Raw genomic sequence first — 115,343 nt, 5'->3', positions numbered from 1 at the left:
TGACCTGCGGCGACGCACACAGCGTTCCGACGGTCGAGCTCAGCCTTGGCCGCCGGGTAGTGGTTGGTGAGCCGGGTGATCTCGTTGGTGAGACCCCACAGCTCCTGTTCGAGTCTGGAGATCTTCCCCTTGGCCACGAGGTTCAGCCGGGACGACGTGCGGGCGGCGTGCAGCAGCTCGCCGGTCTGCTGGTGCGTCAGGTGCAGCGAGTTCAGCTCGGCGGCGAGGCGCTCGACCGCTGTCGCCTGCGTGCTCGCATCCTGCTGCGCGCGCCTCAGCTCGGCGTCGACCTCCGCTGCGGCGCGGTGCAACGGGATCAGCTCGACGATGTCCCGCTGGCGTTCGCGGAGCTTCTGGAACTCCGCGTCGAGCGGGCCCGCCAGGCGGGCCACGGTCTGGTCGCGGTCGATCGAGGCGCCGAACCGGTCGCGCAGGCCGTCGACCTCGATCTTGCCGATCCGGCGCACGAGTCCCCTGCGGAACTCGGGGTGGTTCTCCAGCCGCGCGCAGATCCGCTCCAGCGCCTGGTCGACGGCGACGTTCGTGGGCGCCAGGAACAGGACGGTCTCACCCCGGCGGCAGAGCCCTTCGACGATTCCGGCGACCACGTCGGTCTTGCCGGTGCCGGGCGGTCCCCACACTGCGGTGAAGTCGCTCGCCAGCGCCTGTTCCACCGCTCGGCGCTGGTCCGGGTTGTAGTTGTCGAACGCGCTGACGTGGTCGCGGGCCCGCTGGTCGGCGCGCACCGCCGTCCCGCGGCCGGTGAAGTTCTCGAGGATCTTGCGACTTGCGGGCTCCTGGTCGAGCACGTCGAGGTACTTGCGGAACTGGTCCGTCGCGTCCTCGCGCCACTCCAGCTGAGCCGGAACCGGTTCCAAAGAGTCGTCCGTTCGCAGGATCACCGAGCTGGTGTCCCACTCGACGGACACGGGAATCCACGAGACCTTCGAGCCGCGGGGACGGACGAGCAGCGACTGCTTCTGGTCAGCGCCTGCTGGCTTGGACTTGAAGCGGTACCGGTAGCAGGTGACGCCGTTGACGTCGATGTCCTTGCCGCCGAAGAAGGAGCCCTCCGCCTTGGTGCGCGACCGGGGTGACGTGATCGCGGTGATCAACGTCGTCAACGCGGTGCGCATCTCGGCGACCATCTTGTTCGGCTGAGCCAACGTCGAGGCCTCCGATCGGACGAGCTTGATCCTCCACACAAGCAATGCGCGACCGGATCGCGGAACCCTTTCGCTGATTTGCCCTCAAACGGAGTAGTGGCGAGACGCATCGTGCGCCAGGCCCATTGGTGGCATACTCCGGGGTGGCGGGAAGAGGAAACCACTCTTCGTCGACCCTTCGGGGCCTGACCTACTCGGGACGTTTAGCGCCCATCGTGGCCTTCTTCCCGCCCCTTCGCGTCGCTGCTCAGGTAGGTTCGCCGACCGTGGTCGTCGATGTGCTCGGCTGGTCAGGGATCGTGGTGCCGGGGTTCAAGGTCCTCGGTGTCGAGGTGGACGCCGTCGTCGAGATCGACCACGAAGCACACCAGAAGCGCACCGGACCGGTTCTCGACCACGACGTCCTCGCGATGTGGGAGTGGCCGGAGAGCGACCAGCCCAGCGTGGTCAGGTTGGCTGGTGTGCTCAGCAGGCACGAGAAGTGGCGCAGCGGACTCAGGGCCGTTGGGCGCCTCGGGGGCTTCTGCGCGGGCGCCATCGTTGGCGAGGACGACGAGACGTGCCGGCTCGAGTGCGCCTACTACGGGGTCAGCATCCTCGACAGCAACGGCGGCCTGATCCAACAGGGACGCGAGGGAAGAGCACCAAGGGCGAAAAGACGCACACTCGACCGGTGGGTTGAGGAGCTGGCTTACGAGCGGCTGCTCACCGACGGCGTGCTCGCGTAACGCCACGCGTTCAGGAACGCGGGGGTGCGCCAATCGGGCAGTTCGGTCCGGATCTCGTAGTGCAGGGCAAGAGCCGCGTTGCAGCGTTCGAACCACGCGAGCGGCCGCGCGGGTGCGTCGACGGTGAACAGGTCGTCGCGCAGCAAGCGCAGGTGTTCCAGGGAATGTCGGAACGCGGGAACGTTCGAACCCTGGGTTGCCAGCCAGTCCAGCGGACGGCCGTTGCACGTGGTGCACGTGCACTCCCACAGGTGGGAGAGGTCGGGAGTCAGCTGGACGGCAGAAGCCAGCTTGTCGACCGACACGTAGGACAGCAGGTGCGGTGAGAACGCGGCGACGCGGGCCGCGCGGAAACCGCCACCGGTGACCACGGGGTAGATGTGGCGCAAGGAAGTCGACGTGCCTACGGCGGCGGCGACCGCCCCGGAGCACAGGGCTCCCAACGCGGAGACGTCGGAGCGCAACAGCACGACCGGAACGTCGAGTGCCAGGAGTTCGAGCAGGCCGGACACCACGGCGCGCACGCCGAGGGGATCGGCCACGTGCTCGATGGCCACGGCGACGGGCACCTCGGCGAACGCGACCGATGACAGCAGGATCTCGCGGTCCGACGGCATGCGAAGCCAATCGGCGTGCAGGGGAAGCAAAGCGATCGCGCCGGGGCCCAGGCGCATGGTGCGGTGCAGGATCGAGTTCAGGCCGCGGATGTCCAGTTTGTCCACGTAGCCGGAGTCGGTGAGGGCGTAGCCGCGGGAGAGCTGCCAGGAGAGCCAGCGGTTGTCGAACGGGGCGCGTGCGGGCTTGCGGCGGGTGCCGGCGTAGGCCGCCGCGTCGCACAAGACGGGACGAGTGAAACCCGACGCGCGGAGTTCCAGGGACGAGGCGACGGCGCGTGGGCCCGTGAGTACCAGGCCGTCCGCCAGCGGGGCAGCGGCGGCGGCCTCGGGAACCGTGCACTGGACCAGCAGTGCGCCGTCCAAGTCCCACACGCAACCCAGGTTAGCTGCGAAAAGACCTCCCCGGTGGCCCGCTGCACACACCTGCGGTTTGATGTCCGCCGTGCGTGCCCAGGACTGCGCTGTGTTCGTCCGCCTCCGGATGCTCGCCGGGTGGATCGGGACGGGGAGACGGGTCACCGCACGCGCGGTTCTCCGGCCGGTCGACGTGCCGCAGGCCGCGTACGCGCTGGGCATCGGGGTGCCGCAGCGCATCCGGTCCGCCGCCGAGCTGCCCGAGCTCCACGCGCCGTGGACGGCCGCGCTCGCGTTGGGGATCGTCCGGATCCACGACGGCACGGCGATACTCGGCCGTGAGCGGGCACTGGACACAGAGGACTGGTTGACCTCGCTCGCCGCGGTGACAGGCGCCTACTTCGACGACGAGGAAGGCGAAGAAGCCGTCGAAGCGACGCGGGGAACACTCGGAAAACTCCTCGAAGGCGCGCCGGCGTGCCGGTTCGACCCGGCTCTGCTGGACCTGCTCGCGGACTTCGGAGTGGTCGACGAGCGCGGCAAGCCCACCGATCTCGCGCGAACAGCGGTAGATCGGTTACAGCCGCACCCGGCGGTCGATCTCGTTCCAGCGCAACGGATCTGCCGGCTGCGCGTCACGCTCAGGTACGTGCGGCCGAGCTGCTGGCGCAGAATCCTCGTTCCCGCAACGTTCACGCTCGGGTACGTGCACCAGATCGTCCAGGTCGCGATGTCGTGGGACGCGGCGAGTCCGCACCTGTTCACGGTGGGGCGCAGGCAGTTCGACGCGACCGTCCACGACGAGCTGTCCATCGGTGAGGCGTTCACGGTGGCCCGCCGCACGATCGTCTACGACTTCGGCCCCGAGTACCGGCACGAGATCACCCTCGAGGGCACCGAGGAGACGCTCCCCGACCGGCGGTACCCGCTCTGCGTCGCGAGTGCGGCGCCGTGCGATCTCGACGAGGTCAACCGCGAGCTGGCGTGGCTGACACGGGAGCCTGAATCGGAGATCGATCACGGCGTGGCGTTGCGCCGATCGGGCTAACGCGTGCCAGCCTCGCCGCGTGCGCACGCGGCTGACCAAGCTCCAACAGGCGGTGGTGGACACGGGTCGTCCACTGCCGCAGCTGCGGGACCCGCTCGAGGTCGAGATGACGCTCAGCGCGTGCCTGGGCAAGATCGCGAACAACGAGGAGCTGTGGGACGCCGTCGTCCGGCACCTCGCGGACGTGCCGAGCAGGCGTAGCCAGGCGTTGCTCAGGGCGCTGGAGGGGCTCCTGCCAGGCAGGCCGAGCGAGTGGGCCGCCAGCGCGGCGAACCAGAAGCAGGCCGACGAGCCGCCGTGGAACCTCAAGGGCCTGACCTTCGGCGAGTGCTGGATCGGGGACCGGTCCGTCGACGCGGGCTACCTGACCCTGCTCACGAGCTACGCCTACGACGAGCCGCACGCGATGGTCTTCATGATCGACGAGATCAGCGGCAGCATCGTCCGGCACGCCTTCCTCACCCGCGACGTCGAGGACGCGGTGGTCAGGATGGCCGAGCAGGTGCGCCTGGAGTCGATCACTCCTGAGGCCGCGCACTGGCTGCTGAGCAGGAGTTATGACCGCTTCGAGCGGCGTCCGGGCCTCGGGGTCAGCGTCGACGTCCACTACACGAGGCTGGTCGCGCGACGGCGAATCGGATTGGCACTCAGTACATAGGGTGTGCGTTTCGCTACGTTCGTATTCGTCCGACTGTGCACATTGGCTGTAGCTCGATCGTGTTTGTTTGGTTACCGTCCGATACGTCGATCACAGGGCGGAGGGACGATCATGGCCTCTCTTCTCGGGCATGACGACCAGGCCCTGACGCGTGTCCCTGACCAGGCGCGCTATCCGTGGGTGTCGGTGGCGACCCAGCGCTTCGGGCAGACCTCCGCGCTGAGCCAGTTGCTGCTGGGCGCGACACTCGGGTTCGGCATGACGTTCTGGGACGCCTTCCTCGCGCTCACGCTCGGCGCGGTCCTGCTGGACGTCGTCGCGATCGCGGTCGGCGTGATCGGTCAACGCGAAGGTCTCGCGACCGCGATCCTGGCGCGCTGGACGGGGTTCGGGCACGCGGGCAGCGCGATGCTCGGCCTGATCGTCGCGCTGAGCACCACCGGCTGGTTCGGCATCCAGACCGGGCTCGCCGGCGCCACGCTGGCCGCCGTCACGGGCATCGCGCCCGCCGCTGTCTGGTCGATCTTCTTCGGCGCGCTCGTCACGGTCATCGCCGCGTACGGGTTCCGCTGGATGGCGTGGACGGCCTACCTCACCGTGCCGCTGTTCCTGATCATGGTCGGCTGGGTCGTCCTCAAGATCATCCTCCAGCACGACCTGAGCACGCTGCTCACCGGTCCGCCGCCCGGACCGAAGATCACCATGCTCGCCGCGATCACCCTCGTGACGGGCTCGTTCATCGTGGGTGCCTCGATCGCGCCGGACATGACCCGGTTCAACCGGTCGCCGTGGGACGTCGTGAAGCAGACCGTGCTCGGCATCACGCTCGGCGAGTGGTTCATCGGCTGCGCGGGCGTCCTGCTCGCGCACGCGCTGCGCAGCAACGACGTCGTCGCGGTCGTCACCAGCCAGGCGGGCTGGATCGGCGCGCTGGTCGTCGTCACCGCCGTGCTGAAGATCAACGACTGGAACCTCTACTCGGCCTCGCTCGGCCTGGTGAACTTCTGCGACGCCGTGTTCGACGTCCGGGTGAGCCGCGCCCAGGTCTCGATCATGATCGGCGTCGCGGGCTCGTTCCTCGGCGCGGTCGGGATCCTGTCCCAGTTCACCGACTACCTGGCCATGCTCGGCGTCGTGTTCCCCGCCGTGCCGGGCATCATGATCGCCGAGTATTACGTGGTCCGCAGGTGGCGCAAGGAGATTACCGCGACCCGCCCGCACGTGCCGAGGTCGGCGCCGACGTGGGTGCCCGCGACGGTCGTCATCTGGCCCGCCGCGGCGATCGTCGGCGAGATGCTGCCGTTCGGGCAGTCGAGTCTCAACGCGCTGGTGCTCGCGTTCGTTCTGTACGTTTCCGCTGGAAGGCTCGACCTGCTCCGCATGCGCTGCCGGAGGGCGACGAACCGCAAGGTGACCGGCGAGGCACAGGCCGCCTGAGAGGTTGGACATGCGCATCGGCATCGACGTCGGCGGCACGAACACCGACGCCGTGCTCGTCGACGGCCGGAAGGTGCTCGCCGAGACCAAGACCGAGACCACGCTCGACGTCACGACCGGCATCGTGCGGGCGGTGTGCGGGCTGCTCGAGGCGTACCCGTTCCACCCGTCCGACGTGCGCGCCGTCATGATCGGCACGACGCACTTCGTCAACGCGATCATCGAGGGACGCGGCCTCGCGCCGACCGCGGCCGTCCGGCTCGGGCTGCCCGCCACCAGGGCACTTCCACCGTTCGTCGACTGGCCGCAACGGCTGCGCGACCTGATCGGCGGGCACGCCTACCTGTGCCACGGCGGCCACGAGTACGACGGCCGGGTGATCTCGCCGCTCAACGAGGACGAACTGCGCGGCGTCGCGACGGACATCGCCGGGAAGGGCGTGCGCAGCGTGGCCATCTCCTCGGTGTTCTCGCTCGTGAACGGTGACGCCGAGCGCCAGGCCGCCGAGATCCTCACCGCCGAGGTACCGGGCCTGATGGTCAGCTTCTCCCACGAGATCGGCCGGATCGGCCTGCTCGAGCGGGAGAACGCCACGATCATCAACGCCGCGCTGCGCGAGCTGGCCGAGCAGATCGCGAACGGCCTGGTCGCGTCGCTGACCACGCAGGGCATCACCGCGCCGCTGTACCTGAGCCAGAACGACGGCACGCTGATGGACCTCGAGTACGCGCGCTGCTACCCGGTCGCCACGTTCGCGTCGGGGCCGACGAACTCCATGCGCGGCGGTGCGTTCCTGTCCGGGCTCGGCGAGTGCGCGGTGGTCGACGTCGGCGGCACGACGACCGACATCGGCGTGCTGCACAACGGTTTCCCGCGCGAGTCACCGTCCGAGGTCTCGATCAGCGGGGTGCGCACCAACTTCCGGATGCCGGACGTGCTGTCCGTCGCGCTCGGCGGCGGCAGCGTCATCGGCGATACCGGCGCGATCGGCCCCGCCAGCGTCGGGCACCTGTTGAGCCGCAAGGCACTGGTGTTCGGCGGCGACACGCTCACCGCGACCGACGTCGCGGTGGCGGCCGGGCTCGCCGACGTCGGCGACCCGAGCCTGGTGCGCCACCTCGACCGCTCGTTCACGTCGACCGTGCTGAAGCAGGTCGCGGACCGGATCGCGGGCATCATCGACCGGGTGCGCACCAGCCCGGCTCCGCTGCCCGTCGTGCTCGTCGGCGGCGGCAGCATCCTGCTGCGCGACGAGATCGACGGCGTCGCGAGCGTCGTGCGGCCCGAGCACCACCGGGTCGCCAACGCGATCGGCGCGGCGATCGCGCAGGTCGGCGGCGAGGTCGACCGCGTCTTCACCATGGACGCCCAGCGGCGCGAGGAAACGCTCGACTCGGCGCGGCAGGAAGCGGTCGACAAGGCCGTCGCGGCCGGCGCCCGCGCGGACACCGTGCGGGTCGTCGAGGTGGAGGAGATCCCGCTCGCGTACCTGCCGGGCAACGCGAGCCGCATCCGTGCGCGCGCCGTCGGTGACCTCGTGTTCGAAGACGTCGCACGGCGTGCGCGCGCCTGACAGCTCAGTGTTCTGACAGGAATCTGCAGGTGCCCTCAGGGTGTTCGCCGCATTACTGTCTGCGCATGCGCCTGCTCACCCACTCCGACGTCGACCGGCTGGCGTTCGGCGTGATCATGCTGGGCAGCGGCGGTGGTGGCGGCGAGGAGGACGTCCACGCCGTCACGACCATGCTCCGCCAGGCGATGCGCACCGGTGGCCCGGTCCGGGTGCTGGACGCGGGCGAGGCCGACCCGGAGGCGCTGGGGGTGCGCGTCGGGCTGATCGGCGCGCCGACCGTGATGATCGAGAAGCTGCCGTCCGGTGACGAGGCCGCCGAGGCGTTGCGCGCCGTGCAGTCACCCGGCGACGTGCCGGTGAGCGCGGTGATCGGCTGGGAGATCGGTGGCTGCAACGGGCTGTTCCCGCTCGTGCTCGCCGCGCAGCTCGGCCTGCCGTACGTGGACGTCGACGGCATGGGCCGGGCGTTCCCGCGCATCGACCAGACGACCTACGACGCGGCGGGCCTGCCGACGACGCCGCTCGCGATCACCGAGCCGAGCGGCAACCGAGCGCTGCTCGACTCCACCGGCATCGAGAAGCTCGCGCGGACCGTCATGGTCGACTTCGGTGGCTGGGCGATGATGGTCGCCAAGCCGCTCCGGCTGGGTGACGCGGTGAAGGTGGGCGTCACCGGAAGCCTCGCGCGGGCGCTGGAACTGGGCACGGTCTGGGCGCCGCCGCCGTCGGACCGGCACTGGGCGTCGAGTCAGGAGGAACCGGCGCCGCCGCAGGTGGTGCGCACGCCGGAGGAACGCGCCGCGGCGTCGGGCGGTTTCGTCGTGACGCGCGGCAAGGTGATCGAGGTGTGGCGCGAGTCGACCGGCGGGTTCCCGCGCGGCACCGTGGCCGTGCAGCGGCTGGACGCCGACGACTCGTACGTGCGGCTGGAGATGCAGGGTGAGTACCTGGTCGCGCTCGCGGACGGCGAGCCGCTGGTGACCACACCGGACCTGATCTGCTGCCTGGACGCGGAGACCGGGCGCGCGATCGCCGCCGAGCGGCTGAGCTACGGCACCGTGATCGACGTCGTCGCGTTCCCCGCGCCGTCGCAGTGGGTGCGGCCGCGGATGCTCGGCCGCGTCGACCCGCGCGCGTTCGGCTACGACCTCGACTACGTGCCGTTCGGGCTGTCGTGATCTCGGACGGCGACTCGCTGACGGTCCGCGACCTGCTCGGGGTCGGGGCGCTGGACGGGCAGGTGCTCGCGGGCGCCCGCGGGCTGGACACCGAGGTGCTGGACGTCCGGCTGGCCGCGGACATCGGCGCCGTCGAGGCGTGCGCCGCGGGTGATCTGGTGATCCTCACCGGGCACGCGCCCTACCTCGTCGAGGTCGCGCTGCGCCGGGCGTACAGCGCGGACGTGCGCGCGGTCGTGCTCGTGCGGCCGACTTCCGGTTCGTACCAACCACCTTCGGCCGCGACGCTGTCGTTCGCGAACCGGCTGGGCGTGCCGCTGGTGCAGACGCAGGCGGCCGACCCGCTGCTCGTCGCGGACGGGCTGCGCACGGCCGTGCGGCGGCCGGACGTCTCGGCGGCGCGGCTGCTGAACGCGGTGACCGCGCGCATGCGCCGGGGCAAGGCCGATCCGCGGACCGTGCTGCCGATACTCGACGAGGAGCTCGGCGTCGTCACGGCACTCGTGAGCGCGGACGGCACCGCGATCGAGGGCACCACGCCGCTCGGGCTGCCGGAGTCCGTGCTCGCCTCCAGCGTCCCGGCCGTCGTGGAGGTCGCGGACGGCACCGCGGTCGCCGTCCCGGTGGAGAGCGACCGGACCGGGCACGTGCGGCTGTGGCTGGTGTCGCACCTGCGGTCCGGCGGCAAGCGCTGGGTCGACACGGTCATGCAGATCAGCCAGGTCGCGTCGTGGGCGCTCGGCAAGTGGGTCGCCGAGGAACGGCTCGACGTCGAACGCCGGGCGCGTTCACGGGGGTCGCTGCTCGCCGAGCTGCTGGCGTGCGGCGACGACGTGCCGCCGCAGCTGGTGCAGCAGGCCGTGCTCGCGGGCTGGCGGCTCGACGGCTGGCACACCGGTGTCTACGCGGTGCCGCAGACACCGGACCACCGCATGGCGCTGGACCCCTCGCGCACCGAACGCCTGCGCGCCAGCCTCGCGCGGCGCGGCCTGCACGGCCAGGTCGTCGAGGGTGCGGAGGGCTGGTCGTTCTGGCTCACCAACGACGCCGAGCCGCCGCAGTCGCAGCACCGCGAGATCACCATGCGGCTCCAGCAGGCCGTGGCCTCGTGCGCGCTCGTCGCCGGCGTCGGCAGGCCGCACCCCGGTGCGCGCGGGATCGCCAGATCACTCGGCGAGGCGAGAGAAGCGGCCGCGATGGCAGGCCCGTCGAAGGTCGTGCACATCGACGAGCTCGGCGTGCGGCGGCTGCTGTCGATGGCCGCCGAGACGCCCGCGCTGGTCGACCAGGCGACCCGGCTGCTGGACCCGCTGACCGGTGTCGAGGACGGGCAGCTGCTCCGGACGCTGGCCGTGTACCTCGACGAGGAGTCCGTGACGTCGGCCGCCGCCGCGCGGCTCGGGGTGCACCGCAACACCGTGTCGCAGCGGATCAGCCGGGCCGAGCAGCTGCTCGGGGTCTCGTTGCTCAACCCCGACGAGCGGCTGGCCGTGCACCTCGCGTGCCGGGCCGCGCGGGCGACGGAGGAGTAGCCGGGCGGCCGTCCAGATTTCGTCCAACTCAGATCCAGACGGGGTCACCAGCATTCCCTTCGACAACAAGAAGGGAGCTGGGGACGATGTCCTTTCTTCAGAGGGTGATCAGCTGGACCGGGGCCGCCACCATGGCGCTCGGCCTGGTCGTGCTGACGCCGGTGGGTGCCGCGCAGGCCGCGCCGCCCACACCGGACTTCGGTCCGTCGATCGACGCCTACGCCCAGTACGACGGGCAGAAGAACTGCGAGGGGAGCGCGAAGCCGGGGCCGATCGGTGTCCGGGACCTGCTGAACGCGACGTACGGCAACCACACGTCGGGGATCAGCCGGAACTGCAACGGCACGGTCAGCGAGCACCACGAGGGCCGTGCGCTCGACTACCACTTCAACTACTTCGACGGGAACGACCGGGCCAAGGCTGAGGACTTCCTCGGCTGGCTGCTCGCCACCGACCAGTACGGCAACGGCCATGCCATGGCCCGCCGCCTCGGCGTCATGTACGTGATCTGGAACAACCGGATCTGGGAGGCCTACCGGCCGGGTTCCGGCTGGCAGCCGTACAGCGGCGACAGCCCGCACCAGGACCACGTCCACATCAGCTTCAGCTGGCCGGGCGCGCTCAAGCAGACGAGCTGGTGGAGCGGCGGCAACGTCTCGGTCGAGGGGACCCCGGCGGCCGTGTCGATGCGCGACGGGCACCAGGAGGTGTTCACCCGCGGCGGAGACGGCCAGGTGTGGCACAAGTGGTGGTACGGCACCACCTGGAGCGACTGGGCGCCCATGGGCGGCGGCGCGGTGTCCTCGGCTCCGGCCGCGGTCTCCATGCACGACAACCACATCGAGCTGTTCGCCCGCGGTCCCGGCGGTGACGTGCTCCACCGGTTCTACTACGGCAACGGCTGGTCGGACTGGTACAGCCTGGGCGGCAACATCGTCGGCACGCCGTCGGTGGTCTCGATGCGGCCCGGTCACCTCGAGGTGTTCGCCCGCGGCACGGACAACCAGATCTGGCACAAGTGGTGGTACGGCAGCACCTGGAGCGAGTGGGCGCCGATGGGCGGCGGTTCGGTGACCTCGTCGCCGTCCGTGGCGTCGATGACCGACGGCCACCTGGAGCTGTTCGTCCGCGGTCCCGGCGGTGACCTGCTGCACCGGTTCTACTACGGCAACGGGTGGTCGCCGTACCACAGCCTCGGCGGCTCGATTCAGGGCAGCCCGTCCGCGGTCTCCATGTACAACGGTCACCTGGAGGTGTTCGCCAGGGGCAACGACAACGCGATCTGGCACAACTTCTGGTACGGCAACGGGTGGAGCGGCTGGGGGTCGCTGGGAGGATCGCTCAAGGACAGTCCGTCCGTCCTGACGATGCGCCCGAACCAGCTGGAGCTGTTCGCCAGGGGGACTGACAACGTGATGTACCACAAGTACTACTACGACGGCGGTCAGTGGAGTCCCTGGTACGGCATGGGCTCTGTCTGATCTGATCATCAGGGCCGCCCGGTCACCCGACCGGGCGGCTCTGCATCGATGGGGGAAAGTCATGCGCGGCAAGGTTCTGGCGATGTCACTCGTCCTGCTGACGACCGCACCGGCTTCAGCCGCGGTCACCTGGGGGCCCGCACGGCAGACGTACGCGCCGAGCAGGCCGCAGATGTACGCCTACGCGCCGGCGGCGATCACCGAAGGCGGCCAGAACTACGTGTACACGTGCCACAACGACACACCCGGCGTGATCACCGACCACGTGTACTTCACCCGGCTCGGCGTGCCCCGCGAGGACCGCAGCGTGCTGCGGCCCGGCGCGTCCGGCTGGGACTCCACGCACACCTGCGACCCGACCGTGATCGCCGCGAACGTCCGATATGGACAGACGGACTACCGGTACGTGATGTTCTTCCTCGGCACGGACCACGCGAACACGAACAACCAGATCGGCGTGGCGTTCGCGAACAGCCTCGGCGGCCCGTGGGTGAAGCACCCAGAGCCGATCGTCACCACGCCGTTCGGCCCGGACATGTGGGGCGTGGGGCAGCCCAGCGCGACCACGATCAACCCGGCGACCGGCGAGCTGATGCTGTTCTACAGCCAGGGCGGGCCCACCACCGAGTCCTACTTCCGGTACGTCAACGTCGGTGACATGAGCAGGCCGGTGGTCGGCGATCCGGTGCGCATCACGAACGAGGGGCTGGGCGGCGACGTCCTGCACAACTTCGACGTCGCCTACGACCCGAGCCGCGACCGGTTCTACGCGATCCGCGAGGCCGCGCCCTACCCCGCGGACGAACCTTCGTACATCTCGGCGCGCGTCGAGGTCGTCAGCATCGACGGCGCGAGCGTGTGGGGCGGCACCGGCCGGTGGACCTCGGAAGGGTTCATCACCTCGGCACTCTCAGGGTTCCCGCGCAACCACAACCCCGGACTCCTGCGCACCGTGTACGGCACGCTGCCGTCACCGAACGAGGTGACGGCCGTCTTCTCCGTCGCGAAGACCGGGTCGTTCCCGGAGTCGCTGTGGAGCTACCGGTTGTGGCAGAGCACGGGAACCCTGAGATGAGCTCAGCCGATGCCCGACCAGTCGCTCCACCCGGCGCCGTAGTAGAACCGGTGCAGGACGGAGTTGTCGTGGCCGCGGGCGAACAGCTCCAGGTGGTTCGGCTTCATCGAGAGCACCGACGGGGACGAGGCGATGGTGCCGCCGCCCATGCCGCTCCACTCGCTCCAGCCCTGGCCGTACCAGTACCGGTGGTAGAGGTTGCTGTCCGTGCCGCGGGCGAACACCTCGAGGTGGCCGTTGTACATGGAGACCGCCGCTGGAGCACCGGTGATGCCGCCGCCGAGGCTGTAGTAGGGCGACCAGCCGTTGCCGTAGTAGAACCGGTGCAGGAGGTCACCGCCGGGACCGCGGACGAACAGCTCGATGTGCCCGTCGGTCATCGACACCGCCGAGGGCGTGGAGCCGACGGTGCCGCCGCCCATCGGCGCCCACTCGCTCCAAGTGCTGCCGTACCACCACTTGTGCCAGATCTGGTTGTCCGTGCCGCGCGCGAAGATCTCCAGGTGGCCCGGTCGCATCGACACGACGGACGGCGTGCCGGTGATGCTGCCGCCGAGGCTGTACCACGGCGACCACCCCTGGCCGTACCAGAACCGGTGGAGCACGTCACCGCCATTACCGCGGGCGAACAGCTCGATGTGGTTGTCGTGCATGGAGACCGCGGCCGGGGGAGAGCTCACCTGGCCACCGCCGAGCGAGTCCCAGCCCGACCAGGCGCCGCCGTACCACCACTTGTGCCACACCTGGCCGTCCGCGCCACGCGTGAACACCTCCTGGTGCCCGTCGCGCATCGAGACCGCGCTCTGCGCGGTGTCGTTGCGGTACCGCTGAGCGGCGTCCTGCGCGGTCGCCATCCAGTACGCGTAGCAACGGGGGTTGCCGCGGTCCTCGCAGTTGGACGCGGCCCAGTTCGACTGCCAGTTCGTGCCCTGCGCGGACAGGTCGTACGCGGCCCGCGCGTTGTTGGAGGCGACGAGCAGGTCGCCGTACTTCGCCACCCGCTCCGGGTACGCCCTGACCTGCCACAGGCCCTGGTCGTCCGGGTTCGGGCCTCTCTCCCACGTCTTGCAGTGCGACTCGGCCATGCCGATCGCGATCGCCTTGACCAGCGCGTCGTCCCGGAACCCCGCGCTGTAGCCGTACTCGGCGCACACCGGTGCGCCGTACTCATCGGCGCCGGCCGCCTGCGGCCACACCACCAGCCCGGCCAGCGTCAGGAGCGCGAGCACGAGTCTCTTCACCGAATACCCCCAGATGTCGCAGTCGACCGCCGATTGTCCCCAGCGGCGAACGTCTGATTCTGGACGAATTCTGGACGCCGTGATCAGCGGCCCGTCTATGCTGCGCCGGTGCGGGTCGGGGTGCTGGGGTCCGTCGAGGTCTGGCTGGACGGGGAGCGACTTTCCATCGGAGCGCCGCAGCAGCGGTGCGTTCTAGGCGTACTCGCGCTCGAGGCGGGCGAGGCCGTTCCGCTCGACCGGCTGATCGACTGCCTCTGGGACGACGACACTCCTCGCGACGCCCGCGGCCTCGTGCACGGGTACGTCTACCGGCTGCGCAAGGTGCTGGCGCCGAGCGGCATCACGATCGCTCGGACGGCCGCCGGGTACACCCTCGACGTCGCCCGTGACGACGTCGACCTGCATCGATTCCGAAGACACGTGCGTGCGCGCGAGCACCGGGAGGCGCTGGCGCTGTGGCGCGGCGACCCGCTGGCCGGCGTGACCGGCACGGACGTGCTCGCGCGGTTCCGCACGGCGCTGGTCGAGGAGATGCTCGCCGCCGTCGAGGAGTGGGCCGACACCGAGCTGGGGCGCGGCCAGCACCGCGAGGTGCTCGGCGAGCTGACCGCGCTGGCGGCCGACCACCCGCTGCGGGAGAAGCTGGTCGCGCTCACCATGCGGGCACTGCACCTGTGCGGGCAGCAGGCCGAGGCGCTCCAGCGGTTCGACCGCACGCGCAGGCTGCTCGCCGACGAGCTCGGCCTCGACCCCGGCGAGGAGCTGCGGTCCGCGCACGAGCAGATCCTCCGCGGCGCACCGGCCGCGGACGCTCCGCGCGCACCGGCCCCGGAACCTCCGCGCGGCGCCAGCACGTTGCCGTTCGCCGTCCCGGACTTCACCGGCCGCCAGTCCGACCTCGCCTCGCTGACCGCGCCGCCGTCGGGTGGCACGGCCGTGTGGGCGATCGACGGCATGGGTGGCGTCGGCAAGAGCGCGCTGGCGATCCACGCCGCGCACCGGCTCGCGGACCGATATCCCGACGCGCAGCTGTACCTCGACCTGCACGGCTTCACACCCGGTCGCGCGCCGCTCGACCCCTCCGGCGCGCTGGCCGCGTTGCTCGGCTCGCTCGGGGTGCCCGCCGACCGCGTCCCGGTCGAGGCGTACCAGCGCGAGCTGATGTGGCGCACCGCGCTGGCGGACCGGCGCGCGGTGGTCGTGCTGGACAACGCGGCCGACGAGGACCAGGTGCGGCCGCTCATCCCCGGCGCGCCGGACTGCCTGGTCCTGGTGACGAGCAGGCGCCGGATGGTCGGGCTCGACGGTGCGACGCCGTTGTCGCTGGACGTGCTGCCCGCCCCGGACGCGGTGGCGTTGTTCACCGCCGTCGCCGGCGACCGTCCACCGGGCGAGCGCGCCGCGGTGCTGGAGATCGTCGAGCTGTGCGGTGGCCTCCCGCTCGCGATCAGGCTCGCCGCGGCCCGTCTGCGGCACCGTCCGCAGTGGATCGCCGAGGACCTGCTCGACGTGCTGCGGACCCAGCAGGCGCGATTATCCGGCCTCGGCGCGGTCTTCGCGCTCTCCTACGAGCACCTGGAGCCCGAGCGGCAGCGGGTGTTCCGCGAGCTGGGCGGGCATCCCGGCAAGGACTTCGACGCGTGGGCCGCCGCCGCGATGGTGGGCGTCTCCCGTTCCGATGCGCGCGAGCTGCTGGAGGACCTGCTCGACGACCACCTGCTCGAGCAGAAGACCCGCGGCCGCTACGAGTTCCACGACCTGGTGCGGCAGTACGCGCTGACGCTCGTCGGCAGGACCGCCACCCGCGGGCTGCTCGACTACTACCTGAGCGTCGCCGACCACGCGGCCGACCTGCTCCAGCCGGGGCGGCGGCGCGTCGAGCTCCCGCCGCTGGAGGAGCCCGCGGACGTACCGCCGTTGTCCGGCAACGACTCCGCGCTCACCTGGTACGCCGCCGAGCACGACAACCTCGTGGTGCTGGTCGAGCACGCGGCCGCACAGGGACTGCACGCGCACGCCTGCGGGCTGTCCCGCGACATCGGGCACTACCTGATGATCACCCACCACGTCGACGACTTGCTGCGCACGCAGGAGATCTCGGCCGCCAGCGCGCGCGAGCTCGGCGACCCGCGGCAGGAGTGGCTGAGCCTGCACCAGCTCGCGCTGACGAACTACATGGCGTGCCGCTACCGCGCGGGACTCGAGCACGCCACGCGGGCGCGGGCGTTCGGTGAGGCGTCGACCCTCGCGGTCGAGGGCCTGCTGCACCACCGGCTCGGCGATCACCGGGCGGCGCTGGAGTGCCACCAGACGGCGCTGGAGGTCGCGCAACGCGAGCAGGACTACCGGGTGTCCGCGATCTGCCTCGCCAACATCGGCCGGACGCTCGTCGAGCTGGGGGAGCTCGACCAGGCCCGCGACCACCTGGAGAAGGCGCTCGTGCGCAGCAGGGAGATCGGGGAGCGCAACGAGGAGGCGTCGAACCTGACCACGCTCGGCACCGCGCTCAGCCTGCTCGGCAGGCACGCCGAGGCGCTCGTGTCGTTGCGCGCGGGGCTGGCGCTCGCCGAGGAGCTGGGCAACGTCCACTACGCGGTCCGGGGCGCGATCGAGCTGGCCGACGGGCTGCGGCTGGCCGGTCGTGCCGCCGAAGCCGAGTCGCACGCGCGGCACGCGGTCGAGGCGCTCGGCACCGGCCGGGTGCTCGACCACCTGGCCGAGGCGCACAACGCGCTGGGCTCCGTGCTCGCCGCACTCGGCGATCCGGCGGCGCGGCGCCATCACGAGACCGCGCTGGCGCTGGCCGGGCAGATCGAGTACCGGCGAGAAGCGGAGCGGGCGACGGCCGCGCTGGCCCACAACCCCGCCACAGGGGCGTCACAACCCGAGTAGCCCTGACTGTGCGTGTCAGCTTCACCTCCAGTGAACGGAACACGCGATGAAGAAACTCTTCGGTGCACTCGCCCTCGTGGTGGCGGCGGGCGCGTTGACCGCTCCGGTCGCGTCGGCCGCACCGGCCGCCGCAGGCGACGTGCAGACGCAGGCCGCGTTCTACTCCGGCACCATCGCCGCGGGCGGTACGCAGACCTGGCACTGGAACAACGCCAACCCGCACACCACGTCTTACGTCGTCGGCCTGTCCCCGAAGGGCGCGAGCACGACCGCGGACTGCCAGTTCGAGGTCATCAAGACCTGGTACGCGCAGCAGTACGGCGGCGAGCGCGAGTTCTGGTGGACCATCAAGAACGTCGGCGGCATCGCGTGCGCCACCGACATCAACCTGTACGGGCTGCCGAAGACCGCGTCGTGGTCGTCCGGTGGGATCGACTCCAACGGGTACAAGACCTTCCACTGGAACAACGCCAACCCGGCGAACGCGACCTACGTCGTCGGCTTCGCGCCCAACGGTGCCACGAACTCCGCGGCGTGCCAGTTCGAGACCACCCGCGAGTGGTACGTCGAGCAGCCCGGTGGTGAGCGTGAGTTCTACTTCACCGTGCACAACCTGGGTTCGATCGCCTGCACGGCGGAAGTCCTGCTGTCGGCCAAGACGACGAACACCTCGTTCTCGACCGGCTACGTGCCCTCAGGTGGGAGCGCGGGCAAGACGTGGAACAACGCGAACCCGCTGACCGCCGCGTACGTCGTCGGGTTCTCGTCGGTGACGCCGAACTGCCAGTTCGAGGTGCTCCGCTCGTGGTACGCGCAGCGGATCAACTCCACCGGCTCGACGGAGCGCGAGTTCCGGCACACCATCCACAACGGCGGCCCCGTCGGCTGCGCGGCGACCGAGTACCTGGCCACCGCCTGACCTCGAAGTGCCGTCAGGGCCGCATTCGCAACGTTCAGCGTTGTGAATGCGGCCCTGATGTCGTTCAGCGGTGCGGGGTCAGCCACCAGCGGTACTGCTGGACCTGTGCGATGTGGACGTTGAACTGCCGCGCGATGTCCGCGTCGCCGTACCCTTGGTGCAGCATGCCGACGATCGACATCGCGACGGTGAACGGATGCCAGAACTGGCCCGCGAACTGGGCGACCTCGTGCTCGGTCGGCCTGCGCAGCGGGGTCCACCGAGGGGGTGCCGTCGGTGCGGGCGGTTGCGGGGCCGCGGGGTATCCGGTGTGCGCCGGGGGTGGTGCGGTGTAGGTGGGTGCCTGCTGTTGCGGCCTGGTCCACGGACCGGCCGCCGGACTGCCAGGAACGGTCAGCACCTCGCGCGCCGGATCAGCCGACGCGGTGTTCGGTGCCCGCTTCGGTGCGGACGGCGGCACCGGCCCGCTGGTGTCGACGCCCCGGATGCGGTCGCGGTGCTGCGCGACCGTGTCCGCGTCGCGGAACATGTCGCTCAGCTGCTGCATCTTCTTCGCGGCGTCGCTGTTCGCGGCGTACTCGAAGTGCCTGCCGTCCCCGGTGAGCTCGATGCCGAACTCGCCGGGCTCGAACATCCTGGTGAACGAGTTCGGGCCCTGCTGGACGACGCCGTCCGCGTCGGTGAACACGCTGTTGGTCGTGTAGGACGAGAAATCGGCCTGGTAGTACTGGTGGAACTCGTGGAACAGCTGCTGCGCGGCGGCCGGGTTCCCAGGGGCGATCTTCTGCGACAGGTCGTGGATGAAGCTGAAGGCCTCGTCCGCGGAGATCTTGTTGCGCAGGTAGAAGCCGAACGGGTCGGAGTCCACGACGGCCCTCGCGGCCTGGAACTCGGTCTCGTGCTTCGCGTCGCCCCACAGCCCGCGGTAGCGGTCCATCATCTGCACGGCGAGCTTGTGCTCAGGCTCGGCGTCGTGCTTGCCCTGGCCGTCGCCGAACTGGTTCTTGGCGTTGTTCTTCTCGATGTCGTGGAACAGGATCGCCTTGGCCAGCACCTCGGGCTTGATGAGCCGGTTGGCGGGATCCTCGTTCACGGTGAGCGTGAAGTACTGGCCCAGCACCATCTGCGCGTGCTCGTAGAAGGTGTACGGGGTCTTCGCGCCCGGCTTCCGGCCCGGCTCGAGCTGCGGCGCGGTGGCGACCTCGGCGAACTTCGGGCCGAGCTCCGGGTACAGCGCGATGAGCTGGTCGACGACGACCTGTGCGTCGCGGTCGGGGCTGTTGATGCTGTTGCTGAGCTGCGCGCCCGCCACGCGTTGGCGTTCCAGCTCCTGCGGGCGTTCGGTCTTCCACTGGTGGTAGGCGTTCTCGAACGGGGCGGCCTCGCCCTGCACCCTGGTGTTGAAGTCGAGCCCGATCCGGTCGGAGTCGGCGGCGATCAGCGCGCCGATCTCCGCCTGGCTCGCGATCTCCGGCACCTTGGCCATGATCTCGTTCACCTCGGCCGGATCGACCGGGTCGAACGTGAACCCCTGGAGTGCCTGGTCGGCCCGCGTGTGCGCGTTCTGCGCCACGGCGGTGGCCATGGTCGCGCGGAAGCCGGGGTCGGCCAGCGCCAGCGACTTGTTGTCGCGCAGCTCGGTGACGACGTCGGCGGACAGCTTGGGCAGCACCTCGTTCGACACGACCGCCTTCAGCTGGTCGGGACTGGTGCTGGCCAGGTCCTTGCCGGTGAACGCGTCCAGGGCGCCGGTGACGACCTCGCCGAGCACCTCGTCCTGCGCCACGGCGGCCAGCCGGTCGGGATCGATGTTCGCCTGGACACCGGGTACCGACTGGTTCGTCAGGTGTCCCGCGACGTTCTCGCCGAACTTGGTGAGCCGGTGCCCGCTGAGCCAGCCGGCCTTCGCACCGCCCTTCTTCTCCCCGTCCAGGCTCGCGAGGTTCGTGAACTCGGCGGTCAGCGCCGCTGTCATCCGGCCCTTCAGCTCGGTCGCCACGCGGGTGCGGCTGGCGTCGTCGAGCAACGCCAGGTCCGGGTGCTGTTCCACCTTGGCGGCGAAGTCGTTCACGGTGGTGGCGATGACGTGCTCGGAGAACGTGCGGACGGCTCCTGACTTCGGCTTGAACCCGGTGCTGATCAGGGTCTCCAGCTCCGCTCTGGAGTCGATCTTCCCCTTCATCAGCTTGATCGCGTTGTCGATGCCCCTCGCCGCGTCGCGCGCGGCTTCGGGGGTGACCTTGGCGATCGCCTTCTGCAGTGCGACGTCGTCGACGTCTGGCGCACCGTTGGCGGCGAGGTGCTGCCGCAGCGCGTCCGGCGCCGTGGACAGCACGTCGGTGGTGATCTTCTCGACGTTCGCCGACGCCGGCCCGACCTCGTTGAGGAACTGGTTGAGCCGCTTGACCCGCTGCTCGTAGCTGTTGTCCTTTGTGGACTGGCTGGCGCGTGCGTTGGGAATGGACTCGGCGTCCGGTGCGATCAGCGCGAGAGACACGTCCTGGTTGCCCTGCTGCCAGGTGACGTGGTGCTCGCGCAGCTCGGTGGCGATCTCGTGCAGCCGGTGCGCGTCGTTGCGGAAGCCGTCGAACTTCCACGTGCCGTCGGCCTGCTTCTCCCAGGAGAACCACGGGTCGTAGGCCTTGCCGAGCGCGTCGGTGCGGAAGTCGGCGCCGATGCCGAGCCGGCCGTACAGCTCCTTCGGCGAGACGATCCGCCCGGCGCGGTCGGCGTGGTCGAAGCCCTCCGCCGGGTTCGACGGGTAGCTGATCAGCGAACCCTTTTGCGCGTGCTTGATCAGCTCGTCCAGGTGGGCGCCGCCGATGCCGAACTGGTTGGGCTCGCCGCGCTGGTCGACGTTGTAGGTGTCCGTCTCGGCTGTCGCACCGGGTGCGCCCTCGACCGTGGCTCCCTCGGTGACCTCGGTGAACGTGTCCAGCGGCACCAGGAACGAGCGCAGCACCGGGCGCTTGACGGCCGGGTTGGTCGAGCTGATCGGCTTGCCGCCGTCGGTGTGCTCGTACTTGGCCAGCCACTGCAGCGCCCGCTGCGGACGTCCGGCGCCCGCCCACAGCTGGGCGTTGTTGCCGGGCCCGATGCGCAGGTTGCCGTCCGCGTCCTGCTGGATGTCCTTGAAGGGGGACGTCTGTTTTCCGGGCATGGACATGTCGAACAACGAGGGGTTGACCACGGCCGTGTAGATCCGGACGTGGTGGACACCCGCGATCGTCTCGATCTCGAACTCGCCGCGGTGCACCGTGCGCCGCTGCTTGTGGACCTCCAGCTTGGTCGGACCGGGGTACGACACCTCCGGCCGTCCGATGTGGACGTCCTCCATCGTCGCGTGGTACCCGTCGGCGGTCTGGACGACGTGCACCGGCTTGCCGGTCGCCTTGTTCCCGTGCTCGGTGAACCTCCCGTCCGGTCCCAGCACGAACAACCGCGCGTCCGCCGCCTTGGCGATCTGGTCGATGTCGGTCTTGCCCGCCATCTTCGCGACCAGGTCCTGCTGCGCGTTCGGGTTGTCCGGCGCCATCGTCGCGGCCAGCGCGTTGACGAGCGACCCGCCGGACACGTCCGCGGTGATCGCCCCGTGCTTGTCGAGCATGGTCTGCTGGTTCGGCGTGACCGGCGCACCGGGCAGGCCGACGCTCGTGTCGAACGCCGTGGGCAGCATCAGGTTCGGCGAGGCCAGCGCGTTCGACCGGGTCTCGATCAGCCACAGGTTGCGCGGCTTGATCTCCACGTCCGGCGCGTCGATGCCGTCGGTCATCGGCGCGTTGTCGTGGGCGACGCGCCCCGTGCCGACGATCTCGACGGTGCCGTCGGTGTGCGTGACGGTCTTGCCGTGGGAGTGCTGGAAGACGGGCTTCGCGCCGTCGGTCTCGAAGTACTCGTCCTGCAGGCCGAGGAAGTGCCCGACCTCGTGCGCCAGCCTGCGGGGGTCGGTGTCGACCGGCCAGTTGAGCTGGTTGGCCCGCCCGTCGGGCTTCGTGATGGTGATGTGGCCGTGCGCCTCGGCCGGGTTGTTCGTGAACTCGACGGTGACGTGGAACTGGTCACCGCTCGGCAGCCGGTGCCCCTGGTTGAACAGGCTCTCGACGCCGCTCTGCGTGCGGGCCATGAGCGCGTCGGCGTCGGGGCCGGTGCGGTCGAGGTAGATCTTGACCGTGTAGTCCTGGACCTTCGTGCCGTCGACCTCGAACGTCCGCTTGTCGTAGGCGATCGGGCCGCGCCACGCGTCGAGCTTGATCTCGCCGGGCTTGACGGTGCTGCTCGTGAGCACGCCGCCGTCCTCCGAGCGGACCGTGCTGATCGGGGCGTAGTCGCGCGCCTGCCGGATGTCGTTGGCGGGCACCGGGTTGTCGGGCCTCGCCCAGTCCGCGGTCGGCGCGGTGCTGTGCCGCCACGACTCGTCGCCCAGGATCGGGTGCGGGGCCTGGGGCTTGTCCGAGGTGATGACCGTGTCGGTCACCTTCTCCGACTTCGGCGGCTCCGGTGGGACGTAGCCCTCCGGGCGCTTGAGGTCCCAGTCGACGTGGACGTCCGCCGCGTCCGGACGGCCGCCTTCCGCGACGGTGACGGCCACCAGGTCGCCCAGCTCGTCGGTGAGGGCCGCCTTGACCACGGGGGCGTTGCTGCCGGAGACCTCCACCTTCGGCGGCTGGTAGCCGAGGCCGGCGCGCTTGGCCGTGGCCTCGGTGAGGTCGGCCGCGAGGGCGTCGATCTCGGCCGACTGCTGCGGGGTGAGCGACGTGGTGCCGGGGGTGAAGTCGAAGGAGCGTTCGGGGGAGGGGCCGCGCGAGGCGGGCGTCATGTCGGGGGACACCGAGACCGGCGCCACGTCCGGGGATGCCGGCGCGGGCGGTGGCACGGAGGCAGCCGGCGACGAGGGACCGCGCGTGGTCGGCGCCGGGCGCGTCATCGGCGCGGACCGCGTGCTGGGCCCGGCCGGCGCGTTCGGCGCGCTCGGCGTGTTCGTCGATGTGCTCGGGATGGTCGGCGTGCTCGGGTTGGTCGCCGTGCTTGGGACGTTCGGCGTGCTCGGGATGTTCGGCGTGTTCTGCGTCGTCGACGTGCTCGGCACCGCCGGTGCGGCAGGCGGGTTGTTGTAGTTCTGGACCTCCTGCTCCACCGCGGTCTTGGCCTGCCACCACGCGCCCTGCGCGGTGTCGGCGTTGGCCCGAGCCTGGTTGACCTGGGCCTCCACCGCGTTGAACTGGGCGACGATCCCCTGCTGCGCCTGCACGGCGGCGTCGTGCGCCTGCTGGGCCTGGTCGCGCGCGGCCCGTGCCTGCTGGGCGTTGTTCTGCGCGTCCCGCAGGTTGTTGGCCGCCGTGTCGAGGTTCGCCTGCGCGGTGCCGAGGTCGACCAACCTGGTCGCGTGGTCGGTCCTGGCCTGCTCCAGGTCGGTGGCCGCCTGGTTCGCCTGCTGCTGGGCGACGCCCTGGCCGAGCACGGCCTGGTCGTACGAGGTCTGCGCGTTCGCTGCCCTGCCCTGCAGGTCGTTGAGCCGCGTCTGCGCGGCGTCGCGGGTGCTCCGGGCGTTCCTGAGGTCGTCGGCGAGCCTGGTGCCCACCGCGTCGGGCGGGGTGCCGGGCACGTGGTTGTCGACGGCCTGCTGTGCCGAGTGGACGGCCGTCTGGGCGTTGCCGAGGTCGGTGGTCGCGCCGGTCACGCGTTCGTTGATCGCCGCGAGGGCGTCGGCGGTGAGACCGACCTCGATGCCGGCGCCGGTCAGCGACTGGTTGGCCAGGGTGGCGGCGAGCTCGCGATTGTGTTCGGTCCGTGCGGCGGTGTCGGCCGCCGTCTGGGCGTCGTCGAGGTCCCGCAGCGCGGTGTCGTGCTCGGTCTGCCGGGGGCCAAGCTCTCTCGTCGCGTCGGTCACGCCCTGTTCGGCCGCGTCGAGGTCACCGGTGCGGTCCAGCACGTCCGTCGCCGCCTGCTGGATGCCGGGCGCGAGGTCGTTGATCGTGCCCTGGGCGTCGTGGCGGACGTTGTCGGCGGCGACCTCCGCGTCGCGCCACGCCTTCGCGGCGTCCTTCACACCCGTCTGCGCGGCGTCCAGTTCCGGCGGCATCGGCCGGTTCAACGCGGCTTCGGCGTCGGCCGCCAGCATGCGCACCTGGGCCGAGCCGGGGACGTTCAGGTCCACGACGCCAACACGGCCGTTGCCGAGGTCGGCGACGACGCGGTACTCGACGTCGAACTGGACCAGGCCGGTGCGGCCCTGCGGCTTGAGGTTGTTCGTCTTGTTGTGCGTGGACCCGCCGGACACCGCCGAGCTGTCCTCGCTGCCGTGCCTGATCTCGGCACCGCCGGTGGAGAACCCGATGTCCGGTGCTTTCGACGACACGCCACCGGTCGCCGCGCCCAGCGACACGTCGCCGGTCTCGGTGTGCTTGGCCTCGCTGGACGTCGTGCTGACCGTGGTGCGCGGGTTCTCCAGGTTCACGCCGTCGCTCAGGGCGTCGAGCCTGGGGTTGACCAGCTTCGCGTAGACCTTCACGTTCGCGTGCTGGCTCACCGTCAGCGCTGCTTCGTGCAGGCCGGGCACCTCGAGCGCGCCGTCCAGCATGCCGGGCAGGTTGGGCTGCAAGGACTCCAGCGAGAGGCCCGACTGCAGGGCGTTCATCGAACCGGTGCCCTTGCCGGTGATGCCCGCGTTCGCGCCGGCGTTGGTCAGCGCGCGCACCGCTGCGTCCTGCAACGCCTTGGCACCGCGCAGGTTCTCCACCGACGCGGACGGCGGCAGCACGGCCGGGTCGGCGCCGGGTGCGGGGCCCGCCTGCTGCCAGGCGAGCGCGTGGACCGGATCGCCGTGCGCCGGGGTCTTGTCGATGGGTGTCGCGGTGAACGGCGCCGGAGCGGGCGCGGTGATCTTCTGGTTGTCCGCGAGGGTGCGCACGGACATGTCCACCTGACCGCTGGTCGCGCTGCCGACCTCGGTGTTGCCCTTCTCCACCACGAGCTCGAACGTGACGGGCACGGTGTAGCGGACCGCGGGGCCGGTGCCCGCGCGCAGGTGGCCGACCTGCTTCGTGGTCGAGTCGGTGGTGGAGTTCGAGTGCGCCTGGCCGATGTTGGCGGCGCCGACCAGACCCACGTTGCCGGACAGGTTCGGGTTGCCGGTCGAGGGCAGGGCGGTGCCCGGCACCTTGAGCCCGACACCCCAGCCGGTGCCCTTGCCCTTGCCGTCGGACACCTTGTGCGTGCCGCTGGTCGTGTGCTCGATCTCGACGCCGTCGTTGACGGCGCCGTTGAACGTCGGCGTGCCGAGCGTGGCCTTCAAGGTCACCTGGTAGGTGTCCTTGCCGAACACACCGGGGTCGTGCACGAGCAGCGGGACGCCACCGTCCAACGCGCTGTCCACCAACGCCTTCACGCTCGCGTCGGAGGTGAGGTCGGTGATCCGCTGCAGGTTGTTCATCGAGTCGTTGAGCACCGACGGCGGCAGCAGGTCCGCGCCGAGGTCGCCGAGGTCGGTCTTCAGCTGCGGCACCAGGTTCGTCAGGTCCGGCGCCTGCTCGACGAGACCGAGGCCCAGCGCACCGGGCTCGTTCGGACGCAGCGTGGCGGGCGGCGCCATGGTGCCGTGGTTCGCCGGGGTGTGGTTGCCGACGTCCGGCAGCACGCCCATGTCCCGCGCCACGTCCTCGCTCACCCGGACGAAGACGCCGCCGGGCAGGTTCACGACCGAGCCCGCGACGTTCGGCGTTCCCTTGTGGAGGGTGTTGCCCGCCCGGCTCTCGCCGACGACCGTGATGTCGGCGTCCATCTGCACGAGCACGGTGCGGCCGCCCGCGGGCGTGACCCTGTTGCGATCGACGTTGCCGCCGATCTCCGTGGCCTCGGTGGAGGACTTCGACCACGGGGTCCACTTCGCGGTGGCGCCGAGCGCACCCGCGCCGACGGCCCCCTTCGTGGGCCGCATCGGCGTGTTCAGTCCGGCGGTGAGGTCGACCGACTGCGCGCCGGTCTTGCTGTCGCCTGCCTTGAACCCGCCGCTGTGCGCGTTCTCCGTGCCCGTGTCGTCCGAAATGGACACCAGCTTCGGGTTGCCGAGCTGGACGGACATGCCGATCGCGCCGGTGCGGTCGTTGACCCGGCGGCCGTACTTCATGCCGCCCTCGGTCATGCCCTTGCTCGCCAGCGCGGGCAGGTTCGCCTTGATGTTCTCGGGGCTGAACAGCTTGTCGATCCGGTTGCGCGCCTCGGTGCCGGGCACGGTGATCGCGGAGTCGCCGTGCGCCGCGGAGTTCAGCGCCGCGATGGCCGCGTTCTTCACGGTCTCGGTGTTCGCGACCGCCTCGACGTGCAGGATCTGCGGCGCAGGCGGTTTCGGGGTCGTGAGCAGGGTCTGGATGTCGGGCGGGTTCACCGTCGTGGTGGTGGTCGGCGCGCCGGGGGTGAACACCACGGGGTCGGACGACATCGCGGAGCTGTCCGACACCCACAGGTTGACCTGGCCGGTGATCGCGGGCAGGTTCACGCCGGTCTTGGCGACCGTCCTCGGTTCCGGCACCTGCCGGAACGGCGAGCCCGGCGTGACCCGCTTGACCCACGCCCGGTTGCGGCTGAACGTGGTGACCTCGACGTCGAACGTCACGTCGTGCTGGAACAGCTGCGCGTTCGGGCTGCCGACGTTCAGCTGCGTGCTGCTCACGCTCGGTCCGGCGGTGGTCTTCGTCGCCGTGGAGCTGTTGTACTTCGCGCCCACCGTGGGCGTGGGCGTTGCGCTGGTGCCGCCGCTGGCCGACGGGATCACGACCTTGCCCTCGACGCCCGCGTTCCAGCCCTTCTGGGTGGCCGTCGAGCTGTCCAGCTTCGGTCCGGTGGACGCGGCACCGCGGACGTTGCGCGCGTCCGCCTGGCCGAGGTGGACCGGGTTGGTGACCCGCGCCTTCACCGTGATGTTGACGAAGTCGTTGGTGGCGTTGCCCTGCTTCTTCAGCTGCACCTGCACACCGGAGCCCAGCAGACTGTCCATCTGGGACTTGAGCGCGGCGGGCGACAGCTCCGTGGTGAGCTTGCGCTGGTTCGCCAGCTGGTCCGCGAGGTCCTGCATGTTCTTGCCGGACGCACGTGGATCGCTGTTGGTGGCGAAGCTCGGCACGAAGTGCTCGAAGCCGGGGATGTTCTTGAGCGCGTTCTCGACCTGGCTCTGCACCTCCGCCGCGGGGGCGAACGTGCCGACCTTCACGTTGCCCGCGGCCGCGGCGCTCGCCAGGTAGGGCGGCGGGAACTTCGGCGACGGGGTCGGCGTGGCCAGACCGGGTTGCGTGCCCGGCGGGACGGGCAGGGTCGCGGCGCTCGCCTCGGGCAGGCCGACGCGCACGTGGCCGGTGGCGGGGACGTGCACCGCCCTCCCGTGCGGCGTCTCGAACTCGAGCCGCATCTTGACCTGGTAGAGGCCGGTGTCGCCCTTGATCTGGATACCGGTCTTGGCCGTCGTGCTGGTGCCCGCGTTCGACGACTCGGTGGTCTTCGCGGAGTAGCCGGCGGTGGCACCGGCCGTGCCGCCGACCTGGCCGGCCACCGCGGCACCGCCGCCCACGGTCACGCTCGCGTCGAAGCCGCTCTTCGTGCTGGCGCTCTGACCGACGCTCGTGCTCGTGGATTCGTGCAGGCGCAGCACGGTGGTCGGGTTGGTGCCGACCAGTTCCACGCTCAGCGGCACGGCGCGCATGCGGACCACACCGCCGCGGCTGCCGTGCGGGCTCACGAGGTCCGGTGAGGTGACCCAGCCGTTCAGCGCGGCACCCAGGTTGTCGCGGATCGTGGTGGGGTCGAGGAAGTCCTGCAACGCCGCGCGGCCCGGCGCGCCCAGCCTGGTGACGCTGGGGTGCAGGTTCTCCGAGATCTCCCGGAACGCCTTGGCCGTGTCGATGTCCGTGATGGCTTCCGGCGCGGGGTGCTCGAGCTTCGCGCCCCAGCCCGCCGCGGGCGCCACCTCGGTGAGGCTCGGGTCCGGCGGCGTCATCGTGCTGAGGTCCTGCGGGATCTGCAGCGTCACGTCCTGCGGGGCCGTCGTCACCGGGGTGCCGACCTGGTTGCCCTGTGCGTCGGTGAGCGTGACCGTGTAGGTGACCGGGACGGTCGCGCTGGTCGAGTTCTCACCGGAGCGGATGGCGCGCTGGTCCGCGGTGGACGTGCCCGTCGTCGTGCTGGTGACCGGCGTGGCGAGCGACGCCTTGCCCGCGATCGACGCGTACGGGCCGACACCCGTGGTGATGTTGACCGCGCCGCCCACGTCGTTCGACGTGCCGATGGTGCCGGTCTGCGCGGTCGCGTTGCCGCTCTGCGTAGTGAGGTCGACCTTGGTCTTCGGGTCGGCGAGGGTGCCGTCGGTCCCGGTGCCCATCGTCGCCTTGACGTTGGCCTCGAACCAGTTGTTGCCGACCTTGATCTGGAAGTCGCGGCCGTTGCCGAGGAACGACTCGAGGTTCTGCTCCAGCGCCGGGGCGATCTTGTCGATGCCTTGGGGCGCAACACCCCTGGCCGGTGGAACCAGGCCGGTGACCGCGGCCGTGACCTCCGGGCCGCCGTTCACCGACGTCGGCGCGATCGTGCCCAGCGCCTTGCTGTCCTGGAAGAACGCCGGGAGGTTCTGGTTGGGCAGCACGGGGCCGGGGTTGGCCGGAGGCTGCACGACCGCGGGGTTCTGCACGACCGCGGGGGTGGCCGGGTTCGGTGTGACCGCGGGATTGGCGGACGCGCCCAGCGGCACCATGGGAATGGGGGCCTGGGGAGTCGTCGACGTGCTGGTGCCGGGTGCCGGCCGGGTGCGCGGTGCCGGGTCGGCGGTGTGCGGCCGGTAGGAGGTCTTGCCGTCGGCGTCCACGACCGCGTCGATGTGGAGAGCGGACTCGGGACGGGGCTGCTTGCGGCCGAACGGGTCCAGTGTCGTGGTGGAGCCGTCCGCGTTGTGGATCACCAGCGGCGCCTTGATCTGCGTCGCGATCATCCGGCCCGCCAGGTCGCGGGCGTTCGCCGCCCGCTGGGCCTCGATCTCGGCTCGCGCGTCCACGTCCTCCTGGGCGTCCATGGTCACGTCGCCGTCGGTGTTGTTCTCGATGGCGACGTCGCCATCGCCCCGCCACGCCGGCGGGATCGCGGGCTGCGGCGCCGGGCCGTGCTCGACGAAGGCGTTGACCAGGTCGCCGTTGGAGAACTGGTTGTCCTGCATGAACTTCGCGATGTCGCTGTTGAGCGCGGTGGACGCGTTCGCGGCACCCCTGGTCGCGTCGGCCCGCAGGGCCACCGGGGAACTGTTGGCGGGGTTGCCCCGCGCGTCGTGCACGGCCTGGAACAGGCCGTCCGGCCGGGGCGGGGGCGCGGTGGGCAGCACCTCGTTCTGGAGCTGGCCGAACTTGCGCGTCACCGCGGCCTTGTTGTCCGACATGGCGACGTTGAGCGCGGTGACGGTCTTGTGCTGCGGGTCGATGCCCGCGTGGACGTCGGCGAAGTCGCCCGGCAGCGGCGTGGAGACCGTCTGGTTGAGCGTGTTGTGCGCCTGCCCGCCCAGTGCCTTGGAGTCGGCGGCGGGCGGGTTCCAGGCACCCGGCCGCAGCGGTTCGCGCTGGAGGTGCGGCCGGTCGGAGAACTTGTCGCGCATGTTCGCGAACTTCGTGTCGCCCTTGGCCGCCTTCGCGTCCCGCGGGTTGTCCGCGCCGAAGTAGCGGTCCATGACGTTGGGCAGCGCGGCGTGCGTCTGCGGGACCTTGCCGTCCACCGCGAGACCCATCGCCAGCCGGGACAGGTCCGTCTCCACCGCGCCGGACACGAAATCCGCCGTGAACACGGGGCCGCGCACGGGGTTCCGGTTGTTCTGCGCGTCGGTCTCGATGAGGGACCTGATCGACTCGGGGTCCGCGGCCGGGCCGTTGTCCGTGGTGTGGATGTCGACGAGCTCACGGCCGTTGAAGTCGTTCATCGTCTTGCCGAGGCCGGTGAACTCCGCGCCCGCGTTGCCGAACCGCACGGAGGGGTCCACCAGCGGCACGACGGCGTCGACGAACAGGTTCGGCTCCGGCGCGTACGGCAGCAGCGGGTGCGTCTCCGCCTGCCGCTGCCGCGCGTCCATGTCGTCCTTGATCGCCTGCTCGAACTTCGCGGCGAAGCCGTCCTCGTTGACCTTGGTGCGCGCCTTCTCGAGCTGCGCCTTCTCCTTGGTGAGGTCGCCCAGTTCCTTCTGGAGCGACTTCTCCACCCGCTTGCCGAGATTGGGCTGATCCAGCTGGGCCTCGATCTGGGGCACCCTGGTGTCGATGGCGGCGACCCGCCGGTCGATCCGGGCGGTGGTGTCGGCGACGAGCTGCGCCGGGTCGCCGACCCGGTAGCCGCCGCTGACCATCAGCGGCCGGGAGGGGCCGATGTCGGGCGAGTTCAACGACTGCGCGACGTGGCTGAAGACGTGCTCGCCGGACGGCACCGCGCGGGACGCGGGGTCGAAGTCCTGGATCGCGAGGTACGGGTGCGTGCCGTTGCCCTTCAGCGCGCCGACGGCGAACTGGGTGGCGGGACTGGTCATCGTCTGGTTGCGCATGTCGCCGAACGGGAAGTCGGCGTTCGCCGCGATCGTCGGCAGCTGCACCAGCGCGATGGGCTCGGTCCTGGTGGAGATCGCCGTGTTCGCGTCGTTCAGCGCGGCGGCCATGTCGGCGTCCTGGCCCACCCGGCCGTTCACGCCGATCACGATCGCGATCTTGCCGTCCAGGTCGCCCGCGTTCTGCACGACGCTGTCGATGACGGCGTCCAGGTCGCCCAGCTGGCCGTGGCCGACGATCATGTTGACCACGAACGACGGCGGGTTGTTGTTCCCGACGCTGTTCTTGAGGTCGGCGAGGTAGCCCTCCTTGGTGGGCAAGGAGACCGGGCCGGTCGCGAGGTCCGCGAACGCCTGGTTGTGCACGGTGTGCTGGACGTCGCTCAGCGACAGCGTGCGGATCTGGTCGGCCACCGCGTCGACTGCCGCGTCCGAGTCGGCCGGTCCCGGCTGGGTGTCGGCCTGGCTGTCGGGCTGGGTGTCGGGCTGGGTGGCCATCTCGACGTCCGCGTCGGGGCTCTCGAACCGCGGCTTCTTGCTGGGCCCCGCTTCGACATCGCTGTCGAAGTCGCTCACCGGCGCGGGCCTGCTCGACGGGGCCGGCTGCGCGTCCGGCCTCGGCTGGGGCGTGGTGGCCGGGCCCGGCGTGTCCAGCCGGGTGTCCGGCACCATGACCTGGCTGTTGGCGGTGTTCTCGATCAGCCACAGGTGACGGGGGCGCAGACCGGGGTCGGTGCCGAGCACGTCCGCGCCCATCATGCCGCCGTCACCTGCGTGGACACCGGAACTGGTGTCGTGGTTGAGGAAGACGCGCGTGGAGTCGCTGTACTCGTCCGGGACGCCGAGGTAGTGCAGCGTCTCGTGGGCCAGCACCTCGGGGCTGGCGCTGGGGTTCCAGTGCAGCTGGTCGGTGTTGGCGTCACCGACCTCGATGGTCGTGTGCGCGTCCGCCGCGTTGTCGGTGAACTCCAGGTTGAGGTGGAACTGGTCGCCGCTGGGCAACCGGAAACCCTGGTTCAGCAAGGAGTTCACGCCGTTGCTCGCGTTGTCCCGCACCTGTTGCACGACCGCGGGGTCGACGTTCGCGCCCGGCTGGAGGTGCACCTTGACGGTGTACTCCTGCACGAACTTGCCGGGAGCGACCTCGATCCGGCTGAGGTCGTAGTTGATCAGCCCCTGGTAGGACTTGATGTTCGACGGGGTGCTGTCCGTCGTGACGTCGGCGACGACCGTGTCGACCGTGCGGACGTTCGCACCGTCCCTGCGGTCCGCCCACGCGTCCGGGGAGACCGGGTCGTTGGCGGCGAACCAGTCGGCCGTCTTCGCCGGGTCGTGCCGCCACGACTCGTCGCCGCGGACGTCCTTGCCCTGGTGGGCGTCCGGGGTCGGCGGGGCCAGCGGCGGCGGCGCCCCACCGCTCTTGACCTTCGGCGGTGCCGTGGTCGCGGGCGGCGGAGGTGGCGGCGCGGCCGGGATGTTCGGGTTCTGGTTGGCAGTTGTGTCCGGGGCGGGGGTGGCCGCGGGGGCCGGGGCGGCGCGCTCCTGCGGGGGTGCCACGGTCGTCGAGGTGTCGGCCGACGGTGCGGGCCTGCTCGACGGGGCCGGCGTGATGTCCGTGTCGAGCTGGTTCTCGCTCTCCGGCGTGACCCACTCCAGGCCGGTCCAGGCGTTCTTGATGTCCGGGTCGAACAGCGCCTGGTAGTCGGTCTTGCCGACCATGGGCACCGGATGCGGCATGTACGACAGGTTGATGCCGAGGTCCAGGTTGCCGGGGTCCGCGGTGAAACTCCCGATCAGCCCGGTCGACGGGGCCAGCGAGCCGTCGATGAGGACGTTGGGCCCCGACACGTCGGGCGCCTGGTTCTTCAGCTCGCCGGGGAGCTTGGCCGGTCCCACGAGGTTCTGCAGCGCCTCGTACTTCTTCGGGATCGTGTCGGCGAACGCGTTGATGAAGTCGGAGTTCGGTGGCGCGACGATGAAGTTGTTGTTGAGCTCACCAGCGCTGTACCGGATGTCGGCGGCGTTGTTCACGTTGCCGGGGGTGAGGTTCGCGCCGGGGTCGCCCAGTGCGTTCTGCACGCTCTGCTGGTCGCGCAGACGCGGCGCGAACAACGGCACGTCGTCCGGCCGCATGCTCATGTCGCCGATGTTGTTGAGCGACACCGAACCCGGCCGGATGTCGACGTCCACGTACACGCCGCCCGCGTTGGCCAGCACGGCGTATCGGGCGATGTCGGCCGCCAGGTTGTAGGCCTTCGCGTCGTCCGCCTTCGCGGCGTCGTAGATCTGGTTGAGCGTGGTTTGGTTCGGGTTCTGCGCGCGGTTCTGCACGTCGTTCGACAGCTGGTTCACCAGGTCCGGCGCCGTCGAGTTGATCTCGATGCCGGCGTCGGTGAGCTGCTGGACCACGGCCGGGTTCCAGTTCGCCGAGGACGAGTCCGTCCACAGCGTGGCCTTCCAGTCCCCGTTGGTGTTGCCGACCTCGGCCGCCCACGCGAGCATGCCCTCGACCGCGCCGGGCTGCGGCGTGGGCCCGAACCACGCGAAGTGGATCTGCTTCGGCACCTCGACCTTGGCGGGGTCGGGGTTCGCCGCGACCTCGTTGTTGTAGTGCTGGGTCAGCTGCGTGTGCAGGTTCGAGCCCGGTGTCAACCGGTTGATCAGGACCCGCGCCTTGGCGGGCTTGCCCCCGACCACCGCTTCGCTGATCTTCGTCTGCAGGTCCTGCACGTTCGCCGTCGTGAGGTCGGCGTTCGGGTTCAGCAACGGCTGCCACGCGTTCTGCGGCGCGGGCGGCGCGACCGGCGTGACGGTGGGTGCGCTCGTCCCGGGCTTCGGCTTGAACAGGCCGGCGATCTTGTCGATGCCGAGCCACTTCTTCAGCTTGGCCCGCTTCGACCCGCCGCCGGATCGCGGCTGCGCCTGGTACGGCGCCGCGGCCGGACTGGTCGCCGGGATGACGTTGACCGGCGGGTTGACGGACGTGCCGGGGTTCGCGCCCGTGTTGATGCCCCTGCTGGTGCCCGGCGCGGGGCGCGTCATGACCGGTGGCGCGACGGCGATGTCCGGCGTGACGCCGGTGTTGGCCGGAGGTGCGGAGACCGGAGGTGCGGACACCGGCGGGGCGCCCGCGGGCGGCGCGTTCGTGCCGGGCGTGTTGACCGGTGGCACGTTGGTGCCCGGTGGGTTGACGGGCGGCGCGTTGGTGCCGGGCGGGTTGACGGGCGGCACGTTGGTGCCCGGCGGGTTGACTGCGGGCGTGTTGGCGGCCGGTGCGTTGATGGGCGGCGCGTTGCTCGCTGGCGGATTGACTGCGGGTGCGTTCGTGTTCGGCGGGTTGGCCGGTGCTGGCCGCGACTGCACGGGCGGCGGTGCCGCGTTGGGGTTGGGCGTGGTCGCCGGCGGCGCCGTGTTCGGTGTGTTGATCGAGGGTGCGTTGGTAGCCGGCGTGTTCACCGGCGGGGTGTTCACGTTGGGAGCGTTGACCGACGGCGTGTTCGGTGTGTTGACGGACGGCGTGTTGGTGGCTGGCGTGTTCACCGGTGGCGCGTTGGTGCCGGGCGCGTTGGTGCCCGGTGCATTGACCGGAGGCACGTTGGTGCCCGGCGGGTTGACTGCGGGCGCGTTGGCTGCCGGTGCGCTGACCGGCGGGGCATTGGTGGCTGGCGGGTTGACCGAGGGTGCGTTCGGGTTCGGTGCAGCGACCGGCGGGTTGACCGGCGCGGGCCGCGACTGCACGGGTGGCGGTGCCGCGCTGGGGTTGGGCGTGGTCGCCGGTGGCGTCGTGTTCGCGTTCGTGCTGGGGGCGGCCGGTGGGGCACTCGTCGGCGGGATGTTCGCGCTGGGCGAGTTGGCCGGCGGTGTGTTCAGGTTGGGAGCGTTGACCGGCGGCGTGTTGACCGGCGGAGCGGCTGGTCGGGGCCGCGACTGCACGGGCGGCGGCGCCGTGTTCGCGTTGGGCGGTGCCGCCTGCGGGACGGACGGCGAGCTCGGCGGAGCCTTGGTGATGGTGCTGTCCGGCGTGGGCGGCTTGGGTGCGTCGAACACACCCTTGCCGGTGCCGGGCGCGACGAACTTGCTGGACCTGTCGCCACCAGCCCCGGCGGCCGGACTCGCGCCCGGCGCCATGGGCGGAGCGACACCGGCGTTCGCCGCCGGGCTCACGGCCGGGTTCGGCGCCGGGGTGACGCCGCCGCGCGGGCCGCCGGTCGACGGCGTCGTCACCGCGCTCTGCGCACCAGGCGCCGGGGAAGTGGCACCAGGAGCGGGGGAAGTGGCACCAGGGACACCCGGAGTGGACGGAGGCGTCACGCCACCCGGCTTGGGAGCCGGGGGCGGGGTGGACGCCGAGCCGGGCGGAGCCTTGGTGATGGTGCTGTCGGGCGTGGGCGGCTTGGGTGCGTCGAAGACGCCCTTGCCGGTGCCGGGCGCGACGAACTTGCTGGACCTGTCGCCGGTAGCGCCGGCGGCCGGACTCGCGCCCGGCGCCATGGGCGGGGCGACACCGGCGTTCGCGGCCGGGGGAGCCACCCCGGCCCCCAGCGCGGAGGAGATGTTGCGCGGGCCGCCCGCGGAGGGCGACGTCACCGCGCTCTGCGGCCCCGGAGCAGTGGGAGTCACACCGGGCTTGGCACCCGGAACACCCGGAACACCCGGAGCGGCACCGGGAACACCCGGAACACCACCGGACTTGCCACCGACACCAGGCGCCACGCCGGGCGCACCGGGAGCGCCAGGCCCCGGAATACCGGGCTTCCCACCGGGAACAGCGTTCGCGGCACCGGGCAACGTGGGCACCGGACCCACGCCCTTCCCACCAGGAGCACCGGGCTTGCCACCAGGGGCGTTCGTCCCACCCGACACCGCGGGCACCGCCCCGACCGGGCCACCCACCGGCCCGGTCCCCGGCTTGCCACCGGGAATCCCACCGGTGGCACCGGAAACGTTCGGGATCGGCCCCACACCCTTGCCACCGGGAGCGGCACCGGGCTTCCCGCCAGGCACACCACCCGCACCGACAACAGGAGGTGCCGACACACCAGGCCCACCAGGCCCCTTCACGCCACCAGGCGCACCGACGGGGCCGCCGCCCTTGACGTTCGGTGCCTGGGACACGTTGGGCCCGCCGGGCCCCTGCACACCACTGGGCGCACCAACAGGGCCGCCCTTGATGTTGGGTGCCTGAGAAACGTTGGGACCACCGGGTCCCTTGACACCGCTGGGCGTGCCAACCGGGCCGCCCTTGATGTTCGGCGTCTGGGAGACGTTGGGACCGCCGGGCCCCTTGACACCACCGGGCCCACCGACCGGTCCACCGGGCACGACAGGCGGCGCGGACACGTTGGGCCCGCCGGGCCGGGGCGCGACCGGCACGTTCACGCCGCCGTTGGGCGGCGGCTTGTAGTTGGTGGACGTGTCGATCGACTTGATGGACGACGAGTTGTTCGTGTCCGTGCTGACGGCCGTGTTGGCGGTGGCCTTCAACCCCGCCTGCACGTCGCCGAACGCCTTGGCGCCGCGGTCGGCCTGGGCGATCGCGTTGTCGTTGGAGGCGTTGAGGGAGGGCACGGCGAACAGGCCGATGGGGCCCAGTGAGTTCGTGCCGAGGTTGAGGCCGCGCAGGCCGCCGGAGATGGTCGACAGCCGGGACTGCAGGTCACCCGCCTTGCTCTGCAGTCCCGACATCGACGAGTCGCTCATGGAGAACCCGGAGTTGCCGGTGGGGCCTCCCGTGCCGATCCCCGCGGGCGGCGCCGGGGGTGGCGGCGCCGGGTTCGCGTTCGGGTTGCCCGACGGCGACGGGTTGGGATTGGCGTTCCCCTTGGCCATGAGCGTTTTTCTCCAGTTGAAGCGTCAGACCTGCACGGAGGGGCCGTTTGTCTGCGGCCCCGACTTGCCGAACCCGCCCATGAACGCGTCGCCTTCGAACGCGTCACCGAGGCCGACGCTGTTGTTCACGTCCTGAGCGTGCTTCAGCGGATCGCTCGGCGAGTTGGACGCGGGCACACCGGTGCCGCCGCCCGCCTGCTCGTAGGCCTGCTTGGCCGCCTCGCCGGTGGTCTTGGCGTGGTCGGCCGCGGACTCCACGGTCTTGCCCGCGCTCTCGGCCGTCTTCGACGCCTGTTCGGCCGCCTTGATGTCGGCGTCCGAACCGGATGCGAACGCCTTGGCGTTGGCCTCGGCCGCCGCCGCGTTCTTCGCCGCGAAGTCCGCGTTCGCCTTCTCGTAGGACTCGTTGGCCGCCTTGGCCGCGTCGTTCTTGGCGGTGAGGTCCGGGTTGGCGGTGCCGCCGGAGTTCTTCAGGTACTCGTCGTACGCCGCCTTCGCCGCGTCGTCCGCCGGCTTCGACGCCTGGAGGGTGTCGTAGCTGTTCTTGGCGGCGTCGCTCAGCTCCTTGGACTCGCGAGCCGCCGTGGCGGCCGCGTCGGCCGCTTCGGCCTTGGCGGCGTCGTACTTCGCCTTGGCCGCGTCGTACTTGGCCTGGTCACCGGACTCGGCGGCGCGGTTGACCTCGTCGGCCGCGGCGCTGACCTTGTCGCCCGCCGCGTTCAGCGCCTCGTTGGCCTTCTTCGCGTCCTCGGCCGCCTTGGCCTCGGCGTCCTTCGCCGACTGGTACTTGTCGGACGCCTCCTTCGCCTTGTCGTTGGCGTCGGTGACCTTGTCGTTGGCCTCGTCGTCCTTGAGGCCCTTGTCGATGGCGTCGTCGACGTCGTCGGCCGCCTTGTAGCCCTCGTAGCTGACCTCGGCCACGTCGGCGGCGTTGTCGAAGCGGTCCCAGCCCTTGCTGATCTTCGCCATGACGTCGTCGAGCTTGCCGATCCGGCCCATCAGCCTGCCGAGCGCCGCGATGACCCTGGAGACCCGAGCGGCGATGTTCGTGCCGAGCGCGACCGCCTTGCCGACCGCGAAGCCGATGAAGGCGGGGATGGACGCGCCGAACGTGGGGATCATGGTGGCGGCCGCGATCAGCGCGCCGCCGATCAGCGAACCGAGCAGCTGGGCGATCAGGTCGCGGACGATGTCGCGCAGGACCGTGACCAGCATGCCCATGATCGCGACGATCTTGGCCTTGGTCTCCACCGCGTTGGCGAGCTCGTCGAGCTCGGCGCCCATGGTGTCCATGCTCGACTTGAAGTTCTCCGACGACTGCCCTGACCAGCCGTCGAACGTCGCCAGGCCGCCCTTGTGGTCCTCGGCCAGCACGCGCAGCTCGGCGGCCTTGGCCTTGGTCGCCTCGACGTTGGCCTGGATCTCCTCCGGGTTGCCCATCAGCTGGTTGAGCGCGTCACGCAGGAAGCTGACGTGCTCGATGAGCCAGCCGATGCCCGCGCCGATCAAGCTGCCGAGCGGGTCGATGACCAGCATCACCGTCGACGCCGCCGCACCGATGGCGTTGAACGTGATGTCGAGAGCCTTCTCGGTCTCGGTCTCGGCGTCCTTGCTGATCCCGTCGATCAGGTTGGCGTACGCGTCGATGAACAGCGAGCCCTTGAACTTGTTCTCCTCCGTGATGTTCATGCCCGGAGGGGAGGGGAGCGGGGTTTCGGTCATCGCTGTTCCTGCTTTCCGGTCACCACGGCTGGTTCTCGTCTTCCTCGTCGTCGGCGGGACGTGCCCTGCGCACGGGGCGCGGTGCCTGCGGGGCCGTCGCGGCCGGGCGGTACACCGGCGGAGCGGGTGCGGGCTCGGGTTCCGGCTCGTCGATCTCGTCGAACGCGGTGTCGCCATCGACGTCCTCGTCGTCCGGGATCGCGTCCATGACCATGGACATCGCCTCGGTGCCCTCACCGAGCGGCCGGAAGACCTCCAGCACCTTGCCCGCGGCCTGCTTCTGGGCGATGCGGGCGGTCTCCAGGATCAACGCGGTGAGCCGCGGCGCGCCGAGCTCGACGGCGCGATGCCCGAGCTGCAGGTTCTGCAGGCCGCCGTTGGGGCCGACGGTCACGGTCACCGCGCCGTCCCTGCTGGACGCGGTGGCGCTGGCCGAGGCGAAGTTCTCCTGCAGGTCCTCGGACTTCTGCTTGAGGTCGGCGAGGCGCGCCTCGTACTCCTCTAGCCATTGCGTCGGGTTGATCGGGTTCACGGCAGCCTTCTGTTCCTCAGCCCGCTGCCAGCAGCGAGTCGATGCGGTTCGCGATGCGGTCGTTGTCGGTCGGCGAGAGGCTCAGCCAGCCGTCCTCGTGGACCATCAGGTAGCGGCCCTGGGGGGTGTCGAACCAGTTGATCGTCACCCCGGCCCGGTCGGACGTGAACTGCGACGTGCCGCGCGTGACGCCGAACTGCCCGCCCGCGACGCGGTTCGCGGCCAGCTCGCTGATCTGCGCGGCGTCCTTGGCGGACAGGCCGACCCGTTGCAGCGCCTGCCTTTCGTCCAGGTCGTCGTCACCCCACGGGTCGTCGGACTCCGGCGGGTCCTCGTGCAGGTCGACGGCCTGCCGCAACGAGTCCAGCCGCATCGACAGCGCGTTGCCCTGGCCCGCGGTCCCCGACGGCAGCACCTCGACGATCGACCTCGCCAGCGCGGTGGGCCGGATCTCCAGCAGGCCGACCTGGTCGCTGTCGATCACCGCGAGCACCGCGCGCGACCCGTCCGATGCCGCGATCGCCCGCACCGGACGGTCGATGCTCGCCACCGCGTCGACCGACACCTCGTGCTCGGCCAGCAGCCGCAGCAGGTCGTGCAGTTCGCCGTTGTGCTGCAGGCCGTCGAGCACGTCGTGACGCCGCCGCGTTCGTTCCTCCTCGGTGCCGCCGACGCTCGGCACGTCCAGCGGGTAGGGCAGTCTGCCCAGCCCGAGGTCGTGCCACAGGAAGTCGAGCTGCACCGGTGTCAGCAGGTAGTCCGGAGTGATCACTGGTCCTGCTCTTTCTTCTTCTTGGCGCCACCGATCACGGCGGGCGGCAGGTTCTCGCCGGGGACCTCGAAGAGATCGCCGGACATGATGTAGGAGGCGGACCTGTGCTCCTTGTCCTCCTCGCCTCGGCCGGCACCGGGCGCGCCACCCATCGGCGCACCCGCGGCGCCTGCCGCACCGGCGGCTCCCGGCCCCACGGGCGCCGCGCCACCGCGGGCCATCGCCTGCTGCTGGCCCGGCTGGAGGGTGCCGGTCGAGCCGCCGGGCTGGGTGACAGCGCCACCCGGTCCGCCCGCGCCTCCCAGTGCGCCCGAACCGAACGCGCCCGCACCGCCGAAGGCACCCTTCGCGCCCGCGCCACCGGCTCCGCCACCCGAACCGCCTGCTCCGCCGGTGAGGCCGGGGCCGCCTGGGCCACCGGGGCCGAAGTTCCCCGGCATCTTGCCGGGGGGCACGGCACCGGGTGCGCCGGGAGCCGGGGTGTTCTTGCCGGTCCCGAAGCCGGTGGGCTGGCCGGTCGTGGGGTCCCACGTCATGCCGCCCGTGCTGGTCGGCATGGTCCCGCTCGGGTAGCCGTGCGACGTCGGCATCGGGGGCGCGGCCGGCTGGTACGTGGCGGCTGCCGCGGTCGTGTGGTCCGTCGAGCCGGACTGCCACTGACTCGGCGCGCCGGAGCCCGACGGGTACCCGGCGGCCGCGGGGGCGTTGGAGGCCTGCCAAGCGGTTCCGGTACCCGTACCGGGATTCGCGGCGACGGCACCCGGTCCAGAGCCGGCAGCGGGGCCGGTTCCGGCGCCACCCGTTCCGCCATCGGCACCAGACGCGGTGAACCCGTCCGGACGCGCCGCCGGGGCAGGGCCCGCGGAGGCACCCGCGAGCGACACGCCGGAGGTGCGCGCCATCGCGACGACGGGCTCCTCGGTCTCCCCGGTCACCGGGTTGAACGGCGGCTTGAACACGGGCGTGGTCCGGTCGACGTTCCTGGACTCCTGCTCCATCGCGTTCATCACCGCCACGGCCTGCTCGTGGGCGCCGCGGGCCTGCTCGTTGGCCGCCTGCACGTCGGCGGCCGACGCGACGAACGCGCCGAGGCCGGGTGCGGAGAGCATCTGGGTGGCCGCGTCCCACTGGAACAGCACGGGTTCCGGCATGTTGGCCCGCGCGGTGGCCATGACGCGGCCCTGGTCCGCGACGCGGTTGCCGACCTCGACCGCGGTCTCGGCGGTCTCGGTGACCCAGTCGGACAACAGCTTGATCGCGGCGCGGGCGCTGTCGGCGGCCTCGCCGGTCCAGCCGCTCTCGGTCGCCGTGACGCGGTCCGCGATGAGCTGCGCGGCCTCGGTCATCTCGGAGCCGAACTGGCCCCACTCCGACCCGATCTCGCCTGCCTGGCCGGGGTCGTTGTTGTTGTGCACTGCGGTGTAGAGGTCCTGGTGCGACCGCGCGGCCCAGTTCTGGGCGTCGTGCAGCACCGTCTCGATCTCTTCTTCGTTCTGGGTCGGGGCCATGACCGGTGTTCTCGATTCGGGTTGGTCAGCTGCCGCTGAGCTTGTTCATCTCGGCGCGGTGGTCGTCATCGATCTGGACGAAGTTCTCGACGGCGGTGCTGATCGACCGCTCGGTCTGCTCCAGCACGGTCCGGTAGGCAGTGAGAATGTTCACGAACGAGTGATAGTCGCCCTCGGCCCGGCCGGCGAACTTGGAGGTCATCGCGTCGCTCACCGGGTTGGCGCCCAGCGGTGCCGGGCGGGAGAGACGCCCGGCGCGCTCCAGCCACGAGTCGACCTGGTCGATCTGCTCGGCGAGCGTTTTGCGCAGCTCTTCGCCGGTGGCCGGGTCGAGCGTCACCTTGCCGGAGGACACGGACTCGCTGAGTGCGACCCGTTCGCCGTTCACGAGGTACATGAGGTTCCTCTCCCCTGGAATCGCTCTCATGCTTCGGTGAACCGCCAACGTCCCGCCAACGTGCCCCCAATGTCGACTTCCCGCTCGTGTGCCAAGATTTGAGGCGAGCTCATGTCCTACCGCCGAAGGACTCCACAATGCGCGTGAACCTCCTCGGCCCGGTCGAGCTGGTGTCAGGTGTCGGCCCTGTTCCACTCGGCGCGGCGAAGCGGCGGACGGTTCTCGCCGCGCTGGCGCTCGAGCTGAACAGGGTCGTGTCCGGCGATCGGCTGATGTCGCTGGTCTGGGACGGCGCGCCGCCGCCGCGGGCGAAAGCCGCGCTGCAGGGCCACATCGCGCAGCTGCGCAAGGTGCTCGGCCCGAACCTGGAGCTCGTGACCCGAGCGCCCGGCTACCTGCTGACCGGCGATCGCAGCGCGGTGGACGTGTTCGCGTTCGAGGACGTCGTGGCCGCCGCGACCCGTGAGGAACGCGACGAGGAGGCCGTCGAGGAGCTCACCGCCGCGCTGAAGCTGTGGCGCGGCCCGTTCCTCGCGGACGTGCGCAGCGCCCAGCTCGCGGACCCGGTGTCGGCGCGGCTGGACGAGCTGCGGCTCACCGCCGTGCAGGACATGGCCGGACGGCTGCTCCGCCTCGAACGCGCGGGTGAGGCCGTCGCCGGGCTGCGTCAGGCGGTCGACGAGCACCCGCTGCGCGAGCCGCTGGTCGCGCGGCTCATGCTCGCGCTGCACCGCACCGGACGCCAGGCCGACGCGATCGAGCTGTTCCACCACACGCGGACCCGGCTCGCAGACGAGCTGGGCGTCGACCCCGGCCCCGAGCTGCGCGCGGCGAACCAGTCCGTGCTGACCGACCGGCCCAGCTCACCGAAACCGCTGGTGCGCAACCACATCGCACCCGCCCAGCTGCCGCGCGAGCACCGCGGTTTCGTCGGCCGCCACGACGAGATCGCGAACCTGGACGAGCACCTCACCGACCACGACTCGGCGATCGGCCTGCTGATCGGGCCGCCCGGTGTCGGCAAGACCGCACTGGCGCTGCGCTGGGCGCACCGCGTCGCGGGCGGGTTCCCCGACGGGCAGCTGTTCGTCGACCTGCGCGGGTTCGACGAGGCCGACCCGGTCGACGTGAAGTCCGCGCTCGTCGGGTTCCTGCGCGGGCTCGGCCTCGAGGACGTGCAGATCGCCGACGACGTCGACGACCTCGCCGCCCAGTTCCGCTCCCTGGTCGCGACCAGGCGGGTCCTGGTGGTGCTGGACAACGCCCGCTCGGTCGAGCAGGTCCGGCCGCTGCTGCCGGGGTCCGCGAACTGCCTGGTGCTGGTGACCAGCAGGCACGGTCTCGACGACCTCGTGGTGACCGAGGGCGCGACGGTCGTGCCGGTGCACACGCTGTGCGCCCGCACGGCCGAGGAACTGCTCGCGGGCGGACTGGGCAGGCATCGCGTCGAGGCCGAACCCGAGGCCATCGCCGAGCTGATCGAGCTGTGCGACCGGCTGCCGCTCGCGTTGCGCATCGCGGGCGCCCGACTGGCCTCCCGTCCCAAGTGGACGGTCCAGTCGCTGGTCGACGAGCTGCGCGACGAGCAGGGCAGGCTGGAGGCGTTGTCGCTGCCGGAAGCGGGCCGCGGTGTGCAGGCGGCGCTGGCGGTCAGCTACCGCGAACTGCCGGAGGGCGCGGCGCGGATGTTCCGCAGGCTGGGCCTGCACCCCGGAACGGACCTCGACTGCTACGCGGCCGCCGCGCTGCTGGACATCAACGCCGCCACCGCGCGCACCCACCTGCGGACCATCGCGTGGGCGAGCCTGCTGCACGAGTCCACGCCGGACCGGTACTCGCGGCACGACCTGGTGCGCCTGTTCACCCGCAGGCTCGTCGCACACGAGCAGGACGCGACCAACACGGACCGGCTGTTCGACTACTACCTGCACGTCGCGGACACCGCGCGGCAGCACCTGTCGGAGAACGTCCGGCCGTTCGGCAGGGTCGCGCACCCGCCGGTGAGCTTCCCGGTGCTGTCGTCGCGGGAGAGCGCGATGGACTGGCTCGCCCGCGAGGAGGCGAACCTCCGGCTGCTGCTGGACATCGGCGACCACGAGCGGGTGTGGCGGCTCGCGCTGTGCCTGGACGCGTTCCACTTCCAGCGCGGCAACCGCACCGAGCGGCTCACCGTGTGCGGCATCGGGGTGCGCGCCGCGCAGGCGGCGGGCGACAAGCACGCGCAGGCGAACTTCCTGCTGCGCATGGGCGGCACGCTCGCGGACCTCGGCAGGCTCGACGAGGCCGTCCGCACGTGCACCAGCGCCGTCGACTTCGCCGCGGGCGACCCGCAGGTGCGCTGCGCCGCGCTCGCGAACCTCGGCTACTGCCTGCTCGCCGCGGGCGATCTCGACGGTGCCGGGCAGCGGATGCGGGAAGCGCTGGAGATCACGCACGAGACCGGTGACGTGCGGACGCGCGCGGGCGTGCTGAACAACCTGGCGAACATCCGGCTGGCGCAGCAGAACACCGAGGAAGCACTGCGGTACGTGCGGGAGGCGCTGGAGCTGTTCCGCACGGTGCCGCTGACCAAGTCGCACGTCGCGACGCTGCACACCGAGGGCTCGGCGTTGCGCACGCTCGGCAGGCTGAACGAGGCGCTGCAGTCCTATTTGGACAGCCTTGCGCTCGCCGAGGAGCTGAGCGACCAGTACCAGACCGCGCTGTGCCACCGGGCGATCGGCGACGTGCTGGAGCAGCTGGGCGGAGCCAGCGTCGCCGCCGCGCACTGGCGGTCCGCGATGCTGCTGTACCGCGAGCTCGGCCACTCGGCGGCCGAGGAGCTGGAGCGGGTCGTGAACGAGCAGGCCGCCCAGGACGATCACCCGATGCCATAATCGGCTCGGGGGTGGGGAATGCCGAGGTCGGAACGTCCGCTGGAGGCCGACGGTTCGCCGTTGACCCAGTTCGCGGAAGCCCTGCGCGCACTGCGTCAACAGGTCGGCGGGCCGCCCTACCGCGAGCTCGCGAGACGCGCCGGGTACTCGGCCGCGACGTTGTCCGACGCCGCGGGTGGCAGGCGGTTGCCCAGCCTCGACGTGACGCTCGCGTTCGTCGGCGCCTGCGACGGCGACGGCGCCGAGTGGGAGCGGCGCTGGCACGAGCTCGCCGCCACGCTGAACGCGGTGCCGATCTCGCACGACGGCGACACCACCGAGTCCCCGTACGCCGGGCTCGCCGCGTTCGGCACCGACGACGCGGACCGCTTCTTCGGCAGGGAACGGCTGAGCGACGACCTGCTGGCCAGGCTGCGCAAGGACCGGTTCATCACCGTCTTCGGCGCGTCCGGCTCGGGCAAGTCGTCGCTGCTGCGCGCCGGCGTCGCCGCGCGGCTGACCGGGCCGGTCGTGCTCCTCACGCCCGGTGAGCACCCGCTGGAGCGCTGCGCGGCCCAGCTCCCCGACGTGCCCGCCGGTTCACTGGACGCCGACCCGCGCAACCTCCAGCTGGTGCTGCGGCAGGCGCTGACGGACTTCCCGGACGGCACCGAGCTGGTGCTGGTCGTCGACCAGTTCGAAGAGGTCTTCACGCTGTGCCGCGACGCGGACGAGCGCGGCCGGTTCATCGCCGCGCTGGCCGCCGCGTCCGAGGTCTGCCGAGTCGTTGTCGGCGTGCGCGCGGACTTCTACGCGCACTGCGCCGGCTACCAGGAGCTGGTCGAGTCGGCGCACGTGACGGTCGGGCCGATGACGCCGGACGAGCTGCGCAGGGCCATCGTCCAGCCCGCGGCCGCGGTCGGGTGCAAGGTGGAGAACGCACTGCTGGCGCACCTCGTCGCGACCGTGCACGGCAGCGCGGGCGTGCTGCCGCTGCTGTCGCACGCACTGCTGGAGACGTGGCGCAGGCGGCAGGGCACGACGCTCACGCTCGCCGCGTTCCAGGCGTCCGGCGGCATCGACGGCGCGCTCGCCAAGACCGCGGAGACCGTCTACGACGAGCTGGACTCCCGGCAGCGGGTGATCGCGCGGAACCTGTTCCGGCGGCTGGCCGCGCCGGGGGACGGCACCGAGGACACCAAGCGCCGCATCGGTGTCGACGAGCTGGACGACGACGCCGACCTGCTCGTGGTGCTCGACCGGCTCACCGCCGCGCGGCTGCTGGTGCGCGACCACGACGGCGTCGAGATCACGCACGAGGCGCTGATCCGCGCGTGGCCGCGGCTGCTGGAGTGGCTGAACTCCGACCGCGACGGCCTGCGCGCGCACCGCCAGCTGACCGAGGCGGCCAGGCAGTGGGAGGCGCTGGACCGCGACCAGAGCCTGCTGTTCCGCGGCACGCGCCTCGCGCTCACCCGCGACGCCGTCGGCGAGGCCGAGCTGAACGAGGGGGAGCAGGCGTTCCTCGCGGCGAGCACCGGTGCACAGGACGCCGAGGAAGCGTTGGCGCGCAAGCGAACCCGCAGGCTGCGTCAGCTCGTCGCGCTGCTCACCGCCGTGGTGGTGCTGCTCGGGGTCGCGGTGTTCGTCGCCGTCGACGCGCAGCGCACGGCGGTGCGCGAGCGCAACGTCGCCGTGTCCCGCAAGGCGATCCAGGACGCCGAGCTGCTGCGTGCCGACGACTCGTTGCTCGCCGAACAGGTCAGCCTCGCCGCGTACCGGCTGGTCTCCAGCAGGGAGGCCGCGAACGGCCTGCTGAGCGCGTTCGCGTCCAACTCGCGCCTGCCCAACGGGCTGGCCGACAACCCGTTGCCGGAGCCGTGGACGCCGCCGCCGACCTCGGCGCCGCCGCCGACCGAGGGGCAACCGCCCGCACCCCCGCTCCTGCGGCCGGAGGACATCCTCTACCAGGTCAGATCGGAGTACGCGGTCGTGGCCGTGAGCCCGGACCTGATGAGGATGGCGACCGCGAGCGACGTCGTCCGGTTGTGGAACGGCGTGTGCCAGTCCGCGAAGTGCGAGCTCGGTTCGATCGACACGAAGGCGGACCGGCTGGCGCTGCAGCCGGGCAACCGCGTGCTGGCGATCTCCATCGGGCAGAGCACCCGGCTGTGGGACATCTCCGACCCGGCGAAACCCAAGTGGCTCAAGGAGTTCATGCACGACGCGCAGTGGGCCGCGTTCAGCACCGACGGCCGGATCGTCGCGACGGGCGGCGAGAACTCACCGGTCGCACTGTGGAGCATGGAGAATCCGGCCGAGCCGCGCCGGCTCGGGTTCCTGCCGCTCAGCACCGGCGACAACGGGGCGGCGTTCGGGCCGGGCACTCTTGTCGCCACCACGAGCGACGACGGCACGCTGTCGCTGTACGACGTGCAGAACCCCGGCCGCGCCCAGAGCGTCGCGACCGCAACGCGCTTCCCCGGTTCGTACCGGCTGCCCGTGTTCAGCGCCGACGGCGGGAAGGTCGCGGCGGCGAGCGGCGACCGTTCCGCGACGGTGTGGTCGATCAACGAGCACCGTCAGCTGGAGGAGGTCGGCGACCTGCAGTCGCGCGCCGACCTGACGGCGCTGTCGTTCCCGTCCGGCGAGCTGCTGCGCGGGCACGGCAGGGGAACGGAGACCGCGTGGGCGCTCGACATCGAGAAGGTTGCGAGGTACATCTGCGACCGCGACGGCGGTGAGCTGAGGCAGTGGGACCGGTTCTTCCCAGGCGTGCCTCGTTTCTCGTACTGCTGAACGTTACGCACGTTGCCGTACTGAGACTTCATCGTGATCGCCTGATCGGGTTAGTGCCCTGCGCTGAACGGTGGAGGACTCTTCTGTCCGGATAGGACACTCGAAAGGGGAGAGACATGAGCACGGTCCTCTACGCGCAGCGGACGGTCGAACGGTACGCCGCGGCACCGGACGAGACGTCCAAACCAGCGCTCGTGCTCGACTCGGTCGCGGCACTCGTGCCCGCCGAGGTGCTCGCGGCGCACGCGCTGATCGTCCCGATGCTGACCGAGAAGGCCACGACGCCGCAGGGCGAGGTCGTCACGATCATCAGCGGGACCAACGCGGCGACGCTCAGCTGGGTCTTCTGGGCGCTGCTCGCGCTCGCGTCCGGCGTGTTCCTGGTCGGGCGCATGGGGCGCAGCGCGTTCGGCAGCGGTGACGTGCTGCGCGTGCTCATCCCGCCCGCCGCGTTCGTCTGCTGGACGATGCTCCAGCAGTCCACCGTGTTCGACGGCGCGTTCCCGTCGGTCGACACCGGTGCGCGCAACGCGGGCGCCGTCCTGGGTGCGATCGCACTGGGCGTGCTGGCCGGCGTGCTCGCCTACACGGCGGCGCAGACCGACCCGAACGCCCCGGTCGACGCACCCGCTCACGCGCTCACTCGCCACGCCCTCGTCGAGGCGCCCACCGAGACCACGCTGAACGGCCACCTGCCGGAGGAGCCGGTGGAGGAGGACTCGCGGCCGCTGGTCACTGCACAGCCCTGACCTGCTGAGGAACAGTTTTCCAAGATTCTTTGCGCGAATTGTCGATTCGGTGTCGTCCTCGTTCGACGCATGGGTGAAGGCAAGCTCACCCGCAGAGGAGAAGACGATGTCGCAGACGACCGCCACCCGCCCCGCCCGTTCCGTCACCAGCTCGATCGCCCGCCGCGTGCCCGGCGTCGCCCGTGTGCTCCTGGGTCTGCTGTTCCTCGTCACCGGGCTCAACGGTCTGCTGAACTTCCTGCCCCAGCCCACGGAGCCGATGCCCGACGGTGCACTGGCCTTCAGCATCGCGCTCGCCCAGACGGGCTACATGCTGCAGCTGACCTCACTGGCGCAGGCGGTGGCGGGCGCGCTGCTGGTGACCAAGAGGTACGTGCCGCTGGCGCTGGCGCTGCTCGCGCCGGTCGTGGTCAACATCTTCCTGTTCCACGTGTTCCTGGCGCCCAGCGGCATGGTCATCGCCGTCGTGGTGTCCGCACTGGAGGTCTACCTGGCGTGGACCTACCGGAACTCGTTCCGCCCGATGCTCCGCGCCACCGCGTAGTTCCCGGCACCACCGCGCACCCCACCGTCTACTTCAGACGGTGGGGTGCGGTGCTATGTCAGGGCCAGCTCGGCCAGGTGCTTCCCGATCACCGGCGCCAGGATCACCCCGCTGTGCGCCACCGCGTGCAGGTAACCGTCCACCCCCGGCACCGCGCCGACGCTGGGCAGCCCGCCGCGGGGGATGACTCGAGACCCGATCCGCACGTCGTGGATCGTGGCGGACTCCAGCCACGGCACGACTTTCGTGGCGAGCAGGATCAGTTCCGAGGCGGCGACGAGTCCTGACGACAGCGCGGCGTCGGCGGACGGGCCGCGCAGCAGCAACCGGTCGGCGGACAGCGGCCGCAGCGTCACGTCGTCGGTGTGCACGATGTGCCGCAACGGGTGGGCCGGGGCGGACAGCTCCACCAGCATTCCGAAGCTCGGCACCAGCGTGAGCGAATGGCCGGCCATGGCGGCGATCCGCGCGGCGCCGTTGCCCGCCGTGTTCACCACGACGTCCGCGTGCAGCGAACCCCTGTCGAACACCACCTCCCAGCCTGGCCGCAGGCCGGTGACCGAACACCCGGTCATGACCGAGGCGCCGGACAACGCGGCCAGCGAGCGGGCGTAGAGCGGCGCGTCGACCCAGCCCTCCTCGGGCAGGAACACCCGGTCGTCGTCCACGGACTCGACGGCGTACCCGAGCCGCACGGCCTGCGCGCGGTCCGCGGCGGAACCGGTGAGCAACGTCCCGCACGGGTGGTACCAGTCGCCGGGAAACGCGGCGTGGGCGCGCATTCCCTCGTGGTTGAGCCGGAAGTACGAGTCCGGCTGCTTGCCCCACGCGCTGAGCCGCGAGTAGCTGCGGCCGGTCGTGCCATCGCCGACCTCGCCCGCGTCGATCAGGAACACCTCGGCGCGCCCCGCGAGGTGGTGGGCGGTGGACGCGCCGAGCACACCGGCGCCGATGATCGCGACGCGCTTCACCGCGACACCGCGTACGAGGAGACGGTCCGCTGCCGAGTCCACTCAGGACGATCGGCGCCGGTCAGGTTCACGAGTACCGCTTCACCGGACGAGATCTGCCCGTCGCGCAGCATCTGGGCGCAGCCGGCCAGCGAAGCCGCACTAGCCGCGCACACCGACAGGCCCTCGTCGTCGAGCAGCGCCCGTTGCATCGCCCGGATCTCCTCGGCCGGCACGGCGACGACCTGGCCACCGCTCTCCTGGCACAGCCGGGCGATGTACGGGTAGCTCGCGGTCGGGTTGCCGCGCAGGATCGCCTCGGCGATACCGGACGGGTCGCGCACGATGTCCGACTCGACGATGTGCGCGCGTCCGGCAGCCCAAGCGGATGTCATGGGTGCGCATTCACTCTGTTGCACCGCAACGAAAGACGGGATCCGGGGGAGCAGACCCAGCTTGTGGAACTCGTGCGCGCCCTTGTGCCCGCCGACCAGCCCCATGCCGCTGCTCACGGCCTGGAACACGAACCGCGGCGCGACGGGCATCTGCTCGAACGCCTCGAGGTACGCGAGCTTCAACCCGTCCCGCCGCGCGGGGTTGAAGAAGCCGCCCTCGGCCTGGATTCCCCTGTCCCGCGCGAACTCGACGGCCGCCGCCTCGGCCGCGCCGAAACCGCCGGGCACCACCCACGTGCGCACCCGCGGGTGGTCGGGGTAGGCGAGCCGCGACACGAACGCCTCGCCGACGAACACGTGCACGTCCACCGCGTCGAGCAGCTGCGCGGCGAGCGCGTAGGCGGTGGAACTGTTGCCGGTGGACGAAACCACGGTCTCCGTGACGCCCAGCTCGACCATCCGAGCCAGCCCGACCGTCGCCATCCGGTCCTTGGTGCTGCGCGACGGGTTCTCGCCCTCCACCTTCAGGAACAGCGCGTCGGACCCCAGCCTGCGGCCGAGCGCCTCGGCGTGCACGCACGGGGTGCCGCCCTCACCGAACCACGAGGCGTTCTCCGGCTCCCGCAACGGAAGCAGGTCGCCGAACCGGTGCAGCGGGCTCACGCCGTCACGGATCTCGACTCGTGTCAGGTCGTACACCGCGTCGAGCGCGCCGTCGCAGTCCCGGCAGCGCAGGCGGTGAAGATCGGGTTCCTCTCGTCCGCACAGCAGACAGGACCACTGGAAACGCTTCATGCCGCAACAATGACGGAGACCCGTGTGGACTTTGGGCCATCATGTGAGGGCGGCGTCTCAACACGCCGGCACCGGCGGGTCCGCGTCGGGGCAGCGGACCCGCCCGGCGCGAGGCAGGTCAGAGACCGCCGTCGCTGAGGCGCTTGCGGTACCCGCGAGCGCCTTCGGAGCCCACGTTCTCGTTGACGTCGACCCCGTTGGGGTTGGTCTGCACGTGGTAGTACGTGGCGCCCCACAGGCTGGAGCTCACCGAGTCGTCGAAGTGGATCAGGTTGCCGTACTTGTAACCCTTGTCGTACGGGGTGAGCGCCGTGGTTCTGATCGAGTACTCGGTGGCGATGACCGGCTTGCCAGGCCACTTCGACGCGGCCCGCTGCAGCGTCTCCTTGTAGGTGAGCTCGTTCCAGGTGCCCTGCTCGGTGAAGCTGCCGCTGGCCGGGTTGCTGTAGAAGTGGACGCCGACGAAGTCGCACTTGGCGATGGCGTTCACGAAGTTCGGGTTCCCGTACCAGGTGTCGGGGTTGACGCCCTTGTTCGGTGACAGCGCGGTACCGCAGATCTTCACACCGGGGAACGCGCTGCGGATGCGGTCGACGGTCACGCCCAGGTTGTAGCCGTAGACCCACGGGTCGCTGACGGCGATGTTCGGCTCGTTGCCCAGCTCGATGATGCACTTGTTGGCACCGGACCGGATGCGCTTGTACTCGAAGAAGCGCGAGTTCTGGATCTCGGCGACCGCCTGGTTCGGGTCGATGTGGTTGTTGGTGTCGCCGGTGACCGTGCGGACGATCAGGAAGTCCGTTGCGCCGCAAGCGGTCCACACGTGGTCCGGGTTGGCCTGCCAGCCGCCCTGGATGCCCCAGCCGGTGACGACCTTCGCCAGGTTGGCCGACTGGTTGCCGATCGCGGTCAGCCAGGTCTGGTACCCGTCGGTGAGCAGGGGGCCGTGCGCCCGGTAGAACGGCGACGCCGCGGCACTTCCGGGCAGCGCGGCCGCCACGCCCGCCGCCGCGATGGCGCCCGCCGCCAGCTTGCCCACCGCACGCCGGGTGTAACGCCTCTCGTCTGCCATCGCTGGTCTCCCATCCTCGCGCTCGGCGGTGCTCCGCCGGTGATCGCGGCAGATGGTTCAGCCGCCGGGTATGAGGACGGGTATGGGACCGGTATGCGAGCTGTCAGGTGATCTCCAGCAGGCGCTCGGGGTGCATGCCGTCGACCATGCCGACGAACGGCGGGTGGATGCTGTAGCCGAGCATCCGGCGGATGTCCCCTGAGACGGCGCGGACGACGTCCCTGCTGGTGGAGAGCGTGAACGCCTCCTGCGTGCGCAGCCACGGCTGGCAGTACTGGGCGGTCGCGGCCAGCCGGGGCGCGGCGCTGCGGTTCGCGCCGCCGCCGTGCCAGAGCGTGCCGAGGAACAGCACGCACGAGCCCGCGGGCATGACGGCGCTGCGACGGGCGTCCGCATCGGTGGGCGTCCGGCCGTCCGGCCAGCGGTGGCTGCCGGGGATGACGACGGTGGCGCCGTTGTCCTCGGTGAACTCGTCGATCGCCCAGATCGTGGCGGCCGACAGCTCAGGGCGCGGGCGGGCGATCGGGTACATGCCGTCGTCGGGGTGGAGCAGCTGGGCGTTCTCGCCGGGCCCGATGTTGATGATCTGCAGCTGGGAGAGCAGGTAGTTGGGCAGCAGCAGCCGGTCGAGCAGCGCCAGGACGCGGGGGTGGTCGACGAGGCGGTCCACGGCGCGGGTCTTGTCGAGGACGCTGTAGATCCGCTGGGTGTGGTGCCCTTCGAAGGAGTTGCGCCCCGTCCGCCCGAGCAGCGGGGCGACCTCGGTGCGCAGGTCGGCGCACTGCTCCGGGGTGAGCAGGCCGGTCAGGACGACGTAGCCGTCCCGGTCCAGCGTGGCCAGGTCGGCCTCGAGCAGCCCGTGGTCGACGCCGCGATCGCCGTCGGTCGCCCGGTGGGTGCGGCCGAGATCGCCTGCCAGGTCTTCCAGCTTGCGCACCTCGGGGGTCATGACGTCCGCCCAGGCGCGTCCGCGGCTCCGGCGACGAAGGCCCACAGCTCCGCGGCGACACGGGCGCGGTCGGGACGGGGTGTCCTCGCCAGCGCGACTGCCACGGCCGTGCGGACGCCGCCCAGCACCGCTGCCACGAACAGTTCCGGGTCCCGGTCGTAGGGCAGGTCGCCGTCGCGTTGCCCGCGGGCGATGTTGCGGGCCCCTCGCTCGATGGCCGCGTGCAGGCGCCGCATCTCGATGCCCGCCGCATCGGCGTCGGCGCCCAGCCCGCTGAGCACGACCGGGGCGAGCGGCTCGTCGTACAGGTGGCCGACCCAGGCCATGACCCGCGCGCGCTCCCGGTCGTACCAGGTCTCGCCGTCGAACTCCCTGTTCGTGACCGCGTCGTCCAGCCGGTCGTAGAACGCGGAGACGACTGCGCTCACCAGGCCGCTCCGCGTGCCGAAGTAACGGTAAGGCAGGCCGGCGCTCACGCCGGCGCGTCGTGCCACGGAGGCCACCTCGATGTCACCGGTCTCGGCCAGCTCCTCGGCGGCCGCCGCGAGTATCCGGTCCCTGGCCGCTTCGCCCCTGGCTGACCACTGCATGTCCATGGCAGTAAGATTAAGTTGAGCTCAACTCAATTACAAGGGCCCGCTTCGGTGACCACGACCGCGACCGCGCCCTGCCAGTCGTCTCTCACGTTGCCTCCCCGTCGACCGGCGCAGATGTGCGGCAGCAGGCCGGGCCGAAGCCCGGCCCTGCTGCCACACCCCCAGTTCCCCCAGTTCCCCCCAGAACCCGGCGGGCCGTCGTGGCCCCGTCGTGGTCTCAGCATGGCTCCGCCCGGAGCGGCAGGGCAGGGGTCTCCCGTCTCCTGGCCGCGGAGGCGACGGGAGACGCCTGGGATTCGGGCGGACGGCCGATCAGACTCATCGGTGTGCAGTCATGGGTCTGCCAGGGCCGACGTCGAGGGCTGGGCCTTCGATGTCCGGGCTAAGTAGTCTGCAACGGTCGATTCACCGGTCGCTGGGGGACTCATGGCTGAGCAGTCGGATGCCTTTGGTGTGGAACTGCGGCGCCGCAGGACGGCCGCGGGGTTGTCGCTGGCGACGCTGGCCAAGCAGGTCCACTACAGCAAGGGCTATCTGGGCAAGATCGAGACTGGAACCAAGCAACCAGGTGTTGATCTGGCCCGGCGCTGTGACGCGGTACTCGAAGCTGGGGGGCGCCTGGTCGCCTTGGTGGACACGCCCACGCCCGAGAGCCCGCCCGCAGCCGTCGCGGCCGAGCGCGACGGCGAAGTGTGGGTGATGAGCATGGCACCGGACGGGTCGAGCTGGATGGTCCCGATGCCTCGGCGCGAGGCGATCGCGACGGGCGCGGCCTCGCTGCTGGGGCTGACACTCGGCACCCCGCGAGCCGCATCGGCGGCCGCTCAACACGACGGTGCGCTGGCGGCGTTCCGATCGCTCTTCGAACAGGTCCGGCAGTTGGGGCAGACCACGAGTCCCAGCGTGGTGCTGCCGATGGTGACCGTCCACACCCACACCCTGCGCGGCATGGCGAGCACGGCGGCCTCGCCGTCGCGCGAGCACCTGCTGCGGCTGGCCGCCCGGTACAGCGAGTACGCCGGGTGGATGGCCCAGGAGGCCGGTGACGACCGGGGCGCGATGTGGTGGACCCGCAACGCGGTGGAGATGGGCGCCGCGGCGGGCGACACCGAGCTGGCCACGTACTCGCTGATCAGGCAGGCGCTGATCACGCTCTACCGGGACGACGCCGCGGGCACCATCGACCTGGCCCAGCAGGCGCAGGCCGCGCCGGGGATGTCGCCGCGCGTGCAAGGTCTCGCCGCGCTGCGCGAGGCGCAGGGGCACGCGCTGGCCTGCGACTACGACAGCTGCCAGCGGGCGCTCGACCGCGCGGCCGGACTGCTCGACAAGGCCGGGGAGAACGCGTCCGGCGGCATGGCGATCGGCTCGGCGTCGGTCAGCGGGGCGGACCTGAACAGCCTGGTGACGGCCTGGTGCCTGCACGATCTCGGCCAGTCGCGGCAGGCCGCGGACGTGCTCGACCGGCAGCTGTCCCTGGTGCCCGACACCGCACACCGCACGCACGCGCGCTTCGGTGCCCGCCGGGCGCTGGCCTACGCCGCGGCCGGCGAGATCGAGCACGCGAGCGCACTGACCACGCGGGTGCTCGACGCCGCCGACCTGGTCGACTCGGCGACCGTCCGGCAGGACCTGAAGCGCCTGGCTCGTTTCCTCGGCCGCGAGCGCGACCACCCCGCGGTGCGCGACGTCCACCCCCGGCTCAACGCGGCGCTGCGATCGCCGATCCACTGACCGCCCTATTGTTCACGAGATGGGGTGAGTGATCGCCGGTGCGGGTACGAGGGGGACGATGAAGTGTCCGATGCGGCAATTTTTCAGCGTCGGTTCGAGGCGCTGTCCGCGAATGTCGAGGACTTCATCCGCGGAAAGCCCGAGGTGGTCCGGCTGGCGCTGGTGTGCCTGCTCGCCGAGGGGCATTTGCTGATCGAGGACGTCCCCGGAGTGGCGAAGACGTCACTGGCCAAGGCGATCGCCCGTTCGGTCGCGGGTGCCGAGGTGAAGAGGATCCAGTTCACCCCCGACCTGCTGCCGTCCGACGTGACCGGCGTGCAGGTGTACGACCAGGGCAGGGCGAAGTTCGAGTTCAGGCAGGGGCCGGTCTTCACCAACATCCTGCTGGGGGACGAGATCAACCGCGCCTCGCCGAAGACCCAGTCGGCGCTGCTCGAGGTGATGGCCGAGGGACAGGTGACGGTCGACGGCCGTCCGGTGCCGGTGCCCTATCCCTTTCTGTGCATCGCCACGCAGAACCCGGTGGAGCACCAGGGCACCTACGCGCTCCCGGAAGCCCAGCTGGACCGGTTCATGATGCGCATCAGCATCGGTTATCCGGAGGAGTTGGCCGACGAGGTCAGCATTCTGTCCTACGGCGTCACCCGGCGTCGCCCCGAGGAACTGAAATCCGTGATGGAGCTCGACGATCTGCGCCTGATGATTCGGGCGGTGCGCGATCAGCAGGTCGCCGACAACCTCAGGGAATACGTCGCCCGCGTGATTCGGGCGACCAGGGTGCATCCCGATGTCGAGCTCGGGGTGAGTCCCCGCGGCGGCATCGCACTGGTGACGGCGGCGCAGGCCTACGCATTGTCCGCCGGACGCCCTTTCGTGACCGCGGACGACGTCAAGTCGGTGGCGGTGCCGGTGCTCAACCACCGGTTGTTGCTCACCCCGGAAGCGCGGATCCAGCAGCGGACGACCGAGTCCGTTCTCCTGGACGTCCTGGCCACCGCGCCGGTGCCGGCCGGTCGGTGAGCGCGGTGCTGACCAAGACCGGCGCGGGGATGGCGGCCGTCGCCGTCGGCCTGGTGCTCGCCGGAACGCAGGCCGACTACCCGGAACTGGTGACACTCGGTCTCGCCGCGGCGGGCACGGTGCTGGTGGCCGCGGCCTGGCTGGTCGCCGCGCCCCGGCTGACGGTCGTGCGGGAGGTCCGGCCGCGGCGCGTGTTCGAAGGCGGCACCGCCCAGGGGACGTTGACCGTGACGAACGTGGGCAGCCGCCGCAGCCCACCGCTGATGGTCACCGAGACCGTCGGCGGACGCCGCACCACCGTGCCCGTACCGGCGCTGGCCGGCGGAAGCAGTTGCACGGTCGGATATCCGTTGCCGGTCGCCCGGCGCGGCCGCTACCTGATTCCCCCGGTGGAGCTGGGGCACTCCGACCCGTTGCGGCTGATGCACCGCGGCCGCGCGTGCGGTGGCGAGCTGGTCGTGCACGTCTACCCGCGCGTGCACCCGCTGGCCACCATCGCGGTCGGCGGCCCGCAGGACGCGGAAGGGCAGACGGCCAGCAGCGCTCCGCCGGGCGGGGTGGCGTTCCACAGCCTGCGGGAGTACGTGCAGGGTGACGACTGGCGCCACATCCACTGGGGCGCAACGGCTCGCACCGGCACGGTGATGTCCCGTCACGTGGTGGTCCCCGACGAACCGCGGCAGCTGGTCGTGCTCGACACCAGTGCCGCGCCCTACACCGCGTCCCTGTTCGAGGACGCGGTGCGCGTGGCCGCCTCGTTCTGCGTGGCGGCCGAACGCGCCGGGCTGCCGGTTCGGCTGCGCACGACCGGTGCGGTGGAAGGGGAGTCGAGCGGAGGCCTCGGCACGTCGCTGGAACTCCTGTCCACTGTGGACAAATCCGGTGCCGACCGAGGGCTGGCGGCACTGCCCGACCGGGTTCGGGACGTGGTCTCCAACACCCAGGGCGTCGCGCTGACCGTGGTCACCGGCCGGGTGGACACCGAACTGGCGCAGCTGCTGATGTTGTTGCGCCCCAGGTTCCTCTCGGTCGGCCTCGCCCAGCTGGTCGCGGCGGAGTCCGGGCCGGTCGCGAGGCCTCGCGGCGTGCTCGCGGTCGCCGCGCCGACGAGCGAGCAGTTCGCCGCCGCCTGGAACCGGCTGGTGCTGCGATGACACCGGCCTGGCGGAAGCTCACCGGTCTCGTGCCCGCTGTCGCGCTGGCCGAGGTGGTGCTGGCGTTGGTAGCGTCCGCGGCAGGCGCCCTGGTGTACCGCGGGTTCTTCGCGACACTCGGCCACCTTCCGGTGCTGGGGCTCGCGTGTCTCGTCGGCGGCGTGACGGCGGGGGTCGCGGCGCTGTGCCGCTGGCGTGCCCTGGCGACACCGCTCCTGGCCGTCGCGGGACTCGCACTGGTCACCGTCTACGGGGTGTTCGGCGACACCGTGCGGTACGGCCTGCCGACCAGCCGCACCGGCGCGGCGGTGCTCGACGGGGCGCTCCACGGCTGGAACCGCATGCTCACCGTGGCGGTGCCCGCCGACCCGTGGGGCGAACTGCTGGTGGCGCCAGTGCTCGTCGTGTGGGCGGCGGCGTTCTCGGCGGTCGCCATCGTCCTGCGGACGCGGAACGTCCTGGCGCCACTGGTTCCTCCGCTGCTCGCTTTCCTGTTCGCCCTGCTCGTCGTCGGCAACCAGGCAGGCGGGCACGCGACCGCCACCGTCGTGTTCCTGACGGCCGCCCTGTCCCTGATCGCGATCCGCGCCCACCGCGGCACCGGCGGCGACGCGGTGCGCATCGACCGGCAGCGATCCCTGCCCGTGGCCGCGCTCGTCACCGCGGGCCTGATGGTCGCCGTCAGCGCGCTGTTCGGCATCGTCGGCGGGCAGGTGCTCCCCCTGGCGTCCGGTCAGCACCGCTTCGACCCCCGCGACGTGCTCGCACCGCCGATCACCAGCACCGACACCCTCACCCCGCTGGCCACGCTGAAGAGCCAGCTGATCGAGGATCCGCCGCGCACGCTGTTCACCGTGCGGATCGACCGCGATGCCGCGGACGGGGTCGACCGGGTGCGCACCGCCGCGCTGGACGTGTTCGACGGCACCACCTGGACCTCGGCGGACACCTACCGCGTCGCCGGGAGCCACCTGTCCGTCGACCCCGCACTGACCCGCAGCCGGCCGGTGACGGCCCGCGTCGAACTGCAGGAGCTCTCCGGCCCGCACCTGCCGGTGCTCGGCTGGCCGTCCCGGCTGGCCGCGGGCGGGGACAGCGCGGGCAGGCTCGGGTTCGACCCGAGCTCGGGCGTGGTGGTCAGCGCCACACCGAGCCTGTACGGGCTCAGCTACGACCTGACGGGAGAGGTCAGCAGCCGGGACGAGGGACTGCCGCTCGCTCTGCCGAGCACCAAGGCACCGGAGGACGCGCGTGCCCGTGAGCTGCCCGCCGGCATGCCCGAACCCCTGCGCGAGGAGGCCCAGCGGGCCGCAGGCGCCGGGTCCACCCCGTACGACCGGCTGACGGCACTCGAAGACCGGCTCGGCTCCCAGTCGTACGAGCTGGACCGGCCGCCCGGACACTCCTACGCCGCGATCACCCGCCTGCTGACCGACAGGGACACCGGAACCGGATACGCCGAACAGCACGCCGCGGCGTTCACCGTGCTCGCCCGAGCATGGGGCTATCCGGCCAGGGTCGCGGTCGGCTACCGCCTGCGCGACTACCAGGACGGCGCCTTCCCGGTCACCACCGCCGACGCCCACGCGTGGCCCGAGGTGCACTTCGCTGACTACGGCTGGGTCGCCTTCGAACCCACCACCCCGGACAACGAGCGCCCGCCACCGCGACCGTCCGGGGTCCCCCAAGTGGTTCCGCCGCGACCCACCCCGTCCACCACCGTGCTGGCGGTCGCCCCGCCCGCCTCGGCGGAGCCCGCCGGGCCGGGGGACGGGCCGGGGCTCGACTGGAACACCGTCCTGCGCAGCAGCGCGCTGGTCCTGCCCGCGTCGCTCCTGCTGGTCGTGCTCGGCTGCGGGGGCATCACGTTCGTCAAGGCGCACCGGCGCCGACGCAGACGCCTCGACCCCGGCCACGCCGCGCAGGTGCTCGGCGCCTGGCACGAACTGACCGACCGGCTGACCGAACGCGGCATCACACCGCCGGTGTCGCTGACCTTCCACGAAGTTGCCCAACACGTCCGCCTCGGCCTCGGCGCTGCGGCACACTCGGTCGAAGCCTCGGCGGCACTGGCCACCACAGCGGTCTACGCACCCGAGCACCTCGACCGCTCCGACGCCGAACAGGCCTGGCGCCTGGTGGCACAACTGCACACCGAGCTCTACCCCCGACGCACGTCCGCGGCCCGGCTCCGCGCGGCGGTGGACCCACGTCCGCTGTGGACGGCGTGGCGCGTGACGCGCCAACGGCGACAGGCACGGGAAGGCCTGGAAATGGGACGGTACCGATGAAATCCCTGACCACACGACGGCGGACGCGGCGCACCCTGATCCTGACCGCGCTCGCCGCCGTCGCCGCGACCGTCGCGGGCGTTCTCGTCGTGGGGGCGGGGTACGACACCTCGCAGGTGCGGATGCACTCCGGCGCGATCTGGCTGGCCTCCACCCAGGCCGGCCAGGCCACGCTGGTGGACGGCGCCACCGCCGAGGTGACGGCCCGGTTGCCGGTCGCCCCGCCCGGCAGCTCGCTGAGCCTCACCCAGCACGGCAGCGCCGCCCACGTCCTGAACCGGGCGACCGGTGAGCTGAGGCGGATCGACAGCGCCACCGAGCAGATCTCCCCGCCGGTGACCGTCCTGCCCGCGGGCGACGGGCTGACCGTGGCGCCCGCGCCGCACGTGCTCTACGAGGTGGACGTCCACAGTGGAACGGTCGCCTCGGTCGACCCCGACACGCTGGCACCCCGCGGCGACCCGAAGCCGCTGGCCGCCCGGATCACCCCGGACGGCCCCGTCGTGGACGGCCGCGGACACCTGTGGGCGATCGACGACGAGACCGGCGACCTGGTCTGGCTGAGCGGAGACGAACGGCGGACGCGTTCCGCCGCCACCCGGTCCGGCGCCCGCCTGGCGATCACCCGTGACCAGCCGGCACTGGTGGATCCCGAGCGCGGCACGGCCGAGCTCATCGACCCCGGCACCGGCGCCGTCACCCGGTCCGCGCGGGCGGATCTCCAGGCGGGCGACGCGGTGGTCGTCAGCGGTTCCGCCGACCGGTCGCGACTGGTCGTCGCGTCGGGCACCCGCGGCACGGTGATCGTGTGCGCGTTCGACACCAGCTCGTGCAGCGCGCCCGTGACCGTCAGTTCCCCCGGCAGCGATCTCGGGACACCGGTCGAGGTCCAGAACCGCGCCGTCGTGCCCGACTACTCGACCGGGCAGGCCACGATCGTCGACCTCGCCACCTCGCGGGTGATCGCCCAGCACCAGCTCTTCGACCACCCGACCCGGTTCGAGCTGCTCGCCCGCGACGGCATCGTGTTCTTCAACGACCCCAACAGCAACAGGGCCGGCGTGCTGGACCTGGCGGGCGACGTCCGGAGCATCACCAAGTACACCGACGAGCACTCCGAAGGCGACGCGACGCCCACACCCGACCACCGCACGCAGGCGGATCAGGTGAGCAAGGTCGACAACAAGAAGCAGAAACCGGGCCTGGGCATCCCCGGACAGATCATCCAGCCCACCCGGACGGAACCCGCGCCGACGCCGACCCCGCCGGCGCCGACCCCCACGGCGGCCATCGTGGTCGAGCCGGGCAACCGCGGTGTGGTCGGCGACGAGTTCGAACTGACGCTGGTGCTCCAGCCGTCGACCGGCACCGCCACCACCCGCTGGTCGTTCGGCGACGGGACCGAGGCCACCGGCGCGACCGTCACCCACCGCTGGCAGCAGCCCGGCACCTTCACCGTGCGCGCCACCGCCACCGGTGACACGGGAGCGCAGGTGTCGAGTGCGGAGACCGCGGTGACCGTGGAGCCGCCGGCAACACCGCCGCGCATCACCCAGCTCACCGTCCGGCGGCCCAAGCCCGTGATCGGCGAGACGGTGTACTTCGGCGCCGAGAGCAGCGGCAACCCGGACAAGTGGGCCTGGCGCGTCACCCAGCCCGGTGAGAACACGCCCGAGGTCACCGCGCAGACGCCCGAGTTCGAGCACGCCTTCACGACGCCGGGCACCTACACCGTCACCCTCACCGTCACCGCGGGTGCGCTGACCGCGACCTCCTCCCGGCAGCTGACCGTCGCCCGAGGTGCCGTCAAGGCCTGGGGCGACAACACCTACGGGCAGCTGAACGTGCCCGCGGCGGCCACCAGCGGCGTGGTCGCGATCTCCTCCGGGCTCGACCACACCCTGGCGTTGAAGTCGGACGGCTCCGTGGTCGCGTTCGGCGGCAACAGCTACCGGCAGCGGAACGTGCCCGCGTCGGCCACCAGCGGCGTGATCGCGGTCGCCGCCGGGGCGTTCCACAGCCTGGCGCTGAAGAAGGACGGTTCCGTCATCGGCTGGGGCACGAACTTCTACGGCACCTTGGACATACCACCCGCGGCCAAGAGCGGCGTGGTCGCGATCGCCGCCGGCTACCACCACAACCTGGCGTTGAAGTTGGACGGCTCGGTCATCGGGTGGGGCAGCGACGAGTACGACGAGATCTCGATACCGGCCGCCGCCAAGAGCGGCGTCACCGCGATCTCCGCCAAGAACGAGCACAGCCTGGCGTTGAAGTCGGACGGCTCCGTGGTCGCCTGGGGCTACGACGGCGACGGCGAGGCGTCGGTACCGCCCGTGGCCAAGAGCGGCGTGCTCGCGGTGGCCGGAGGGATTTCGTGCAGCCTGGCGTTGAAGTCGGACGGCTCGGTCATCGGCTGGGGCAGCGACATCTGGCAGCAGCTGTCGATACCGCCCGCGGCCAAGAGCGGCGTCACCGCGTTCGCGTTCGGACAGACGCACGGGCTGGCGTTGAAGGTGGACGGCACCGTGGTCGGCTGGGGCGGCGATTACCGGCCGATTCCGCCCGAGTTCAACAGCGGCGTGCTGGCCGTCGCCGCGGGGGAGCAGTTCAGCGCGGTCCTGGTGTGACGCCTACGAGTAGCGGGCACGGGTGGCCTGGCGCAGCTCGCGCCAGGCCGCGGCGACCTGGTCGGGGTTTCCGTCGAACGCCCCGGCGCGGAGCAGGACCGAGTCCCGGTCCAGCCGTGCGGCGTTGCGCTGGAAGAGGACGGCGTCGTCCTGGTCGAGCCGCACGGCGAACTCGCCCAACGAGGAGAACGGCGCGTCGTGCAGCTCCAGCAGGCTGCGCAGGCACTCGTAGTCCTCGAACGACCACTCGAACGCGCCGCCGTCCACGATGTTGAAGAACACCCGGCTCAGCACCTGCCGCAGGTGCACGCTCAACGCCTGATGAGGTGGTGTGCCGCCCCACACGGGCAGCGCCGCCGCGTGCCGGGGGTCGACCACGTTCCGCAGCGCCATCGCGCGCAGCACCGGTGTCGGGCGTCCACCTGGCTCGGCGACCGCGGTCCGGCACAGCAGGCGGTGCACGAGGTCCTCGCGACCGGCCGCCACGCCCGCGACGCCGATCGCGTAGACCAGCAGCAACGCCGGGTACGCCGCGGCGGCCACCCACACCTCCTGCGCGTCGCGCTGGGGCCGGGCGCGGTGCAGGAAGCGGTCGACCAGGGTGATCCACAGGTCGTCGTGCCGCCGGTCTTCGGAACGGACACCGATGGCGACCAGGCGCAGCAGCGGCGCCAGGTCCTGCTCGTAGCGGGTGAGGCGTTCCTCCAGTGCGGCCGGGAGGTCGCTGTCGTCGAGGTGTCCCGTGGTGGGGTACCGGGCGTCGGTCAGCGCGTCGAGCGCGGACGTCGCCGCGACGTGGACGCGGTCGTGCACCGCGGTCGCCTGTCCCGCCGGCTCGGACAGCGCCTGGCGGAACTCGGTGATCGTGCTCCGCAGCTCACCCTCGGCCGCGTGATGCGCGCGTCCGGCCACCGGCACCGCGGCAGCCCTGGTCGTGACCAGCTCCGGCACCAGTTCGACCAGCTCGTCCACGAGCCGGGGGAGGTCGAGATCGTCACTGCGGTGGTGCATGCGCAGGTACTGGCAGCGGGCCAGCCTGCGGAGGCTGTCGGGCAGGTCCGCCTCGTTGAGCGGGTCGATGCCGTCGATCAGCACGGGAATGACGCGCAGTCCGCACTGGAAAGCTTCGTTGATCTCGCGGCGCACCCAGTCGTCGGGCTTGTCGAGCCTGCGGACGCCCTCGCGGTCCGTCGCGGTGACCCAGCGAGGGCCGATCAGCGCCAGCAGCACCTCGCACCGGCGCAGGCCGCTCAGGATCTCCCGGGAGAAGTCCTCACCGAGACGGATCGACTGGCTGGCGTAGAACACCTGGTCGGAGCCGAAGCGGGCACCCAACTCCCGCTTGACCAGGGCCGCCGCCCATTCACCGTCTCCGGTGCGGTAGTTGACGAACACGCCAGGCATCGCCAGACCCTCTCATGCGCTGCTCAGATCCACCGAGGTGCGTCGTTCGGGCACGTATTGGCGTGAAGACTAGTGCCGGTTCGACAACCTCGATGCAACCCCGCGTGCGGCCGCGCGCATTGGTAACGCGTCAACAGCGTGATCAGCCGATCCAGGGAGAGACATGTCGCGCATCGGAATCGTGCTCGGCGCCGCGGCGGTGGTCCTGACCGCCGGGGCCATCGCCGTTCCCGCACTCGCCGGCACCGCGGAGGACGCGCCGCGGGCCGAACTGACGCCGCAGGCCGAGCAGGCACCGGCGCCTGAGGCCCAGCCGAAGTTCCCCGGCGACCCGTACGCGGGCAGGTGCGTGTACTGGCTCACCGGTGACACCCAGTTGCGGGAGTGCGGCCGCTGAGCCACGAGGAGGAGTTCCACCGGTACGCCGCAGGCCGCGCGCACGGCCTGCGGTCCACCGCGTTCCTGCTGTGCGGCGACTGGCACCACGCCGAGGACCTCGTGCAGACCGCTCTGCTCAAGCTCTACCTGATGTGGCCGCGCCTGCAGCACCACGGGGGACTGGACGCCTACGCGCGTCGGATCGTCGTGCGCACGTACCTGGCCGAACGGCGGCTGCTCTGGCGCAAGCGGGAGCGTCTCACCGATGTGCCACCGGAGACGCACGCACCGTCCGATGTGGAACCGGAGGAGCGCATCATCATCCGCCGCGCACTCGCCGCTGTGCCGCCGAAGCAGCGGGCGGCGATCGTGCTGCGCTACTGGAACGACCTGAGCGTGGAGGAGACGGCCGAGGCGCTCGGCTGCTCGACCGGCACGGTGAAGAGCCAGTGCGCGCGGGGCCTCGCCACGCTGCGGCAACGGCTCGGCCCGCATTTCACCCTGAAGGGAGGTGCGGTTGATGCGTGATGACGACATCAAGCCGCTGCTCGACCTGGTCACGTCCGAGCAGCCGCCGCTGGGCATCGACATCGGTGGCATCGCGGAGCGCGGGCGCCGCATCAGGCGCCGCCGCACCACCCTCGCCGCGGTGGGCAGCTCGGCCGCCGTGTGCGGCGCGATCGTGCTGACCGTGTTCGCACTGGGCGCGCGTGACCGCGGTCCGGTGGAGCCCGCGACGCGGCTGCCGACGAGCCCGGCCACGACCTCACCCAGCACGGGGCCGACCTGTTTCCTCACCGCCGGTGGGCCGTGCCCGCAGACCCGGTAGCGAGAAGGCCGCAAAAGAAGAAGCAGGTCGATCCGGAGATCAACCTGCTTCTTCGACGTACGCGGACCGCGATGTGCGTCAGGAGCGGAAGAAGGTCCGCAGATCGCCGACGAGGACGAGCGGGCGTTCCATCGCCGCGAAGTGTCCGCCGTCGGGGAACTCCGACCAGTGCACGATGTTGGAGTTGTCCCGCTCGGCGAGCGCGCGGATCGTCTTGAAGTCGTCCGTGAAGACGGCGACCCCGGTTCGCGACGGGTTCACCTCCGGCTCGCGCGCCGCCTTCGTCTCCTCGAAGTGGTAGCGCCCCGCGGTCGCCTGGGTGTTCGTGAACCAGTAGAGGGAGACCTGGGTCAGGATCTGCTCGGTCGACACCAGGCTTGTCCCGTTGCCGAAGTTGTTGAACAGCTCGCTGTAGGCCAGCTGCCCGACCGGCGAGTCGGCGATGCCGGCGGCGACGGTCTGCGGGCGCGTCCCGTTCATCTGGTTGTAGCCGCCGACGGACTGGAACCACTGCATGTGCTCGAGCGCGGCGTAGTCCTTCGGCTCGAGCTTCTCGAACTCCGCCGGGTCGCCGGAGGGGAACGAGAACAGCTGCAGCACGTGCAGGCCGAGGAAACCCTCCGGATCCATCAGGCCGAGCTCGCGGGAGATCATCGCGCCGCCGTCGCTGCCGTGCGCGCCGTAGGAGTCGTACCCGAGGCGCCGCATCAGCTTGTCGAACGTCTCCGCGACCCTCCGCATCGTCCAGCCGCGGCCGACGAGCGGTGTGCTGTAACCGAATCCGGGAATCGACGGCACGACGACCGAGAACGCGTCCGCCGCGTCGCCACCGTGGGCGACCGGGTCGGTGAGCGGGCCGATCATGTCGAGGAAGTCGGCGAACGAGCCGGGGTAGGTGTGCAGGAGCAGCAACGGGGTCGCGTTCTCCTCCTTCGACGGCACGTGGATGAAGTGCACGGTCTGCTCGTCGATCTCGGTGAGGTAGTGCGGGAGCTCGTTCATCCGGGCTTCCTGCGCCCGCCAGTCGAACTTGGTCCGCCAGTACTCGACGGTCTCGCTGAGGTAGCTGTTCGGGGTGCCGTACTCCCAGTCGTCGGTGGGCGCGGGCTGCGGCAGCCGGGTGCGGGCGAGGCGCTCGTCGAGGTCGTCCAGCTCGGCCTGGGGAACGTCGATGCGGAAGGGGCGGATCTCCGTGTTCGTCATGGCACTACGGTAAAACCCGTATAGGAACACTTGCTTCCTATATAGTCAGGAAGTGCTCGAAACTTCGTCCCGGCTCCTCGCCCTGCTGGCGCTGATGCAGTCGCGACCGGCCTGGCCGGGGTCGGAGCTGGCCGAGCGGCTGAACGTCAGCGGGCGGACGATCCGCAACGACGTCGACCGCCTGCGCGAGCTCGGCTACCCGGTCGAAGCCGTGCGCGGGCCCGCCGGGTACTACCGGCTGGGCGCCGGGGCGAAGCTGCCACCCCTGCTGCTCGACGATGAAGAAGCGGTGGCGGTCGCGATCGGGCTGCGGGCCGGACGCGGCGTCGCGGGTATCGAGGACAGCGCCGCACGAGCGTTGACGAAGCTCGAGCAGGTGCTGCCGAATCGGCTGCGGCGGCAGGTGACCGCGTTGCACCAGGCGATGTCGGAGGGGCCGGCGAACACCGGCAGCAACGTCGAGGACCCGGTGGTGGACGCGGCGGTGCTGGCCACGATCGCGGCGGCCGTCCGCGACTCGGAGCTGCTCCGGTTCGACTACACGGCCCCGGATCGCGAGGACGACGCGCCGCGGCGCAACGACGCCTCGGCTCCGTTCGGGGACTGGCCGGTGCTGGTGGAGCCGTACCGGCTGGTGAGCTGGGAACGGCACTGGTACCTCGTCGCACGGGGGCCGGAGACGGGCGCGTGGCACACCTACCGCGTCGACTGGCTCTCGCTGCGGATGGCGACCGGCCGCCGGTACACGCCGGTCCCGTTCCCCGGCGGCGACTACACGGGCTTCGTGCTGCGCGACGTCGCCACCGCCGGCTGGAAGGTGCACGCGCGGATCACCGTGTTCGCGCCGGCGGAGGACGTGCTGGCGCGGATCAACGCGACCGTCGGCGTGGTGGAGGCGGTCGACGAGTCGACGTCGGTGCTCGTGACCGGAGCGGACAGCCTGGAGCTCATCGCCGTCTACGTCGGGATGCTCGGCTTCGACGTCCGCGTCACCGAGCCGCCGGGCCTGGTCGAGCACTTCCGCGTTCTCAGCAGGCGCTACGCCCGCGCGGTCGAGTAGCCCGTGCCGCCGTGTATCGGCGATGTATCAGCCGTAGACGTCGCGCCGCCAGGCTGCGTGAGCATCAAGTCCTGTTCGAGAGGGGATGTTCATGCGGTTCAGCAAAGTGATCGGTGCGGTCGTCGGCGTGGTGGGGGCGGCCCTGATCGCGACCGCGGCGCCCGCGGTCGCCGACCAGGTCGACGACGCTCGCGTCGGTGTCAGTGCGGCCGACATCGCGCAGCCCTGGCTGGAGGACACCGCCACGGCGTCGGCGCCCGATGGCGAGGTCACCGTTCAGCAGACCGCGGCGGGCGCGGTGAAGTGGTTCTCCGACCGCAGGGGGAGCACGGCGTACGAGCACTACTGCGAGCGCGCGGTGCGTCTCGCGTGGGCCCGCAGCACGCATCACGCTTCGGCGATCGATCACTGGCGGTCCTCGGACGGCGCGCGGCACACCACGGGCACGCCGCCGAAGGGTGCGTTCGTGTTCTGGAACATCAGCCAGTGGGGGCACGTCGGTGTCGCCGACGGCAACGGCGGTTTCTGGTCGACCGGGGTGAACGGGCGGATCGGCCACGCCACCTCGACCGGCTACTTCGGGAGCTACCTCGGCTGGAAGCCGGGCAACAGCAACTGATTCGCGTGTCGTGAGCCGGTGCCGTCCCAGTGGCGGCACCGGCTCACGTGGTGGGCGCACCGGCCGCGCGGGCGCCCTCCGCGAGTGCCACCCGCGCCAGCGTGCGCAGTGCGGCGGGCTCGCCCTGTTTGTTGCCGGACTTGCGGTACGTGGCGAGCGCCCGGTGCACCAGCTCGCGCGCGGCATCGTGCTTCCCCGCGGGGATCAACGCCTCGGCGAGCTCGAGACGGGCGAAGGCGGTGCAGCGTTCGTCGGTCAGCTCCTCGAGGATCGACACGGCGCGGCGGGCGTGGTCGAGCTCGACGTCGTGCTCACCGGCCTGGCGGTGCAGGGCGGCGAGCCTGCACAGCACCAGCGCTTCCCGGTGTGCGTCGCCGATGGCTCTCGCCAGTTCCAGTGCGCTGGTCAACCAGGTCCTGCCCTGCTCGAGGTCACCGAGCGCGGTGTGGATCGAGCCGATCGAGGCGCGCACCTGGGCGATGGAGTGCCGGTCATCGGCGGACTCCAGTTTCCGCAGGCTCTGCTCGTAGCAGCGCATCGCCCGCTCGTTCTCGGCCCGGAGGCGGCACACGGTGCCGACACCGGCCAGCGCGATCCCCTCACCGCGTTCGTCGCCGGTCTCGCCGTACAGCCGGTGCGCGTCGAGCATCTCCCGTTCAGCTTCGTCGAACTCGTTGCGATAGATGTGGACCTGGGCGAGACCACGCGCCATCGCGGCCTCTCCGGCCTTGTTGCCCGCCGCGCGGCAGGCCTGCAACGCTCGCGAGTGCGTACGAGCCCAGTCCTCGTAGTGGCTGTGCAGGTCGAAGAACGGCACGGCCGTCGCGGCGAGCCGCCACGCCAGGTCGTCCAGACCGGCGTCGGCGGCGAGGTCGACGGCACCGCACACCGTGCGCCGCTCGGCGACGAACCACTCCACCGGGTCGGACAGCAGGTGCCGGGCGCGTCCCGGATCGAGCGCCCACCCGCCGCGGTCCGCGATGGTCGCACCGAAGGTGGCGGGCAGACGTGCCGCGGCCTGTCCCTCCAGCCACAGCCAGCCGCGCAGCGTTCTTTCCAGTGCGGCAAGGGACTCTCCGCCGGGCAGCCGGTCCGCGAGCTCGCGAGCGTGGCAGCGCAGCAGGTCGTGCAGCCGGTACCGGGGCTGGCCGATGCGGTCGGTGCCGGGCGAGCCGAGCAGGTTCGCGTCGACCAGCTGGTCGACGAGCTGGTCGGCGTCCCGCTGGTCGAGCAACGCGTCGACGACCCAACCGGGTACGTCGTGCGGTCCCAGCAACGCCAGCAGCACGAACGCGCGCAGCCCGTCGGCGGGCAGCTGACGCACGCTGAGGTCGAAGCTGGCCCGCACGGCCAGTTCACCGGACCGCAGCTCGCGCAGCCGCGTCGACTCGTCGATCAACCGCTCGCGCAGCACCCGCAGCGACCAGCCACCACGTCCGGCCAGCCGGGCGCCTGCCACCCTGATGGCCAGCGGCAGGTGACCGCACGCCCGCGCGATCGCCGCCGCGTCCTCCGGCTCCGCGGTGATCCGGTCCCGGCCCGCGATCATGGCCAGGAGCTCGGCCGCCTCGTCCGGGTGGAACGGCCGCAGCTCGAGGTGGCTGGCCCCCGGCAGATCCGTCAGCCTGCGCCGACTGGTGACCAGGACACCGCAGCCGGGATCGGCGGGCAGCAGCGGCGCCACCTGACTGACCGACGCCGCGTCGTCGAGCAGGACGAGCACCCGGCGCCCGGCGAGCAGGGAGCGGTACAACGCCGCCCGCGCCGGGACACCGGCGGGCAGGCCCGCTCCGTTGACGCCGAACGCGTGCAGCAGCTCACCGAGCACGTCACCCGGATCACGTGGATCGTCCGCGGTGCCTGCGAGATCGACGTACAGCTGACCGTCGGGGAAGTGGTCGCGCACCTCGTGCGCCACGCGGACCGCCAGCGTCGACTTCCCGACCCCTGGCGGTCCGGTCACCTCGGCCACGGGCACCGAGACGGACGCGCTCGTCCGCAGCACCTCGACCAGCCGCGCCGTCTGGGTCGCCCGTCCGCTGAAGTCGGAGATCGCCGGGGGCAGCTGGTGGATCGGCGTGGACGGCCGCGCGGCCGCGGGTTCGTCGTCACCGCGAAGGACCGCCAGGTGGGCCTCGCGGAGCTCAGTTCCCGGCTCGAGGCCGAGCTCGTCGGTCAGCCGATCGCGCATGCCCGTGTACACCTGCAGCGCTTCGACCTGCCGGCCTGCGCGCCGCAGGGCGATCATCAACTGGAGGCAGACGCTCTCCCGATAGGGGTGCGCGGACAGCAGCGCACGCAGTTCCGGTATCGCGGCGGCACTCTCGCCGAGCGAGACCTGCAGCGCCAGCCGTTGCTCGGTCGCGGCCAGGCGGGACTCGGCTAATCGGGCGAGAACAGGTGACCAGCTGCTGGACGCGGGCAGGTCCTCGAGCGGCTGTCCGCGCCAGAACGACTCCGCGCGCCGCAACACCTCCAGCGCCGCCACCGGACTCGGCTCGACCCGAGCGGACTCGACCAGCTCCGCGAAGTGCAGCGCGTCGACCTCGTGCGGTGACACCACCAGCACGTAACCGGCGCCGTGCGTGCGCAGGCGAGGCGAACTCGAATCTGTGTCCAGCAGTTGCCGCAGCTGCCACACGTAGGTGCGGATGTTCGCCACGACCGAGCGGGGAGCCCCGGCAGGCCAGAGCACCTCGACGAGCTGGTCGACCGACACGCCCCTGTTGGCGTTCAAGGCCAGATGCGCCAGCAACGCCCGCTGTTTCACGCCACCGAGCTCCACCTGAGCCTCGTCCCGCCACAGCTCCAGTGGACCCAGCACCCGCACGCTCAACCCGCTGATGGTTCCTCCGATCGTGAGAAGAAGACACATCGGCGCCTGACGGGGCAGGGTAGCGACGCGCCGCCACGCGACGGTAGATACGGCGAAAACTCGTGATAGCTAGTTGGTTCTGCACAACTGTCGCGATGGTCCCGGCGCGCGAGAACCGGTTGTTCGTCGCGTGCCGGTCCGACGCGTCACCACCTGCGCTGGTTCCGCTCTCTTCAGTAACTATGTCGGTCGGTCTACTGATAAGGTGATGGTATGAGCACAGCACTGGTGACGGGTGGGTCGGGCTTCGTCGGTGGCCGGCTGATCGAACGTCTGGTCGCGGACGGAGTGCGGGTTCGCGCGCTCGCCAGAAGTGACCGCGCGGCGGAGCGGGTGTCGGCGCTCGGAGCGGAGCCGGTCAGGGGTGACCTGTCGGACGTGGCCGGTCTGCGTGCGGCGGCGTCGGGATGCGAGCTGGCGTTCCACAGCGCCGCCCGCACGACCCGGCACGGCAGCCGCGAGGTGTTCTGGGCCGACAACGTCGACGGCACCTCCAACGTCGTCGAGGCGTGCCGGGCCGCCGGTGTCCGGCGGCTCGTGCACGTCGGGTCCGAAGCCGCGTTGATGGCGGGCTCTCCGCTGGTGGACGTGGACGAGACCACGCCGGTCAGACCGGACTCGCGTTCGTTCTACGCGGCCACCAAGGCGGCGGCCGACACGGTCGTCCGCGACGCGAACGGGCCGGACCTGGAGACAGTCGTCCTCCGTCCGAGGTTCGTGTGGGGAGCGGGCGACACCACCGTGCTCCCCGAGCTGGTGGCGGCCGTCCGGTCGCGCCGGTTCGCCTGGCTGGGCGGTGGCCGCCACCTGACCGATGCCACGCACGTCGACAACGCGGTGGAAGGCCTCGTGCTCGCGGCCGACCGGGGCAGGCCGGGTGAGGCGTACTTCGTGACCGACGGCGAGCCGGTGGTCTTCCGCGACTTCATCGCCGATCTGCTCGCCACCAGGGGCGTCGCCGCACCGACGACCTCGGTGCCCGTCGGCCTGGCGACCGCGATGACCGGTGCCGGTGAGGCGTTGTGGCGCGGTCTGCGCCTGGCCGGTGCCCCGCCGCTGGACTACATGACCCTGTGGCTGTCCAGCCAGCAGTGCACGATCGACATCACCAAGGCGCGGCAGGAACTCGGCTACGTCCCGGTGAAGTCGCGTGTGGACGGACTCCGCGAGTTCGGCGTGGTAGAAAGCCGCTGACCGGCTGCGGTTGCGAACGGAGAACCCCGCTGTGCCCAGACCACGATCCGACTCCAGGGACAAGATCGTGGAGGCCGCCCGCGTCCTGCTGCGCAGGCAGGGTTATCACGGCAGCGGCCTCGCGCAGATCATCGAGTCCAGCGGTGCGCCGCGGGGGTCGGTGTACTTCCTCTTCCCCGGCGGGAAGGAGGAGATCGCGGTCGCCGCCGTCGAGGTCTCGGCGAGGACGATCCCGGAGCTCATCACGGCCGCACAACAGGAAAGCGCGACTCTCCGAGAGTGGATCGACTCGGTCGTGGCGCACTTCGCCGCGGAGCTCACCGAGTCCCAGTTCACGGACGGCTGCCCGATCACCACGATGGCGCTGGACACGGCACCCGCCTCCCATGTGCTCACGGCAGCGCTTCGTGGCGCCTACGACGCCTGGCTCGCGGCGGTCGCGGCCGCTTTGCACGCGTACTCCGTGCCGGGTGCGGTCGTGCCCGGTCTGGCCGTGACCATGCTGGCGAGCCTCGAAGGCGCCTTGGTGTTGTGCCGGGTCCAGCAGAGCGTCCAGCCGTTGCACGACGTCGCGGCTCAGCTGACGACGCTCGCCGAGACCCACTGCCTCCGGCCGGGCTCGAACGGGACGTGACGCGGTCGCTCGTTGGCTAGGCTGTCGGCACTGCACCATGTCGTCGACGTGAGGATGCCGGATGGCCGACGACGCGCAGCCTGAGGCGGCGCCCGATCCGTCGGCCGTGCGCACGGTGCAGGAGTTCGCCAATCAGCTGCGCCTGCTGAAGATCTGGGCCGGCAATCCTTCGCTGCGCCAGTTGGAACGGCGTTCGGGACTTCCGCGCAGCACCGTCGCGGACGCCCTGAACGTCAAACGACACCACCTGCCCTCGTTCGAGGTCCTGCGCGGATTCGTGCGGGCATGCGGCGTGACCGACCAGGACGCGCCCCGGTGGGAGGCGGTGTGGCGGCGGCTGCAGGCAGGCGCCGTCGCACCTCCGGAGCAGGCAGCGCCATCGGTGTCCGCGCCACGGCAACTTCCCGCGGTGGCAGCCGGGTTCGTCGGTCGCACGAGGGATCTGAAGGAGCTCAACGCGCTGCTGGAACCCGCCGGCTCCGCCAGTGGTTCACCGTCGCCTGGAATCACGATCATCTCCGGCACGGCCGGCGTGGGAAAGACCGCGCTCGCACTTCACTGGGCGCACCAGGTGGTCAACAGGTTTCCGGACGGACAGCTGTATCTGAATCTGCGCGGCTATTCGCCGGACAAAGCCATGACGCCGGAACAAGCGTTGGCACTGCTGCTGCGGGCGCTCGGCGTGTCAGACGAGAACATCCCGGTGGAACTCGATGCCCTGGTGGGCATGTACCGCTCGGTCACCTCCGGCAAACGCGTTCTGGTGCTGCTGGACAACGCGTCGGACGTCGCACGGGTGCGGCCGCTCGTGCCAGGAGGCCGGGAGTGCCTGACCTTGGTGACCAGCCGGGATCGGCTCACCGGTCTGGTGGCTCGTGAAGGCGCGCACCGGCTGGCACTGGAAGTCCTCACGTCCGAAGAAGCGCCGGCATTGCTGATCGCCGTGCTGGGACCGGAGCGGGTGCTTCGCGAGGAAGCTGCCGCCGCGGAGCTCGCTCGGCTGTGCGGCTACCTCCCGTTGGCGCTCCGGATCGCCGCGGCCAAGCTCATCGACAGTCCACAACAGACTGTTGAGAGCTACGTGTCCGAGCTGGCCGAGGGGAACAGGCTGGCGGCGCTCGCTGTCGAGGACGACGAGGAAACCGCGGTCAAGGCGGCCTTCGACCTGTCGTACGCCGCGCTCGACCCGTTGGCCAGGAGGTTGTTCCGGTGGATCGGGATGGCTCCTGGTCCAGAGCTGACCGCATCGGCCGCGGCCGCGCTCACCGGCTCTTCCGACTCCGAAGCCGATCGTCTGCTGCGGACGTTGGCCGGGGCGCACCTCGTCGAACTGACGGCGCAGACGAGATGCGGTCAGCACGATCTCCTTCGGCTGTATGCGAACGAACGCGCCCAGGTCGAGGACGAGGCACCGGTGCGCGATGCGGCGTTGCGCCGGCTGCACGGGTGGTACCTGCACACCGCGATCGCAGCCGTGGAGATCGTCCGGCCGGACTTCCTCCGGCTGCCCGCGCCTCCGCGTGATCCAGATGTGCGGCCGTTGACCTTCGCGGACGACGCGACGGCGTTGACGTGGCTGGACGCCGAGCGGGTCAACCTCGCCGCCGTGATCCACAGCGCTGCGGCCCGTGGGCACGGGCCGGTGGCGTGGCTGCTCGCCGACGCGCTGCGCGGCTACTACTGGCTGCGTCGAAGCGCCGTGGACTGGCTGGCGGTGGCTCAGGCCGGCCTCGGAGCCGCGGAAAGCGGTGAAGATCTCCGCGCCGTCTCGGCCATGCACCTGTCGCTCGGCACCGCCCACTGGAGCGTTGACGATCATCGTGCGGCGGCCGAACACTTCCAGCGAGCCGTTGAGATCAGCCGTCAGGGCGGTGATCGTCTCGGGGAGATCAGCGCGTTGGGCAACCTCGGGTCCGTTTGCGCTGAACTAGGTGCGCTGGACCGAGCCGCCGACTGTCATCTCCAGGAACTCGGCTACTACCAAGAGCAAGGCGACACTCCCCAGGAAGCACGCGCGCTCGGCAACCTCGGGCTCACCTGTCTGCGGCTCGGCAGGCTCGCTGAAGCGGCTGCTCATCTCGAAGCGGCAGTGGCGATGCGGCGCGCGGCAGGGGAGCTCCACCGCGCCGCGAACGCCTTGGGCACACTCGGCGTGGTCTACCGCTACCTCGGACGGCTCGAGTCCGCAGCCGAATGCCTCAGCCAAGCCCAGCACCTCAACCACGCGGGGGACGCTCGGGTCAGCGAGGCCGTCGCGCTCGACGATCTCGCGAGGTTGCACCGGGACGCCGGCAGGCCAGGTCCGGCTCTCGACTGCGCCGAACAGGCCCTCGGACTCACCCTCGACAGCGACATCACCCGAATCGGGGTCGACGTTCGGATCACGGTCGCCGCGGTGCGCGAAGACCGCGAAGGGCTCTCCAGCGCGCTGCGCACCGCCCGGCAGATCGGTCACCAGCACGGCGAGGCCGATGCGCTCATCGAGCTCGCCGCGTCCTGCCTGGCGTCCGGCGACCTCGCGTCGGCACTGGACCACGCGCAGGAGTCGCTCGTGCTGGCACGCGACCTCGGACACCGGATCCTGCAAGGACAGGCGCTGAAGGTGCTCGCCGACATCCACTTCGCCGGTGGCGAGCACAGCAGGGCCGCCGAAGCGGGTCGCGAGGCGATCGAGATCCATCGGCGGACCGGGTACCGGCTGGGCCTCGCCCGGACGCTGCTCACCCACGGGCGAGCCCTGTCCGTCACCGAAGGCCTCGACGCGGCCCAGCTGTGCTGGCAGGAGGCGCTCGAGGTGTTCGACGAGGTCGGCACACCGGAAGCCGGTGAGGTCCGAGGGCTGCTAGCCGAGTCTGTCCGGGATCGTCCGAGTTGCTTGTAGGCCCCGCAACGGGGCTGGTAGACCGATGTCACATTAACTCGCGAGCGCACCCTCGGGGGATTTCATGGCATCCAGAAGTTTTGCTCGGTGGTCAGTCGTATTGATCATGACGGGAACGTTTGCCGGTGTGCCGGGGGTGGCGCACGCCATCTGCTTTCCATCCAATCCTGAATACGATCCTCGTACTTGTGAGGCGACGAATCTGTCGGTCGAGAGCTCGGCCGCGGGCGCCAAGGCCCGTTTCAACGTCACTGTGCACAAGGACTTCCTGACCATAGGGGCCGGCTCGTACGTTGAAGACACCGCGGACGACGACAAGGCGGCTCACGCTTGGATTCAGTACGGGATCCCCACGCCTGACGGCACTTTCGATGGTGAGACGGTCTTGCTGGGGACCGCTTCTGGAATGGGCAGGTTCAGTCATCTCTCCTGGGCGGTGAATCGCAAGGAATTCCCGGTCGTCAGAGCGAGAGTGTGCAATGGCGAGGGTGAGTCCACCTGTGATGCATGGCGTAAACTGTGAGGGGGTGTGGGATGGAGTTCCGGATACTCGGACCGTTGCAGGTCCTCGACAGTCAGCGGGCAGTTCCGATTCCGGTCGGTCGGGTGGGCACCCTGTTGACCGTGTTGTTGCTGCGCGCCAATCATCAAGCGACGTTGCCGGAAATCGTCGACTACCTGTGGGGTCAATCCCCGCCCGCGCATTCCAGATCGGCGGTGCAGACCTGCGTTTCCAGGCTGCGACGCGCTCTTGGTGAACACCCGTCGAGGCGGTTGATCCGCACGACCGCGTGCGGATACCTGATCGAGCTGGACCCGACCCAGCTCGATCTCACCCGGTTTCGCCGACTGGTCGATCGGGCGGCCCTGGCTCGCGGGCCCGCTGAGCGTGCCGATCTGCTCGGTCATGCCCTGGCGCTGTGGCGAGGTCAGCCGCTGTCCGACCTCACCGCCGAATCGCTGCTCCGCGACAGCGTTCCCACGCTGGTGGAGGAGCGGCTGCACGCGGTGGAGAGCTGGATGGACGCCCGGCTGCACCTGGGCCACGAGGGACACGTCATCGCTCAACTCACCACGCTGACTCGGGAGTACCCGTTGCGGGAGCGGTTCTGGGCGCAGCTGATGCTGGCGCTGTACCGCTGCGGGCGACAGGCCGAGGCGCTGGCGGTCTATCGAACGGCCGCTGCCCGGCTCTCCGAGGAGGTCGGCGTCGATCCCGGCCGTGAACTCCAGGCACTCCAGCGCAGAATTCTCGCCGGTGACCCGGGGCTTTCCTCGGACGCCACCCCGACGCGGTCGGCGTGATCGTGCTCTCGACAGGTGAGCCATTCTTTCTCTGCCGGAGAAATGGACGGGCCAGCACCTTTCGGTCAGGTGCTGGCCCGTGCCGCGGAAGGTGCTGGGGTCAGCGCACGTCCTTGCAGGCGCGCCCGCGGGACTGGTAGCTGCCGTCAGGCATGTGTTCCCAGCCCTCGGCGCAGGTCGTCCCGGTTCCCCAGCCGCTGCCGGAAGCCGCCGGGTTGCACCCGAACGGGCCGTCGTGGACCATTCTCGGCCCCCACACCCGGATGTGGCCGCAGAAGCCGGATCCGCTACCGCTCGTGGTGTAGCCGGCCGCGTTTCCCGTCACCTTGATGCACGTTTTGAGGCTGCACCCGGAAGCGTCGAGCGGTCCAACTGAACTGATCGATGCGGTGTCGAGGGACATTGTGGTGTCCACCGGGCTTGCGGTGGCCGTGTGAACGCCTCCGAAGAGCAGGGCGGCAATCGATGCGACCGGCAGGACGTAGCGCCAGCGAGTCATGTCTTCTCCTTCAGCTCGTCGCGGTTCGAGGAAATCGGTCCGCTTTGACGCTGAACAGAGGAACACGTGGCGAATTCACATCAAGCACACTGCGCTGTCACCCGCGTGCTAAACCGGCGCCGAGCAGGGAAAGTCCGGTGTGGAGGGTCTCGGCGGGCACGTCTTCGACGAGGTGGTGCATGACGATCAGTCCGGGCATCAGGGAGAACAGCGTCACCGCCGCGGCGCGGGTGTCCGCGTCCGCGGGCAGGTGGCCGTCGGTGCGCCAGCGGCGGGCCAGTTCGTCGACGTGGCCGAGCGTGTCGGCGTAGATCGTGCGGGCGCGCTCGAGCAGGCGCGGGTTGCGCAGCGCTTCAGCCCAGCCCTGCAGCGCGATGCGCGTCATGTCGTAGTCCGGGTGGGTCGCCTTCCTGTCCAGTTCGCCGGCCAGCAGGGCCACCGTCTCGGCTGGGGAGGGGCACGGGTCGAGGTCGAGGATCGCGACGAACATCCCGCGCACGCGGGCGAGCCCTTCCTCGGACGTCGCCTCGATGATCTCGTCCTTGCTGCGGAAGTAGCGGTAGACCGCACTGGAGGACATGCCGGTCTCGGCGATCACGTCGTCGATGGAGGTTGCGTGGAAGCCGTTGCGGGAGAAGCACTTCCACGCGCTCGTGAGAATGTGCTGCCGACGGTCCGCGCGGGTCTTGTCGCTGAGTCTGGGCATGACCGCTCACCTCAGGTGGGCGCCGAAGAAGGCGTCGATGCGCTTCCACGCGTCCGCCGCCGAGTCCGGTTCCGGGCCGAACCCGGCGATGCGCGCGAGCGGGCGCAGCAGTCGCGGGCCGTTCTCGGTGTCGTTGAGGAAGGCGTGGTTCGCGTCAGGGTATTCCTTGACGTCGTGCGGGATCCCGGCGTTCGTGAGCGCTGTCTCCAGCTTCGCGGCGGCGCCTCGCAACGTGAGGTCGCGACGGCCGAAGGTGCCGACGATCGGACATGCGCCCACCAGCACCTGGTCGAGGTCCTTGGGCAGCTGCCCGTAGTTGGCGGCCGCGGCGTCGAACCCGGCTCGTGCGTTCAGCAATGCGAACCCGCCGCCCAAGCAGAAACCGATGACGCCGATCTTCCCGGTGCAGCGCTCGGATCCGGCCAGGTGCCGGCGCGCGACCTCGATGTCGGTGAACGCCCGGCCGCTGCCTTTCAGCATCGCCCGCATCGTCGACACCAGACACCGGCGGGCGCCGCCCTCGCTGTAGAGGTCGACGGCGAGGGTCAGGTAACCGAGGCTCGCGAGCCGGTCAGCGTGCCGGCGCATCGCGTCGTCGATTCCGAAGATCTCGTGGATCAGCACCACGCCGGGCCAGGGCCCCTCACCTGGTGGGGTGGCGAAGTAACCGCGGAGAGTGGGGGATCCACCGTGCTGGGCGGCGAGTCCGGACAGGTCGAGGTCGGCCATTGGTGTCTCCCGCTCAAACGGAAACGATCGGTAGCGCTTGATCGCGACGGTAGCCACCGAAGTCGCATAACGCAACCGATCGTTTCCGCTTGGATGGGCTGGATCGGTGCCCCGCGCTACGCTCGGAGAGATCACGCGAAGGAGGCCGTCATGATCTTCATCACCGCCAAGTTCCGCGTACTGCCCGAGTACGCGGAACGCTGGCCGGACATCTCCCGGCCGTTCACCGAAGCCACCCGAGCCGAACCCGGCTGCCTGTGGTTCGACTGGTCGCGCAGCCTCGACGACGCCACCGAGTACGTGCTCGTCGAGGCGTTCCGCGACGGCGACGCGGGCGGTGCGCACGTGCAGTCGCAACACTTCAAGGCCGCGCAAGCCGAGCTGCCCCAGTACCTGGCGGAGACGCCGCGGATCGTGAGCACCCCGGTGGACCAGGACGGCTGGTCAGCGCTGGGCGAGCTGGAAGTACCGCCGCGCACGTGACTCGAGCGTCCCGCTGAGCTCGGGAACTCGTGTCGGCGGTCGAGGTCGTCGCCGCGGTTGGCACGTGCTTGGTGGTTCGGCACCGACGGAGGCATCGGTGCGCCGGTGACAGTTGTGGCTGTCACACTGCCGGATCATGACGGTTCTGCGCTCGGTGTCCTTGTTCGTGCTGGCTGCGGTGGCGGAGATCGGCGGCGCTTGGCTGGTGTGGCAAGGGTTGCGGGAACACCGAGGTCTGTTGTGGATCGCGGCGGGTGTGCTGGCGCTGGGCGCGTACGGGTTCGTCGCGACGTTCCAGCCGGATCCGAACTTCGGCCGGATTCTGGCCGCGTACGGCGGAGTCTTCGTGGCCGGCTCCCTGGCCTGGGGTGTGGTGCTGGACGGCTTCCGGCCCGATCGCTGGGACTACGCCGGCGCGGGCATCTGCTTGCTCGGTGTCGCCGTGATCATGTACGCCCCCAGGGGCTGATACCGGGTCAATGCGCGGCTGATGTCAATCGCGAACAGTGTTGTGGCGGTGTGAGATCAGCAGCGCGGTCCGTCCGTTCCTGAGGCTCCCGGAGTCAGCTCGCTGCGCGGCGTTCGAGGAAGACGGTGTCGCGCCACACGCCGTGGTGTTGGGCGATGCGTTCGCGGACGCCGAGGGTGCGGAAGCCCGCGGCGTGGTGCAGGGCGAGGCTGGCGCGGTTCTCGGGGAAGATCGAGGTCTGCAAAGTCCACAGACCTGCGTCATCGGCGGCGGTGACCAGCTTGTGCAGCAGGACTTTGCCAACACCTCGGCCGCGGTGGTCGGCGCTGACGTAGACGGAATGCTCGGCGACGCCCGCGTAGCAGTCCCGTGTGGACACTGGTGTGGCTGCAGCCCAGCCTGCGACCGAGCCGTCGACTTCGGCGATCCAGCGGTGGTCGCGCAGCCACTTGGCGTCGAGCGCTCTGCGTGGGGGGACTTCGGTTTCGAACGTGGCGTCGCCGGTGGCGATGCCCTCGGCGTAGATGCGGCGCACGGCGGTCCAGTCGTCGTCGCGCATCGCGCGGACGGTCACGTCGAGCGGCAGGTTGTCCGGGCAGCACGGGCGGGGTGCGAGCACGCCCATGACGACGTCGGCCGCGTGGGGGAGGCCGGTGCAGCAGGACGGGTTCACGCTCACGTGCGTGGCGGTGCCTTCCTTGTGCACTCGCACGAAACCGACCTCCGCCAGCTTGCGCACGTGGTGCGAGCACGTCGATTGGCTGATGCCGAGCAACTCGGTCAGCTCGCCGACGGTCATCGCGCGTCCAGCGGTCGCGACCGCGTGCAGCAGCCGCACACGGGTCGGCTCGGCGAGGCACGCGAACCAGTCCGCGTAGGTCGCGGCGTCGTCAGTGGGCAGCACGGCCGGCGAGGCCGCTGTCGTCGTCATGACTGAAGTATCGACACAAATCGATGGTTGCGTCAATCGATCCCCGTCGATACAGTCCCTCGTGTTGATTCGAAATCTGTCGATACAAGGGGTGTGTCGTGAGCGAGTTGCCAGTCGTCGTGGTAGGTGCCGGGCCTGCGGGTTTGTCTGCGGCGGCGCACCTGGTCGAACGGGGCGAGCAGGTGCTCGTGCTGGAAGCGGGCGACCGGGCGGGTGCCGCCGTGTCTCGGTGGAACTACGTCCGGTTGTTCTCGCGGTGGAGCGAGCTGGTCGACCCGGCGGCGGAGCGGCTGCTGGTTCGGGCCGGGTGGGTGCGTCCCGACGGTGGCACCTATCCGACCGGCGCGGAGTGGGCCGACCTCTACCTCAGGCCGCTGGCCGACGCCCTCGGTGACCGGGTGCGGTTCGGTGTGCGCGTTGTCGGTGTCGCGCGGCGCGGCCGTGACCGGGTGGTCGACGCCGGCCGCGAGGACGAGCCGCTGACCGTGCACGTGCGGACCGCTGACGGCGAGGAGCGGCTCACAGCGCGAGCGGTGGTCGACGCGTCCGGTACGTGGGGCTCGCCGAACCCTCTTGGCGGTGACGGCCTTCCAGCGGTGGGGGAGCACGCCTCGGCCGCGCGGATCAACTACCGCGTGCCGGACCTCGCGGTGGAACGGGCGCGATACGCGGGCAAGCGGATCGCAGTCGCAGGCAGCGGGCACTCCGCCCTGACCGCGCTGGTGGCGCTGGCCGACCTCGCCGAGCGGGAACCCGGCACGAAGATCGTGTGGCTGCTGCGCCGCGGTGCGGTCGGCAACGTGTTCGGTGGGGGAGAAGCCGACCAGCTGCCCGCGCGCGGCGCGTTGGGGCTGCGGGCCCAGAAGGCCGCCGAGGCCGGGCACATCGAGACCGTCACCGGATTCCGCACCGCGCATGTCGAGCGCACGGCGGACGGCAGTCTGACGCTGGAGTCGTTCGACGGCCACCGAGTTGAGGGCATCGACGAAGTTGTTGTGCTGACCGGGTTCCGGCCGGACCTGTCGTGGCTGTCGGAGATCCGGCTCGACCTCGACCCGGTGCTGCAGGCGCCGACCGAGCTGGCACCGCTGATCGACCCGAACGTCCATTCCTGCGGCACCGTCTACCCACACGGCGAAGCTGAACTGCGGCACCCCGAGCCGGGCGTCTACCTGGTCGGCATGAAGAGCTACGGCCGCGCGCCGACGTTCCTCGCGCTCACCGGCTACGAGCAGGCCCGTTCTGTGGTTGCCGCGATCGCGGGCGACCACGAGTCGGCCGGACGGGTCGAGCTCGTGCTGCCGGAGACCGGAGTGTGCGGTGGAGCCGGCGTGTTCGACGCCCCGGACGAGGTGAAGAACTCCGGGGGCTGCTGCGGTGCGTCGGAGTCGGTCGACGTGACGATCGGCCTCGCGCCCAGTGCCCGCTGACACCATGGCGCAGCCCGGCTACCTGGGCGGTGTTCGTCGTGCTGGGCGTGATCGGAGCGTTGGCGGCTGTGCTCTCGACCGCGAGCATGCCGATCGCGAAGCCGTTGGCGTGAGCTACAGCGCGGCGACGCGCCGATCGCCGGTCGCGGTGGCCAGCACGGCGGCCAGCCTGTCGGTGGTCTCCGGGCGCACTCGGTAGTACACCCACGTGCCGCGCCGCTCGGACTCGACCAGGCCGGCCTGGCGAAGCACCTTGAGGTGGTGGGAGATCGTCGGCTGGGAGAGCTCGAACGCCGGCGTGAGCTCGCAGACGCAGACCTCGTCGGGCTGAGAGGCGATCAGCGACAGCAGTCGCAGGCGCACCGGGTCGCCGAGCGCCTTGAACATCGTCGCCAGCTCGACTGCCTGATCCTCGGCCAGCGGCGCGTCCGACAGGCCCTCGCAGCAGCCGCCCTCTTGCTTCGACATCTTTCAATATTGACTGTCCGTCGGCGTGGGCGCAACATTGCATAGACAGACTTCAATACAGCCTGGAGGTGCGCACAGATGAGTGAGCAGAGCGTCGACCTGCGGGAGACCGTTCGCGCCCGCTACGCCGCCGCGGCGACCGCCGTGACGGAGGGAGGGGGCGGGTGCTGCGGGCCGCAGGCCGTGGACGTGGACGCCGGCTTCGGCGCCGGCCTCTACGCGGCGACCGAACGCGACGAGCTGCCCGCCGAGGCCGTCGCCGCGTCTCTCGGGTGCGGCAACCCCATCGCGGTCGCCGAACTCCGTGAGGGTGAGCGGGTGCTCGACCTCGGCTCCGGTGGTGGCATCGACGTGCTGCTCTCGGCGCGCCGGGTCGGCCCGAGCGGCAAGGCCTACGGCCTGGACATGACCGACGAGATGCTCGCGTTGGCCTTGTCCAACGCAGCCAAGGCCGGTGCCACCAACGTCGAGTTCCTGAAGGGCACCATCGAGGCGATCCCGTTGCCCTCCAACACGATCGACGTCGTGATCTCCAACTGCGTCATCAACCTGTCCGTCGACAAGCCCGCTGTGTTCGCCGAGACGTTCCGCGTGCTTCGTCCCGGTGGCCGCGTCGGCGTCGCCGACGTCGTCGCCGACGACCACCTCACGCCCGCTGAGCGAGCTGAGCGGGGTTCGTACGTCAGCTGCATCGCCGGAGCCCTCACCTTCACCGAGTACCGCGAAGGCCTGCTGGCCGCCGGCTTCGCCGACGTCGAAATCACGACGACGTTCGAGGCCGTTGATGGCATGCACTCCGCGATCGTCCACGCCACCAAGCCGATCGGCGCGGAATCCGCACACGAAACCGTTGCGCCACAAAGCGAAGAGGCGTGCTGCGGTGTCAACGCGTGCTGCACGCCCGGCGAACAGCCCGTTGATCCTGGTGTCACCGCGGCTCAGGCCAAGGCAGCCGCCGGGTGCGGCTGCCAAGGCTGAGATGTCAGCCCTGATCGAGCAGTTCGGCCACGAGACCGCGGACTCGGCGGTCGATCTCGTCGCGGATCGGCCGCACCGCCTCCAGGCCCTGGCCCGCCGGGTCGTCGAGCTGCCAGTCGAGGTAACGCTTGCCGGGGAACACCGGGCAGGTGTCACCGCACCCCATGGTGATCACCACGTCGGACGCCTCGACGTCTTCGGTGGTCAGCTTCGACGGCACCTCGGCGGTGATGTCCAGTCCCCACTCGGCGAGCGCCCCGGCGGCGGCGGGGTTGACCTTCTCGGCGGGCGCGGAACCCGCGGAACGCACCGCGATCCGGCCCAGCCCGTAGTGCTGCAGCAGCGCGGCGGCCATCTGCGAGCGGCCCGCGTTGTGCACGCAGACGAACAGCACCTCTGGTTTGGTCGTCACGGTCGTCCCTTCAGTTCTGCCGGGTGGGGGAGCACGACGTCCGCGGCCTGGCCGGCCGTGACGTCCGGGTAGAGCAGGCGCAGGAGCGCCACGGCCAGCACGCCGCCGACCAGTTGGGCGCCGATGAACGGGAGCACGGACGCGGGTGTGATGCCGGCGAAGGTGTCGCTGAACATCCTGCCGATGGTGATGGCCGGGTTGGCGAAGCTGGTGGAGCTGGTGAAGAAGTACGCCGCACCGATGTAGGCACCGACCGCGGCCGGGGCGCGGTCGGCCCGACCGGACCGCGCGAGCGAGAAGATCACCAGCAGCAGTCCGATCGTGGCGACGACCTCCGACACCCCGTGCGCGACCGTGGCGCGTTCGGTGGTGCTGATGCTGACGGCAGGCGCGGAGAACATGACGTTCGCGAGCACCGCGCCGGTGATGCAGCCGATCACCTGCGCGGGCACGTAGGTCAGCGCGTCACGCCACGACACCCCGCCGAACGCCGCGTCGACCAGCGACACCACCGGGTTGAAGTGAGCACCGCTGACCGGCCCGAAGATCAGGATCAGCGCGTACAGCCCGGCAGCCGTCGCGGCCGCGTTCTCCAGCAGCTGCAGACCGACATCACCTGGCGACAGGCGCTGGGCTGCGATGCCCGAGCCGATCACCAGCGCGGCCAGCAGCATGCTGCCGAGGAACTCGGCAGCCAACCTGCGCGTCATCAACACTCCCTTGTGCACGTGAGTTGCGAGCTCGACCCGGTTCGGAACCCCCGGCCAGGCGACGGCCCGGTCACCAGCGAGGTGCTGGAAGAAGCCGAGCCATCTGGCTGCGCCCGGCGTTGGTGGGTCTCAGCCATCGCTCTCTCCGGTGTGGTGAACAGCGGGTGCCAACCGGTCGACCCGGTCGGCGAGATCACGTAGAGCGCGGTCGAAGGCGTCGTCGGTGCCGACGCGGGACGGGTCGGGGACGGACCAGTGCAGCCGGTCGTCGTGGCTGTCGAGGTGTTCGTGGGCGTTGTCGCAGACGGCGACGACGAGGTCGTCGGGGCGCAGCACGTCGCTGATGTGGGAGGTGCGCGCCCTGGCGAGCGACAGGCCGTGCTCGCGGGCCGCGGCGACGGCCAACGGGTGGACGCGCTGGGCCGGCTCGGTGCCGGCTGAGGCAGCCGGGACAGTGCTGCGGCGCTTCCACAGGGCGGTGGCGAGTTGCGAGCGTGCCGAGTTGTGGGTGCAGACGAACACCACCCGCGAGGCGCGCAGCGAGCCCACCGGTGCCAGGCCGGTCAGCGCGTCCGGCCGGAGGCGGAGGTAGTTGCGGCGGTGATCGCCCTCTGAGCGAGAACGCTCGAGCACGCCGACCTGTTCGAGCAGCTTCACGTGGTGCGCCAGCAAGTTGCTGGGCAGACCCAGCAACTTGCCGATCTCGCCGGGAGAGGCGTCACCGAGCAGCAGACGGTCGACGATCGCCAGCCGCGCGGGTTCACCGAGCGCCGCGTGCAGCCGCGCTCGCTCGATCACCGAGGAAGACCACTCAACGTTCATTGACTCAATTATCGTTGAGGTAGTCCTCGACGTCAACTCCGTCGCGCTCCTGAGGACCAGCATGGATCCGCGCGACTGGGACGACCACGAGCAGCACCACGACGAGGGCGAGCCCGAGCAGTGCGGATGATCCGGTGATCGCGGTCCTGACGTGGTCGGCGACATCAGCCGGGCTGTTGATGATCCCGGTGGAGGCGGAGATGGTGACGAGGACGCCGAGTCCGAGTGCCATGCCGAGTTGGTGGGCGGTGTTGATCAGGCCGGAACCGGCTCCGGCGTCCTCGGAGGACAGGCCGGAGATGCCTGCGCTGGTCATGGGTGCGAAGGCGAGTCCTTGGCCGGCGCCGATGAGCAGCATCGGCAGCGCGACGGTCTCCAGGTAGGCGCCGGCGGGGTCGAGGCGGCTGAGCCAGAGCATTCCGGTGAGGGTCGTGATGACTCCGGCGAGCAGCAACAGGGGGCCGGGGATGCGCCGGGTCAGGCGCGGGATGGCCATGGCGACGGCGAAGTTGACCGCGGTCATCGGGAGGAACCCGAGTCCTGCCTGCAGCGGGGTGAATCCGAGGGCGTCTTGCAGGTATTGGGTGGTGAAGTAGAAGAAGCCGATCATCGCGCCCATGTAGAGCAGGCGGGTGGCGTAGGCGCCGCTTCGTTCGCGGTGGCGGAAAAGCCGCAACGGCATGATCGGCTGAGGTGCGCGTGCCTCGTGCAGGACCAGCGTCGCCTGCAGCAGTGCCGCGGCGGTCAGCGCGGCGAGGGTGATCGGATCGGTCCATCCGCGTTCGGTGGATTCCACGATGCCGAAAACCAGGGCGCTCATGCCGAGGGGTGGCGCAGAGGGCCCCGAGGAGGTCGAAGCTGCCTGGACGGCGTTCGGTCTCGGCGAGCACGCGACGAGCGGCGATGATCATGAGGGCGGCGATGGGGACGTTGACGAGAAATGCCGCCCGCCACGAGACCCAGGCGGTCAGGGCGCCGCCGACTCCTTGAAGGCCGCGGGCGGCGACGATCCACCAGCCGGTGGGCGCGATCCCGATGAGCAGCGAGGCGATGCCGAAGATCGCCAGACCGATGAGGAACAGCGGCCTCCTGCCGAGCAGGTCGCCCGCGCGGGCGCCGAGGAGCAGCAGGCCGCCGAAGACGAGGGTGTAGGCGTCCTGAACCCAGGAGAGCGTGGCCGGGGTCAGGTCGCGGCCGCCGAGCCGTACTCCGACAACTACGACGAGACGGTCGACCGCAACGTGCGGGAGCAGGACGCCGACGCGCGGCCCGCCATCGCCGAACCGCTTCCGGACATCACCGGTTACGACGTCGTGCTGCTGGGCAGCGGACTGTGGAACGTCCGCCCGCCGATGGTGATGCGCACCTTCACCGAAGGTCTCGACTTCGCCGGCAAGACCGTCCCGCCGTGCGCGGCGAGGAAGTCCGCGACGCGGGCGATGCCGTCTCGTCCTGGTTGCGACAGGTCACCCCGGTGCGGTGACGGTCAGGCCTCGGGGATCTCCCGCCCGAAGGTCTCCAGGGTGATGTCGCCGGGTTCGGGGCAGCGCCGCACGCCCTGATCGAGACCGTCGACGGCGGCGAGTTCGGCCTCGGTGAGATCGAAGTCGACCACCTCGAAGTTCTCGGCGATGCGCTGCGGCCTGGTGGACTTCGGAATCGCGGAACGGCCGCGCTGCAGGTGCCAGCGGAGCATGACCTGCGCCGGGGTCTTGCCGTGCGCTACCGCGATCTTGGTGATGGTCTCGTCGTCGAGAGTGCTCCCTCCGCCGCCGTCGCGGTAGAAGGTGATCCCGCCGATCGGCGACCAAGCCTGCGTGAGGATGCCGTGCGCGGCGTTCGCCGCCAGGACGTCGGGCTGCTGAAAGTACGGATGCACCTCGATCTGGTTCACCGCAGGCACCACGGTCGCCGTCTTCAGCAGGTCGTCGAGGTGGCCGGGCATGAAGTTGCTGACCCCGATCGCCCGCACCTTCCCGTCCGCGAGGAGCTTCTCCAACGCGCGGTAGGCCTCGATCGTGAGGTCGAACCGCGACGGCAGCGCCTGGTGCAGGATCAACAGGTCGATCCGGTCCACGCCGAGCTTGCCCGCGCTCTTGTCGAAGGCGTGCAGAGTGGCGTCACAGCCGTAGTCGTTGATCCAGACCTTGGTCTCGACGAACACCTCGTCCCGGTCCACCCCGGAGCGTCGGATGCCTTCTCCCACCTCGCGTTCGTTGCCGTAGGCGGCCGCGGTGTCGATGTGCCGGTAGCCCGTGCGCAGCGCCGTCTCCACCGCCTCGACCGTCTCCGCGGGCGGGGTCTGGAAGACGCCGAACCCCAGCGAGGGCATTTCGACGCCGTTGTTCAGAGTGAGGGTCATATCCATCCCTTCACCGTAGGAGCGGTCTCACGCGGGAGGGAGGGACCGCTGTTACCCCTCGCCAGACGCTCTCGAGCAGGAGCTCACCGAGCGCTTCCACCACACCGCGGCCGGAGCAGCCTGATCCCTTAATCCCAGGGATGTCCTCGGGCCGGCAAACCGGAGAAGGGGAGTTCGTATGAAAACGCACAAAAACGAAGAAGCAGGTTAATCCGGAGATTAACCTGCTTCTTCGATGTACGCCGCCAGGGACTCGAACCCCGGACCCGCTGATTAAGAGTCAGCTGCTCTAACCAACTGAGCTAGCGGCGCATGCGGGTGTCGGTCTGTCTTGCTCGTTCCGACGTGGAGAACATTAGCACAGGGGTTCGCGCGGTTCCCAATCGGCTGGTCAGCCGGGGTCCGGGACTACTTCGGACTGGTAACGATCCAGCATCCTGGGCAACGTGGACAACCTTGATGGCGTCACCTTGTCGGGGGACACCAAAACAGCTTGATAGCAGGCAGTCTCGGGTGTCTGGGGAACAAGTAGATCGGAAGCAGTCGATGGGGATGTGGGGCAAGCGGGGCGCGGGTCTGGTCGCGGTGGCGCTCGCTGCGACCTTGATCACAGCGTGCTCGGGAAACGGGGAGACGGCGCAAGGGAGCGCAGCGTCCTCCTCCACTCCACCGCCGCCCAAGCCGGTGACGCTCACGCTCGCGCTGAACGAGGGTGCCGCGGACGTCGCGCCGGGGTTGCCGGTGATCGCGACCGCCGCGGACGGGAAGCTCACCGAGGTCACGCTGACCAACGGTGAGGGCAAGGCCGTCCAGGGGCACCTGAACGCCGAGGGCACGCAGTGGACGAACGCCGAGATGCTCGGTTACGGCAAGACTTACAAGCTGACCGCCACCGGTGTCGGTGAGGACGGGAAGCCGCAGACGAAGACGTCGAGCTTTTCGACGGTGAAGCCTCGTACGCAGACGTTCGTCTCGACGAACCCGATGGACGGCTCGACGGTCGGTGTCGGGCAGCCGCTGGCGTTCTACTTCGACGAGAAGGTCACGGACAAGATCGCGGCCGAGCAGGCCATCCAGATCACCACCGACCCCAAGGTCGAGGGCGCCTTCTACTGGTTCAACGAGAAGGAAGTCCACTGGCGGCCGCAGGAGTTCTGGAAGCCGGGCACCAAGGTCACCATGCACGTCAAGGTGTACGGCAAGCACATGGGCAACGGCGTGTACGGCCAGGAGGACCGGACCATCAACACGGTCATCGGTGACTCCGTGATCCACGAGGCCGACGGTGGCACGCACCAGCTCGTCACCAAGGTCAACGGCGTGGTCACCCGCACCGTGCCGACGTCCATGGGCAACGCCGCGAACACCACGCCCGTCGGAACGTACGTGATCACCGAGAAGCGCGACCACATGATCATGGACTCGACGACGTACGGCCTGGCGCTGGAGAACGGCGGCTACAAGACGCCGGTCGACTGGGCGACCCGCATGTCCAACAGCGGGATCTTCGTCCACTCGGCGCCGTGGTCGGTCGGCGACCAGGGTTACCGCAACGTCAGCCACGGCTGCCTCAACCTGGCGCCGGCGAACGCGAAGTTCTTCTTCGACAACGCCAAGCAGGGGGACATCGTCATCGTCCGCAACTCGGGCGGTCCGGCGCTGGAGTCGTGGGACGGCTTCGGCGACTGGCAGGTCCCGTGGGACCAGTGGGTGAAGGGCAACCGCTAAACAGTCATAACAGCCAAAACGCCCGGCGCGGATCGCGTCGGGCGTTTTGCTCTGGCCGCGTGAAAACGTTTGTGGAAAGCTGGCCGCGCCACCGCCGCCCATACCTACCTGGGAGGCACCGTGGCCTTGCGAAGACTTCTCGTCCTCGCCACCACCGCGGCGGTCGTGCTGGGGCTCACCCCCGCCGCGCACGCCGGAGAACCACCTCTGAAGGCCGTCGCCACCGCGTCCAGCGAGCCGAGCGCGCGGCACACCGCCACCAAGACGACCGACGGGAACCCGCGCACCAGCTGGCGCGCCGGGCGTGAGCAGAACCAGTGGCTGACGCTCGACCTCGGCGCCATCTCCACGATCAACCGGTTCGTCCTGAGCTGGGGCCGTGAGTGCGGGCGCGTCTTCGAGGTGCAGACGTCCCCGGACGGCATCTACTGGAACGAGATCCACCGGACGTCGATCGGCAACGGTGGCACGATCGACCGCGACGACCTGACCGCGAACGGGCGGTTCATCCGGGTCTACCTGGAGCGACCCTGTTACGACAGCTACGAGATTCCCGAGTTCCAGGTCTACGGCAAGCCCGGCGTCGTCGACGTCACGCCGCCGAATCCGCCCGCCGGCCTCAGGGCCACCGCGTCGACGGCCACCTCGGTGCGCCTCGAGTGGACGCCTGCGGCCGACAACGTGCAGGTCGTCGCCTACGACATCTACAACTCCGGCGCGTTCGTGAAGACCGTCGACGGTGGCGCGACGAACAACAACAACGTCACGCGCCTGAACCCGAACACGCCGTACTCGTTCTACGTCAACGCCCGTGACGCGGCGGGCAACGTCTCGCAGGCCAGCAACACGGTGAACATCACCACGCCGCCCGCGGTGGTGGACAACGAACCGCCGTCGGTCCCGACGAACGTCAGAGCCGTGCCCACGGCGAACGGTGTCGCGCTGACCTGGACCGCGTCCACGGACAACGTCGGCGTCGCGAGCTACGCGGTGTTCCGCGAGGGTGCGCAGGCCGGCACGTCCGCCACCCCGAACGCCACGATCTCCGGCCTGGCCGCGAACACCGCGTACGCGTTCACGGTCAAGGCGATCGACACCTCGGGCAAGAGCTCCGCGTTCACCGAGCCGGTCGCGGTGACCACGACCAGGGGACGCGACGCGGTCGGCCAGATGACCCGCGTCGTGGCCGACACGGACGTCCCGTGGGGCCTCGAGTTCCTGCCGGACGGCTCGGCGCTGTACGCGCAACGCGACTCCGCCGACGTCGTCCGGGTGACCCGCACCGGCGAGAAGACCGTGGTGGGCCACGTCCCCAACGTCGTCAGCACCGACGGCGAGGGCGGCCTGCTCGGCGTCGAACGACGCGGCGAGTGGATCTACCTCTACCACACCAGCCCGACCGACAACCGGCTCGTGCGCATGCGCCTGGCGGACGGAAAGCTGACCGACCACCAGGTTCTGCTCACCGGCGCGCCGCGCAACAAGTTCCACAACGGCGGCCGGCTGCGGTTCGGCCCGGACGGCAAGCTCTACATCGCGACCGGCGACGGCCAGGTGCCGCAGTTCGCGCAGGACCTGAACTCGCTGGGCGGCAAGGTGTTGCGCGTCAACCCGGACGGCAGCGTCCCGCGCGACAACCCGTTCCCCGGCAAGTACGTCTACAGCTACGGCCACCGCAACGTCCAGGGCCTCGCGTTCGACTCGCGCGGACGCCTCTGGGAGGCCGAGTTCGGCAACTCGATCATGGACGAGGTCAACCTCATCAAGCCGGGCGGCAACTACGGCTGGCCCGCCTGCGAAGGCACCGCGGGCGCCTGCGACGAGCCGACGTTCGTCAAGCCGCAGTGGACCTCGCCCGTGTCGGCGGCGTCGCCGTCCGGTCTGACGATCGTGAACGACGTGCTGTACCTGGCGGCGCTGCGCGGGCAGAAGCTCTACCGGATGCCGATCACGCGGCAGGGGCTCGGTGCGCCCACGTCGTACTTCGAGGGCCACTACGGGCGGCTGCGGACCGTCGAGAGGTCACCGGACGGCGGGCTCTGGCTCACCACGTCGAACGGTGACAAGGACAGCATTCCGCACAACAGCACCACCGTGCTGATGCACGTGGCACTGCGTTAGAGCGACGTCACCTGGCCGTCGCCGACGGCCAGGTGACGCGTCACGTGCACCGCGTCGAGCATGCGGCGGTCGTGCGTCACCAGCAGCAGCGTCCCGTTGTACGAGTCCAGCGCCGACTCGAGCTGCTCGATCGCGGCCAGGTCGAGGTGGTTGGTCGGCTCGTCCAGCACGAGCAGGTTGACCCCGCGCGCCTGCAACAAAGCCAGCGCCGCACGAGTGCGCTCACCCGGCGACAACGACGCGGCGGGCCGCAGCACGTGCGCCGCCTTCAGCCCGAACTTGGCGAGCAGCGTGCGCACGTCGGCTGGTGCCATGTCCGGCACGACGTCCTGGAAGGCGTCCACCAGAGCCGACGGCCCGAGGAACAGCCCGCGCGCCTGGTCGACCTCGCCCACGACCACGCCCGAGCCCAGCGACGCGTGGCCGTCCGACAGCGGTACCCGGCCCAGCAGAGCGCCGAGCAGGGTCGACTTCCCCGACCCGTTGGCGCCGGTGATCGCGACCCGGTCCGCCCAGTCGATCTGCAGGTCGACCGGCCCCAGCGAGAACGACCCGCGCTGCACCACCGCGCCGCGCAAAGACGCCACCACGGCACCGGAACGCGGCGCCGCGGCGATCTCCATCCGCAGCTCCCACTCCTTGCGCGGCTCGTCGACGACGTCGAGCCGTTCGATCATCCGCTCGGTCTGCCGCGCCTTCGACGCCTGCTTCTCGGTCGACTCGGAGCGGAACTTGCGGGCGTTCTTGTCGTTGTCCGGCGCCTTGCGGCGGGCGTTCTTGACGCCCTTCTCCATCCACGCGCGCTGCATCCGCCCGCGTGCTTCCAGACCGGCCAGCGTGTCCGCGTACTCGTCGTACTCGGCGCGCGCGTGCCGCCGGGCGATCTCGCGCTCCTCGAGGTACGACTCGTAGCCGCCGCCGAACGACTTCACCTGCTGCTGCGCCAGATCGAGCTCCACGACGCGGGTCACGGTGCGCGCCAGGAACTCGCGGTCGTGCGACACGACGACGGTGCCCGCGCGCAGCTCGGAGACGAACTTCTCCAGCCGCTCCAACCCGTCCAGGTCGAGGTCGTTGGTCGGTTCGTCGAGCAGGAAGATGTCGTAGCGGCTCAGCAGCAGCGACGCCATGCCCGCCCGCGCCGCCTGGCCGCCGGACAGCGCGGTCATCTCCAGCTCGAGGCTGAACGGCAGCTCCAACGCCTCAGCACGCTCGTCCAGGTCAGCCCCGCCGAGTGCGAGCCAGCGGTCCAGCGCCTCGGAGTAGCCGTCGCCGCCGCCGGTCGCGAGCGCCTCGGTCTCCGCGTCCAGGGTTGTCTGCGCCGTGAACACACCGGTGCGCCGGTGCAGGAACGCCCGCACGGTCTCGCCGGGCACGCGGTCGGGTTCCTGGGGCAGGAAGCCCACGTTCGCGGACGGCGGGCTCAGCGAGACTCGGCCTTCCTCGCACGGGATGAGCCCGGCGAGGGTGCGCAGCAGCGTGGACTTGCCCGCGCCGTTCACCCCGACCAGGCCCACCACGTCACCGGGTGCGACCACTAGGTCGAGTCCCGTGAACAGGGCCCGGTCGCCGTGGCCTGCGGCGAGATCTTTCGCGACCAGCGTGGCGCTCATAACACTCCCGGGCCACAAGGAAGGGGGGCGATGGCGAAGCCGAGCCCACCGGGGGTCCGGGGGCGCAGCCCCCGGCTGGGGCCTGGGGGCTCGGCCCCCAGAAAATAGCCCGAGGGCGAGGAGATCTGCGCTTTCCGCAGATATGCCTCGCCCTCGGAATCGGGTGAGTGACGGGACTTGAACCCGCGACACCTGGGATCACAACCCAGTGCTCTACCGGCTGAGCTACACCCACCATTGGCCGGTTCGCACCGGCTCCGAAAGCATAGCGTGAGGATCCAGCGAAATTGAAATCAGGGGGTCAGTCCGCGTCTTTCAGCAGCTCAGCGGCCACGGCCTGGGCCTGCTCCGTGGACGGCCCCGGCTGCGGGACGAACGCGGTGCGCCGGTAGTAGGCGAGCTCGCGGATCGACTCCTTGATGTCCGCCAGCGCTCGGTGCGCGAGGCCCTTTCCGGGCTGCGCGTAGTAGATCCGCGGGTACCAGCGCCTGCACAGCTCCTTGATCGACGACACGTCGACCATGCGGTAGTGCAGGTGCGCGTCGAGCGTCGGCATGTCGCGGGCGATGAAGCCGCGGTCCGTCGCGATCGAGTTGCCAGCCAGCGGAGCGGTGCGCGGGTCCGGCACCCATTCCTTGATGTAGGCCAGCACCAGCGCCTCGGCCTCATCCATCGTCACCGTCGAGCGCTTGACCTCTTCGGTGAGCCCGGACTTGGCGTGCATCTGCATGACGACTTCCGGCATGGAGTCGAGCACCTCGTCGTCGGCGTGGATCACCACGTCCACACCTTCGCCGAGCACGTTGAGCTCCGCGTCGGTGACCAGGGCCGCGATCTCGATCAAGGCGTCCTTGCCCAGATCGAGTCCGGTCATCTCACAGTCGATCCACACCAGACGTTCCATCACCCGACGAAGCCTAGTGGTCAACGCTTCAACTTCGAGTGGCGCATGGAGGCAACCTGGTTACGCTCGTTCGTCATGACGGCTCAAGCTGAGATCGCTGCTGGTTACGCCCTCGAAGGTACGGCCATCGAACTCGGTGCCGTACTGGTCGACGCGACGGTCGAGCCGACCGCGCACGTCCGCATCCCGCTTTCCATGATCAACCGGCATGGTCTGGTGGCGGGCGCGACCGGTACGGGCAAGACCAAGACGTTGCAGCTCATCGCGGAACAGCTCAGCAACGCGGGCGTTCCGGTGCTGATGGCGGACGTGAAGGGCGATCTCTCCGGGCTGTCGCAGCAGGGTGCGTCGAGCGACCGGATCACCACGCGAGCCGGCGAGACCGGTGACGACTGGCAGGCGACCGCGTTCCCCGTCCAGTTCCTGTCGATCGGCACCGGCGGCATCGGCGTCCCGCTGCGCGCGACGATCACCAGCTTCGGCCCGATCCTGCTGTCGAAGGTGCTGGGGCTCAACGACACCCAGGAGTCGACGCTCGGCCTGATCTTCCACTGGGCGGACAGCCGCGGTCTCCCACTGCTGGACACCAAGGACCTGCGCGCCGTCATCACGCACCTGACGAGCGACGAGGGCAAGGAAGACCTCAAGGGCATCGGCGGGGTCGCGAGCGCCACCGCGGGCGTGATCCTGCGCGCGCTGGTGAACCTCGAGGCGCAGGGCGGCGACCGGTTCTTCGGCGAGCCGGAGCTCGACCCCAACGACCTCATGCGGAACAAGGACGGCAAAGGCCTCATCAGCCTGCTGGAGATCGGCGACCTGCAGTCGAACCCGGCGCTGTTCTCCACGTTCCTGATGTGGCTGCTGGCCGAGCTGTTCGAGACGTTGCCCGAGGAGGGCGACCTGGACAAGCCGAAGCTCGTCTTCTTCTTCGACGAGGCGCACCTGGTGTTCGCGGACGCCTCCAAGGCGTTCCTGGAGAAGATCACCCAGACCGTGAAGCTGATCCGGTCCAAGGGCGTCGGCATCTTCTTCTGCACGCAGCTGCCCACGGACGTGCCGAACGAGGTGCTGTCCCAGCTCGGCGCCCGCGTCCAGCACGCGTTGCGCGCGTTCACGCCGGACGACCAGAAGGCGTTGGCGCGCACGGTGAAGACGTACCCGACGACGCCGCACTACGACCTGGAGAAGGCCCTCACGTCGCTCGGCATCGGCGAGGCCGTCATCACCGTGCTCAGCGAGAAGGGCGCGCCGACCCCGGTCGCGTGGACCAGGCTCCGCGCGCCCCGCAGCCTGATGGACACCATCGGCACCGACGCGATCAAGCAGGCCGCGGCGTCGTCCGACCTCAACGGCAAGTACGGCGAGACCGTCGACCGGGAGTCGGCCTACGAGCAGCTGATGCAGAAGGTGGCGCCTCCCCGGCAAGAGGGAGAGGCGCCACCTCAGGAACAGCCGAAGCCGGAGAAGGACGAACCGGGACTCGTCGAGAAGGTGCTCGGCAACTCGGCGGTGAAGTCCTTCCTACGCTCGGCTGGTAGCGCTCTCGCGCGCGAGATCACGCGCGGGATCTTCGGGACCTCGCGCAAGCGACGCTGACAAGACGGCAGCCCCGATCGACAGGCCGCCCGCGACGTACCAGGCGAGGTCGTACGCGCCGAGGTGGTCGCGGGTGAGCCCGGCCGCCGTCGCCGCGAACGCCGCGCCCACCTGGTGCGAGGCGAACACCCAGCCGAACACCACCGGGCCGGACATCCCGAAGTACTGGCGGCACAACGCGACCGTCGGCGGCACGGTCGCGACCCAGTCCAGGCCGTAGAAGATGATGAACACGAGCATCGACGGGTGCGCCGACGCCGCGAACAGCTGCGGCAGCACCAGCAGCGACAGCCCGCGCAGCGCGTAGTAGATCGCCAGCAGCAGTCGCGAGTCCATCCGATCGGTCAGCCAACCGGACACGACCGTGCCCGCGATGTCGAAGATCCCGACCAGCGCCAGCAGCCCGGCGGCTGTGGTCGTCGGCATGCCGTGGTCGTGCGCGGCGGGGATGAAGTGCGTGCCGACGAGCCCGTTCGTCGACGCGCCGCAGATCGCGAAACCACCGGCCAGCAACCAGAACGGCCGCGTCCGGGCGGCAGCGCGCAGAGCCGTCAGAGCACGCTTCGCGGCACCCTCGGTGTGCACGGGAACCGGCGGCTCCTCGGTCGCGCCCAGCGGCAGCAACCCCATGTCACGCGGGTACTCGCGCAGGAAGAACCACGCCAGCGGCACGACCGCCAGGGCGGCGGCGCAGATCACCAGCGACGCGGGCCGCCAGCCGTAGTCGTCCGCGAGCCACGCGACGGTCGGCAGGAACACCAGCTGCCCGGCGGCGCCACCGGCCGTCAGCACGCCGGTGACGAGACCGCGGTGCCGCACGAACCACCGGCCGGTGATCGTCGCGACGAACGCCAGCGCCATCGACCCGGTGCCCAGCCCGACGACCACGCCCCACAGCAGCACCAGCTGCCACGCGGAGGTCATGAACACGGTCAGCCCGGCACCGGCCGCCACCAGCGCCAGCGCGCTCGCCACGACCCTGCGCACGCCGAAGCGGTCCATCAGCGCCGCGGCGAACGGCGCGGTCAGGCCGTACAGCAGCAGGTTGATCGACACGGCGAGCGAGATCGTGCCCGTCGTCCAGCCGAACTCCTGCTGCAACGGCGCGATGAGCGCCCCCGGCGCCGCGCGGAAACTCGCGGCGCCCACCAACGCGACGAACGACACCCCGGCGACCACCCCGGCCCAATGCAGTCTCACACCGACCAGCGTCGGTGATGGGAGACACGACAACCAGTGGCCTGGCAGCCAACATGTGAAAGAATCCGGCCATGCCGCATCGCCTCGCCGTGCTCGCGCTCGAAACGTCGATCGCGTTCGACCTGGGCAGCTCGACGCACATGTTCTCGAACCTGCCGGACCGGTACGAGGTGCTGGTCTGCTCGCCGGACCGCCGCCCGATCGCGACCAGCGGCGGCTACACGATCACCCCGGACCACGGCCTCGAGGTGCTGCGCGACGCCGACACGGTCCTGGTGCCGGGCACGCGGTACCTGCCGGCGCGCCGCGACGGCGTGGTCGAGCCCGCCGTCCACGAGGCGCTGCACGGCACGCGGGCCGGGCGGATCATGTCGATCTGCACGGGCGCGTTCGTGCTCGCCGCGGCCGGTCTGCTCGACGGCAGGCCGGCGACGACGCACTGGAGCTGCACGGACGACTTCCGCCGGATGTACCCGCGGGTCCACCTGAACCCGGACGTGCTGTTCGTGGACGACGGCGACGTGCTGACGTCCGCGGGCGTCGCGGCGGGCATCGACCTGGTGCTGCACGTGATCCGCTCCGACCACGGCAGCGAAGTCGCGAACCAGGTGGCGCGCTACTGCGTCGTGCCGCCGTGGCGGCAGGGCGGCCAGTCGCAGTTCATCCAGCGCCCGGTGCCCGAGCTCGGCGACACGACGACCGCACCCGCCCGCGCGTGGGCGTTGCAGCGGCTCGACGAACCGCTGGAGCTGACCGCGCTGGCCGACCAGGCGCGGATGAGCGTCCGCACGTTCACCCGCCGGTTCCGCGAGGAGACCGGGACGAGCCCCGGCCGGTGGATCACGGAGCAGCGCGTGGAACGGGCAAGGCACCTGCTGGAGACCACGGACATGGCGGTGGACCAGGTGGCGCGCCAGCACGAGCGCGCGCTGGTTGTGCTCCTGTGCGCGCCGCGTCTCGCCGCGCGCGGTGAGCACCCGGCCGAGCACCCGGTGCGAGTCGCTCATGCCCATGTGGTCACCGCCCTGCGGCGTCACCTCGACCGCCCGCTCGGCGGTGGCGAGCGCGGCGTCGAGGTCACCGAGGTCGACCTGCGTCTCGGCGAGGTTGAACAGCGCCCGGCCGACGTACGCGGTGTCGCCGAGCTCCTCCAGCGTCGCGATCGTGGACGTCAAGCAGCGCAACGCTTCCTCCGGCCTGCCCGCCTTGCGGTGCACCGTGCCGACCGCGCCCAGCGAGAGCGCCTCGACGTAGCGCGCGTCGATCGTCCCGGCGATCTCGTAGCCGCGCTGGCAGCAGGCGAGCGCCTCCTCGTAGTCGCCGAGGTCGAGGTAGGTGCTGCCGAGGTTGACCATGCTGTTCGCCACCACAGAGGGTGCGTCCAGCTCCTCACCCAGCGCGACCGCCGCCTTGCCGTACCGCAGCGCCTCGTCCATCCTGCCGAGCTCGTACGTCAGCGCCGCCATCGTGCCCAGCGTCGCCGACTCCAGGATCCGCCAGTCGCACTCCCGCGCCAGCGCGAGCGCCTGCTCCCCGTGCCACAGCGACCGCTGGTAGTCGTTCAGCCGCGTGCACGCGCCGGTGAGCGCGAAGTGCGCGCTCGCCAGCGCCATCAGGTTGTCACCGGCCAGCTTCAGCACGGCCTCGCACGCGGCGCGCCACGGCAGGAAGTTCCCGGACGTCCAGTAGTAGCTGCGCATCCGGTCCGACAGCTGCCACGCGCGTTCGTGCAGCGAGGGGAACCGGCAGTCGGTGATCGCCGCGGTCACGTTGCCCATCTCGGCGTCCAGCCACGCCATCGCGGCCGCGGGGCCGGCGAAGTCGTCCGCGGGCAGTTCGGGCATCGGCAGCCCGATCGACTCGGGCGACTGCAGCCGGAGCGCCGCGCACGCGTTGCCGAGGTACCAGTCGTACAGCCCGGCCGGGGTGTCGCCGGTGGACAGTTCCGCCGCGTACAGCCGCAGCAGGTCGTGGAACGCGTACCGGCCGGGCGCGTGCTCGTGCACGAGGTGCGCGGACGCGAGCCTGCGCAGCCCGTCCTCCGCCGGTGCGCCGAGCAGCGCGGACGCGGCCCGCGCCGTGAAGTCCTGTCCCGGCACCAGCCCGAGCAGTCCGAAGAGCTGCTGGTCCTCTTCGGACAGTCGGCGGTAGGACAGGTCGAACGCGGCGCGAACGGCCGCGTGCGGATCACCGTCGACCGCGAGGTTCGCCAGCAGGCTGCCCTCCTGCAGCGACGCCACGTGCTCCGCGATCGGCAGGCCGGGCTGGTCGGCCAGGTTCGCCGCCGCGACCCGCAGCGCCAGCGGCAGGAACGCGCACAGCTCCGCGAGTTCCGTTGCGGCGAAAGGCTCCTCGTCCACCCGGTCCGCGCCGAGCGTCTCGCACAGCAGCACCCGCGCCTCGTCGCCGTCCAGCACGTCGAGGTCGAGCCTGCCCGCGTCGAGCCCGTCGACCCGGTCGCGGCTCGTCACCAGCGCCAGGCAGTCCGGATTGTCCGGGACGAGGTCGCGCACCTGCTCCGCGTCGCCCGCGTTGTCCAGCAGCACCAGCATCTTCCGGTTCGCCAGCAACGACTGGTAGAGCACGAGCGCCTGCTCCGGCTCGGCGGGAACCTGTTCCGCGGGCAGGCCGAACCCGCGCAGGAACCGGCCGACGACCTCGTCGACCCGCATGGGCTTGCCCGTGGTGTAGCCGCGCAGGTCCGCGTACAGCTGCCCGTCCGGGAACCGGGGACGCGCGTGGTGCGACCAGCGCACGCCGAGCGCGGTCTTGCCGACACCCGCGGTACCGGTGACGACCACGGGGCGGCCACCACTCGCGAGCTCGTCGAGCACGTCCAGCTGTCGTTTCCTGCCAACGAACCCGCGCGCGTCCATCGGCAGCTGCGCGGGCGGCCGCACCGGCGGCAGCGGCACGTCGGACGGCGGCCACAGCAGCCGCACGGCCACCGCGAGCCGCGCGGCCGTCGACGGCTCCGGTTCGCGCGTGTGGCCCTGCTCCAGCGCCTGCACGGTGCGGACGCTCACGTCCGCGAGCTCGGCGACCGTCTGCTGGGTCAGTCCGCGTCGGACCCGGTGTTCACGAAGGGCCGCACCGAACGAACCGCACTCAGCCGCCATCGCGGCACCACCTCTTATCCGGGTTGCTGGTCCAGGAATGGACGCAGCAACCCTGGCACTGCTTCGTCGGCCAGCGCCAGACCGGCAGATGTACCAACGTCCGTTACGTGGTACGCACCATCGCCTGCCGCCGTCGTCGCGATCACCGTCACGAGACCGGCCCTGCGCTGGAAGAACGACTGGTGCACCTGCCAGCCGATGATGCCGGTCCGTTGCAGCGCAACGGTCTCGCGCAGCAGCGAACCACTGCGGGTCAGCAGGTACCGCTCGTCCATCGCGTGCCCGAGCGCGCGGTACCGGTCCCAGCCCAGCAGCGCGGCGAACGGCAGCAGCGCCACCGCGATCGGCCACGCCCAGCCCGGCGCGAAGATCGCCAAGCCCACCGCGAGCAGCACGACCGGCACGATCGCGCGCACCATCCTGCGGCGCAACGCGGCGGCCGGGTGCGTCACCAGCGCGGTCAGCGTCGGCGCGTCGGCCACGCTCAGCACCTCGGCGCCGACCCGGTGCGCCTCGGCGTTCGGCGCGGGCGGCAGCAGCAGGCTGCTCTCGCCCTTCGAGCCGAGCCCGGTCGTCACCGCCGCAGCTTTCGCACCGCCGCCGAGCCGCAGCAGCAACGGTTCCTGCACCTCGACACCGCGCAGCCGCAGCTCCGAAACGGACACCGAGCGGCTGGTGAGCAGACCGCGTTGCACGCGGACCGTCTGGTCCGGCTCGCGGGTGAGGCGGTAGTTCCAGTACTGGAGCACGTACACGACGATCGACGCGAGGAACGCCAGCACCACGACGACACCGACGATCTTCGCGATGGTCAGCGCGCTGGGGGAGTCCATCACCCAGTCCGCCGCGCGGTCGACCACGTGCAGGTTCAGGTCGTCGGCGTAGTTCGCGACGAACCCGAACGCCGCGCCGACCGCGACCAGTCCGGACAGCGACAGCGGCGCGTACCGCAGCCACTTCGGGTTCAGCTCGGCCAGCACGACGCCCTGCGGCCGTTCCACGACCTCGTCGGTGCGCTCAGCGGTCGCGGTGGGCACCTCGAGCAGCACCATGCGCAGCCGTTCGGCTTCCTCGGACGTGACGGCGTCGAGCGTCAGCCCGCCGTCGCTGCCCTCCTTGGAGTGCTGCCCGGTGCCGACCCTGACCGCGGACAGGCCGAAGATCCGGTGCCCGAGCTTCGCGGTGAGGTCGACCGTCCGGATGCGCTCACGCGGCACCGCCAAGCGCTTGCGCACGAACAGACCGGTGTGCAGCTCCACCTGTTCCGCCGTGATCCGGTACTTCGTGGTGCGCCAGTGCAGGAACCCGAGCCCGACGATCACCAGGATCGCGAACCCGCCGCCGCCGATCCGCCACGGGTCGCCGTTGCCGAGCACGACGAAGATCACGATGACCGGCAGCAGCGTCAGCGTCTCGTTGAGCGGCCGCACGATCAGCATCCGCGGGTGCAGCCGGTGCCATTCGCGGACCGGCTCGACGACCTCGGGCGCCTCGGGGAACGACGGCATCACGTCGCGTCACCCGGCGTGGCCTGGGTGGTCGTGGTCAGCTCGTCGACGAGCCGGGAGGCGGTGTCCGTGTCCAGCCCCTCGATCTCGACCGGACCCGCGGCCGACGCGGTCGTCACGGTCACCGTCGCGAGTCCGAGCATCTGCTGCAACGGCCCGCGCTTGGTGTCGACGGTCTGGATGCGCGAGACCGGCGCGATCCGCCACTCCTGGTTGAACCAGCCGCTGAGCGTGTAGACGGCGTCCGGTGTGCTCTCCCAGCGGTGCACCCGGAACCGCCACTGCGGCATGACGATCGTGTGCGCGAAGGCCAGCACCACCGTCGCCAGCAGCCCCGTGACCTGCCACGACGTCGGGTCGTCCATGACGAGGACGACGATCAGCTGCGGCACGAACAGCACCGTCCACCCGATGACGGCGTGCAGCGTCCACAGCACGATCGACTTGCGACTGACCTGATGGCGTGGCGCGCGCAGTTGCAGTGTCACCCCACAACTGTGCCCCAAGCACGCCCGTCAGTGCGCGCTTGGGGCACAGAAGGTCGTTCAGGGCGTCGCGGAGTACGGAGGGGTGAAGATGTCCTTGTCCGGGTCCGCCGAGGCCGTTCCGGCCGCCAGAGCCACCGCGCCCAAAGAGAGGATCACTGCTGCGGCGATTCTGGCGATAGTGTTCACAATCATCATCGAGCTCCGTTCGATTGGTGGCGGCCGTGGATGAGGGCAGGAATGCCATGACTAGGTTCGGTGCGCGTCTGCGCGCCGCGCGCCAGCAGCGGGGTCTGTCGCAAAAGGACCTGGCGTGTCCGGGTGTGTCGATGAGCTACGTGTCGCGGCTCGAGTCCGGCGAGCGGGTGCCGTCCGCGGCCGTCGTGCGCAGGCTGGCCGAGGTGCTCGACATGGACCCCGACGAGCTCATGGTCGACGAGGACCGCACCGCGATGCAGGACGAGGCGCTCGCGTGGTGCGAGGCTCTGCTCGCCTACCACGACGGCGACCTGCTCATGGCCGTCGACCTGCTGGAGACGCTCGGCAAGCGGTCCGACGAGGAGATGTTCGGCTGGTGCGTCCGCTGGACGCGGCTGGTCATGCTCGCCAGGCAGCGCGACCACGACGGCCTGCTGCTCGCCGCGGCGAAGCTGCGCAAGTCGTGGACCCCCGGCCCGGCCGTCGACGCGCTCGTCGAGGTGATGCGGGCGCAGGCGTTGCGCAGGCTCGGCCGCAGCGCGGAGTCCGTCCGCGCGGCCACCGAGGCCGTCGAGCTCGCCCACGGTGAGGGGGAGCGCGTCCGCCGCGTGCACACCCGCGCGCTGATCGCGTTGTGCTCCGAGCTCGCCGCCGCCGGCAGGCTCGCCGACGCCGAACAGGTCGTCGACCAGCTGTCCGCGCGGCTGCCGGACCTCGGCCGCGACCGGCTCGCCATCTCCACGTGGTGGGTGCGCGCCAGGGTCGCCGACCGGCTCGGTGACCGCACCGAGGCGGCGCACTGCATCCGCGAGGCCGTCGGGCTGCTCGACGACTACGACGGGGACCCCGAGTTCCGGTGCCGGGTGCGGCTCGCGGGCGCGTCCATCGCGCTGCGCACGCCCGGCGCGAACCTGGACGACATCGTGGCGCTGCTCGACGTCGTCGAAGCGACCGTCGCGGTGATCAGCAAGCCTGCCGAGATCGTCGCGCACGCCCAGGCGTTGCGCGGGGAGCTGGCGCTGCGGTACGGCGAGGTGGACCGCGCGTGCGAACTGGCCTCCCAGGCGCTCGAGACCGAGGCGCTGGACGAGGAGCAGCAGCTGCGCTGCAGCCTCCTGCTCGTGCGTGCCGCGGACGAGGTGGACGACTCGGAGCGCGCCGCCGCGGCGCGGTTGGCTCTCGCCGCGCTGCTCGACCGGATCAACCCCGAGGGGGTCGATCCGCTGTTGTGGCGGGATGTCGCGCGCATCGCTCTGCGCAAGCACTGACCGCGGGCTCCGTCGCCCCAGCATGGTGCCGCCCTCGCGTCCTGTTCACTGGTCACCTTGTTAACGGAGCATGACACAGACCAGTTACCAGTCTCATCACCCACTTGTAACGCATTGGCATGGGCAAAACCCCCAAACCAAGGCGATCACTCGTCGGCGGCAAGCCGCTGAACGGGCGAATGGTCGGATGATCGGCTTTCCGTCGAGTCAAGTAGTTGACTGGACTTGACTAGCTCTCGACAAGGTTGACCCACCACACGACCGCTCCGGCACGTCCCTTGACGCCCAGCGTCGTGTAGATCCGCTGGAGGTGGTTCTGCACCGTTTTCGGCGACAGTTCCAGCTTCTCCGCGATCGTGGACGTGCTGGCCCCCGCGGCGACGAGCCGCAGCACCTCGATGCCGCGCCTGGTCAACCCGGCCCTGAGCGCGCGGGCGATCCGGGTGTTCGTCTGCTCCGCGGTGCCCGTGTCAGTGAGTTCAACACTGTGAACACGCACCACCGTGTCCTCGCGCTTCGGCTCGAAACGGTGGTGCGCCAACTGTTCCACGAGCCGCGCCGACAGGTCGTGCTCGCGCATCCTGAGCAGATCGCGGCCTTCCTGCAGCTCCCACAACCGGTACTGCTCCAGCTGCAACCGCGCGTGCCGCAACGCCAGGTCCAGTTGGCCCGCCTGCTCGTGCGCCTCGCTCAACGCCGCGTGCGCGTGCACCGCGACCTCGCGCGCCAGGCAGCTCATCGCGAGCTCCGCCGCCTGGTTCAGCTGGGCGATCTGCTCGGTGGTCCGGTTGCGCGCACCGCTGATCCGCGCGCGGGCCATCAACAGCTCCGCGTGCGCCACCGGACGGTCGCGTCCGGACAGCAACTGGTCCGCCCGGTGGCAGGACCGGTGCGCCCGCTCGACCTCGCCCAGGTCGAGCCGCACGTGCGTCAGCAACAGGTTCATCATCGCGAGCCGCACCGGATCACCGAGCTGCTTCCACCGGTCGCGAACCTGCGCGCACAACGCCTCCGCGCGCCGCAGCTTCCGCACGCACGGCTCGCCGTCGAGGCTGCACCGGTTCTCGGTCGTCCGGATCATGCAGTGCTCGTGGTACTGCGTGCGCATCACCTTCGCCTGCTCGAACAGGATCGAGCCGATCAGCTCCGGATCTCCGGTCAGCTCGGCCAGCCCGAGCGCGCGGGCGAACGAGTTGAAGCTCCGTTCCCGCGAATCGAGACGCAGTTCCACCACCGCACGGGCAAAACTGCACCGCGCCTGAAGTCCGATGTGCCGGTTGGCCGACGCGATCTGCTGCACGCGGTCGATCGTGTCCAGCGCACTCGGCCACAACCCCCGCTTGCCGAGCGCGACCGACTGCGCCAGCACGACTTCCGCGACGCCTTCCATGTCGTCCAGCCAGGCGAACGCGGCCACCGCCTTCTCGGCGAACTCCAGCGCGTCGCCCGGTCGGCCTTCATCCAGCGCGATGCGCGCCTCGCGCAGGTTCTGCACCGCGTTGGCCCTGGGGTCGTTCGCCCGGCCGGGAACGCTCATGATCGTGCAGAGTAGCGAGTCAGGGGTGCAGTTGGCGTTTCAGAACTTTCCCAGTCGCGTTGCGCGGCAAGGCGTCGAGGAACACCACGTCCCTCGGCACCGAGAACCTGGCCAGTTTCTCCCGCACGTGTTCACGTACGTGATCGGCGGTCAGGTCCTTCTGGGCTACCACGTACGCCGCCAGCCGCTGCCCGAACTCCTCGTCGGCCACCCCGACGACCGCCACCTCGCGGACACCGGGCATCGCGGCGAGCACGTCCTCGACCTCGCGCGGGTACACGTTCTCACCGCCGGACACGATCATCTCGTCGTCTCGTCCGGCGACGAACAAGAGGCCGTCTTTCCAGTAGCCGACGTCCCCTGTGGACATGAGGCCCTGGCGGACCTCCTTGCCGGTGCCGTTCGTGTAGCCGTCGAACAGCATCTCGTTGCCGACGAAGATCCGGCCGGTCTCACCTGCAGCCACCTCGCGGCCCTGTTCGTCCACAATGGCCAGTGTGGTGCCTTCCGGCGGTTTTCCCGCTGTGCCAGGGTATTTCTTGAGCTCGTCGGGCGTCGCGATGCTCGCCCACGACACCTCGGTCGAGCCGTACATGTTGTAGAGGACCGGGCCGAACTCCTCGAGCGTCCTGGTCGCTGTTGGTGGCGGGAGCGCCGAGCCGCTGGAGGCGATGATGCGCAGTCTCGGTCTGCGCGGTGTGTCCAGCATGCGTTGCAGCATCACGGGGACGACGAACATCGCGGTGCAGTTCTTCTGGTCGACGTCCTTGAGCGTCTGCTCCGGTTCGAACTTCCTGCGCAGCACCAGGGTCGCGCCGAGGACCAGGCCGATCTGGAACGCCGCCAGGCCCCACGTGTGGAACAGCGGTGCCGGGATCGCGATGACCTCACCGTGCCGCAACGGGATCCGCGACAGCAACGCCGCCGCCGGGCCCAGGCTCGCGGGTTCCGGCCTCCGCGCGCCCTTGGGTGCTCCGGTGGTGCCCGAGGTGAGGACGATCAGGCGTCCGCGCGGAGGCCTTCGCGGCAGGTTCGCGTCGGAGCCGCTCTTGATCAGGTCGTCGAGCTCGTCGGTCCAGGTGGTGGGTTCTTCGGGGATGAGGTGCGCGAACTCGCGGTCGGCGATCGTGTGCGTGACCTTCTGGTCTTTCAGCACCTGGCTCGTCTGGGCGCGGCTGAGGCCGGTGTTGAGGAGGACCGTGCTCGCGCCGATCTTCACGCACGCGGTCAGCGTCTCGATGAAGCCGCGGTGGTTGCGGCACAGCACGGCGACCCGGTCGGCCGGCTGCACCGGCAGCGCGTTGGCGAGGCGGGTGGTCCGCTTGTGGACCTGCGCGTAGGTGAGCTGACCGTCGTCGTCGATGATCGCCGGCCGGTCGGGGTGGCGGGCGGCGCCGGTCGCGTAGCCCCAGGCCAGTGTGATGTCCCAGTGCACGTAGCCGCTGACCGCGCCGCTCAGGCCCCTCGGGCCCAGTGGCCGGATCACTCCGGCCCGGACCAGCGTCAACAGCGCGCGGACGTGGGTCAGCATGACCCGATACTCGCACTACCTACTTGCGAGTAGGAAGAGTTCGAACCTGTTCGCACGATGTGGTGCCGGTCACATCTGTGGTTGCTGGCGACAGTCGGGATCGTCTCCGATTGCTCGCAATACCTACCGATGTGTACCGACCGTCGCCGATAGCTAGCGATTGCCACCGATATATCGCTACATATCTACATATGTCGCAACCGGTCGCTACCAGTCGTAGTAAGTCGTAGCAAGTCGAAATCGGTCGCAACCAACGCGATCCGGCCACCCCGCGTGGCGATCAGATCTCGGGTGTCGTCGACGCCGTCACAACGGCGTCGCGCAGGGCGGCCCGCAACCGACCGACCTCGAGCGGTGTCAGAACCGCGGCCTCGCCCGGCGGGACGGTGATCACGACGTGTCCCTGACTCACGAACACGGTCATGTCCCGTCGGCGCGATGCGATGTCGCGGCAACTGACCTGCCACTCCTTGCTGACTGCCACAGCCCCCGACCTCCAAGTGTCTCGGCACGTGTGCTCGGACCAATCCGGGCGCTCGCGGGGTTGAGACGCACGCGGGTTGGCGCCATGACGGCGTTCTCCGGCGGGCAACCGTGCCGAGCTACGGATAGCGTCGCATGTGACATCCAGGCGAGTCACCTGGGAGGGTGAAAAATGGTGGAACCGCAACGCATCGTGATCGTCGGATCTGGTCTCGCCGGTGCTTCGGCAGCAGGTGCGCTGCGGGAGCGCGGGTACGCGGGCAAGATCGTCATGTTCGGCCACGAGGTTCACCGACCGTACGAACTTCCCGCCCTGTCAAAGGATGTCCTGCTCGGCGACAAGGACGAGCCCGCCTGGGTCCACGACCCCGGCTTCTACCGGGACAACGAGATCGACTTCCGGCCCGGTACACCCATCACCGACCTGCGTCCAGGTGATCGCACCGTTGTTGACTCGGATGGCGCAGTGCATTCGTACGATCGGCTGTTGCTCGCGACGGGTTCGCGTCCACGGGTGCTCCCCGGCGCGCGCGGCCACGTGCTGCGGACGTGGGACGACTCGCTGGCGCTGCGCGCCGAGCTCACCGAAGGCAAGCAGGTCGTGATCGTCGGCGCCGGCTGGATCGGGTGCGAGGTGGCCGCGGCCGCGCGCAAGCACGGTGCCGTGGTGACCGTCGTCGACCCGGTCGCCCTTCCGCTGCAACGGGTTCTCGGCGACGAGGTGGGCGCGGTCTTCCGCGACCTGCACGCCGACCACGGCGTGCACTGGCGGCTGGGTGTCGGCGTCGAGGGCTTCAGCGACCGCGGCGTCGTGTTGCGCGGCGACGAAGAGCTGCTGGCGGACGTGTTGGTGCTCGGCGTGGGCGCGACGCCGCGCCTCGAGCTGGCCGAGGCCGCCGGACTGGCCATCGCCGACGGCGGTGTCGCGGTCGACGCGACACTCCGGACATCCGACCCCGACGTGTTCGCGGCCGGCGACATCGCGGCGCACGACCACCCGCGCTACGGGCACCGCGTGCGCGTCGAGCACTGGGCCAACGCGAAGGATCAGGGCACGTACGTCGCAGGCCCGCTGCTCGGCCTCGACGAGCCGTACCAGCAGAGCCCGTACTTCTTCTCCGACCAGTACGACCTCGGCATGGAGTACCGGGGTCTCGCTGATCCCGAGCGCGACGAGCTCGTCGTCCGCGGGGACCTCTCCAAGCGCGAGTTCATCGCGTTCTGGCTGCGCGACGGGCGGCTGCAGGCGGCGATGAACGTCAACTCGTGGGACGACGGCACCGCGCTCAAGGCGTTGGTCGACTCGCACGCCGCGGTCACGCCGGAGCAGCTCCGCACCGCGGACTTGGCGGCACTCGTCTGAGTCCGGGCACGCATCCCCCCGCGCGCTTCCTCTTTTTGCGCAACGAAGAAACCGGGATCCGGGTTCCCGGCCTGCACGCCTGACGCCGACCAGTTCACCCGAACGAATTACCTAGCGCCCAGCAAAAGCGCAGGTCAGAGGCAGGAGCCCGGAACGGGATCGCCGTTGAGGAGCCGCGACAGAAGCTCTCGGAGCTGACCGAACTCGGCCTCGGAGAGGTCGCTCCGGAACCCGGCCTCCACCTCGGCGAGCGCCAAAGCGATCTTCGCGGTCAGCGCGCGCCCCTGATCGGTGATCACCGGCGTGCGCACCCGCCGGTCACGCGGATCCGGCTGCCGGACGACGAGCCCGTCGCGCTCCAGCTTGTCCAGCTCGCTGGTCAGCGTCGTCTTGTCGAGCCCGAGCGCGGCCCCGAGCGCGAGCTGCGTGCGCTGGAACTCGTCGCTGCTCAACGCCTGCAGCACGAGCTGCCCGCGCATGGACACCCCGTGCTTCAAGGCCTCGTCCTGGAACGCCGACCCGAGCTTCTGGGCAGCCCGGTGCAGGAGCCAGTTCAGGTCGAACTTCTCCACGCAAGCGGCGACCTTCGCGCACGTCGCAGGCGGTTCCATGGCCACATCCTACCTCCGATCCGAGACGTTCCGAACAAAGAACTTCTTGACTCAGAACATCTCGCCTCGTACGTTCAAGGTATGAGCAACTTGCTGCACATCGACTCGAGCATCCGCACCGAGGGGTCCGTGTCCCGCGAGGTCACGAAGGCGTTCGTGGACGCGTGGAAGGAAGCGAACCCCGGCGGCGCGCACGTCTACCGCGACCTCGCGAAGGACCCCGTCCCGCACGTGGGCGGCGAGCCGCAGGACGACCTCGTCGCCGAGGTCAGGGCGGCGGACGTGATCGTCATCGGTGCGCCCATGTACAACTTCTCGATCCCGTCGACCCTCAAGGCCTGGATCGACCAGATCGCGATCAGGGACTTCTTCGTCCGCGAGGACGGCACGGCCGAGCTGCACGGCAAGCGCGTCGTGGTGGTCACCGCCCGCGGCGGTTCGTACAAGCCGGGCACGCCGCGCGAGGGCTTCGACTTCCAGGAACCGTTCCTGCGCGCGGTCTTCAACCTCATCGGGCTCGACCGGAACCTCGAGTTCGTGCACGCAGAGCTGACGCTGGCCGACGTCAACCCGCAGCTCGCCCAGTTCCGCGAGCTGGCCGTCGAGTCGCTGGCCGACGCGCACCGCGTGGTCAAGGAGCTCGCCGCCGCTTGATGTCCCTTGTGGACTTTTGACGCATTGCTCCACCAGATCCTTGTCTGATTGCGTTCGACCCTGTTGACTTGTGCACGTCCTGTCCGACCTACCGCCGCCTGCTGTAGGAGACGACGACGATGGGGTCTCGCAAGCGAACAGCGCTGCTGGCGGCGGTCTGCGCTGCTGCGGCGGCAGGGGGAGCGGTCAGCACGACCGCCGCGCACGCCGCTCAGTCCGGCGAATGGCGGGTGACCGCGCCCCAGGGCGAAGTAGGAACACAAGCGGCCGCACCCGAAGCGGTCGTCCGGCTGGACAAGAACAAGCTGACGCTGAGCGTCAAGCGCGGCGGCACCACGGTCCTCGAACCGTCGGCGCTCGGCATCAGGACCGCGGACGCTGATCTCACGTCCGACCTGCGCTTCGTCGGCCTCGACAACCGGCTCGTGCACGACGAGTACACGACGACGACCGGCCGTCGGCTGAAGCACGCCTACGTCGGCAGCGAGACCACGTTCCACCTGCAGCGCAAGGCATCGCGGCTGGACGTGGTGGTCCGCGTCTCCGACGACGGGGTCGCGTACCGCTACGTCCTGCCCGACCAGCGCTGGGCCACCGTGCTCGAGGAGGCGTCGGAGTTCGACGTGCCCGACGGCGCGTCGAACTTCCTCCTCCCGTACGACAACGGCCGCAGCGACTACGAGTCCGCGCACGTCCGCACGCCCGAGAAGGGCGTCGAGTACGGCTACCCGTCGTTGTTCCAGGTCAAAGACACCTGGCTGCTGCTCGCCGAGTCCGACCTCGACGGCCGCTACGGCGGCTCGCGCATCACCTACGACGGCGCCAAGTACAAGCTGACGCTCCCGGACCCGGCCGAGACGGCGCAGGGCCCGCTGAGCACGCCGTGGCGCACCATGATCGTCGGCGACCTCGCCACCGTGACCGAGAGCGACCTGATCACCGACCTCGCGTCCCCGTCGAAGATCGCGGACACCTCGTGGATCAAGCCCGGCCGCGCCGTCTGGTCCTGGTGGGGCGACGGCACCGGCAACCTCGACCTGCAGAAGAAGTACGCGGACTACGCGGCGAAGCAGGGCTACCAGTACAACCTCGTCGACTCGGGCTGGGCCGCCGACTGGATCCCGCCGCTCGTCCAGCACTCGAAGGCCAAGGGCGTCGACACCTGGATCTGGGTGCGCTGGCAGACCATCGACACCGACAGCGAACGCGAGCGCCTCTTCGCCCAGTACAAGTCGTGGGGCGTCGTCGGCCTGAAGATCGACTTCGTCGAGTCCGACGGGCAGGACCGGATGCGCTGGTACGACTCGGTCCTCGCGGCCGCGGCCAAGTACCAGCTGATGCTGAACTTCCACGGCGCGCCGATCCCGCGCGGCACCGAGCGCACCTGGCCCAACCTCATGTCGGTCGAGGCCGTGAAGGGCGCCGAGGGCACGAAGCCGCGTCCCGGCCGCGAGCCGTTCCCGATCGAGCACTACCTGACGCTGCCGTTCACCCGGAACCTCACCGGCCCCATGGACTTCACGCCCGTGACGTTCACCGGCGTCCGCCCGAACAGCGACGCGGCCGAGCTCGCGCTCGGCGTCCTCTACGAGTCGGGCGTCCAGCACTTCGCGGACAAGGTGGACAGCTACACCGCGTACCCGGTCGCCGAGCAGTTCCTGCGCGGCGTGCCGACGGCGTGGGATGAGACGAGACTGGTGGCGGGTGACCCCGGCAAGCTCGCGGTCATCGCCAGGCGCAGCGGAACCACCTGGTTCCTCGGCGCGAACGTCGCGGGGGAGGCTCGCGACCTGTCGGTGCCCAGCGGCTTCCTCGGCACCGGCGAGTGGCTGGTGGAGCTGTACCACGACAGCCCCACCGGCAAGGTAACGTTCGACACCAAACGGATCAGGGCCGGGGACGCCCTGGCCGTCCCGGTCGCTCGCAACGGCGGGTACGCGGCGCGCCTGTGCCAGGTGCCGCCGACCGTCGCGAGCTGCGGCTGATCACTCCATCTGATCGGCTGCAGGCCACGCGGGGGCCTCGCGCGCAGTGAAGCGGCGCGCCTGGCCCCCGCGTGCTCTCTCCAGCCGATCACGGACGAAGGCGGCCACCAGAGCTCCGCCGCAGTACGAGCAGTACAACCCGTTCACCCGATCGAGAGCCCGTGATGGCGCTGGCACACTGTGGCCCGTGTCCGAGCCGATGACCGCGCTGCTGCTGCAGGCCGCCGAGCTCACCGCTGCCGGCAAGCCGAGGAAGGCCATCGACCTCCTCCGCCACGCGCTGGTGACGCACCCGCGGCACGCCGAGGTCTGGTGCAGGCTCGCCGCCGCCCACCTCGAAGCGGGCGAGGCGCAGGAGGCGCTGGACGCGGCGAGGCGCGCGTACGAGCTGGACGACCGCTCGACGTGGCCGCCGAGGCTCGTCGCGCTCGCGCTGAGCGACCTCGACCGGCACGACGAAGCCGTGGCGGCCGCGCGGGAGTCGGTGCACCGCAAGCCGTCGGACTGGCGCTGCCAGGTCGTCCTCGCCGAGGTCCTGTCCGTCGCCCCGGACGGGGGCGCGGAAGCCGTCGAGGTGGCGCAGCACGCGACGCGACTCGTGCCGGGCGAACCCCGCGCGTTCCAGGTGCTCGGCGACGCGGCGATGCGCCTCAGGGACTGGGGACTGGCCGAGCACGCCTACCGCACGACGCTCAAGCTCGACCCGTCCGACGCCGACGCGCAGGCCAACCTCGCGACCGTCCAGCGCAAGCGGGGCGGCCCCGAGGCGCCCAAGCCGCTCAACAGGAGCCGGGTGCGCACGGCGCTGTCCCGGCTGTCCGTCATGCAGGTCGCGGGCGTGCTGTTGTTGCTGCTCGCGGGCATGCCGCGGCCCACCGGCTACCTCGCGTGGCTCTCCGGCGCGCTGGTCGTCGCGTGTCTCGTCGTCTCAGCAGGGCTCCGGCCCTTCAGGTCGCTCGTCCAGGTGCCGAAGTTGACGGCAATGGTGTCCCTCTTGGGCGTTTCGGTGCTTTTGGTGGCGGGATGGACGGTCGGGTTGGCGCTGGGCGCCACCACGATGCAGCCGCTTGTGATTTCCTGGTTGTGCGCCGTGGTCGCAGGAGCACTGGTGTTCGCAGGAGGAGGCAGGCGGTGAAGAAGGGACTGGCGCGTCGCTACGCGCTCGTACTCGTCCTCGCGCTCCTCTCCGGTTTCCTGCTGACCCTCCCGTTCGACCAGGACGCGGCCGGTGACGCACCGGCCGTCACGGTCGCCAAGAACGTCGCGCAGCAGCCCGGCGCCGCGCCGAGGCCGCACAACGACACCGCCGCGTTCGTGCCGCACGGCCAGCTGCCCGCCGACGCGCCACCGGTCGCGGGCATGCCCCGCTCGCTGCGGTTCGTCGTGTCCGCGGCGAAGCGCATGCACCGCACGCCGGACGAGCTGCACACGCCGCGCCGTCACGGCGACCGCGCCCCGCCCCGCCCTTCCGGAAGTTGAGCCACCCACTCACCTCTTCTGGAAGGTCCTCTCACCCATGTCGCGCACCCATGCGCGGCGAGGTCTGCTCGTGCGGGGCTTGTTGTCCCTCGCCGTCCTCGTCGCGTCCGCTTTCCTGCTGCTCACCACCGATCCACGCCTCGGACTCGACCTGCGGGGCGGAACCCAGATCGTCCTCGAGGCCAAGGGTGACGCCGAAGCCACCGACCGCGCGCTCGAAGTGCTGCGCCGCCGCGTCGACGAGCTCGGCGTCGCCGAACCCGTGCTCGCCCGGTCCGGCGAGAACCGCATCCTCGTCGAACTGCCCGGCGTCCAGGACCCGGCCGAGGCCGTCAAGGTCCTCGGCCGCACCGCCCAGCTGACCGTGCAACGCCTCGGTCAGACCGTCATGACCGGCGAGGGGATCACCGACGCCAAGGCGCTCAGCAACCCGCAGGGCGCGGGCTGGATCGTCAACGTCGACTTCACCAGCGAGGCGGGCAAGACCTGGCAGAAGGTCACCGCCGAGGCCGCGTGCATCCCGTCCGGCAACCCGGCGCGGCAGATCGCGTTCGTGCTCGACGGCAAGCCCGTCTCCTCACCCGAGGTGGGCCGCGAGACGCCGTGCAACGTCGGCCAGGCCGGCGGCAGCACCTCGATCACCGGCCAGTTCAGCAAGGCGGAGGCCAACGAGCTGGCGCTGGTCATCCGCTCCGGCTCGCTGCCCGTGCCGGTCGAGGTCGTCGAACAGCGCACCGTCGGCGCGACGCTCGGCGCCGAGGCCGTCGACGCCAGCGCCAAGGCCGCGATCATCGGCGTCGCGCTCACCGGCGTCTTCCTGATCGTCGCCTACCGCCTCGCCGGGTTGCTGGCCGTGCTCGCGCTCGTCGGCTACGCGGGTGTCGCGTACTCGGCGCTGCTCGCGGTCGGCGCGACGCTGACCCTGCCAGGACTCGCCGGTTTCGTGCTCGCGATCGGCATGGCCGTCGACGCCAACGTGCTCGTCTTCGAACGCGCCCGCGAGGAGTACCAGAAACGCCGGAACCTGCGCCGCGCGGCGGAAGGCGGGTTCAAGGGCGCCTTGAGCGCCGTCGCCGACTCGAACGTGACGACACTGCTCGCCGCCGGGTTGTTGTTCTTCCTCGCGACCGGCCCGGTCAAGGGTTTCGGCGTGACGCTGACGATCGGCGTGCTCGCGTCGATGTTCAGCGCACTGGTGCTGAGCCGCGTGCTCGTGCTGTGGGCCATGGGACTCGTCGAGCGCTGGCCCAGGATCAGCGGCCTGCACACGCTCGGCTGGGTCCGCGGCAAGCTGCGGGGCGTCACGATCTACCGCAGGCCCGCGCGCTGGTTGCTGGCCGCGGCGGCACTGATCCTGGTGTGCCTGTCCGGCCTGTTCCTGCGCGGGCTCGACCTCGGCGTCGAGTTCACCGGCGGCCGCATGCTCGACTACGCGGCCACCGGCCCCGTCGACGCGGGGAAGGTGCGCACCGCGCTGGCCGACGCCGGCTTCGGCGACGCGGTCGTGTCGATCTCCGGTGGCAACGAGGTGTCCGTGCGCACCGGCCCCATCGACGACGCGGCGTCCTCGCGCATCGGCGCGGCGGTCAGCTCGGCGGTCGGCGGCGCGCAGCAGACCAGCAACGAGCTGATCGGCCCCAGCCTCGGCTCCGAGCTGCGCCGCAACGCCGTCATCGCGCTGGCGATCGCCGTCGCCGCGCAGCTCGGCTACCTGGCCGTGCGGTTCGACTGGCGGCTCGGCGTGGCGACGGTCGTCGCGCTCCTCACCGACGTCGCCGTGCTGATCGGCGTGTTCGCGTGGCTCGGCAAGACCGCGGACGGCGTCTTCCTCGCCGCGCTGCTGACCGTGATCGGGTACTCGGTCAACGACTCGGTCGTCGTGTTCGACCGGCTGCGCGAACTGCGCGGGGCGCGGTTGAAGGACCCGTACCCGTCCGTGGTGAGCAACGCCGTGCTGCAGACCGTCCCGCGCACCGTGAACACCGGCATCGGCGTGCTGTTCGTCCTGCTCGCGCTGCTCGTGCTCGGCGACGGCTCGCTCGCGGACTTCGCGACCGCGCTGCTGGTCGGACTGGTCGCGGGCACCGCGTCCACGGTGGTCACCGCCGCGCCGGTCGCGATCGCGCTGGAGAAGCGGTGGCCGACGAGGTCGCGGAACCGCCGCCGAGCTCCCCGTTCACGCGACGGCGCGGTGGTGTAGCCGTCAGGAGCCGGACTCGGTCACCGCGATCGAGTCCGGCGCCCTGCGCACCTCCGGCACCGCGGCGGACTCCACGCCGACGATCTGCTTCATGGCCCACTCGGCGGACATCATCGCGCCCTCCTGCCACCCCGGCAGCGGGCACACGTGGTCACCGATCACGTGGAACCGGCCGTCCGGGGCGAGCAGCCGCCCGTACGCCTTCCGGTCGGCGGGCTCGTCGAACCAGTTCGCCCAGCCGCCCAGCTGGTGGGGGACCTTCTGCCAGGCGATCGACATGCCGAGCGCGGTGGGCACGACCCGCTCGTCGGCGAACTCCGGGTGCAGCCGCGCACCCGCCGCGCGCGCCACCCTGAGGCGCTCGGGGTGGCTCAGCTCGCCGAACTTCTTCGCGCTGCCGAGCGTGTTGTAGGCGCCGGTCAGCGTGCCCTTCCTCGTGAAGTAGTCGTAGGACGGGTACCAGATCTGCGTGGTCATGTCGTCGACCCAGCTGATGCCGCCGTAGATCTGGTAGGCGTCGGACTCCCAGAACCGCTCGTTCGCCTGCCAGCCGACCTTGCACGCGGGGATCATGGTGCAGAACTTGATCGCCTCGTCGAAGTCCGGCGAGAAGTTCGTCCTGGTGATCTTCTGCAGCACCGGC

The 115,343-nt window shown here is 70.5% G+C and carries 83 protein-coding genes, 2 tRNA genes and 3 pseudogenes (2 of these 88 only partly in view); 46 read left to right on the top strand and 42 right to left on the bottom strand.

From position 1 onward, the window contains the following. Positions 1-1,205, bottom strand: partial view of an AAA domain-containing protein gene (locus FKR81_RS09455; protein ID WP_235921435.1) — the 5' portion only. 1,723 nt of this gene lie to the left of the window's left edge; only the first 1,205 of its 2,928 coding nucleotides appear in the window; the start codon lies at positions 1,203-1,205; its stop codon lies off the left edge, out of view. A 227-nt stretch (positions 1,206-1,432) separates the two neighbouring features. Here FKR81_RS09455 and FKR81_RS09450 point away from each other — a divergent pair, with 227 nt between their 5' ends. Next, positions 1,433-1,894, top strand: coding sequence for a hypothetical protein (locus FKR81_RS09450; protein WP_146350593.1), 462 nt, complete (start codon positions 1,433-1,435; stop codon positions 1,892-1,894). Here the strand turns inward: FKR81_RS09450 and FKR81_RS09445 are convergent. Next, positions 1,858-2,883 (bottom strand): hypothetical protein, encoded by a 1,026-nt coding sequence (locus FKR81_RS09445; RefSeq protein WP_146350592.1) that lies wholly within the window; start codon positions 2,881-2,883, stop codon positions 1,858-1,860. The two genes, FKR81_RS09450 and FKR81_RS09445, sit on opposite strands and share 37 nt — an antisense overlap. Before the next feature lie 91 nt (positions 2,884-2,974). Here FKR81_RS09445 and FKR81_RS09440 point away from each other — a divergent pair, with 91 nt between their 5' ends. The 8 genes from FKR81_RS09440 (at position 2,975) to FKR81_RS09405 (ending at position 12,847) form a co-directional block, all read left to right on the top strand. After that, positions 2,975-3,913 carry a plasmid pRiA4b ORF-3 family protein gene (locus FKR81_RS09440; protein WP_186762875.1) on the top strand — a complete coding sequence of 313 codons (939 nt, stop codon included), beginning with the start codon at positions 2,975-2,977 and terminating at the stop codon, positions 3,911-3,913. A 19-nt stretch (positions 3,914-3,932) separates the two neighbouring features. After that, positions 3,933-4,571 (top strand): hypothetical protein, encoded by a 639-nt coding sequence (locus FKR81_RS09435; RefSeq protein WP_146350590.1) that lies wholly within the window; start codon positions 3,933-3,935, stop codon positions 4,569-4,571. Positions 4,572-4,682: 111 nt separating this feature from the next. Beyond that, positions 4,683-6,008 carry a purine-cytosine permease family protein gene (locus FKR81_RS09430; protein ID WP_146350589.1) on the top strand — a complete coding sequence of 442 codons (1,326 nt, stop codon included), beginning with the start codon at positions 4,683-4,685 and terminating at the stop codon, positions 6,006-6,008. A 10-nt stretch (positions 6,009-6,018) separates the two neighbouring features. Further along, positions 6,019-7,581: a hydantoinase/oxoprolinase family protein gene (locus FKR81_RS09425; protein ID WP_146350588.1), complete on the top strand. Its 1,563-nt coding sequence runs from the start codon at positions 6,019-6,021 to the stop codon at positions 7,579-7,581. A 65-nt stretch (positions 7,582-7,646) separates the two neighbouring features. Next, positions 7,647-8,759, top strand: a complete 1,113-nt coding sequence (locus tag FKR81_RS09420; RefSeq protein WP_146350587.1) for a DUF917 domain-containing protein — start codon at positions 7,647-7,649, stop codon at positions 8,757-8,759. Further along, positions 8,756-10,291 carry a helix-turn-helix domain-containing protein gene (locus FKR81_RS09415; RefSeq protein WP_146350586.1) on the top strand — a complete coding sequence of 512 codons (1,536 nt, stop codon included), beginning with the start codon at positions 8,756-8,758 and terminating at the stop codon, positions 10,289-10,291. The genes FKR81_RS09420 and FKR81_RS09415 overlap by 4 nt, the downstream gene beginning before the upstream one ends. Positions 10,292-10,377: 86 nt before the next feature. Then, complete coding sequence (locus tag FKR81_RS09410; protein WP_146350585.1) at positions 10,378-11,772, top strand: hypothetical protein; 1,395 nt, start codon at positions 10,378-10,380, stop codon at positions 11,770-11,772. Between the two features lie 61 nt (positions 11,773-11,833). Next, positions 11,834-12,847 carry a glycoside hydrolase family protein gene (locus FKR81_RS09405; RefSeq protein ID WP_146350584.1) on the top strand — a complete coding sequence of 338 codons (1,014 nt, stop codon included), beginning with the start codon at positions 11,834-11,836 and terminating at the stop codon, positions 12,845-12,847. Between the two features lie 2 nt (positions 12,848-12,849). Here the strand turns inward: FKR81_RS09405 and FKR81_RS09400 are convergent, their stop codons facing one another. Then, on the bottom strand, positions 12,850-14,088 hold the full coding sequence (locus FKR81_RS09400) for a hypothetical protein (RefSeq protein ID WP_146350583.1): 1,239 nt from the start codon (positions 14,086-14,088) through the stop codon (positions 12,850-12,852). A gap of 108 nt (positions 14,089-14,196) precedes the next feature. Here FKR81_RS09400 and FKR81_RS09395 point away from each other — a divergent pair, with 108 nt between their 5' ends. Next, the gene (locus tag FKR81_RS09395; RefSeq protein WP_146350582.1) at positions 14,197-16,980 is read left to right on the top strand and encodes an AfsR/SARP family transcriptional regulator; all 2,784 of its coding nucleotides are present in this window, start codon (positions 14,197-14,199) and stop codon (positions 16,978-16,980) included. Positions 16,981-17,026: 46 nt separating this feature from the next. Beyond that, a complete protein-coding gene (locus FKR81_RS09390) occupies positions 17,027-17,899 on the top strand; it encodes a hypothetical protein (protein ID WP_146350581.1) in 873 nt (290 codons plus the stop codon). 64 nt (positions 17,900-17,963) lie between these two features. Here the strand turns inward: FKR81_RS09390 and FKR81_RS09385 are convergent, their stop codons facing one another. The 6 genes from FKR81_RS09385 to FKR81_RS09360 are packed head-to-tail and all read right to left on the bottom strand — an operon-like array spanning position 17,964 to position 41,206. After that, positions 17,964-36,275 carry a glycosyltransferase gene (locus FKR81_RS09385; RefSeq protein WP_146350580.1) on the bottom strand — a complete coding sequence of 6,104 codons (18,312 nt, stop codon included), beginning with the start codon at positions 36,273-36,275 and terminating at the stop codon, positions 17,964-17,966. A 24-nt stretch (positions 36,276-36,299) separates the two neighbouring features. Continuing rightward, on the bottom strand, positions 36,300-37,964 hold the full coding sequence (locus FKR81_RS43445; protein WP_186762874.1) for a WXG100 family type VII secretion target: 1,665 nt from the start codon (positions 37,962-37,964) through the stop codon (positions 36,300-36,302). Positions 37,965-38,016: 52 nt separating this feature from the next. Continuing rightward, positions 38,017-38,529 carry a YbaB/EbfC family nucleoid-associated protein gene (locus FKR81_RS09375; RefSeq protein WP_235921410.1) on the bottom strand — a complete coding sequence of 171 codons (513 nt, stop codon included), beginning with the start codon at positions 38,527-38,529 and terminating at the stop codon, positions 38,017-38,019. A 16-nt stretch (positions 38,530-38,545) separates the two neighbouring features. Further along, on the bottom strand, positions 38,546-39,301 hold the full coding sequence (locus tag FKR81_RS09370; RefSeq protein WP_146350579.1) for an ESX secretion-associated protein EspG: 756 nt from the start codon (positions 39,299-39,301) through the stop codon (positions 38,546-38,548). Continuing rightward, positions 39,298-40,809, bottom strand: coding sequence for a PPE domain-containing protein (locus FKR81_RS09365; RefSeq protein ID WP_146350578.1), 1,512 nt, complete (start codon positions 40,807-40,809; stop codon positions 39,298-39,300). Before FKR81_RS09365 ends, FKR81_RS09370 begins: the two co-directional genes overlap by 4 nt. Positions 40,810-40,834: 25 nt before the next feature. After that, positions 40,835-41,206, bottom strand: coding sequence for a hypothetical protein (locus FKR81_RS09360; RefSeq protein WP_146350577.1), 372 nt, complete (start codon positions 41,204-41,206; stop codon positions 40,835-40,837). Positions 41,207-41,343: 137 nt separating this feature from the next. Between FKR81_RS09360 and FKR81_RS09355 the strand changes: the two genes are divergently transcribed. From FKR81_RS09355 to FKR81_RS09340, 4 genes are all read left to right on the top strand, one after another. After that, positions 41,344-44,082, top strand: a complete 2,739-nt coding sequence (locus FKR81_RS09355) for an AfsR/SARP family transcriptional regulator (RefSeq protein ID WP_146350576.1) — start codon at positions 41,344-41,346, stop codon at positions 44,080-44,082. An 18-nt stretch (positions 44,083-44,100) separates the two neighbouring features. Beyond that, complete coding sequence (locus tag FKR81_RS09350) at positions 44,101-46,860, top strand: nSTAND1 domain-containing NTPase (protein ID WP_146350575.1); 2,760 nt, start codon at positions 44,101-44,103, stop codon at positions 46,858-46,860. Positions 46,861-46,976: 116 nt separating this feature from the next. After that, positions 46,977-47,609, top strand: coding sequence for a hypothetical protein (locus tag FKR81_RS09345; protein WP_146350574.1), 633 nt, complete (start codon positions 46,977-46,979; stop codon positions 47,607-47,609). A gap of 106 nt (positions 47,610-47,715) precedes the next feature. Next, positions 47,716-48,153: a DoxX family protein gene (locus FKR81_RS09340; RefSeq protein WP_146350573.1), complete on the top strand. Its 438-nt coding sequence runs from the start codon at positions 47,716-47,718 to the stop codon at positions 48,151-48,153. A gap of 53 nt (positions 48,154-48,206) precedes the next feature. On the opposite strand, the gene FKR81_RS09335 is transcribed toward FKR81_RS09340, so the two are convergent. The 5 genes from FKR81_RS09335 to FKR81_RS09315 form a co-directional block, all read right to left on the bottom strand. Further along, positions 48,207-49,124 carry an NAD(P)/FAD-dependent oxidoreductase gene (locus FKR81_RS09335; protein WP_186762873.1) on the bottom strand — a complete coding sequence of 306 codons (918 nt, stop codon included), beginning with the start codon at positions 49,122-49,124 and terminating at the stop codon, positions 48,207-48,209. Beyond that, a complete protein-coding gene (locus tag FKR81_RS09330) occupies positions 49,121-50,293 on the bottom strand; it encodes a threonine synthase (protein ID WP_146350571.1) in 1,173 nt (390 codons plus the stop codon). The genes FKR81_RS09335 and FKR81_RS09330 overlap by 4 nt, the downstream gene beginning before the upstream one ends. A 118-nt stretch (positions 50,294-50,411) precedes the next feature. Then, positions 50,412-51,365 (bottom strand): glycoside hydrolase family protein, encoded by a 954-nt coding sequence (locus tag FKR81_RS09325; RefSeq protein ID WP_146350570.1) that lies wholly within the window; start codon positions 51,363-51,365, stop codon positions 50,412-50,414. A gap of 103 nt (positions 51,366-51,468) precedes the next feature. Then, a complete protein-coding gene (locus FKR81_RS09320) occupies positions 51,469-52,314 on the bottom strand; it encodes a phytanoyl-CoA dioxygenase family protein (RefSeq protein WP_146350569.1) in 846 nt (281 codons plus the stop codon). Next, positions 52,311-52,910 (bottom strand): TetR/AcrR family transcriptional regulator, encoded by a 600-nt coding sequence (locus FKR81_RS09315; RefSeq protein ID WP_222598204.1) that lies wholly within the window; start codon positions 52,908-52,910, stop codon positions 52,311-52,313. The genes FKR81_RS09320 and FKR81_RS09315 overlap by 4 nt, the downstream gene beginning before the upstream one ends. Positions 52,911-53,336: 426 nt before the next feature. On the opposite strand from FKR81_RS09315, the gene FKR81_RS45615 reads away from it, so the two are divergent. The 5 genes from FKR81_RS45615 to FKR81_RS09290 all read left to right on the top strand — a co-directional run bounded on the left by FKR81_RS45615 (position 53,337) and on the right by FKR81_RS09290 (position 61,736). Continuing rightward, entirely contained in the window at positions 53,337-54,644 is a 1,308-nt protein-coding gene (locus FKR81_RS45615; RefSeq protein WP_146350568.1) for a helix-turn-helix domain-containing protein, read from the top strand. A gap of 63 nt (positions 54,645-54,707) precedes the next feature. After that, entirely contained in the window at positions 54,708-55,664 is a 957-nt protein-coding gene (locus tag FKR81_RS09305; RefSeq protein ID WP_146350567.1) for an AAA family ATPase, read from the top strand. A gap of 5 nt (positions 55,665-55,669) precedes the next feature. Next, positions 55,670-56,818, top strand: a complete 1,149-nt coding sequence (locus FKR81_RS09300) for a DUF58 domain-containing protein (RefSeq protein WP_222598203.1) — start codon at positions 55,670-55,672, stop codon at positions 56,816-56,818. Beyond that, entirely contained in the window at positions 56,815-59,109 is a 2,295-nt protein-coding gene (locus FKR81_RS09295; RefSeq protein ID WP_146350566.1) for a transglutaminase TgpA family protein, read from the top strand. Before FKR81_RS09300 ends, FKR81_RS09295 begins: the two co-directional genes overlap by 4 nt. Beyond that, a complete protein-coding gene (locus FKR81_RS09290) occupies positions 59,106-61,736 on the top strand; it encodes a PKD domain-containing protein (RefSeq protein ID WP_146350565.1) in 2,631 nt (876 codons plus the stop codon). The genes FKR81_RS09295 and FKR81_RS09290 overlap by 4 nt, the downstream gene beginning before the upstream one ends. A 3-nt stretch (positions 61,737-61,739) precedes the next feature. Here FKR81_RS09290 and FKR81_RS09285 read toward each other — a convergent pair whose 3' ends face one another. Then, a complete protein-coding gene (locus FKR81_RS09285) occupies positions 61,740-63,140 on the bottom strand; it encodes a toll/interleukin-1 receptor domain-containing protein (RefSeq protein ID WP_146350564.1) in 1,401 nt (466 codons plus the stop codon). A 163-nt stretch (positions 63,141-63,303) separates the two neighbouring features. Between FKR81_RS09285 and FKR81_RS09280 the strand changes: the two genes are divergently transcribed. From FKR81_RS09280 to FKR81_RS09270, 3 genes are read left to right on the top strand one after another with little or no spacing between them, the layout of a single operon-like run. Further along, the gene (locus tag FKR81_RS09280) at positions 63,304-63,537 is read left to right on the top strand and encodes a hypothetical protein (RefSeq protein WP_146350563.1); all 234 of its coding nucleotides are present in this window, start codon (positions 63,304-63,306) and stop codon (positions 63,535-63,537) included. After that, the gene (locus FKR81_RS09275) at positions 63,525-64,046 is read left to right on the top strand and encodes a SigE family RNA polymerase sigma factor (protein ID WP_146350562.1); all 522 of its coding nucleotides are present in this window, start codon (positions 63,525-63,527) and stop codon (positions 64,044-64,046) included. The genes FKR81_RS09280 and FKR81_RS09275 overlap by 13 nt, the downstream gene beginning before the upstream one ends. Continuing rightward, complete coding sequence (locus FKR81_RS09270) at positions 64,039-64,347, top strand: hypothetical protein (protein ID WP_146350561.1); 309 nt, start codon at positions 64,039-64,041, stop codon at positions 64,345-64,347. The genes FKR81_RS09275 and FKR81_RS09270 overlap by 8 nt, the downstream gene beginning before the upstream one ends. A gap of 78 nt (positions 64,348-64,425) precedes the next feature. Here FKR81_RS09270 and FKR81_RS09265 read toward each other — a convergent pair whose 3' ends face one another. Beyond that, positions 64,426-65,550 (bottom strand): epoxide hydrolase family protein, encoded by a 1,125-nt coding sequence (locus FKR81_RS09265; protein WP_146350560.1) that lies wholly within the window; start codon positions 65,548-65,550, stop codon positions 64,426-64,428. A gap of 52 nt (positions 65,551-65,602) precedes the next feature. On the opposite strand from FKR81_RS09265, the gene FKR81_RS09260 reads away from it, so the two are divergent. Together FKR81_RS09260 and FKR81_RS09255 are read left to right on the top strand one after the other, a co-directional pair. After that, entirely contained in the window at positions 65,603-66,610 is a 1,008-nt protein-coding gene (locus FKR81_RS09260) for a helix-turn-helix transcriptional regulator (RefSeq protein ID WP_146350559.1), read from the top strand. Between the two features lie 91 nt (positions 66,611-66,701). Continuing rightward, on the top strand, positions 66,702-67,229 hold the full coding sequence (locus FKR81_RS09255; RefSeq protein WP_146350558.1) for a hypothetical protein: 528 nt from the start codon (positions 66,702-66,704) through the stop codon (positions 67,227-67,229). Between the two features lie 43 nt (positions 67,230-67,272). On the opposite strand, the gene FKR81_RS09250 is transcribed toward FKR81_RS09255, so the two are convergent. Further along, positions 67,273-70,059, bottom strand: coding sequence for an AfsR/SARP family transcriptional regulator (locus FKR81_RS09250; RefSeq protein ID WP_235921433.1), 2,787 nt, complete (start codon positions 70,057-70,059; stop codon positions 67,273-67,275). Between the two features lie 258 nt (positions 70,060-70,317). Here FKR81_RS09250 and FKR81_RS09245 point away from each other — a divergent pair, with 258 nt between their 5' ends. From FKR81_RS09245 to FKR81_RS09225, 5 genes are all read left to right on the top strand, one after another. Continuing rightward, positions 70,318-71,298 carry an NAD-dependent epimerase/dehydratase family protein gene (locus FKR81_RS09245; protein ID WP_146350556.1) on the top strand — a complete coding sequence of 327 codons (981 nt, stop codon included), beginning with the start codon at positions 70,318-70,320 and terminating at the stop codon, positions 71,296-71,298. Positions 71,299-71,329: 31 nt separating this feature from the next. Continuing rightward, the gene (locus FKR81_RS09240; RefSeq protein ID WP_186762871.1) at positions 71,330-71,932 is read left to right on the top strand and encodes a TetR/AcrR family transcriptional regulator; all 603 of its coding nucleotides are present in this window, start codon (positions 71,330-71,332) and stop codon (positions 71,930-71,932) included. Positions 71,933-71,993: 61 nt separating this feature from the next. After that, positions 71,994-74,813 (top strand): ATP-binding protein, encoded by a 2,820-nt coding sequence (locus FKR81_RS09235; protein WP_146350554.1) that lies wholly within the window; start codon positions 71,994-71,996, stop codon positions 74,811-74,813. 64 nt (positions 74,814-74,877) lie between these two features. Continuing rightward, the gene (locus FKR81_RS09230) at positions 74,878-75,336 is read left to right on the top strand and encodes a hypothetical protein (RefSeq protein WP_146350553.1); all 459 of its coding nucleotides are present in this window, start codon (positions 74,878-74,880) and stop codon (positions 75,334-75,336) included. 83 nt (positions 75,337-75,419) lie between these two features. After that, on the top strand, positions 75,420-76,118 hold the full coding sequence (locus FKR81_RS09225) for an AfsR/SARP family transcriptional regulator (protein ID WP_186762870.1): 699 nt from the start codon (positions 75,420-75,422) through the stop codon (positions 76,116-76,118). Between the two features lie 100 nt (positions 76,119-76,218). Here the strand turns inward: FKR81_RS09225 and FKR81_RS43440 are convergent, their stop codons facing one another. The 3 genes from FKR81_RS43440 to FKR81_RS09210 form a co-directional block, all read right to left on the bottom strand. Further along, on the bottom strand, positions 76,219-76,617 hold the full coding sequence (locus FKR81_RS43440) for a hypothetical protein (protein WP_186762869.1): 399 nt from the start codon (positions 76,615-76,617) through the stop codon (positions 76,219-76,221). A 97-nt stretch (positions 76,618-76,714) separates the two neighbouring features. Further along, the gene (locus FKR81_RS09215) at positions 76,715-77,323 is read right to left on the bottom strand and encodes a TetR/AcrR family transcriptional regulator (protein ID WP_146350550.1); all 609 of its coding nucleotides are present in this window, start codon (positions 77,321-77,323) and stop codon (positions 76,715-76,717) included. A 6-nt stretch (positions 77,324-77,329) separates the two neighbouring features. Then, a complete protein-coding gene (locus tag FKR81_RS09210) occupies positions 77,330-78,052 on the bottom strand; it encodes a dienelactone hydrolase family protein (protein ID WP_146350549.1) in 723 nt (240 codons plus the stop codon). A 150-nt stretch (positions 78,053-78,202) separates the two neighbouring features. Here FKR81_RS09210 and FKR81_RS09205 point away from each other — a divergent pair, with 150 nt between their 5' ends. Both FKR81_RS09205 and FKR81_RS09200 read left to right on the top strand, forming a co-directional pair. Further along, on the top strand, positions 78,203-78,535 hold the full coding sequence (locus FKR81_RS09205) for a putative quinol monooxygenase (protein ID WP_146350548.1): 333 nt from the start codon (positions 78,203-78,205) through the stop codon (positions 78,533-78,535). Between the two features lie 133 nt (positions 78,536-78,668). Continuing rightward, a complete protein-coding gene (locus tag FKR81_RS09200) occupies positions 78,669-79,004 on the top strand; it encodes a YnfA family protein (protein WP_186762896.1) in 336 nt (111 codons plus the stop codon). 94 nt (positions 79,005-79,098) lie between these two features. Here FKR81_RS09200 and FKR81_RS09195 read toward each other — a convergent pair whose 3' ends face one another. Continuing rightward, positions 79,099-79,935, bottom strand: a complete 837-nt coding sequence (locus FKR81_RS09195; protein WP_146350546.1) for a helix-turn-helix domain-containing GNAT family N-acetyltransferase — start codon at positions 79,933-79,935, stop codon at positions 79,099-79,101. A gap of 98 nt (positions 79,936-80,033) precedes the next feature. On the opposite strand from FKR81_RS09195, the gene FKR81_RS09190 reads away from it, so the two are divergent. Further along, complete coding sequence (locus FKR81_RS09190) at positions 80,034-81,365, top strand: FAD-dependent oxidoreductase (protein ID WP_146350545.1); 1,332 nt, start codon at positions 80,034-80,036, stop codon at positions 81,363-81,365. A 114-nt stretch (positions 81,366-81,479) separates the two neighbouring features. Here FKR81_RS09190 and FKR81_RS09185 read toward each other — a convergent pair whose 3' ends face one another. After that, positions 81,480-81,833, bottom strand: coding sequence for an ArsR/SmtB family transcription factor (locus FKR81_RS09185; RefSeq protein WP_146350544.1), 354 nt, complete (start codon positions 81,831-81,833; stop codon positions 81,480-81,482). Between the two features lie 78 nt (positions 81,834-81,911). On the opposite strand from FKR81_RS09185, the gene arsM reads away from it, so the two are divergent. Continuing rightward, positions 81,912-82,811 (top strand): arsenite methyltransferase, encoded by a 900-nt coding sequence (gene arsM / locus FKR81_RS09180; protein ID WP_146350543.1) that lies wholly within the window; start codon positions 81,912-81,914, stop codon positions 82,809-82,811. Positions 82,812-82,815: 4 nt separating this feature from the next. On the opposite strand, the gene FKR81_RS09175 is transcribed toward arsM, so the two are convergent. The 5 genes and pseudogenes from FKR81_RS09175 to FKR81_RS45960 form a co-directional block, all read right to left on the bottom strand. Further along, on the bottom strand, positions 82,816-83,223 hold the full coding sequence (locus FKR81_RS09175) for an arsenate reductase ArsC (RefSeq protein ID WP_146350542.1): 408 nt from the start codon (positions 83,221-83,223) through the stop codon (positions 82,816-82,818). After that, a complete protein-coding gene (locus FKR81_RS09170) occupies positions 83,220-83,933 on the bottom strand; it encodes an aquaporin (protein WP_146350541.1) in 714 nt (237 codons plus the stop codon). Before FKR81_RS09170 ends, FKR81_RS09175 begins: the two co-directional genes overlap by 4 nt. Before the next feature lie 129 nt (positions 83,934-84,062). Then, a complete protein-coding gene (locus FKR81_RS09165; RefSeq protein ID WP_146350540.1) occupies positions 84,063-84,755 on the bottom strand; it encodes an arsenate reductase/protein-tyrosine-phosphatase family protein in 693 nt (230 codons plus the stop codon). A 4-nt stretch (positions 84,756-84,759) separates the two neighbouring features. Continuing rightward, on the bottom strand, positions 84,760-85,575 hold the full coding sequence (locus FKR81_RS09160) for an MFS transporter (protein ID WP_186762868.1): 816 nt from the start codon (positions 85,573-85,575) through the stop codon (positions 84,760-84,762). A 208-nt stretch (positions 85,576-85,783) separates the two neighbouring features. Next, positions 85,784-85,882, bottom strand: a pseudogene (locus FKR81_RS45960) (hypothetical protein); the annotation flags it as partial. A gap of 30 nt (positions 85,883-85,912) precedes the next feature. Between FKR81_RS45960 and FKR81_RS45955 the strand changes: the two are divergent. Further along, the gene (locus FKR81_RS45955) at positions 85,913-86,317 is read left to right on the top strand and encodes a flavodoxin (protein WP_407936512.1); all 405 of its coding nucleotides are present in this window, start codon (positions 85,913-85,915) and stop codon (positions 86,315-86,317) included. On the opposite strand, the gene FKR81_RS09150 is transcribed toward FKR81_RS45955, so the two are convergent. After that, positions 86,242-87,123, bottom strand: coding sequence for an aldo/keto reductase (locus FKR81_RS09150; RefSeq protein ID WP_146350539.1), 882 nt, complete (start codon positions 87,121-87,123; stop codon positions 86,242-86,244). The two genes, FKR81_RS45955 and FKR81_RS09150, sit on opposite strands and share 76 nt — an antisense overlap. Before the next feature lie 232 nt (positions 87,124-87,355). Beyond that, positions 87,356-87,429: transfer RNA gene (locus FKR81_RS09145), tRNA-Lys, on the bottom strand. A 372-nt stretch (positions 87,430-87,801) separates the two neighbouring features. On the opposite strand from FKR81_RS09145, the gene FKR81_RS09140 reads away from it, so the two are divergent. Both FKR81_RS09140 and FKR81_RS09135 read left to right on the top strand, forming a co-directional pair. Continuing rightward, entirely contained in the window at positions 87,802-88,845 is a 1,044-nt protein-coding gene (locus FKR81_RS09140; RefSeq protein ID WP_235921408.1) for a L,D-transpeptidase, read from the top strand. Between the two features lie 120 nt (positions 88,846-88,965). Next, positions 88,966-90,966 carry a PQQ-dependent sugar dehydrogenase gene (locus FKR81_RS09135; protein WP_186762867.1) on the top strand — a complete coding sequence of 667 codons (2,001 nt, stop codon included), beginning with the start codon at positions 88,966-88,968 and terminating at the stop codon, positions 90,964-90,966. On the opposite strand, the gene FKR81_RS09130 is transcribed toward FKR81_RS09135, so the two are convergent. The 3 genes from FKR81_RS09130 to orn all read right to left on the bottom strand — a co-directional run bounded on the left by FKR81_RS09130 (position 90,963) and on the right by orn (position 93,486). Next, on the bottom strand, positions 90,963-92,579 hold the full coding sequence (locus FKR81_RS09130) for an ABC-F family ATP-binding cassette domain-containing protein (protein ID WP_146350536.1): 1,617 nt from the start codon (positions 92,577-92,579) through the stop codon (positions 90,963-90,965). The two genes, FKR81_RS09135 and FKR81_RS09130, sit on opposite strands and share 4 nt — an antisense overlap. 162 nt (positions 92,580-92,741) lie before the next feature. After that, a tRNA-His gene (locus tag FKR81_RS09125) sits at positions 92,742-92,814 on the bottom strand. A gap of 66 nt (positions 92,815-92,880) precedes the next feature. Then, positions 92,881-93,486 (bottom strand): oligoribonuclease, encoded by a 606-nt coding sequence (gene orn, locus FKR81_RS09120; protein WP_146350535.1) that lies wholly within the window; start codon positions 93,484-93,486, stop codon positions 92,881-92,883. Between the two features lie 72 nt (positions 93,487-93,558). On the opposite strand from orn, the gene FKR81_RS09115 reads away from it, so the two are divergent. Further along, a complete protein-coding gene (locus FKR81_RS09115; protein ID WP_146350534.1) occupies positions 93,559-95,079 on the top strand; it encodes a helicase HerA-like domain-containing protein in 1,521 nt (506 codons plus the stop codon). On the opposite strand, the gene FKR81_RS09110 is transcribed toward FKR81_RS09115, so the two are convergent. Continuing rightward, the gene (locus tag FKR81_RS09110) at positions 95,005-96,279 is read right to left on the bottom strand and encodes an MFS transporter (protein WP_407936509.1); all 1,275 of its coding nucleotides are present in this window, start codon (positions 96,277-96,279) and stop codon (positions 95,005-95,007) included. The two genes, FKR81_RS09115 and FKR81_RS09110, sit on opposite strands and share 75 nt — an antisense overlap. 71 nt (positions 96,280-96,350) lie before the next feature. Here FKR81_RS09110 and FKR81_RS44915 point away from each other — a divergent pair. Then, a pseudogene (locus FKR81_RS44915) lies at positions 96,351-97,133 on the top strand (GlxA family transcriptional regulator); the annotation flags it as partial. Between the two features lie 183 nt (positions 97,134-97,316). On the opposite strand, the pseudogene FKR81_RS09105 reads toward FKR81_RS44915, so the two are convergent. From FKR81_RS09105 to FKR81_RS45610, 4 genes and pseudogenes are all read right to left on the bottom strand, one after another. After that, positions 97,317-99,398 (bottom strand): annotated as a pseudogene (locus tag FKR81_RS09105) (ATP-binding protein); the annotation flags it as partial. Between the two features lie 14 nt (positions 99,399-99,412). Continuing rightward, positions 99,413-100,906, bottom strand: coding sequence for a PH domain-containing protein (locus FKR81_RS09100; protein ID WP_146350779.1), 1,494 nt, complete (start codon positions 100,904-100,906; stop codon positions 99,413-99,415). Continuing rightward, complete coding sequence (locus tag FKR81_RS09095) at positions 100,906-101,388, bottom strand: PH domain-containing protein (protein ID WP_146350778.1); 483 nt, start codon at positions 101,386-101,388, stop codon at positions 100,906-100,908. Before FKR81_RS09095 ends, FKR81_RS09100 begins: the two co-directional genes overlap by 1 nt. Before the next feature lie 63 nt (positions 101,389-101,451). Next, positions 101,452-101,586, bottom strand: coding sequence for a hypothetical protein (locus FKR81_RS45610; RefSeq protein WP_268891547.1), 135 nt, complete (start codon positions 101,584-101,586; stop codon positions 101,452-101,454). A 50-nt stretch (positions 101,587-101,636) separates the two neighbouring features. Between FKR81_RS45610 and FKR81_RS09090 the strand changes: the two genes are divergently transcribed. Beyond that, positions 101,637-102,857, top strand: a complete 1,221-nt coding sequence (locus FKR81_RS09090) for a helix-turn-helix domain-containing protein (RefSeq protein ID WP_146350532.1) — start codon at positions 101,637-101,639, stop codon at positions 102,855-102,857. 229 nt (positions 102,858-103,086) lie between these two features. Here the strand turns inward: FKR81_RS09090 and FKR81_RS44910 are convergent, their stop codons facing one another. The 3 genes from FKR81_RS44910 to FKR81_RS09075 form a co-directional block, all read right to left on the bottom strand. Further along, positions 103,087-104,394: a helix-turn-helix transcriptional regulator gene (locus FKR81_RS44910; RefSeq protein ID WP_235921407.1), complete on the bottom strand. Its 1,308-nt coding sequence runs from the start codon at positions 104,392-104,394 to the stop codon at positions 103,087-103,089. 19 nt (positions 104,395-104,413) lie between these two features. Further along, positions 104,414-105,925, bottom strand: a complete 1,512-nt coding sequence (locus FKR81_RS09080; RefSeq protein ID WP_146350531.1) for an AMP-binding protein — start codon at positions 105,923-105,925, stop codon at positions 104,414-104,416. 280 nt (positions 105,926-106,205) lie between these two features. Beyond that, positions 106,206-106,409, bottom strand: a complete 204-nt coding sequence (locus FKR81_RS09075; protein WP_146350530.1) for a hypothetical protein — start codon at positions 106,407-106,409, stop codon at positions 106,206-106,208. 171 nt (positions 106,410-106,580) lie between these two features. Between FKR81_RS09075 and FKR81_RS09070 the strand changes: the two genes are divergently transcribed. Continuing rightward, a complete protein-coding gene (locus FKR81_RS09070) occupies positions 106,581-107,771 on the top strand; it encodes an NAD(P)/FAD-dependent oxidoreductase (protein WP_146350529.1) in 1,191 nt (396 codons plus the stop codon). Between the two features lie 134 nt (positions 107,772-107,905). Here FKR81_RS09070 and FKR81_RS09065 read toward each other — a convergent pair whose 3' ends face one another. Continuing rightward, entirely contained in the window at positions 107,906-108,382 is a 477-nt protein-coding gene (locus tag FKR81_RS09065) for a MarR family winged helix-turn-helix transcriptional regulator (protein WP_146350528.1), read from the bottom strand. A gap of 81 nt (positions 108,383-108,463) precedes the next feature. On the opposite strand from FKR81_RS09065, the gene FKR81_RS09060 reads away from it, so the two are divergent. The 5 genes from FKR81_RS09060 (at position 108,464) to secD (ending at position 114,700) form a co-directional block, all read left to right on the top strand. Beyond that, positions 108,464-109,036, top strand: a complete 573-nt coding sequence (locus tag FKR81_RS09060; RefSeq protein ID WP_146350527.1) for an FMN-dependent NADH-azoreductase — start codon at positions 108,464-108,466, stop codon at positions 109,034-109,036. A gap of 119 nt (positions 109,037-109,155) precedes the next feature. Further along, positions 109,156-111,021 (top strand): glycoside hydrolase family 97 protein, encoded by a 1,866-nt coding sequence (locus tag FKR81_RS09055; protein WP_146350526.1) that lies wholly within the window; start codon positions 109,156-109,158, stop codon positions 111,019-111,021. 187 nt (positions 111,022-111,208) lie between these two features. Continuing rightward, positions 111,209-112,156 carry a tetratricopeptide repeat protein gene (locus FKR81_RS09050; RefSeq protein WP_146350525.1) on the top strand — a complete coding sequence of 316 codons (948 nt, stop codon included), beginning with the start codon at positions 111,209-111,211 and terminating at the stop codon, positions 112,154-112,156. After that, on the top strand, positions 112,153-112,500 hold the full coding sequence (locus FKR81_RS09045; RefSeq protein WP_146350524.1) for a hypothetical protein: 348 nt from the start codon (positions 112,153-112,155) through the stop codon (positions 112,498-112,500). The genes FKR81_RS09050 and FKR81_RS09045 overlap by 4 nt, the downstream gene beginning before the upstream one ends. Positions 112,501-112,537: 37 nt before the next feature. Next, the gene (gene secD / locus FKR81_RS09040; RefSeq protein ID WP_146350523.1) at positions 112,538-114,700 is read left to right on the top strand and encodes a protein translocase subunit SecD; all 2,163 of its coding nucleotides are present in this window, start codon (positions 112,538-112,540) and stop codon (positions 114,698-114,700) included. 3 nt (positions 114,701-114,703) lie between these two features. Here the strand turns inward: secD and FKR81_RS09035 are convergent, their stop codons facing one another. Beyond that, positions 114,704-115,343, bottom strand: partial view of a flavin monoamine oxidase family protein gene (locus FKR81_RS09035; protein WP_146350522.1) — the final stretch only. The gene runs 998 nt beyond the window's last position; the window shows 640 of its 1,638 coding nt (coding positions 999-1,638); its start codon lies beyond the right edge, outside the window — the gene reads right to left on this strand; the stop codon is at positions 114,704-114,706.

It is taken from the genome of Lentzea tibetensis (assembly GCF_007845675.1).
Classification (GTDB): Bacteria; Actinomycetota; Actinomycetes; order Mycobacteriales; family Pseudonocardiaceae; genus Lentzea; species Lentzea tibetensis.
The sequence above is the reverse complement of the archived record's forward strand: the minus strand, read 5'-3'. Positions and strand labels throughout refer to the sequence as shown.

Bases quoted from the DNA above. Each gene is read 5' to 3' on its own strand.
- FKR81_RS09230 (WP_146350553.1), top strand. From the start codon at position 74,878: ATGGCATCCAGAAGTTTTGCTCGGTGGTCAGTCGTATTGATCATGACG.
- FKR81_RS09320 (WP_146350569.1), bottom strand. From the start codon at position 52,314: ATGACCCCCGAGGTGCGCAAGCTGGAAGACCTGGCAGGCGATCTCGGC.
- FKR81_RS09355 (WP_146350576.1), top strand. From the start codon at position 41,344: ATGCGCGTGAACCTCCTCGGCCCGGTCGAGCTGGTGTCAGGTGTCGGC.
- FKR81_RS09205 (WP_146350548.1), top strand. From the start codon at position 78,203: ATGATCTTCATCACCGCCAAGTTCCGCGTACTGCCCGAGTACGCGGAA.
- FKR81_RS09215 (WP_146350550.1), bottom strand. From the start codon at position 77,323: ATGCCCAGACTCAGCGACAAGACCCGCGCGGACCGTCGGCAGCACATT.
- FKR81_RS09265 (WP_146350560.1), bottom strand. From the start codon at position 65,550: ATGACGAACACGGAGATCCGCCCCTTCCGCATCGACGTTCCCCAGGCC.
- FKR81_RS44910 (WP_235921407.1), bottom strand. From the start codon at position 104,394: ATGAGCGTTCCCGGCCGGGCGAACGACCCCAGGGCCAACGCGGTGCAG.
- FKR81_RS09165 (WP_146350540.1), bottom strand. From the start codon at position 84,755: ATGAACGTTGAGTGGTCTTCCTCGGTGATCGAGCGAGCGCGGCTGCAC.
- FKR81_RS09255 (WP_146350558.1), top strand. From the start codon at position 66,702: ATGCGGTTCAGCAAAGTGATCGGTGCGGTCGTCGGCGTGGTGGGGGCG.
- FKR81_RS09405 (WP_146350584.1), top strand. From the start codon at position 11,834: ATGCGCGGCAAGGTTCTGGCGATGTCACTCGTCCTGCTGACGACCGCA.
- FKR81_RS09325 (WP_146350570.1), bottom strand. From the start codon at position 51,365: ATGGCAGACGAGAGGCGTTACACCCGGCGTGCGGTGGGCAAGCTGGCG.
- FKR81_RS45615 (WP_146350568.1), top strand. From the start codon at position 53,337: ATGGCTGAGCAGTCGGATGCCTTTGGTGTGGAACTGCGGCGCCGCAGG.
- FKR81_RS43440 (WP_186762869.1), bottom strand. From the start codon at position 76,617: ATGACTCGCTGGCGCTACGTCCTGCCGGTCGCATCGATTGCCGCCCTG.
- FKR81_RS09290 (WP_146350565.1), top strand. From the start codon at position 59,106: ATGAAATCCCTGACCACACGACGGCGGACGCGGCGCACCCTGATCCTG.
- FKR81_RS09195 (WP_146350546.1), bottom strand. From the start codon at position 79,935: ATGACGACGACAGCGGCCTCGCCGGCCGTGCTGCCCACTGACGACGCC.
- FKR81_RS09130 (WP_146350536.1), bottom strand. From the start codon at position 92,579: ATGAGCGCCACGCTGGTCGCGAAAGATCTCGCCGCAGGCCACGGCGAC.
- FKR81_RS09385 (WP_146350580.1), bottom strand. From the start codon at position 36,275: ATGGCCAAGGGGAACGCCAATCCCAACCCGTCGCCGTCGGGCAACCCG.
- FKR81_RS09295 (WP_146350566.1), top strand. From the start codon at position 56,815: ATGACACCGGCCTGGCGGAAGCTCACCGGTCTCGTGCCCGCTGTCGCG.
- arsM (WP_146350543.1), top strand. From the start codon at position 81,912: ATGAGTGAGCAGAGCGTCGACCTGCGGGAGACCGTTCGCGCCCGCTAC.
- FKR81_RS09285 (WP_146350564.1), bottom strand. From the start codon at position 63,140: ATGCCTGGCGTGTTCGTCAACTACCGCACCGGAGACGGTGAATGGGCG.
- FKR81_RS09160 (WP_186762868.1), bottom strand. From the start codon at position 85,575: ATGAGCGCCCTGGTTTTCGGCATCGTGGAATCCACCGAACGCGGATGG.
- FKR81_RS09330 (WP_146350571.1), bottom strand. From the start codon at position 50,293: ATGAAGCGTTTCCAGTGGTCCTGTCTGCTGTGCGGACGAGAGGAACCC.
- FKR81_RS09270 (WP_146350561.1), top strand. From the start codon at position 64,039: ATGCGTGATGACGACATCAAGCCGCTGCTCGACCTGGTCACGTCCGAG.
- FKR81_RS45610 (WP_268891547.1), bottom strand. From the start codon at position 101,586: ATGATTGTGAACACTATCGCCAGAATCGCCGCAGCAGTGATCCTCTCT.
- FKR81_RS09210 (WP_146350549.1), bottom strand. From the start codon at position 78,052: ATGGCCGACCTCGACCTGTCCGGACTCGCCGCCCAGCACGGTGGATCC.
- FKR81_RS09065 (WP_146350528.1), bottom strand. From the start codon at position 108,382: ATGGAACCGCCTGCGACGTGCGCGAAGGTCGCCGCTTGCGTGGAGAAG.
- FKR81_RS09410 (WP_146350585.1), top strand. From the start codon at position 10,378: ATGTCCTTTCTTCAGAGGGTGATCAGCTGGACCGGGGCCGCCACCATG.
- FKR81_RS09115 (WP_146350534.1), top strand. From the start codon at position 93,559: ATGACGGCTCAAGCTGAGATCGCTGCTGGTTACGCCCTCGAAGGTACG.
- FKR81_RS09315 (WP_222598204.1), bottom strand. From the start codon at position 52,910: ATGGACATGCAGTGGTCAGCCAGGGGCGAAGCGGCCAGGGACCGGATA.
- FKR81_RS09430 (WP_146350589.1), top strand. From the start codon at position 4,683: ATGGCCTCTCTTCTCGGGCATGACGACCAGGCCCTGACGCGTGTCCCT.
- FKR81_RS09060 (WP_146350527.1), top strand. From the start codon at position 108,464: ATGAGCAACTTGCTGCACATCGACTCGAGCATCCGCACCGAGGGGTCC.
- FKR81_RS09420 (WP_146350587.1), top strand. From the start codon at position 7,647: ATGCGCCTGCTCACCCACTCCGACGTCGACCGGCTGGCGTTCGGCGTG.
- FKR81_RS09425 (WP_146350588.1), top strand. From the start codon at position 6,019: ATGCGCATCGGCATCGACGTCGGCGGCACGAACACCGACGCCGTGCTC.
- FKR81_RS09365 (WP_146350578.1), bottom strand. From the start codon at position 40,809: ATGGCCCCGACCCAGAACGAAGAAGAGATCGAGACGGTGCTGCACGAC.
- FKR81_RS09185 (WP_146350544.1), bottom strand. From the start codon at position 81,833: ATGTCGAAGCAAGAGGGCGGCTGCTGCGAGGGCCTGTCGGACGCGCCG.
- FKR81_RS09080 (WP_146350531.1), bottom strand. From the start codon at position 105,925: ATGCTGACCCACGTCCGCGCGCTGTTGACGCTGGTCCGGGCCGGAGTG.
- FKR81_RS09070 (WP_146350529.1), top strand. From the start codon at position 106,581: ATGGTGGAACCGCAACGCATCGTGATCGTCGGATCTGGTCTCGCCGGT.
- FKR81_RS09055 (WP_146350526.1), top strand. From the start codon at position 109,156: ATGGGGTCTCGCAAGCGAACAGCGCTGCTGGCGGCGGTCTGCGCTGCT.
- secD (WP_146350523.1), top strand. From the start codon at position 112,538: ATGTCGCGCACCCATGCGCGGCGAGGTCTGCTCGTGCGGGGCTTGTTG.
- FKR81_RS09360 (WP_146350577.1), bottom strand. From the start codon at position 41,206: ATGTACCTCGTGAACGGCGAACGGGTCGCACTCAGCGAGTCCGTGTCC.
- FKR81_RS43445 (WP_186762874.1), bottom strand. From the start codon at position 37,964: ATGAACATCACGGAGGAGAACAAGTTCAAGGGCTCGCTGTTCATCGAC.
- FKR81_RS09090 (WP_146350532.1), top strand. From the start codon at position 101,637: ATGACTAGGTTCGGTGCGCGTCTGCGCGCCGCGCGCCAGCAGCGGGGT.
- FKR81_RS09280 (WP_146350563.1), top strand. From the start codon at position 63,304: ATGTCGCGCATCGGAATCGTGCTCGGCGCCGCGGCGGTGGTCCTGACC.
- FKR81_RS09170 (WP_146350541.1), bottom strand. From the start codon at position 83,933: ATGACGCGCAGGTTGGCTGCCGAGTTCCTCGGCAGCATGCTGCTGGCC.
- FKR81_RS09150 (WP_146350539.1), bottom strand. From the start codon at position 87,123: ATGGATATGACCCTCACTCTGAACAACGGCGTCGAAATGCCCTCGCTG.
- FKR81_RS09235 (WP_146350554.1), top strand. From the start codon at position 71,994: ATGGCCGACGACGCGCAGCCTGAGGCGGCGCCCGATCCGTCGGCCGTG.
- FKR81_RS09100 (WP_146350779.1), bottom strand. From the start codon at position 100,906: ATGCCGTCGTTCCCCGAGGCGCCCGAGGTCGTCGAGCCGGTCCGCGAA.
- FKR81_RS09390 (WP_146350581.1), top strand. From the start codon at position 17,027: ATGAAGAAACTCTTCGGTGCACTCGCCCTCGTGGTGGCGGCGGGCGCG.
- FKR81_RS09345 (WP_146350574.1), top strand. From the start codon at position 46,977: ATGAGCACGGTCCTCTACGCGCAGCGGACGGTCGAACGGTACGCCGCG.
- FKR81_RS09350 (WP_146350575.1), top strand. From the start codon at position 44,101: ATGCCGAGGTCGGAACGTCCGCTGGAGGCCGACGGTTCGCCGTTGACC.
- FKR81_RS09340 (WP_146350573.1), top strand. From the start codon at position 47,716: ATGTCGCAGACGACCGCCACCCGCCCCGCCCGTTCCGTCACCAGCTCG.
- FKR81_RS09245 (WP_146350556.1), top strand. From the start codon at position 70,318: ATGAGCACAGCACTGGTGACGGGTGGGTCGGGCTTCGTCGGTGGCCGG.